The organism is Hydrogenophaga sp. OTU3427 (genome assembly GCF_038440225.1).
Taxonomy (GTDB): Bacteria; Pseudomonadota; Gammaproteobacteria; order Burkholderiales; family Burkholderiaceae_C; genus Hydrogenophaga.
In genome coordinates this window covers 56373-168090 of the sequence record NZ_JASATI010000002.1, presented here as the reverse complement: position 1 = coordinate 168090, position 111718 = coordinate 56373, and the positions used below count along the sequence as shown (strand labels likewise).

Genomic DNA, 111718 nt, shown 5'->3' with positions numbered 1-111718 from the left:
CATCGGCAACGGCTGGTTCGGTGGCCTGCTGCCGTCGATCAGTTTCGCCATGGTGGCCCAGAACGGCAATATGTACTATGGCCTGTGGTACCCCATCGTGATCGCCGCCGTCACCTTCGTGATCGGTCTGATCTTCGTGCGGGAAACCAAGGACGTGGACATCTACGCCGAGGACTGAGCACCCGTTCGCACCCTCACACCTGGCCCGCTCTGGCGGGCCTTTTTTCAACCTGCCCCAGGAGGCTATCAGTATGTGGAAAATTGTCATCGGCTTCGTTCTTTTTGCCGCCCTTTCGCTGTTCGTCATCATGAAAGGAGGCGACAAGCTCGACATGAGCGGTGAGAAACACGATGCTGGCAGCACCCATGCTCCCGAAGCGCCAGCCGCTGCCCCCGCGGCCGCACCCGCCGCAGCAACGGCACCGGCGTCGGCTCCGGCCAAGTAAGTTTCCCGCGCCTTCAGACGGCCATTGCCGCCAGCACGCCGGGCGCGAAATGCCGGTCTATCGATTCGGCCAGACCCTCGAACACGCTGTCCAGTGTTCGGGGGTTTGTTTTTGGTGCCCCTGGCCCGGTCTGGCCGCCGCTTCGGGCCGACACCCACGCGTCCACCAGGCCGGGCGACTCGAACAAGCCGTGCAGATAGGTGCCCAGCACCTGACCGTTGCGCCCCTGCCAACTGAGGCCGGGCATCACCTCGCTCGCCAGGTCACCGGCGGCGGCCATGGCCGCATGGGGCCGGGTCTGCCCGTGGTGGATCTCGTAGCCCTGCACGGCCAGCCCCGTCCAGCAGGACCAGGCCCCGCCCAGCACACCGAACCGCGCCTGTGTGTGCTGCAGCGTCTTGGCCGGCTCGAACAGCGTCACCAGCGGCAGCAGGCCCAGGCCGGGCGCGTTGCCGTCGATGCCGTGGGGATCGATCAGGGCCTCGCCCAGCATCTGCAGGCCGCCGCAGATGCCCAGCACCGCCCCACCCTGGCCCGCGTGGTGGGCGATGGCCGCGTCCAGCCCCTGGGCACGCAGCCAGGCGAGGTCGGCGCTGGTGTGTTTGGAGCCGGGCAGCACCACGCAATCGGCGCCCTTGAGCGACGGCGCCTCGCGGGCCCAGACCAGGCGCACCCGTGGGTGCTGGCGCAGGGGTTCGAACTCGTCCAGGTTGCTCACACGCGGGTAGGCCACCACCGCCACCGTCAGCACCGCATCGGCGGCACCGCCATCCAGCGTTTCGTCGATGCCGTCCTCGTCCGGCAGGCCGTGCTGCCAAATCATGGGCAAGGTGGCCACGGTGGGCACGCCGGTGAGTTGCTGCAGCATCTCGGGCGCGGGCGACAGCAGCGAGGCGTCGCCACGGAACTTGTTGAGCACGAAGCCGTGGATCAGCGCCCGCTCGGCCTCGCTCAGCAAGGCCCAGGTGCCGTACAGGTGGGCAAAGGCGCCGCCGCGGTCGATGTCGCTGACCAGCAGGCAACGGGCATGGGCGTGTTGGGCCACGCGCATGTTGACCACGTCGCTGTCGCGCAGGTTGATCTCGGCCGGCGACCCCGCGCCTTCGATCACCACCACGTCGTTCTCGGCGCGCAGCTCGTCCAGCGAGCGGGCAATGACCGGCCAGACACTGGCACTGCGGCCACGCCAGGGCGCGCGCGACAACGCCTCGTTGACCTGTCCCAGCAGGACCACCTGGCTGCGCGTGTCGGCCTCGGGCTTGAGCAGCAGAGGGTTCATGCGCACGTCGGGCACGGCGCGCGCGGCCAGGGCCTGGAAATACTGGGCCGAGCCGATTTCGCGGCCCGGGCCGACCACCCTGGCGTTGTTGCTCATGTTCTGGGCCTTGAACGGGGCCACTTTCAGCCCCCGGTTGGCGTACCAGCGGCACAGGGCGGTGGTCAGCCAGCTCTTGCCGGCACCACTGGTGGTGCCGAGCACCATCACACAGGTCGCGTTCATGGGGTGGGTCCTTGGCGGGCCAGGCGGGGCAACACCACCCACTGGTCTTCGATGGGTACAACACGGAGCCGGTGTTCGAACACCGACTCCAGCGCGCGGTGGGTGAGCGGATCGGCACAGGCGCCGTGGTGCAACACCCGGCCTCCTTGCAGGACCACCAGCTCGTCGGCCAGCAGGGCCAGCGACACTTCGTGCAACACGCTGACCACGGTCCGGCCCTGCCCCACCAGCCCACGCACCAGCCGCAGCCAGTCGGCCTGATGCGGTGGATCGAGGTTGGCCAGGGGTTCGTCCATCAGCAGCACCTGGGCCTGCACGGCCAGCGCCCGGGCCAGCAGGACCCGCTGGCGTTCGCCGCCCGAGAGCGAGCCCAGGGGGCGCTCGCGCCAGTCCCAGGCCTGGGTGGCCATCAGGGCCTCGCGCACGGCGGCCCGGTCGGCCTCGCTGGGGGATGCCAGCCAGCCCTGGTGCGGCAACCGGCCCAGCATGACCACGTCCCAGGCCCGCAGGTCGTCGGCCACGGCCTGGTTCTGGCCCAGCCACGACAGCTGCCGCGCCCGCTCGCGCCGTGGCCAGCGTGCCATGGGTTGTTGCAGCAGATGGACCTCGCCCGTGGCCGGCGGCAGCAGGCCACCGAGGCAGCGCAGCAAGGTCGACTTGCCGGCGCCGTTGGGGCCGACCACGCAGGTCCAGCGGCCCGCCGCCAGGCCCAGATCGATGCCGTGCAGCACGGGGGTGTCGCCCAGGCGGGCGCCCAGGCCCACACACGCCAGCGCCAGGGGCTTGTTCATATCAGCTCCCCCATCGGGCCACGCCGGTGCATGCGCAACAGCAGGTAGCCACCACCCAGCACGGCGGTGAGCACGCCCACCGGCAATTCCTGCGGTGCCACGGCGCCGCGCGCCACCAGGTCGGCCGCGCACAACAGCACCCCGCCCATCAGGCTGGCCAGCGGCATCAGCCCCCGGTGGGAACACAAGGTGGTGGCGCGCACCAGGTGGGGCGCGGCGAGGCCGACGAAGGCGATCAGGCCGGTCTGGGCGACCGCCGTGCCGGTGGCCAGCGCCATCGCGCCCACCAGGGCCATGCGCAACGGCCCCAGGGGCAGGCCCAGGCTCAGGGCGGTGGCCTCGCCCAGCGCCAGGCCATCGAGCGCCCGCGCCAGCACCCAGGACAGCAGCAGGCAGAACGCGCCCACGCCAAGCATCAGCACACAGGCGCTCCAGCCCACGTAAGCGGTGCTGCCCAGCATGAAGGACTGCATGGCCAGCAGCGCCTCGGGCGCGAACTGCAGCACCAGGGCGCCCAGGGCACCCAGCACCACGCCCACCACCACGCCGGCCAGCAGCAGGCGCAGGGTGTGCTGCACGCCACGCGCCAGCGCCAGGGTCAGCAACACGGCCAGCACCGCGCCCACGAAGGCGGCGCCGGTCAGGCCCAGGCGCACCAGCCAGTGGCTGGCGTACACCGAGACGCCGGCGCCCCCCCACAGGCCGGCGGCTGCGCCGGACAAGGCCAGCATCAGGGCCACGCCGAGCGCGGCGCCCGAGGCGCTGCCCAGCAGGTAGGGGTCGGCCAGTGGATTGCGGAACAGGCCTTGCGCCACCGCGCCCGCCAGGCCCAGCAGGGCACCGGCAGCCCAGGCCCCCAGGGTGCGCGGCAAGCGGATCTCCCACACGATCTGGGCCACCACCGGGTCGTGCCAGGCCTGGGCCAGCGCCTGCCAGGGGGCCAACCACCCCTGGCTACCGACACCGCTGCCCAGCGCCACCAGCGCCACGCTGGCGGCGACCAATGCGCCGGCCAACCAGGGCAGCCGCACCGGCTTCATGGACGCGTGGCGGGCCGGCGCGCGCCGACCCGATTGAAACATTCCGCCATCAGGCGCGCGGCCTCGTCCATGCGGGGGCCGGGGCGCACCAGCACATCGGCCTGTTCGGGCGTGAACTGACACAGCCGCCGGGCCTGCAGGGCCGGCAGCGCGCGCCAGCCCGGGCGGTCTTCCAGCGCCTGCGGCCCGCGCTCGCCGATCAGGATGAAGTCGGGCCGGGCCTGCACCACCAGCTCGGGGTTGATCTGGGGAAATGGCCCGAGGCCGGCGGGCACGATGTTGGCCATGCCCAGGCGCGTGAGGGTTTCGCCGATGAAGGACGCCGGGCCGGCCGCGTAGGGGCCCCGGTTGACCTCGAAATACACCTTCTGCCCCCGCAGCGCCGGCGCCACCGATTGGGCGGCGGCGGCCACGCCGGCCTCGATCTGCCGCCACAGGCGCGGCGCATCGGTCACGCCCAGCAACTGCCCGAGCTGGTCGAACACGCGGCGGGCGTCGGCGTGGTTCCGGGGTTCGAGCGCCAGCACCTTGAGGCCCAGGTTTTCCAGGCGCGCGACCGCACGCGAGGAATGGGCCGCCAGCACCACGTCCGGCCGCAGCGCCAGCACCAACTCGACCTGGGGGTCCAACCCGCCGCCAAGCTGGGGCAAGGCCTTCACGCGTTCTGGCCAGTTGGAGTAGCGGTCCACGCCCACCAGGCGCGCACATTCGCCCAGCGCGCACACACTTTCGGTCAGCGAAGGCAGCAGGCTCACGATGCGTTGCGGCGCGTGCTCGAAACGCACGGCCACGCCCCGGTCGTCGGTCAGCGTGACCTGGGCCTGCGCGGCCCCCGCCATGGCCAGGGCGCCCACGGCCCAGCGCAGCCAGCGCCAGGTGTCAGCCATGTTGTCCGCTCCAGCGCATGACGATCTGGTGCAGTTGCTCGACGCCGTCGGTCAGCGCGGCCGGACCGGGCTGCAGGATGTCGGCCGACTTGATCTCGAACAGCTGGCCGTCGCGCACGGCGGGCACGTCCTGCCAGCCGGCACGGGCCGCCACTTTTTCGGGCCGGAATTTCTTGCCGCACCAAGAGCCGATGACGATGTCGGGCGCGCGCGCCACGATGGTCTGGCCGTCGGCAATGATACGGTCCTTGCCCAGCGGCTGCCGCGCCAGCTCGGGAAAACAGTCGTCGCCCCCGGCCAGCGTGAGCAGCTCCGACACCCAGCGGATGGCGCTGATGTGGGGCTCGTCCCATTCCTCGAAGAAGATGCGCGGGCGCCGTGGCAAGGCGGCGGCCGCGGCGGCGATCTCATCCAGCCGGGTGCGCATAGCCGCCAGCCGCGCCAGGCCTTGTTCGGCCTGGCCCACCATCGCGGCCACCTGGTAGAGCACGGAGAAGATCTCGTCCACGCTGCGCTGGTTGAACACCGTGACCTGCACGCCCTGGCGGACCAGCGCCGAGGCGATGTCGGCCTGCAGGTCTGAGAAACCCAGCACGCAATCGGGCTCCAGCGCCAGGATCTTGTCGATCTTGGCGCTCAGGAAGGCGCTGACCTTGGGCTTCTCTTCGCGCGCGCGGCGTGGCCGCACGGTGTAGCCCGAAATCCCCACGATACGCGCCTCCTGGCTCAGCAGGTAGAGCCACTCGGTGGTCTCTTCCGTGAGGCAGACGATGCGTTGTGGCCCCGGCATGGCCGGGTCGAAACGCGCGCGCGGGGCAGGCGCATTCATCAGCGCGGCGCCCACTTCAGACCGGCGTATAGGGTCCGCCCTGGTGTGGCGTAGCCGCGCACGGTGGCGTAGTCCTTGTCGCCCAGGTTGTCGATGCGCAGCAGCAGCGACCAGTCGGGCGCCAGCGGTGTGCTGGCGTGCAGGTTCACCAGCCCATAGCCGCCCAGGCGCTGGGTGTTGGCGGTGTCGTTGAAACGGGCGCCCGACAGCTTGAGCTCGGCGCCCAGCAGCCACTCACCCACGCGGGTATCGGCGGCCAGGCTGGCGTGGCGCTTGGCGCGGCGCACCAGTTGCAAGCCGGTGTCGAGGTCGCGCGGGCTTTGCAGGTCGAGCGAGGCGCTGAGGTGTACACCGGCCACGCGGCGCGCCGCGCTCAGGGTCACGCCGCTGTAGCGGGCACGCGCAACGTTGGCGTAGCAGCCGGCGTATTCGCCCATGCCGTTGGCGCAGGGGCCGGAGCCGGGGACGTAGTTGATCAGGTCGGACACCAGGTTGCGGTAGGCCACCAGCCCGTAGGCCGTGCCCTGGTGCGCATAACGCAGGCCGACCTCGACGTTGCGGCCCGACTCCGGTTTGAGGCTGGGCACGCCATAGACACTGAAGCGCTGGTAGAGCGTGGGTGCGCGGAAGGCCGTGCCCGCCGACGCGGTGGCGCGCCAGCCGGGCGCGAAGCTGTAGGCGTAGGCGGCGCTGCCGGTGCCCTTGTCGCCAAACTCGCTGTCGCGGTCGTGGCGCAGGTTGAGCTGCAGCGCGTGGGCGCCGGCCACCCAGCCGTAGCCCAGCGCCAATGCGTCCTGGTGGCGGCCGGAAATCGCCGGCGTGGTGCTGACGTTGTCGAGTTCGTCTTCGCGGCGCTCCAGTGCGGCGGTGAACAGGTGGGCGCCCTGGCGCCACTCGTTGTGGAACAGGTAGCTGGTCACCGTGGTTTCGGTGAGGTAGCTGTACGGCGCGCTGTCGTAACGGTCGCGCCCACGCGAGGCGCTCACGCGGGTCTGGTAGCTGTCCGTCCAGCGCGCCTGCCAGGTCAGGCCCAGGGTGTTGAGGTGGTGAAAGCTGCGGTCGTCGTCGCCGGGCACGTAGCCGTCGTACTGGGCGTTGACGCGGCTGCTCAGCGCGGTGGCATCCAGCCGGTGGGCGGGGTTGATCTGCCAGCCCAGGCGGGCGGTGGCCGAGCGGTTGTGGTGACCGTCACGGTCGGGGTTGCTGCCGGGCTGCGAATCGAAGCCGGTGCTGCGCTCGTCGGCGGCGGACAAGGCATAGTCGATCGTGCCGCTGCTGCCGCTGAAGCCGGCCTGCACCTGGCGCAGCCCGTGGCTGCCCGCGCCCACGGACACGCTGGGCGCGAAGGCACCCTCGCCCTTGCGGGTGAAGATCTGCACCACGCCGCCCATGGCGTCTGAGCCATAGACAGCGGCGGCCGGGCCGCGGACCAGCTCGATGCGGTCGATCTGGGCCAGGGGCAGCGCGTTCCAGGTGGCGCCGCCGGTGGACTGCGAGTCCACCCGCACGCCGTCGATGAACACGGCCGTGAAGCGCGGTTCGGCGCCACGCACGAACACGCCGGTGACCGAGGCGGCCCCGCCGTTGCGCGCCAGCTCGACACCGGGCAGGCGCGCCAGCACGTCGGCCACGGCCACCGCGCCGCTGCGCTCGATGGCTTCGCGGTCGACCACGGTGACATCGGCCACCACGTCCATCAGCGGCTGGACGACGCGGGTGGCGGTGACCACGGTTTCACGCAACTGAGGGGGCGTGGTTTGCGCCTGTGCGCCCGCCACGGACAAGGCCAGGGGCAGTGCCGCCAGCGGCAGGCCAAAAGAAGATCGAGAAGTCATGGGGATTCATCACACGGAAGCTGCCCTCACCGCCTTCCCCGACGGTGCCTGGACGTCACGGTGGCGCGCCGCACAAGCGCGCCACCACCTCATTGGCCGGTATCCGGGCTGGCGGATCGACTCCCATCGCCTTCCCAGATGCGGCTCGCGCAGCCAGTGGCCTCGATGAAAGCGGAGCCCCATGTCAGGGGCCCGTCCGCTTACCGTTGCGGGGGCAGCGCTGGTTAGATGGCGGCCTCGAGCGGCGCCGTCCCCCAGCTTCCCGTTGAACTGCGGCGTGTGAACCACACCGCGAGCACCAACGCTGGGCATTGTAGCCACCGGCGGCGGACGCGCCGCCTACAATGGACGGCCATGGCTGCCAACCACCCCATCGATCAGATCGCCGAGCGAGTCGAGCGGCTGCTGCTGCGCCACGAGGAACAGCGCCGCACCAACGCGCTGCTGGCCGAGCAGGTGCGCACGCTCACGCAAGAACGCGACGCCCTCAAGGGCCGCCTGAACGCGGCGCGCCAGCGCATCGACGCGCTGATCCAGCGCTTGCCCCACCCATCGGTGAAGGACGAGGCATGAACAAGCCCGGCATGAAACAGATGGAAGTGCTCATCATGGGACACAGCTACCTGCTGGCCTGCCCCGATGGCGGCGAGTCCACGCTGCTTGACGCGGTGGAGAAAGTCGATTCGGCCATGTGCCGCATCCGTGACGCCGGCAAGGTCAAGGCACGTGATCGGATCGCGGTGCTGGCCTCGCTGAACATCGCCTTCGAGCTGTCGCAAAAGGAAGCCCTGGCCTTCAACGCCTCCTCCTTCGGCCAGACCGAGGACCCGTCGCACGCCGAGGCGAACGCGCCCGCCGTGGACCCGCAGACCGAGGCGCGGCTGACCGAACTCGTGCGCCGTCTGGACCAGGCGCTGGAAGACGACGGCCAGTTGCTCTGAGCCTCAGGCGCCCGATGTCGGCAATTCGTCGGCCCGGTCGGCTGGCCGCCCGGGTCTGCCCTACAATCGGCTTGTCTGCGGTGCGCGCCGGGCTTTATATTTCCTTGAACCAATGCTCTATGAGCCCGGGCTTGGTACATTGCGTGATGGGTGTGAGCGTCTCGCGTCAGATGAACCCGAAGTCCCGCTGCCCTTGCCCACCTGAACCCCGGTTCAGGATGCCGGTCCGGTGGCACTCGCAGACACCCCCTCTTCCCGGTTGAGCGTTTGGCGTCGCTTGTTGAGCGTGTTCACGCTCGACGATCAACGCCTGAACGCTCATGCTGCTCGATCCCCTTCTTGTTGTCGAACTCGCCGTGCTGGGCCTGTGCACTGGTTTCCTGGCCGGGCTGCTGGGCATAGGCGGCGGCATGCTCATGGTGCCCTTCATCACCATCATCATGTCGGGCCGCGGCGTCGCGCCGGAGTTGGCGGTCAAGATGGCCATCGCCACCTCCATGGCCACCATCATGTTCACCTCCATCTCAAGCGTGCGCGCGCACCACAAGCGCGGCGCCGTGCGTTGGGACATCGTCAAGCGCCTCGCGCCCGGCATTGTGCTGGGCTCGCTGGTGGCCAGTGCCGGCGTGTTCGCGGTGCTCAAGGGCTCGTGGCTGGCGCTGTTTTTTGCCGCCTTCGTCGGCTTCTCGGCGACGCAGATGTTTCTCGACAAGAAACCCGCGCCGACACGCACCCTGCCCGGCACCGGTGGCCTGCTGGGCGCCGGTGGCGTGATCGGTTTCCTGTCGGGCCTGGTGGGTGCCGGTGGCGGCTTTGTCAGCGTGCCCTTCATGACCTGGTGCAACGTCGCCATCCACAACGCCGTGGCCACCAGCGCCGCGCTGGGCTTCCCGATCGCGGTGGCCAACGTGGCCGGTTATGTGCTGGCGGGCACCCAGCTGCAAGGCCTGCCCAGCGGCTCGCTGGGCTACATCTTCCTGCCGGCCCTGGCGGTGATCGCCAGCGCCAGCGTGCTGACCGCGCCCCTGGGCGCCAAGGCCGCCCATGCGCTGCCGGTCAAACAGCTCAAACGCGCCTTTGCCTGCGTGTTGTACCTGCTGGCCGGCTACATGTTCTACAAAGGCTGGAGCATGTGAGTCTGTCTCCCCCCGCGCCGCCTTCGGCGTCACCCCCCAGGGGGCGATGCCAGCCGACTGGCGGAGCCAGATCGGCGGCATCCCCGGCGGCTGGGTCACCGCTGGAGTTGCACCTTGGCATCTGGCTCAGGCCAGGGGTGTGCTGCTGACGACGATGCCGTCGGCGTCGGCGCAGAGCCAGTCGCCGGGACGCACCCACACGCCCTGGATCAGCACCGCGACGTCGCGCTGGCCTTCGCCGCGCCGCTCGGTCGGCAAGGGCATGGGCGCCAGGGCGCGTATGCCCACCTGGCATTGGGCCAGTTCGGCCACATCGCGCACGCAGCCATCGATCACCACGCCGGCCCAGCCGTTGCGTGCGGCCGCCGCCCCCAGGTTGCCGCCCAGCAGTGCGCGACGCAGCGACGCGCCGCCGTCGACCACCAGCACGCGGCCCTCGCCGGGGCCTTCCACCGCCGCCTTGACCAGGCTGTTGTCCTCGAAACACTTGACGGTGGTGACCGGTCCGCTGAACTGGGTGATGGCGCCGAAGTCGCGGTAGAGCGGCGGCAGGACGCGGAAGCTGCCGCTGCTGTCGCCCTTGTGGGCGTCGCACAGGTCACAGGTCGCTATCGATGCTTGGGTCATGGGGAATACCGACGTGGGTGAAAAAAGATCAGTGGCCGTGGCGCATGCCGCAGAACTTGCCCAGCGCCAGGCCCTTGCAGGCGTTCTGCAGCGCCTTGGCGCAGTCGTCGGGCTTGGTGCCGGCTTTCAGGCACTGGGCGGCGGCGGTGTGGGCGGCGGCCATCTGCTGATGGCGTTCGATGTCCTCCTGCACTTCCTGGGGCTTGTGTTGTGCCCAGGCGGGCAGGCCCAGCGACAGGACGGCGGCAAAAACGAAAGCGCGTGAAATCATGGGTCAGTCGGCGCGCACCAGGCGCGCAAAAGTGCGTTGGAACTTGTCCACCTTGGGTGCCACGACGAATGCGCAGTAGCCCTGGTTGGGGTGGTTGAGGAAATAATCCTGGTGGTAGGCCTCGGCCGCGCTGTAGTCGGCCACCGGCAGCACCTCGGTGACGATGGGCGCGCGATGGTGCGCGCCCAGTTCGGCGATCAGCTCGCGCGCCACGCGCTCCTGCGCCGCGTCGTGCCAGTAGATGCCACTGCGGTACTGGGTGCCGGTGTCGTTGCCCTGGCGGTTCAGGGTCGTCGGGTCGTGCACCACGAAGAAGACCTCCAGCAGCTCGCGCAGGCTGACCTGGGCCGGGTCGAAGACCAGCTTCACCACCTCCGCATAGCCGGTCTGGCCGGTGCAGATCTGTTCGTAGCTGGGTTGGCGGATGGCGGGGTTGCCGTTGCAGTAGCCCGACTCCACGTCGAGCACGCCGGCCACGCGGACAAACACCGCCTCGGTGCACCAGAAGCAGCCGCCGCCCAGGGTGATGGTTTCGGTAGGAGTGGTCATGGGTGTGTGCTCGAGGACGCCAGGGCCCACATGGTAGCCGCGCCGCCGCCGGCCCGCCGGTTCACGGGGTTTTGGATGGCGCCGCCACGCGCGCCAGTTGCAGGAAGGCCTGCAAGGCCGGGCTGTTGTTGCCACTTTTCCAGATCAGGTAGGACTGCGACAGCACGTCCACCCCCGCCAGCGGCACGAAGACCGCGCCGCCCAGCTGGCTGCTGCGCAGCGCGGCCGGCACCAGGGCCACGCCCAGGCCCTGCGCCACCAGCGACACCACGCTGAGCCAGTGGCGCACCTCGTGCCGCACGTCGGGCTGGAATTCGGCATCGGCGCAGATGTTCAGGATGCGCTCGTGGTAGTCGGGCGAGGCGGCGCGCGCGAACAGCACGAAGGCCTCGTCGCGCAGGGCCGCCACCTCGATGCGGCGCCGCCGTGCCAGCGGGTGCCCGGCCGGGAGGCAGCAGACAAAGGCTTCGCTGGCGAACAGCAGGTGCTCGGTGCCGGTCGGGCGGCGGGCGGTGTGCACGAATCCCAGGTCCAGCTGGTCGTGGCTCAGGCCCAGCAGCTGGTCTTCGGAATTGAGTTCGCGCAGCACCACCCGCAGCAGCGGATGGGCCTGCTGAAAGTCGCGCAACATGGGTGGCAGACCGCGGTACAGCATGGCGCCGACAAAACCCACGTGCAGCCGCCCTTCCAGCCCCTGCCCCACCGCGCGGGCGTGGCGCGCCGCTTCGGTGGCCTGCTCCACCAGCGCGCGCGCGCGAGGCACGAAAGCCTTGCCCGCGGCGGTGAGCTGCACGCCCCGGCTGTTGCGGGTGAACAGCAGCGCCCCCACCGAGGCCTCCAGCTGCTGGATGTTGAGGCTCAGCGGCGGCTGCGAAATGGACAGCCGGTGTGCCGCCCGGCCGAAATGCAGTTCTTCGGCCAGGGCCAGGAAATAGCGCAGGTGTCGGAATTCCATGAATACAAACTTTAAATCATTCAAGCGTTATTTGATATTGGACAGATATCAATGGCTTGCGAACAATGCGCCGCAGGAGACCCCAACCATGACATCCAGCACCCCATCCGACACCACGGCGCACCCCGTGCCCGATCAGCACGGCGTCAACCTCTACACCACCGACACGCAGTTCCAGGCCTTGCTCGACGTCTATCTCGAACCCGCCCTGCGCCAGCACCTGGAGCCGCGCCTGGCGCAGCTGGGTGCGCTGGCCGGTGGCCTGCTGGACGACCTGGCCGGCACCGCCGACCGCCATCCACCCGAGCTGCAGCACCGCTCGCGCGCCGGCATCGACGAGCAGAAGGTGATCAAGCACCCGGCCTACGTGGCGATGGAAAAGCTGGCCTTCGGCGAGTTCGCGCTGGCCGCCATCTCGCACCGCCAGGACGTGCTGGGCTGGCCCGGCCAGCTGCCGGCCCTGACCAAGTACGCCTTGACCTACCTGTTCGTGCAAGCCGAGTTCGGCCTGTGCTGCCCGGTCTCCATGACCGACTCGCTGACCCGCACGCTGAAGAAGTTCGGTGATCCGGCGCTGGTGCGGCGCTACCTGCCGGCGCTGACCAGCCTGGACCTGGACACGCTGGCGCAAGGTGCGATGTTCATGACCGAACAGGGCGCGGGTTCCGACATCGCCACCACCGCCACCACCGCCCGGCCCGACCCGGACCAGCCCGGCGCGTGGCTGCTGAGCGGTGACAAATGGTTCTGCTCCAACCCCGACGCGGCGCTGGCCATGGTGTTGGCGCGGGTCGAAGGCGACGGCCCGGGCATGAAGGGGGTCTCGCTGTTCCTGCTACCGCGCGACCTGGACGACGGCCGCCACAACGCCTACCGCATCATCCGCCTGAAGGACAAGCTCGGCACGCGCTCCATGGCCAGTGGGGAGATCCGGCTGGAGGGCGCGCGCGCGTGGCTGGTGGGTGAACGCGGGCGCGGCTTCGTGCAGATGGCCGACATGGTCAACAACTCGCGGCTGTCCAACGGCGTGCGCGCCGCCGGCCTGATGCGCCGCGCCGTCAGCGAAGCCCTGCACATCGCCCGCCACCGCCAGGCCTTCGGCCGCCGGCTGATCGAACTGCCCCTGATGCGCCGCCAGCTCATGAAACTGGTCCTGCCCACCGAGCAGGCGCGCAGCATGGTGTTCCAGACTGCCGAGGCGCTGCGCCGCGCCGACGCCGGTGACGCGCAGGCCTACCGCCTGGCCCGCATCCTCACCCCGTTGATCAAGTTCCGCGCCTGCCGCGACGCGCGCAAGGTCACCGGAGACGCCATGGAGGTGCGTGGCGGCTGCGGCTACATCGAGGAATGGAGCGACCCGCGCCTGGTGCGCGATGCCCACCTGGGCTCGATCTGGGAAGGCACCAGCAACATCGTGGCGCTGGACGTGGTCCGTGCGATCCGCCGCGAGCAGTCGCTGGAGGCCCTGCTGGAACACCTGCGGCAGTTGCTGGGCGAGAGCCGCCTGGACGGTGGCCAGCTCGCCGCTTTCCAGGACGCGCTGCAACGCGGCGAGGCGCTGGCCCGCCGCGCCGCCCAGCCCGACGGCGATGCGCTGGCGCGGCGCGCGGCCTCGGCCCTCTACCACCTGGGCTCGGCCGTGGCCATGGCCTGGGAAGCGGCGCGTTTGCCCGACGGCAGCCTCGCGGCCCGCCAACGCCTGGCGCTGGCCCAGGCGGTCCTGGCCCAGCGCGTGGCGCCACAGGACCCGCTGGCGGCCCCACTCCCGGCCGATGCCGCGAGCGCCGACGACGAACTCTGCGCGCTCTGGCTGGACCACTGAACCAGACACACGCACCCATACACCCCGAGGAGACACCATGAAAAACACCCGACGCCACACCCTGACCCTGCTGGCCTGCCTGGCCACGGCCGCCCTGCCCGCCACGACACTGGCGCAGGCCAGCTTCCCGTCCAAAACCCTGAGCCTGGTCGTGCCCTACGCGCCCGGCGGCCCCACCGATGCCATGGCCCGCACCTTGGCCAGCGCCATCAAGCCGCTGCTGGGGCAGACCATGATCGTCGAGAACAAGGCCGGAGCAGGGGCCAACATCGGGGCCGAACAGGTGGCGCGCGCCGAGGCCGACGGCCACACCCTGCTGTTCGGCACCTCGGCGCCGCTGGCCATCAACCAGCACCTCTACGCCAGGATCAACTACGACCCGATCAAGAGCTACGCGCCGGTGATCCAGATCGGCCACCTGCCCAATGTGCTGGTGGTCCACCCCGGCGTGCCGGCCAAGACCATGAAGGAGCTGATCGCCCTGGCCAAGGCCCAGCCCGGCAAGCTGAGCTTCGCTTCGTCGGGCAGCGGCGCGTCCTCGCACCTCGCGGGCGTGCTGTTCAACATGCGCGCCGGCACCGAGATCACCCACATCCCCTACAAGGGCACCGGCCCGGCGCTCAACGACCTGCTGGGCGGCCAGGTGCAGATGGCCTTCACCGACGTGCTGACCGCCCTGCCCCACATCCAGGCCGGCAAGCTGCGCGTGCTGGGGGTCACCTCGGCGCAGCGCTCGCGCGCGCTGCCCGACGTGCCCACCCTGGTCGAGCAGGGCCTGAAGGACTTCGATGCCAGCGTGTTCTTCGGCATCGTGGTGCCGGCGGGCACGCCCCAGGCGGTGGTGAGCCAGCTCAACGCGGCGTTTGCCCAGGTGATCCAGCAGCCCGAGGTGCGCGACCGCCTGGCCAAGCAAGGCCTGGAGCCGCCGCCGCAGTACACGCCGGCGCAACTGGCCGTGACCATGCGCCAGGAGGGCAACAAGTGGCGCGATGTGATCAAGGCCTCGGGCGCCACCGCCGACTGACCGAAAGCCCACCATGAGCAAAACCTCCTTCCCCCGCTTTCCCGCCGGCCAGGGCAGCCTGCAAGGCCTGCGCGTGATCGACTTGTCGCGCATCCTAGGCGGCCCCTACTGCGGCCAGATCCTCGGCGACCACGGGGCCGACGTGCTGAAGATCGAACCGCCCCAAGGCGACGACACCCGCACGTGGGGGCCGCCGTTCCGGCACGGTGTGGCGTCCTACTACATGGGGCTGAACCGCAACAAGCTGGGCATGCAGCTGGACCTGGCCAGCGACGTCGGGCGCCTGGCCTTGATGGGCCTGCTGGAAGATGCGGACGTGCTGATCGAGAACTTCAAGACCGGCACGATGGAGAAGTGGGGCCTGGGCTTCGACGTGTTGCACGCGCGTTTCCCGCGCCTGGTGCACTGCCGCGTCAGCGGCTTCGGTGCCGATGGTCCGCTGGGCGGCCTGGCGGGCTACGACGCCGCGGTGCAGGCCATGGCCGGCATCATGAGCGTCAATGGCGAAGTCGATGGCGAGCCGCTGCGCGTGGGCCTGCCGGTGGTCGACCTGGTCACCGGCCTGAACGCCGCGCTGGGCGTGATGCTGGCCCTGCAGGAACGCGCGCGCAGCGGCCTGGGTCAGTTCGTTGAAGCCAGCCTCTACGACTGCGGCCTGTCGCTGCTGCACCCACACGCGTCCAACTGGTTCATGGACGGGCGCGAGCCGCGCCTGACCGGCAACGCCCACCCCAACATCTATCCCTACGACGCCTTTGCGACCCGCAGCGGCGCCCTCTTCCTGGCCGTGGGCAACGACCGCCAGTTCGCGTGGCTGTGCGATGAGCTGGGCTCGCCCGAGGTGGCGCGTGACCCGCGCTACGCCAGCGCCGGCGCGCGATCGGTGAACCGCGCCGAGCTGCGCGCCTGGCTGCTGGAACAGCTGGCCACCTGTGACGGGCAAGCCCTGGCCGACGCCCTGATGCTGCGCGGCGTGCCCTGTGCCCCGGTGCTCAAGGTCAGCGAAGCGCTGCAGCACCCCCACACCCGGCACCGCGAGATGGTGGTCTCCATCGGCGACGGCTACACCGGCGTGGCCTCGCCCATCAAGCTCAGCCGCTCGCCGGCCAGTTACCGCCTGGCCCCACCTTTGTAGAAAAAGGGCCGCCGTGATTTGACCATTCTTGCGTTTTGACCCGTGAACGTGCTTGTAGAGTTCGCGGCGTCAATTCACCAACAGGGAGTGTTCACATGGCTTTTCATCGCTATTGCGCCGAGTTCATCGGCACCTTCTGGCTCGTACTGGGCGGCTGCGGCAGTGCGGTGCTGGCCGCTGCCTTTCCCGAAGTGGGCATCGGCCTGCACGGGGTCTCGCTGGCCTTCGGCCTCACGGTGCTCACCATGGCCTACGCCATCGGCCACGTCTCGGGCTGCCACCTCAACCCGGCGGTGTCGGTTGGCCTGTGGGCCGGCGGGCGTTTTGAAGGCAGCCAACTGCTGCCTTACATCGTGTCGCAGGTGCTGGGCGCCCTGGCCGCCGGCGGCGTGCTCTACCTGATCGCCAGCGGCAAGTCGGGCTTCGCCATCGACCCCGGCGCGGCCGGCGCGTTCGCCAGCAACGGCTTCGGCGCACAGTCGCCCGGGGGGTATTCGATGCAGGCCGCCCTGATCACCGAAGTGGTGATGACGGCCCTCTTCCTGTTCGTGATCATGGGCGCGACCGACACGCGTGCGCCCGACGGTTTTGCGCCCATCGCCATCGGCCTGTGCCTCACCCTCATCCACCTGATCAGCATCCCGGTCACCAACACCTCGGTGAACCCGGCGCGCAGCACCGGCGTGGCGCTGTACGTGGGCGGTACCGCCGTGCAGCAGCTGTGGCTGTTCTGGGTCGCGCCCGTCGTCGGCGCCGTGTTGGGCGCGCTGGCCTACCGCGTGGTGGGCGACCGCTGATGGGCCCAAAGGCCGCACAAATCGGGGCCAAGCCCGGCGGCAGACGTGGGGGGTGTTGTTTTCTGCGAAAAAACACCCCCTTTCAGAGGGAAAAATTGCATCAAATGGGGTGTGACCAGCTTCAAAACGCGGGGCTTCTCCATTAGCATGCATCGACCACGCAGAAAGCGCGTTTTCCGCTGGTCTTGGAACCACTTCTAGAAGGACATTCAACCATGGCAACTGCAAAGAAAGCGCCCGCCACCAAGGCGGCTCCGGCGAAGAAGGCGGCTGCGGCCCCAGCCAAGAAGGCTGCCGCTCCGGCGAAAAAAGCGGCCGCTCCGGCCAAGAAGGCCGCTGCTCCAGCGAAAAATGCGGCTGCGCCTGCCAAGAAGGCTGCCGCTCCCGCCAAGAAGCGCACCCCCAACGCCGCCTTCATGAAGGCCATGACGCCCAGCGCTTCGCTGGCCGCCATCGTCGGCGCATCGCCGCTGCCCCGCACCGAAGTGACCAAAAAGGTCTGGGAATACATCAAGAAAAACAAGCTGCAGGACGCAGTGAACAAGCGCATGATCAACGCCGACGCCAAGCTGAAGGAAATCTTCAAGAAGGCCCAGGCGTCGATGTTCGAGATGACCAAGATGATCAACGAACACCTGAAGTGATCGTGGCATGCCTTCCCTGTTCAAGGGTTGGCACCAAACAAAAGGCCGGCATTGCCGGCCTTTTGTTTGGTGGCTGCAAGGCCCGGCCAATCAGCCCGCCTGGCGCTGCGCGGCCTGGGTGATGGCGCTCAGGGTGCCCCGCGTGGTGATGACCTCGGGGTCGAGCGGGATCTCGATCAACGTGCCGCGTTCGCTGGCCAGCGCGCGCAGCAGCGCGGCTTCGAAGTCCGCCGTCTGGGTCACACGTTCGGCCGCGTAGCCGTAGGCCTGGGCCAGGGCGCAGAAGTCGGGGTTGACCAGATCGGAGCCGCGCACCCGCGCCGGGTAGTGTTTCTCCTGGTGCATGCGGATGGTGCCGTACATGCCGTTGTTGAGCAGCAGCACGATGGTCTTGGCACCATGCTGCACCGCCGTGGCCAGCTCCTGCCCGTTCATCAGGAAGTCGCCGTCGCCCGCGATGGTGAACACCGTGCGACCGGGCTGGACGATGGCCGCGCCCACGCCGGCCGGCACGCCATAGCCCATGGCGCCCACGGTGGGCGCGAGCTGGGTCTTGTGCCCACGCGCCAAGCCGCTGTAGCGGTAGAAGCGGTGCAGCCAGCTGGCGAAGTTGCCGGCGCCGTTGGTCAGCACCGCATCGGCGGGCAGGTGCTGCTGCAGCGTGGCCATGATGGCCGGCATGTCGATGTCGCCCGGAAAACGCACGCCGCCATTGGCCGGGTCGATGTTCTCGCGGTAGTCGCGCTGGCAGGCCTGCGTCCAGGCTTCCCAGGCGACCTGGGGCGGCGCATCGAGCACCTCCAGGCTGCGGGCGGCGGCGTTCATGGTGGCGCAGATGGCCAGGTCGGCCTGGTAGACGCGGTTGAGCTCTTCGGCGCTGGCGTGCACGTGCACCAGCTTCTGCACCGGCCGCGGCGCCTCGATCAGGGTGTAGCCGCCGGTGGTGGCCTCGCCCAGGCGGGCGCCCAGCACCAGCAGCAGGTCGCTGGTGCGCACGCGCGCGGCCAGCGCCGGGTTGATGCCCAGGCCGATGTCGCCCGCGTACAGCGGGTGGTCGTTGTCGAAGGTGTCCTGGAAACGGAAGGCATTGGCCACCGGCAGCCGCCAGGCCTCGGCGAAGCGCTGCAGCGCCTGCGCGGCTTGCGGCGTCCAGCCGCCGCCGCCGGCGATCACCAGCGGGCGCTGCGCCTTGAGCAGCAGCTCGCGCAGGGTGCGCAGCGCGCCCGGGTCGCTCCAGCTCTGCACCGGCTCCACGCGCGCCAGCGGCTGGGCCTGCACCGGCTGGGTCAGCATGTCCTCGGGCAGCACCAGCACCACCGGGCCGGGGCGGCCGTTCATGGCGGTGGCAAAGGCCCGGGCGATGTATTCGGGAATGCGGCGGGCGTCGTCGATGCGCTCGACCCGCTTGGCCATGGGACCGAAGAAGCTGGAGAAGTCCATCTCCTGGAAGGCCTCGCGGTCGCGGCAGTCGCTGGCCACGTCACCCACCAGCAACACCATGGGCGTGGAGTCCTGGAAGGCGGTGTGCACGCCGATGGACGCGTTGGTGGCCCCCGGGCCGCGGGTGACAAAACAGACACCGGGGCGGCCGGTGAGCTTGCCGTGGGCCTCAGCCATGAAGGCGGCGCCGCCCTCCTGGCGGTTGATCACGAAACGGATCTTGTCGGCGTGGGCATGGAAGCCGTCGAGCACGGCCAGGAAGCTTTCGCCGGGCACGCCGAACGCATGGGTGACGCCTTGGGCCAGAAGGCATTCGACAAGCAGGTGGCCCGCAAGAGTGGTGGTCATGCCCCCATTGTGCCCCGGCCGATCACACCCCTTGAGGGCGTTCTCAGGCGCCCCGCGTGCGCTGGCCCACGCCGATGGCGGCGACCACCGACAACGTCAGCGTGCAGGCCGCGCCCACCAGGGTGGCGGCGTACCAGCCGTGGTCCATGACCACGCCGAAGACCACGGGCGCGATCGCAAAACCCACGTCCAGGCCCGAATAGACGGTGCCATAGACGCGACCGGTGGCGCCCTTGGGCGTCGCCTTGCGGATCATCAGGTCGCGGCTGGGCCCGCCCACGCCCACCGCAAAACCGGTCAGCGCCAGGGCGGCCATGGTGCCCCAACCGCCCAGCACGCCGGTGGCGCACAGCAGCATGATCAGTGCGCCCACGCCCATGGCCCAGGCCACCACGCGGTCGCTGTGCGCCGAACGCGCGGCCACGAAGCCACCCACCAGCATGCCCAGCGCGCTGCACAGCATGTAGCCGGTCACGGTCAGCGTGGCGGCCTCCAGGCTGACGCCGTGCATGGCCTTGAGGATGGAAGCCGAGTAGTTCTGCACCACGGCCAGGGTCATGGTCGAGAGCAGGAAAAAGGCGAAACACCACCAGACCACCGGCAGCTTGAGGAAGGCCAGGTCGCCGCCCTTGGGCGCGTCGGCGTGCTGCACCACCACCTCGGTGCGCAGCTTGTCGCGCTGCCACACCATCACCGCCAGCACCACCGCGTACAACGCGGCCGCGCACAGGTAGGCGAACTCCCGGTCCTTGACGGCCGACAGGCCCACCAGGAACACCGGCGCCAGCGCCCAGCCCAGGCTGCCGGTGAGGCCGTGCACGCTGAACGCGTGGCCCAGGCGCGGCGTCGACACGCGCTGGTTCAGGATGGTGAAGTCACAGGGATGGAAAGGCGCGTTGCCCAGGCCGGCCAGCACCACCACCACCAGCAGCCCGCCATACCCTGTGGCCTGCGACGCCGCCAGCGCCGCCAGCATGAACAGGCCGATGGCGCCCAGCAGCACCGGGCGGGCGCCGAAGCGGTCGACCACAAAGCCCGAGGTCGCCTGTCCCACACCCGAGATGACAAAAAACACCGTCATCAGCAGGCCGACATCGGAAAAGCTCAACCCGAAATCGCGCATGAACAGCGGAAACAGCGGCGGCAGCAGCAGGTGCGAGAAATGGGAGCTGGCGTGGGCCAGGCCCACCAGGCCCATGACCTGGGCGTCCTGCCGCAGCGGCACGGGATTGGCGGAAAGGGAGGTGGCGGAAAGCGTCGCGGTGTTCATGCGGCGATCCTACGTTTGGCGCAAAATGTCGGCTCGCGACAGATCGTCAACTTCTGGCGAATTTCAGCCAAACCGCATTTTTACCACCCCATGGCTGGCAAGTGGCTTGCCCAGCGCCCTCCGGTTTACTTGGCCCGCTTCGCCAGCGCCATGTTCCGCTGGACAAGGGCCAGCTGCGAGTTTTTGAATTCCAGGTTGGTCTGCCCGCTGGCCACAAACTGCCGGCTCTTTTCGACCAGACCCTCCAGCTCACCCGGATGGGCAACGGTGCTCATGCGCGAGAAGCTGTCGGGGTCCTGCAGGTAGGACATCACATCCGAAGGGTGGCTGGATGGCAGCAACAAGCGGTCCATGATGATCCGGTCGCGGTTGGCGTTGGTTCTGAGCCACTCGTAGGTGCCATAGGTATCGACCCACAGACGGTAGTCGTAGCCACCGCCAGCGCCATCCTTGGACACGCCCTCCTGATCGCGCTCGACCGGGGGAAAGCGCTGGAGGGTGTCCAGAATGGCGTCACGGGTTTCGGGCAACAGGTTGCGCGCGGCGATCGGCACGTAAGTGAATGTCGAGGCCGCTTTCTGCACCGCGCCGATGTCGCCAAAGTCCCGAACGATCTCCAGCAAGGCCTTCTGACGCTCGGGCGGCGCGGTCAGGAAGGCATCCGCCGCCTGAAAAGCCAACGCCGCCGGGCTGATGACCTTGTCGCCATAGGCCGCCAGCAAAAGGTCTACCGCGTCGGGCGGCGGCTTCAGGCCTTTCCCGTTCCCCGCATCCTCATACAACTGCCCATACACGCCAACAGCCACCGAGCGGACGCGTGGCGCTGCCGCGGTGGCCAGTTTCCTGACCTCTTGGCGGATCAAGCGCCGGTCATCTGCGCCCGCCCCCTGGTTGTGAAAGATGTACGCGATGTACAGCAAGCGGGTCTTTTCCCGTGTGAGCACATCGGGGCGGGTCAGCAGCTGCATGACGGCCTGCACATGGCCGTGCGTCCGGGGCAACTGGAGGCCGACGGCCTGGTACCGCAAGGCGATGAGTTGCCCGGGCACCACCGACAGCAGCCAACCGGGCGGCGCACCCAGGGACGGATGGAGGCACGCCGCGAGGACAAGCGCACCCCACAGGGCCGCAACCCAGGCCGCAAGCGTTGCGCCCGGCTTCCAAGGCCATCGGTACCGTTGCGCCATCAATACCTCCCAGGCATGGGCAGTCAGGATGCGGTTCAGGGTCGGCCGCCGGCCGGTTTCGGTCAAGTGAACAATTGAAAACGCCATCCGTCTCAAGGACTGCCGCATACCGGTTCAAACATGCCGCTTCCAGCGCGAGCGATTCGCTACCATGGCGGTCCCGGCCCGCCGCCCACCGCCGCAGCACCATGCGCCCCAAAAAACCCCTGCTCGCGTTGTCGCTGGACGACACCGACCCGTTCGCGCCCAGCGCGGAGCAGCCGCTGCGCACCCGCCTGCGCGCGCTGCCGCAGGACACCCACTTTGAGCCTCACACCCACGCCTGGGCGCAACTGGCCTGTTGTGGCAGCGGCCTGCTGCAGGTGTCGGTGCGCGCCACCGGCGCACAGGGCGGGGAACACGACACATCGGTCATCCTGCCGCCCCAGCGCGCGGTCTGGATCCCGCCGCGCGCCATGCACTCGGTGATGGTGGTGGAGGCCGCGCATTCGCGCACCGTCTATGTCGACGCCAGCGTAGCGCCGGCGGGCTGGCAGCAGGTGCGCGTGCTGGCGGTGAGCCCGCTGTTGCAGGCCATGATCGACGCCCTGGACCAGCCGCTGTACCGCGACCAGCCGCTGGCCCGCCAGGCCATGACGACGCTGATGCTGCACGAACTGGCCCACGCCACGCCCCTGCCTTTGGGCGTGCCCATGCCCTCGGTGCAGCACGGCGACCGCCGGCTGCGCGCCCTGTGCGAAGCGGTGCTGAACGAGCCTGCGGCCTGCGGCAGCCTGGCCGAATGGGCGGCGCAGATGGGCGCCAGCGAACGCACCATGGCGCGGCTGTTCCGCACCCAGCTGGGCACCAGTTTCCACCGCTGGCGCCAGCAGGCGGTGCTGGCCCGCGCCCTGCCCCGCCTGGCGCAGCGGGTGCCCGTGGGCGAGGTGGCGGCCGAGAGCGGCTACGCCAGCGAAAGTGCCTTCAGCGCCATGTTCAAGTCGGCCATGGGCGCCTCGCCCCGGCATTTCCGTCCCACGGCACCGGCGGTTACACCGTTGGCCCTGGGCGGCGAAAACCGGCAGGCACAATAGCGCCATGAACATCGTGATCCTGGACGACTACCAAGACGCCGTCCGCAAGCTCGCCTGCGCCGAGAAGCTCGAACCCTACCCCGCCAAGGTCTACACCAACACCGTCAAGGGGGTGGGTCAGCTGTCGGTGCGACTGAAGGACGCGGACGTGCTGGTGCTCATCCGCGAGCGCAGCACCATCTCGCGCCAACTGGTCGAAAAACTGCCGCGCCTGAAGCTGATCGCCCAGACCGGACGCGTGGGTCCGCACATCGACGTCGCCGCCTGCACCGAAAAGGGCGTGGCCGTAGCCGAAGGCGTGGGCTCGCCGGTGGCGCCGGCCGAGTTGACCTGGGCGCTGGTGATGGCGGCCATGCGGCGCCTGCCCCATTACATCTCCAGCCTCAAGCACGGCGGCTGGCAGCAGTCGGGGTTGAAGTCGGCGTCGATGCCGACCAATTTCGCGCTGGGCCAGGTGCTCAAGGGCAAGACCCTGGGGATCTGGAGCTACGGACGCATCGGCCAACTGGTGGCCGGCTACGGCCGGGCCTTCGGCATGCGGGTGCTGATCTGGGGCAGCGAGGCCGCGCGCCAGCGCGCGGTCCAGGACGGCTTCGAAATCGCCCCCGACAAGCAGGCCTTCTTCGAGCAGTGCGACGTGCTGACCCTGCACCTGCGCCTGGCCGAAGGCACCGCCGGCTGTGTGACGCTGGAAGACCTCTCGCGCATGAAGCCCACGGCGGTGCTGGTCAACACCTCCCGCGCCGAGATCATCGAACCCGACGCCTTGCTGGGCGCGCTCAACCGCGGACGCCCCGGCATGGCGGCGGTCGACGTGTTCGAGTCCGAGCCCATCCTGCAGGGCCATGCCCTGCTGCGGCTGGAAAACTGCATCTGCACGCCGCACATCGGCTATGTCGAGCAGGAAAGCTACGAACTGTATTTCTCCGCCGCCTTCGACAACGTGGTGAACTTCATCAAGGGCACGCCCACCAACATCGTCAACCCGGGCGCGCTGCAGGTGCGGCGCTGACTGAGCCGAGGCGCCCTGCGGCGCCCGCACTGGCTCAGGGTTTGTCGGTCTTCTTCCCGTCCTTGGGGTCGATGGCAAACAGGTCGAAGTCCAGCATCGGCAACTCGCGGCGGCCGCTCTCGTCCGCAGGAGCTGCAGGTGCTGTGGGTGCTGTGGGTGCTGCCGCACCCGGCAGCGGATCGGACCCGGTGAAGGACAGATCGATGTCGACACCATCTCCGGCCGGTGCGGACGGCGCGATGGGCGCGGCAGGCACAGGGGACGTTGCCCCCGCAACAGGCACCGACCAGGTCGCGGCCTCCACCACCGGCGCGGGCGCGGCGGCCCGCACGGGCGGGTGCAGGTCGGCGTCATGCAGCAGGGTGTGCGCCACGGTGTAGAGCAACAGCGTGTCCTGGTAGGCGGCCAGGCTGTGCTGCTCCAGCAGACCGGTGCCCGGAGGCGCCAGCAGGCTGTTCTTGAGCAGGCCCAACACCTCGTCCTTGCCCCAGAAGCGGCTCAGGACATCCATCAGCTTGGTCTGGGTGTCCAGGCCGCCCGCCTGGCCCACATAGTCGCCGGGCTGAGGTGCGGGCAGGCCAAACGCCTGCTGGTACTGGCGACCCAGCTCCGCCAGCCGCGTGGCGTCGCCCTGGCCATGGGCCTGCTTGAACAGGAGCAGGTAGGGCAGCGCACAGGCCCCGGGGTACTCGGCGATGAAATGGTTCAGCAGCGTGGTGGCATCGGCCTGCTGGCGCAGCGATTCAAAGAACTCGACCTGCTGCATCAGGTCCAGCAAGGCCTCGACCGTCACCGGGTGGTCGTCGTGCAACTGGGCGAAGGACGATTCGGTCGCCTCGGACACCTCCAGCGCACCGGACCCCATCGGGTCGTCCACCACGGGCGCCAGCGCGGCGGCCGCCACCGGCGGCGGCGTGTTGGGCGCGGCCGACACGGGCAACACGCTGGCGTCCTGACCGGACTGCCACCAGGGCTGCTCGCCGGCAGCGGGGCTGCGCCGCAGCTTGCGGCGCTCGCTGAGCAGCCACGCCAGGGCGGCGGCGGCCAGCGCCAGGGCCACGCCCAGCGCGTACATCAGCGACTTGGGCGCCCGCTCCTCGCGTTCGGCCTGCAGCTGGGCCGTGAGCGCAGCCACGCTGGCCTGCATGGCTGCCTGCTGTTCGCGCAGGGCCTTGAGGTCGTTTTCCATGGCCGCCAGGCGCCGGGCGTCTTCGGCCGCTTTATCGGGCGGCGTGTTCAGGGCCGCCCAAAGTTCGCTGGCGGCCTTGCGTTCGGCCTCGTTGCCTGGCGGGGTCGACAACTCGGTGTTGAGCTTCAACCCAGGATTGCGTCCGGGCGACAGGTCGATGGGATCGAGCTTCAGGCGCGGGCCGCCGGGCAACGCCGCCGCTGTGGGCGCTGGCGCGGGTGCCGGTGGCGTGTTGTCCTTGGCCGCCGGTGCGGGCTTGGCCTTGGCCCTGGGTTTGGGCGCTGGCTTGGGTGCGGGCGTGGCGCGCGCGGCCGGCGCGGGCGCGGCTGCTGCGGGGCGTGCCACCGGGGGACGCGGCGCGGCCTCCCGTGGCGCGGCCGGTGGCAGCACGGCGGCTGGCGGCAGGGCCAGCGCCGGTGTGCTGAACGACGGCGGCGCCGGCGGTGTGGCGGCAGGCGGTGCCGCCAACACCACGAGTGGCGGGGGCGCGGGCGCGGGCGTGGGCGCCAGGGACGGATCGAGGTCGGCCAGCAGGGTGTACTTGCGGCTGAAACGGTCGGCCGCGCAGCCGGTGTTGAGCACCACACTGACCACCGGTTCGTTGACCGGCACATTGCTGCGCACCCGGATCACGGCGCCACCTTCGGCGGCCTGGACGCTCAAGGACACGCTGCCGGCGGGCAGCACCGTGTCGCCATACTGGACCTGGGCCAGCAGGCAGCCGGCCGACTCGATGTCGGCCAGGGGCGCATTCGATCGCACCGACATGTCCAGCGGGCGACCGATGATGGCCTGGCCTGTGTACCCGCCCAAGGACAATGCGGCACTGTGCAGTGAGGTCGAGAGCACAATACCGCCCAGCGCATACTTGAGCATCAGGCGTTCCTTGGTTTCCATGGGGCGTTGATCGGGTGACGGAAACATTTTGTCATAACCTATTAACGATTGAGGCAGGCGTAGATCAATGAGTCTCCAATTTGAAACAGTTGGCGTGGTGGGCACCGGTGCCATGGGCCGTGGCATCGCACAGATTGCGGCACAAGCGGGCAGCCAGGTGTGGCTGTTCGACGCCAAGCCGGGAGCGGCCGAGCAGGCCGCAGCGGCACTGGGCGAGCAGTGGGACAAGCTGTCCGCCAAGGGCAAACTCACGGCCGAGGCCGTGGCCCAGCTCAAGGGCCGCCTGGCCATCGCCACCGAGATGCCGCAGCTCGCGCCCTGCCAGATGGTGGTGGAGGCCGTGGTCGAGCGGCTGGACGTCAAGCGCCAGCTGTTTGGCGATCTCGAAGCCATCGTCGCCGCCGACGCGGTGCTGGCCACCAACACCTCCTCGCTGTCGGTCACGGCCATCGCCGCCGGCCTCAAGCGGCCCGGCCAACTGGCGGGCTTCCACTTCTTCAACCCGGTGCCGCTGATGCGTGTGGTGGAGGTCATCGCCGGCCTCAAAACCGACAAGCAGGTCTGCGACCGCCTCAGTGCCTACGCCCGCGAGATGGGCCACACCCCGGTGCTGGCCCAGGACACGCCCGGCTTCATCGTCAACCACGCCGGCCGCGGCTACGGCACCGAAGCCCTGCGCGTGGTGGGCGAAAACGTGAGCGACTTCGCCACCGTGGACCGCATCCTGCGCGACCAGATGGGTTTCCGCCTCGGCCCCTTCGAGCTGATGGACCTGACCGCGCTGGACGTCTCGCACCCGGTGATGGAGTCCATCTACCACCAGTACTACGAGGAGCCGCGCTACCGCCCCAGTGTCATCACCGCACAGCGCCTGGCCGGCGGCGTGGTGGGCAAGAAGGTCGGTGAAGGCTTCTACACCTACAAGGACGGCGTGGCAGCCGTGCCGCCCGAACCTGCCGTGCCCCAGGTGGCCGAACTGCCGCCGGTGTGGGTGCCGGCCAAGGCGGCCCGGCGCGCCGAGCTGTACCAGTTGCTCAAGGACCTCGGCGCGGGCATCGAGACCGGCCAGGCGCCCAGCGAGCAGGCCCTGATCCTGGTGGCGCCGCTGGGCATGGACGTGACCACCATCGCCGCCGTGGAGCGCCTGGACGCGACCCGCACCGTGGGCATCGACATGATGCTGGACGACGCCGCCACCAAGCGCCGCGTGCTGGCCACCAACCCGGCCACCCGGCCCGACATGCGCGACGCCGCCCACGCCCTGTTCGCCAAGGATGGCAAGGCCGTGAGCGTGGTGCGCGACAGCGGTGGTTTTGTCACCCAGCGCGTGGTGGCCACCATCGTCAACATCGCCGCCGACATCTGCCAGCAGGCCATCTGCAGCCCCAAGGACCTGGAAACCGCGGTCACCCTGGGCCTGGGCTACCCCATGGGCCCGCTGGCCATGGGCGATCGCGTGGGCCCCACCAACGTGCTGGAAATCCTGTTCAACCTGCAGACCGTGTACGGCGACACCCGCTACCGCCCCAGCCCCTGGCTGCGCCGGCGCGGCGCGCTGGGCCTGAGCCTGATGCACGAAGAGGCCTGACATGGCCGCAGCGCTCAAAAGCCACAGCCACGGCGCCACGCTGGTGCTGACCATCAGCAACCCCGAGCACCGCAACGCGCTTGGCCCGGACATCTACAGCGCCGGCATCGAGGCCTTCAACGCAGCCGACAGCAACCCCGAGGTGCGCAGCATCGTCATCACCGGCGAAGGCGCGCACTTCTGTGCCGGCGGCCAGCTGCAGCGCCTGCTGGACAACCGCCAGAAGCCGCCCGAGTTCCAGGCGCGCACCATCGAAGAAGGCCTGCACAGCTGGATCGAGGCCATCCGCTCCTGCTCCAAGCCGGTGATCGCTGCGGTGGAGGGGGCCGCTGCCGGGGCCGGCTTCTCGCTCGCGCTGGCCAGCGACTTCGTGGTGGCGGCCGAGAACAGCGTGTTCGTGATGGCCTACAGCAGCGTGGGCCTGACGCCCGATGGCGGCGGCAGCTGGAGCCTGGCCCGCCAGCTGCCCCGCGCCACCGCCCTGAAGCTGCTCATGCTGGGCGAACGCATGGACGCACAGCGCCTGCTGGCCCTGGGCATGGTCAACGAAATCACCGCACCGGGCGGCAGCCTGGACGCGGCCCTGGCCCTGGCCGAGCGCCTGAACGCCCGCGCCCCCAACGTGCTGGCCAGCATCAAGGAACTGGTGAACGACGCCCGCACCCAGACCCTGCACGAGCAACTGGGTGCCGAACGCGACCATTTCGTGAACAACCTGCACCACGCCAACGGTGGCGAGGGCATCGCGGCCTTCCTTGAAAAACGCACGCCGCAGTACCGCTGAGCCACACGGACGAGGTGGTCGCCCGCGCGACAAATCCGGCCTACCCAGTCACTGAAAAGACAGCCCATGGACGAACCGATTCTGACAATGGAAGAACGAGAGGCGATCAACAGCGGTCGCTGGTTTTCGACCCTCTCGCCCTCCCTGAGACACGACATTCTTCGATGCGCCCACGTCAAACGCTACAAGGACGGCGACCTGATCGTTGCCCGCGGCGATCCACCGTCCGAATGGTCGGCGGTGGCCAAGGGCGCGGTGCGGGTCAGTTCGACCTCGCTGTCGGGCAAGCAGATCACCCTGACCTATGTGGAGCCGGGCGTGTGGTTTGGCGACGTGGCCATGTTCGACGGCGACCAGCGCACCCACGACGCCTATGCCCACGGCCCGACCACGCTGCTGTGTGTGTCGCGCACCGATTTCCAGAAGATCCTGGCCCAGCACGTGGAGCTGTACGAAGCGCTGATGCGCCTGCAGGCGCGCCGCATACGCACGCTGTTTGGCCTGGTCGAGGACCTCAACACGCTGCCCTTGCGCGCCCGGCTGGCCAAGCAGTTGCTGCACCTGGCACGCAGCTACGGCGTGCCCTGCCTGAGCGACGGCAGCGAGGTGCGCATCGGCCTGCAGCTGGCGCAGGAAGAGCTGGCGCAACTGCTGGGCGCCTCGCGCCAGCGCGTCAACCAGGAACTCAAGACCATGGAGCGCGAGAACGCCATCCGCATCGAGCCGGGTGGCCTGGTGCTGCGCGACCGCCCGATGCTGATGCGCATCGCCGAAGCCGAAACCTGACGATTTTTCCGGAGACCCCGCGTCATGAGTGCCCATGAAGATTTCACCGGCACCCGTGCCGTGGCCGACCAACACCTGTTCGACCTGTCCGCGCTGGAGCGCTGGCTGGTCGCGCACCTGCCGGGTTTCCAGGGCCCGCTGCAGGTCGAGATGTTCAAGGGCGGGCAGTCCAACCCGACCTACAAGCTGATCACGCCCCAGCGCGCCTACGTCATGCGCGCCAAGCCGGGGCCGGTGGCCAGGCTCCTGCCCTCGGCGCACGCCATCGAACGCGAGTTCAAGGTCATGCGCGGCCTGCGCGGCACCGGCGTGCCAGTGGCCGAGATGTTCGTGTTGTGCGAGGACGAAAGCATCATCGGCCGCGCCTTCTACGTGATGGAGTTCGTCTCCGGCCGCGTCTTGTGGGACCAGTCGCTGCCGGGCATGGACACCACCGAGCGCCGCGCGATCTACCTGGAAATGAACCGCGTGATGGCGGCATTGCACACGGTCGATGTCCAGGCGGCGGGCCTGGCCGACTACGGCAAGCCAGGCAACTACTTCGAGCGCCAGATCGGCCGCTGGAGCAAGCAGTACAAGGCCTCGGCCGATGGCGCAGGTCCGCTGACCCAACCCATCCCCGAGATGGAGCAACTGATCGACTGGCTGCCCGCCCACATCCCCGCCATGGCCCGGCGCGAGGACATGGTGTCGGTGGTGCACGGCGATTACCGGCTCGACAACCTGATGTTCCACCCCACAGAGCCGCGCGTGCTGGCGGTGCTGGACTGGGAGCTTTCCACCCTGGGCCACCCGCTGGCCGATTTCAGCTACCACTGCATGGCCTGGCACATCCCGCCGGGCATGTTCCGTGGCATCGGTGGGCTGGACATCGCAGCCCTCGGCATTCCCAGCGAGGCCGAATACATCGCGCTCTATTGCGAGCGCACCGGCCTGACCACGCCCGAGGCGCTCGAGGCCGACTGGAACTTCTACCTCGCCTACAACATGTTCCGCCTGGCCGCCATCCTGCAGGGCATCGCCAAACGCGCCGAGTCGGGCACCGCGTCCAGCGCCCAGGCCCGCAAATCCGCCGAAGGCGCACGCCCCATGGCCGAGATGGCCTGGCGGTTTGCCCAACGGCACGGTTGACCCCCTTCACCCAAGGACACCCATGGATTTCGACTACACCCCCAAGGTCAAGGACATGCAGGCACGCCTGCTGGCCTTCATGGACGAACACATCTACCCCAACGAGGCGCGTTTCTTCGCCGAGATCGCGGCCAACCGCGCCAACGGCAACGCCTGGGTGCCCACCACGCTGATCGAGGAGCTCAAGCCCAAGGCCCGTGCGGCCGGGCTGTGGAACCTGTTCCTGCCACGTTCGCCGCGTGCGCCGCAGGGACTGTCCAACCTCGAGTACGCGCCCCTGTGCGAGATCATGGGCCGCGTCCCCTTCGCGGCCGAGGCCTTCAACTGCTCTGCACCCGACACCGGCAACATGGAGACGCTGGAGCGCTACGCCAGCGAGGCCATCAAGGACGTCTGGCTGGAGCCGCTGCTGCGCGGCGACATCCGCTCCGCCTTCCTCATGACCGAGCCGGAGGTCGCGTCATCGGACGCCACCAACATCCAGTGCCGCATCACCCGCGATGGTGACCACTACGTGATCAACGGCCGCAAGTGGTGGTCGTCGGGCGCTGGCGATCCACGCTGCGCCATCTACATCGTGATGGGCAAGACAGACCCCGAGGCGCCGCGCCACGCGCAGCAATCCATGATCGTGGTGCCGGCCAACACGCCGGGCATCACCGTGGTGCGGCCGCTGTCGGTGTTTGGCTACGACGACGCGCCCCATGGCCACATGGAGGTACTGCTCAAGGACGTGCGGGTGCCCGTGGCCAACCTGCTGCTGGGCGAGTGCCGTGGGTTCGAGATCGCACAAGGCCGCCTGGGCCCGGGCCGCATCCACCATTGCATGCGCACCATTGGCGCGGCCGAACGCGCGCTGGAACTGATGTGCAAGCGCCTCAACAGCCGGGTGGCCTTCGGCAAGCCCATCTCGGCCCAGTCGGTGTGGCATGAACGCATCGCCGACGCGCGATGCATGATCGAACAGGCCCGCCTGCTCACGCTCAAGGCCGCCTACATGATGGACACCGTGGGCAACAAGGTCGCCAAGGCCGAGATCGCGATGATCAAGGTGGTGGCCCCCAGCATGGCCTGCCAGATCATCGACTGGGCGATCCAGGCGCACGGCGCCGGCGGTGTCAGCGACGACTTTCCGTTGGCCTACAGCTACGCGCACCAGCGCACGCTGCGTTTCGCCGACGGCCCCGACGAGGTGCACCGCGCCGCCATCGCCAAGCTGGAACTGGCCAAGCAACTGGCACTCAAGGACGAGGTGGAGATGCCGGTGACGCGCGGTTTCTGAAAACCACCAGACGCCAAAAAAAAAACGGCCCCACAGGGGCCGTCTTCTTTGGCACGCCAGCCTGTCAGGGCCGCCGTGCCGGGCCGCCCCAAGCAAGGCCACGCCCCCTCGGGGGGCAGCGACCCGCGCAGCGGCGGAGCGTGGGGGCTTTCGTTGAAGGCCGCCGCGCCGGGCCGCCCCAAGCAAGGCCACGCCCCCTCGGGGGGCAGCGACCCGCGCAGCGGCGGAGCGTGGGGGCGCCTTTCAGTTCCGGGTCTGATCGACCAGCTTGTTCTTGGCGATCCAGGGCATCATGGCGCGCAGCTGGGCGCCCACCACTTCGATGCTGTGATCGGCGGTGTTGCGGCGGCGGGCGGTCATCGACGGGTAGTTCAGGCGGCCTTCCTGGATGAACATCTTGGCGTAGTCGCCGTTCTGGATGCGCTTGAGCGCGTTGCGCATGGCAGCGCGCGACTGCTCGTTGATCACCTCGGGACCGGTCACGTACTCACCGAACTCCGCGTTGTTGGAGATCGAGTAGTTCATGTTGGCGATGCCGCCTTCGTAGATCAGGTCGACGATCAGCTTCAGCTCGTGCAGGCACTCAAAGTAGGCCATCTCGGGCGCGTAGCCGGCTTCGACCAGGGTTTCGTAACCCATCTTGATCAGTTCGACGGCACCACCGCACAGCACGGCCTGCTCGCCGAACAGGTCGGTCTCGGTCTCTTCCTTGAAGTTGGTCTCGATGATGCCGGCCTTGCCGCCACCGTTGGCCATGGCGTAGCTCAGGGCCAGGTCACGGGCCTTGCCGGACTTGTCCTGGTGCACGGCGACCAGGTGGGGCACGCCGCCGCCCTGGGTGTAGGTGTTGCGCACGGTGTGGCCAGGGGCCTTGGGGGCGACCATCCACACGTCCAGATCGGCGCGGGGCACCACTTGGTTGTAGTGCACGTTGAAGCCGTGGGCAAAGGCCAGCGAGGCGCCCTGCTTGATGTTGGGCGCGACGTTGTTGTTGTAGACCTCGGCGATCTGCTCATCGGGCAGCAGGATCATGACCACATCGGCGGCCTTGACGGCGTCGTTGACTTCCATCACGTTCAGGCCGGCCTTGCCGACCTTGTCCCACGAGGCGCCGCCCTTGCGCAGGCCGACCACGACCTTGACGCCGCTGTCGTTGAGGTTTTGTGCGTGTGCGTGGCCTTGCGAGCCGTAGCCGATGATGGCCACGGTCTTGCCCTTGATCAGGCTCAGGTCACAGTCTTTGTCGTAGAAAACTTTCATGGTCTTGCTCCAGTGGATGTTGAGTAGTGCCGTTCTTCGCGAGCCTGTCGAAGGGCTCCCGGCACCTTGCCGCAGGGCGGCAGGGTTTCGACAGGCTCAGCCCGAACGGGCAGAAGGCTGAACCTTGAAAAGGGTCAAACGCGCAGGATTCTCTCACCACGGCCGATGCCGCTGGCACCCGTGCGCACGGTTTCCAGGATGGCGCTGCGGTCGATGGCCTGGAGGAAGGCGTCGTTCTTGGCCTGGTCGCCGGTCAGTTCGATGGTGTAGCTCTTCTCGGTCACGTCGATGATGCGACCGCGGAAAATGTCGGCCATGCGCTTCATTTCCTCACGCTCCTTGCCCACGGCACGGACCTTCACCATCATGAGCTCGCGTTCGGTGTAGGAACCTTCGGTCAGATCGACCACCTTGACCACTTCGATGAGGCGGTTGAGGTGTTTGGTGATCTGCTCGATGACATCGTCCGACCCGGTGGTCTGGATGGTCATGCGCGACAGGCTGGGGTCTTCGGTGGGGGCCACCGTCAGGGACTCGATGTTGTAGCCTCGGGCCGAGAACAGGCCCACCACGCGGGAGAGAGCGCCGGCTTCGTTTTCGATGAGCACGGCAATGATGTGTTTCATGTGCGATTCCTCTTTTCGCCAACGCGGAAGCTTGCGCTTTCGCCGCCCTCATCAACGCACGGTAATGCGTTGAGTCGGCGGGCAATAGATTCGTCTTTAAAAGAACGAAGGTTGAAAAATTACAGGTCTTCGGAACCCAGCAGCATCTCGGTGATGCCCTTGCCGGCCTGGACCATGGGGAAGACGTTTTCGGTCGGATCGGTACGGAAGTCGATGAACACCGTGCGGTCCTTGAGCCTGCGCGCTTCGCGCAGGGCACCTTCCACGTCTTCGGGGCGTTCGATCAGCAGGCCGACATGGCCATAGGCCTCGGCGAGCTTCACGAAGTTGGGCAATGCATCCATGTAGCTGTGGCTGTAGCGGCCCGAGTACTCGATCTCCTGCCACTGGCGCACCATGCCGAGGTAGCGGTTGTTCAGCGACAGGATCTTGATCGGCGTGTTGTACTGCAGGCAGGTGGAGAGCTCCTGGATGCACATCTGCACAGAGCCTTCGCCGGTGACGCAGAACACCTCGCTCTCGGGCTTGGCCAGCTTGATGCCCATGGCGTAGGGAATGCCCACGCCCATGGTGCCCAGGCCACCCGAGTTGATCCAGCGGCGCGGCTCGTTGAACTTGTAGTACTGCGCGGCCCACATCTGGTGCTGGCCGACGTCGGACGTGATGTAGGCATCGGCGTCCTTGGTCATGTTCCACAGCGTCTCGATGACAAACTGCGGCTTGATCACGTCCTTGTTGCCGCGGTCGTACTTCATGCAATCGCGCGAGCGCCAGCCCTCGATGGTCTCCCACCAGTTGGACAAGGCCTTTTCGTCGGGCCTGACCGAGCTCTCGCGCACCATGCTGATCAGTTCGGTCAGCACGTCCTTGACGTCCCCGACGATGGGCACGTCGACCTTGACGCGCTTGGAGATGCTCGACGGGTCGATGTCGATGTGGATGATCTTGCGGTCGACCGAGGCGAAGTGCTTGGGGTTGCCGATCACGCGGTCGTCGAAGCGGGCGCCCACGGCCAGCAGCACGTCGCAGTTCTGCATCGCGTTGTTGGCTTCGATGGTGCCGTGCATGCCCAGCATGCCCAGGAATTTCTTTTCGGTGGCCGGGTAGGCGCCCAGGCCCATCAGGGTGTTGGTGACCGGGTAGCCCAGCATGTCCACCAGGGTGCGCAGCTCCTGCACCGCGTTGCCCAGCAGCACGCCGCCGCCGGTGTAGATGTAGGGGCGCTTGGCGCTCAGCAGCAGCTGCAGGGCCTTGCGGATCTGGCCGCCGTGGCCCTTGCGCACCGGGTTGTACGAGCGCATTTCCACCTTGTCGGGGTAGCCGGTGTAGGCCGCCTTGTTGAAGGACACGTCCTTGGGCACGTCCACCACCACGGGGCCGGGGCGGCCGCTGCGTGCGATGTGGAAGGCCTTCTTCATCACCGTGGCCATGTCGCGCGCGTCCTTGACCAGGAAGTTGTGCTTGACGATGGGGCGGGTGATGCCGACGGTGTCGCACTCCTGGAAGGCGTCCAGGCCGATGGCCGCAGTGGGCACCTGCCCGCTGATGATGACCATGGGAATGCTGTCCATGTAGGCCGTGGCGATGCCGGTGACCGCGTTGGTCAGGCCGGGGCCGGAGGTGACCAGGGCCACGCCCACGTCACCGGTGGCGCGGGCATAGCCGTCGGCCGCGTGCACGGCCGCCTGTTCGTGGCGCACCAGCACGTGTTGAATGGTGTCTTGCTTGTAGAACGCGTCGTAGATGTGCAGCACCGCACCACCGGGGTAGCCCCAGATGTACTTGACGTTCTCGGCCTGCAGGGCCTTGACGAGGATTTCCGCGCCGCGGAGATCTTGGGAATCGGCCGTGCCGGCAGCGGCAGCCGAGGCCAGTTCGGCCTTGTTGATTTCCATGATGAACCTTTCGAGAATTTCTCTGACGAAATACCTTGGGTGCCCCTTGGCCCACTCTTGTGAAGCGGCTTCGGGACTTGAGGCCAACGCCATGGGCGGAAGATGTAAACCGCGCGACGGAGACCCGTTTGCCTTTTGACTTGCAACGCGCATTATCGCACTGCAACAAGCGCCGGGAAAAGTCAATCCATAAAAATAGTTCATTTCGTGGTGCGACAATCCCGGTTTCGCCCCAGCGCCCAGCGCTTCGCGCCTCTTTGTCCTGCCATGCCTGCCGCACCGGTTTCCACCCTCTCCGCCCCCATGCCCACCGCCGATCTGCGCGCGCCCACGTTGATGCGCCGCATGGCCTGCTGGATGTACGAGGGCATGCTGATGTTCGGCGTCGTCTTCATCGCCGGCTACCTGTTCTCCACCCTCACCCAGACCCGCCACGCGCTGGACAACCGGCACGGGCTGCAGCTGTTCCTGTTCCTCGTGTTCGGCATCTACTTCGCCTGGTTCTGGTCCAAGGGCCAGACCCTGGCCATGAAGACCTGGGACATCCGCATCGTGGACGTCCAGGGCCGTTCGATCACACAGGCACGAGGCCTGTGGCGCTACGTGCTGTCGTGGCTGTGGTTCGTGCCCCCGCTGGCCGTCAGCTGGATTCAGGACATCGGTGGAGGCGAAGCGGTGGTGTTGGTCTGCGGCTGGGTCGCCATCTGGGCCATCCTGTCGCGCTTCCACCCGCTGGGCCAGTTCTGGCACGACGCGCTGGCCGGCACCCGCCTGGTCCATGTGGAACGCAAGAAATGAACACAACGCCCGCACAACGAGAAGCGCCCACGGCGCAGAAGCAGCGCCACGGCCTGTCCCGGCTGGTGCACGCCTTCGGCTACTCCATCGAAGGCCTGCGCGCCGGTTGGGGCGAGGCCGCGCTGCGCCAGGAAATGATCGCTGCCGTCGTGCTCCTGCCGCTGGCCTGCTGGCTGGGCCAGGGCTGGCTGGAGGTGGCGCTGCTGTGTGGTGCCGTGGTGCTGGTGCTGATCGTCGAACTGCTCAACACGGGCATCGAGACCGCCATCGACCGCATCGGCCCCGAGTGGCATGCCCTGTCCAAGCGCGCCAAGGACATGGGCAGCGCCGCCGTGCTGCTGAGCCTGCTGCTGTGTGGTGGCATCTGGGCGGCCGCCCTGTGGCACCGATTCAACTGAACATCCATGAACCCGAATTTCTCCATCTGTGTCTATTGCGGCTCCCGTCCCGGCGCCGAGCCCGCCTACGCAGAGGCCGCGCGCGAAGTCGGCCACTGGATCGGCCAGCATGGCGGCCAGTTGGTCTACGGCGGTGGCCGCAACGGCCTGATGGGCGTGGTCGCCCAAGCCACGCTGGCCGCGGGCGGCCGGGTGGTGGGCGTGATCCCGCAGGCCCTGGTGGACAAGGAGATGGCCAACCGCGACTGCAGCGAACTGCACGTGGTGCAGACGATGCACGAACGCAAGCGCCTGATGGCCGAACGGGCCGACGCCTTCGTGGCGCTGCCCGGTGGCATTGGCACCTTCGAGGAGTTGTTCGAGGTCTGGACCTGGCAGCAGCTGGGCTACCACGACAAGCCGCTGGGCCTGCTCAACGTGGCCGGCTACTACGACGGACTGATGGCTTTCCTGACCAGCGCGGTGAAGCAGGGCTTCATGAGCGACTGGCAGATGGGCATGCTCAAGGTGGCCAACCAGGCGACCACCCTGCTGCCCGATCTGGTGCAGGCCGCCGGATTCAGCCCCAAGGCCCGGCTCGACAGCATCTGAGACAACGGGCCCTGCGCCTCGCGCGATGCCTTCAGCGGGGGACACCCCCGGGCCGGCTTCACCGGACGGCTGGTGTCGCCCCCTGGAGGGGGGATGCGGCCACGCGCAGCGGGCAAGCGACGGGGGTGGCCTGATTCAGACCGCAGCGTCGTCCTGCTCGCCGGTGCGGATGCGGATCACGCGCTCGACTTCGGTGACGAAGATCTTGCCGTCGCCAATCTTGCCGGTGCGGGCGGCACGGATGATGGCGTCCACGCAACGGTCCACGTCGTCGGACTTGACCACCACCTCGACCTTGACCTTGGGCAGGAAGTCCACCACGTACTCGGCGCCGCGGTAGAGCTCGGTGTGGCCCTTCTGGCGCCCGAAGCCCTTGACCTCGGTCACCGTCAACCCGGTCACGCCCTGCTCGGCCAGCGCCTCGCGCACTTCTTCCAGCTTGAAGGGTTTGATGACGGCGGTGATTTGCTTCATGCGAGGGGCTCCAGCCTGTGAAGGGGTAAAGCCAAAACTTTATCACGCGCCCGCCTCTTTCAACGCGTCGCGTCCAAAGCTTGTGCTCCGTCAAGGCCGCCGCGCGTCACAGGGCGTAAATTCAAGCCATGTCCGCCGACAGCCCGATCCGACAGCCGGTGTTCCATGCCCGAGGCCTGACCAAGACCTACACCATGGGCGAGGTCACGGTGTCGGCCCTGCGCGGGGTCGACCTGGACCTCTACGCGGGCGAGTTCGTGGTCCTGCTGGGGGCCTCGGGCAGTGGCAAATCGACCCTGCTCAACATCCTGGGTGGGCTGGACGCACCGACCAGCGGCGAGGTGGCCTGTCAAGGCCATGTGCTCACGGGCGCCGGCGAAGACGCGCTGACCCGGTTCCGCCGCACCTCGGTGGGCTTTGTGTTCCAGTTCTACAACCTCATCCCCAGCCTCACGGCCCTGGAAAACGTGGCCCTGGTCACCGACATCGCCAGCGACCCCATGGCGCCCGAAGAGGCCCTGGCCCTGGTGGGGCTGTCGGCGCGCCAGCACCACTTTCCGGCCCAACTTTCGGGCGGCGAGCAGCAGCGGGTGGCGATTGCGCGGGCCATCGCCAAACGCCCCGCCGTGCTGTTGTGCGACGAGCCCACCGGCGCGCTCGACTCGCAGACAGGCGTTCTGGTGCTGCAGGCGCTCGAACACATCCACCACAGCACCGGGGCGCTGACCGTGGTCATCACCCACAACGCGGTGATCGCCGGCATGGCCGACCGCGTGATCCACCTGAGTGACGGTCGCATCGCCCGCGAGGTGCTCAACCCGCAGCCGCAGGCCGCGGCGGAGTTGCGCTGGTGAAGGCCCTTCAACGCAAGCTCTGGCGCGATTTCTGGCGTCTGCGCGGCCAGGCGCTGGCCATCGCCCTGGTGGTCATCGGCGGCATTTCGACCATGGTGATGGCCGTCACCAACCACGCCTCCCTCAGCGACACGCGCGACCGGTTCTACCAGGGGCACGGCTTTGCCGACGTGTTTGCCCAGCTCAAGCGCGCCCCCAATGCCTTGCTGGGCGACGTGGCCGCGCTGCCCGGCGTGGCCCGGGTGCAGGGCCGCGTGAGCACCATGCTGACACTGGATCTGGCCGCCTACACCGAGGCCGTGACCGCACAGGCCATCGCCCTGCCCGACAGCGCACAGGACAGCCTCAACCGCCTGTTCCTGCGAGAAGGCACGCTGCCTGGCCGGCCCGACGAGGTGGTCGTCGGCGAGGCCTTTGCGCTGGCCCACCAACTGCACCCGGGCGATGGCTTCAGTGCCGTCATCAACGGCCGCCGGCAGGCGCTGCGCATCAGCGGCATCGGGCTGTCGCCCGAGTTCATCTACCAGATCCGCCCCGGCGACATGTTCCCGGATTTCGAGCGTTTTGCGGTCATGTGGATGCCACGCCAGGCGCTGGCCGCGGCCATGCAGATGGAGGGCGCCTTCAACCAACTCTCGCTGCAGTTGGCCCCGGGCGCCCGAGCCGCCGACGTCATCACCGCGCTGGACCGCCTGCTCCTGCCCTATGGCGGCGTGGGCGCGCACGACCGCAGCCAGCAGCTCTCGCACCGCTTCCTCGACGAGGAGCTCAAACAGCTGAGCACCATGACACGGTTGTTCAGCGCCATCTTCCTGGGGGTCTCGGCCTTCTTGCTCAACGTGGTCATCGGCCGCGTCATCGCCACCCAGCGCGAACAGATCGCGGTGCTCAAGGCCTTTGGCTACAGCCGCTGGCAGGTCACGGTGCATTTTGGCCAGCTGGTGCTGCTGATGGTGGCAGTCGGCATCGTGCCCGGCATGGCCATCGGCGCGTGGATGGGCCGGGGCATGGCCGGCATCTACGCCGAGTTCTACCGTTTCCCCTTCCTGGCCTGGGGTGTGCAGCCCGAGGTGCTGGCACTGTCCGTGGCCTTCGGCCTGGCGGTGGCGGCGCTGGGCACGGCCAGCGGCCTGCGCCAGGCCTTTGCGCTGCTGCCGGCCGAGGCGATGCGGCCAGAATCGCCACCGGTGTTTCACCGCACGCTGACCGAACGGGTGGGCCTGGGCCCCCTGCTCGACGGCGCCGCCCGCATGGTGGTGCGCAACCTGGAGCGCCGGCCCCTGCGTTCGCTGCTGTCCATCCTGGGCATGGGCCTGGCCTGCGGCATGCTGGTCATGACCCACCTGCAGGGCGACGCCATCGACGAGATGATCGAGGTGCAGTTCGGGCTGGCGCAGCGCGATGACCTGGCGGTGGGCTTCAGTGAGCCCACCGGCGCCCGCGTGATCCAGGAGCTGCAGGCCCTTCCCGGCGTGCTGGCGGTGGAGGCCCAGCGCACGGTGGCCGTCAGGCTGCGCCACGGCCACCGCAGCCACACCACGGGCCTGCAGGGCATGGCGGCCCGGGGCGACCTCAAACGGGTGCTCGACGCCGACCTGGTGGCCGTGCCCCTGCCGGACCAGGGCCTGCTGCTGACGACCTACCTGGCCGAGATGCTGGACCTGCGGGTGGGCGATCTGGTCGATGTGGAGGTGCTGGAAGGCCGGCGCGAGACCCTGCGCCTGCCGCTGGCCGCCACCGTGACCGAGTACCTGGGCGTGGGCGCCTACGCGCGGCGCGAGTGGGTCAACCGGCTGCTGCAGGAAGGCGATGTGGTCACCGGCGCCTGGCTCAAGGTGGCTGCGGCCGACAAACCGGCCGTGCTGGCCACGCTGCGCCAGCGCCCCCGTGTGGCCGCCGTGACCGACCGCAACGCCAGCGTGGCCAGTTTCCGAGACACCATGGCCCAGAGCATGCTGACCTTCACCCTGGTGGCCACGCTGATGGCCGCCAGCATGGCCGGCGGTGTGGTCTACAACGCCGCCCGCATCACGCTGGCCGAACGCGCCCGCGACCTCGCCAGCCTGCGCATCCTGGGCTACACCCAGGCCGAGGTGCGCGCCCTGCTGCTGGGCGAACTCGCCACCCTCACCCTGCTGGCCCTGCTGCCCGGTTTTGCGCTCGGCTACGGCATGAGCGCGCTGCTGGTCTGGGGCATGCAGTCCGAGCTCTACCGCGTGCCGCTGGTGGTTCTGCCCTCGGGCCTGGCCCTGGCCGGCGCCGTGCTGCTGGGCGCGGCCGCCCTGTCGGCCTGGCTGGTGCTGGCGCGGCTGCGGCGACTCGACCTCGTGGCCGTGCTCAAAACCCGAGAATGAAAACCCCATGAACACCAGCGACACGCCCTCCCCCGCCAGCCCACGCCGGCACCTGACCGCCGCCCGCCTGCTGCGCTACGGCGCTGTGGCCGCGGTGCTGATCGCGCTGGCGACCATGGCCCTGTGGCCCAAGGCCCTGCGGGTGGACACCGCCGTGGTGGCGCGGGGCGACATCGCCCTGACGCTGGAGGCCGAGGGCCGCACCCGCCTGCGCGAGCGTTACACCCTCACCGCACCGGTGGCGGCCATCGCCCGCCGCCTGAACCTGCAGCCCGGCGACCCGGTGCGCGTGGGCCAGGTGCTGGTCACGCTGGACCCGGTGGCCGCGCCCACGCTGGACGCCCGGCACCGCGCCGAGCTGGTGGCCCAGGCCGCCGCCGCCCAGGCGCAGACGCTGGCCGCGCAGGCCGAGGCGCGCTCGGCGCAGGCAGCGGCCCAACTGGCCCTGGCCGAGTGGCAGCGACTGCGGCCGCTGGCCGAGCAGGGCATGGTGTCGCGCGAGGCACTGCAGCGCGCCGCCACCGCGCGCGACCGCGCCGAGCTGGACGCCAGCGGCGCCGGCTTCCGCGAGGCCACCGCACGCCACCAGCTTGACGCCGCCCGGGCCGCGCTGCGCCCTGGCGGCCCCGAAGGCACATCGACGCGACCGGGCCTGACGCTGCGCTCGCCGGTGGACGGTGTGCTGCTGCGCCGCCACTTCGAGAGCGCGCGGCCCGTGCAGGCCGGCGACCCGCTGCTGGACCTGGGCGATCCCAGCGCGCTGGAGATCGAGGTCGACGTGCTGTCGGCCGATGCGGTGCGCCTGAACCCGGGCATGCCGGTGGACCTGCTGCGCTGGGGCGGTGCACCGGCGCTGCGCGGCGAGGTGGCCCGCGTCGAGCCCGGCGCCTTCACCAAGACCTCGGCCCTGGGGGTGGAGGAGCAGCGGGTGTGGGTGATCGTGCGGCTGCTGAGCCCACGGGCGCAATGGGAGCGCCTGGGTGAGGCCTTCCGCGTCAACGCCCGCTTTGTGCTGCAGACCGCCACCGACGTCACCCATGTGCCCGCCAGCGCCGTTTTCCGGCACGGCGAGGGCTGGGCGGTGTTTCGTGTCAGCGGCGGGCGCGCCGAGCGGGTGGCGGTGGCGCTGGGGCTCAACGCCGGCGACCAGATCGAGGTGCGCAGCGGCTTGGCCGTGGGCGATGCGGTGGTGCTGCACCCGCCACGCGAACTCGGCGACAGCAGCCGGGTGGTGCAACCCTGAGCCACCAGCGGAACCGCCGGCCGGGCAGAATGCGCCCATGAACCTGAGCAACCAACCCGCGCCGGCCTCCGGCCTGCCCCAGCACGTGCCCATCGCTGCCACCTACCGCGGGGGTCACCCGGAAAACCTGCACTTCGGCAGTTTCGCCGTCGTCAGCGCCAGCGGCGAGGTGCTGGCCAGCGCCGGCGACATCGACTTCCCCACCTTCACCCGCTCGGCGCTCAAGCCCTTCCAGTCCACGCCGTTGATCGCGCGCGCCGCCGAACACTACGCACTGGACGACGCCGACATCGCCCTGCTCTGCGCCAGCCACAGTGGTGAGCCCATGCACACCGAGCGTGTGGCGTCGCTGCTGGCCCGCATCGGCGCCGGTGAAGCGGCCCTGGCCTGTGGCACGCACGAGCCGTATTTCTTCCGCTCGCTGGGCCTCACACCCGAGCCCGGCGCCCGTTTCAACCGACTGCAGCACAACTGCTCGGGCAAACACACCGGCATGCTGATGCTGGCGCACGCGCTGGGTCAGCCCCTGGCCGGCTACCTCGACCTCGGCCACCCGGTGCAGCAGGCCATCGTCGATTGCGTCGCCCACTTCAGTGGCCTGGCGCCGGAACGCCTGGTGCGTGGCATCGACGGCTGCAGCGCGCCCAACTACGCCCTGCCCCTGCGGGCGTTGGCGCAGGCCTTCGCCCGCCTCACGCTCGACGCACCCGACGCCGTCTACGGTGACACGCCCCGGCGTGTGGCACGCGCCATGAGCCGGCACCCGGAGCTGGTCAGCGGGCAAAAGCGCAACGACCTGGTGCTGATGACGGCTGGGCGCGGCGACTGGGTCAGCAAGGTGGGCGCCGACGGCGTGCAGGCCATGGCCAGCTTCAGCCGGGGTGTGGGCATCGCGGCCAAGGTGAGCGATGGCAACCTCACGCCGCTGATGGTGGCCCTGGTCGCCGCGCTGGAGCAACTCGGCTGGACCGACGGGGCCAGCCGCGCCGCCCTGGCCGGCCTGCTGCCGCCGCCCATGAAAAACGCCGCCGGCATCGAGGTCGGCGAGATGCGCGCGGTGCTGACACTGCAGCACCTCTGACCCCTCGGGCTCAGACGGCCAGGTGCATGGGGTGCACACAGACACCGTCCAGCGGCGCCCGGGCTTCGTTCCAGGGCTGGGCCAACAAGGCCTGACGGCCCAGCGCCAGCCCGGCGGCGGCACGCTGCTGCACGCCATGGGGCGAGAAGTCGATGTCCTTGGTCTGGTCTTCGCCGGGCAGGTGGGGCACCATGAGGTTGACGATCTGCATCACCGTGCCGCAGCCCCAGGCACCGAGGGCCTGGGCCTCGGGGTCGTCAGGCAGCTTGCGGGCCAGCTGGCGCACGATGTGGCGCAGCTGGTGCAGCTGCTGCTGGCGTTCGAGGTGGGACCGCGCGCGGCTGGCGAACTGGATGTCCTTGAGCCGCTCCTGCACCTCCCACAGGCTGCGGGGTTCGTCGCCGTGGGGTTCCCACAGCTGGCAGGCAAAAATCAGCGAATGGCGGCGTGGCTGGTCATCCAGCACGGCCTCGATCGGCGTGTTGGAGTACAGGCCGCCGTCCCAGTAGGGGTCGCCATCGATGCGCACCGCACCAAAGGCCGGCGCCAGCGCCCCCGAGGCCAGGATGTGCTCCACCCCGATGGGCTCGTCCCGGCTGTCGAAATAGCGCATCTGTCCGGTGCGCGCATTGACCGCCCCCACCGTGATGCGGATGGGCGAGTGCCGCAGGTAGGCAAAGTCGACCAATTCGTTGAGCGTGTGGCGCAGCGGCCCGGTGTCGTAGTAGGCCGCCGCTTCGATGCCCACCGGCTGCCGGGGGTTGATCCAGCTGCCCAGCCGTGGCACAAAGAAGCCCGGGATGCCGCCGGCCACCACACCGGCGCTGTGCTGCCACTGCGCCAGGGCCGCGGCGCCGGGCCACCAGTTGGCGGCCACGGGCACCGGGTTGTGGGTCAGCACCCGTTGCCAGAAGGCTTGCAGGCGCGCCAGCCGGTCTGGCGGGCGGTTGCCGGCGATCAGGGCCGCGTTGATGGCACCGATGGAGGTGCCGATCACCCAGTCGGGCTCACGCCCGCCTTCGTGCAGGGCTTGGTACACACCCTGGTGGAAAGCGCCCAGCGCGCCACCGCCCTGCATCACCAGCACGGTCTGGGCGGGGCGAAATGGCGCAGCCTGGCCCGGGGACACCGGCACGGAATGCTCGGGCTTCATGCCCGGTACTTGCTGGTGATCGGGTAACGCCAGTCCTTGCCAAAGCCGCGGTGCGTGACCCGCACGCCCACCGGCGACTGGCGCCGTTTGTACTCGTTGATGCGGATCAGGCGTACCACCTGGTCGACAGCGGCCTTGGGGTAGCCCGCGGCCACGATCTGCGCCGGCTCCATGTCGTTTTCCATGTAGCGCTCGATGATGGCGTCGAGCACGTCGTACTCGGGCAGGCTGTCCTGGTCCTTCTGGTCCGCGCGCAGCTCGGCGCTGGGCGGGCGGGTGATGATGCGATCGGGGATGGGGTTGGCGCCGGTGCCGTAGGGGTCGTTGGCGTTGCGCCAACGCGCCAACTTGAACACCAGGGTCTTGGCCACGTCCTTGATGACCGCGAAGCCGCCCGCCATGTCGCCGTACAGCGTGCAGTAGCCGGTGGCCATCTCGCTCTTGTTGCCAGTGGTCAGCACGATGCTGCCAAACTTGTTGGACAGCGCCATCAGCAGGGTGCCGCGGATGCGGGCCTGGATGTTCTCTTCGGTCGTGTCTTCCTTGCAGCCCGCGAAATCGGCCGCCAGGCTGGCCTTGAAGGCCTCGAACTCGGGGCGGATGGAAATTTCGTCGTAGCGCACGCCCAGGCGGGCGGCCATGTCTCGGGCGTCTATCCACGAGATGTCGGCCGTGTAGGGTGAAGGCATCATGACGGCGCGCACCTTGTCAGCACCCAGGGCGTCGACCGCGATGGCCAGCACCAGGGCCGAATCGATACCGCCTGAGAGGCCCAACAGCGCGCCCGGAAAGCCGTTCTTGCCGATGTAGTCGCGCACGCCCAACACCAGGGCGTGCCAGAGGTCGGATTCGAGCGAGCCCTCGGGGGTGAGCACCCCCGACAGGCCTTGTGGGCCCAGCGTCAGGTCGAACAGTGCCTCGGCGAAACTGGGCGCGCGTGCAGCCAGCGAGCCGTCGGCGTTGAGGGCAAAACTGCGGCCCTCGAACACGATCTCGTCCTGCCCGCCCACCAGGTGGGCATAGACCAGCGGCAGGCCGACGTCGGCCACACGTTCGCGCATGGTGGCCTCGCGTTCGCCGCCCTTGCCGGCATGAAACGGCGAGGCGTTGATGACCACCAGCAGCTCGGCGCCGGCGGCCTTGGCGTCGGCCGCCGGGGCGTGGAACCAGGCGTCCTCGCAGATCAGCAGGCCCACGCGGACCTTGTGCCCGTCGGCGCCAGCGACCTCGAACACGCAGGGCGTGTGGCCGGGCGCGAAATAGCGCCGCTCGTCGAACACCTGGTAGTTGGGCAGTTCGCGTTTGGCGTAGCGGTGTGTCACCACGCCGTCGCAGATCACGCTGGCGGCGTTGTACAGACCGGGTTGGGCCACGCTGCGGGTGCGCGAACCTGCGGCGCTGCTGCGCGCCGGGTGGCCCACCACGATGTGCAGGCCGCTCAACCCCGCTGTCTCGCGGGCCACTGTTTTCAGGGCATCATCACAGGCGTCGATGAAAGCCGGCCGCAGGAACAGGTCTTCGGCCGCGTAGCCACACAGCGCGAGTTCGGGCGTCAGCAGCAGTCGCGCGCCGCGCGCATGGGCTTCGCGGGCGGCATCGACGATGCGCCGGGCATTGCCTTGGAGGTCGCCCACGACAAAATTGAGCTGGGCGATGCAAAGTGGGACGGTCATGAACAACGGAAAGAATCAGGACACCGGATTGGCTGAAAACGATTATGTCACCCGGGTGTTTGACGACCCCGCCGCCCTGCCCCGCGCGGCCTGGAACGCCCTGCTCGACCACAGCGAAGACCCCAGCCCCTTCGTGCACCACGAGTACCTGTGCGCCCTGCACGCCAGCGAGAGCGCCGCGCCGCAGACCGGCTGGGCGCCGCGCTTCATCGGCCTGTGGCGGGGCGACGAGCTGCACGCCGCCTGCCCGCTCTACCTCAAGACCCACTCCTACGGCGAGTACGTGTTCGACTGGGCCTGGGCCGAGGCCTACCAGCGCCACGGCCAACGCTACTATCCCAAAGCGGTGATCGCCGTGCCCTTCACGCCCGTGCCCGGGGTGCGGCTGCTGGCGCGCGACAGCGGGGCCCGTGCAGCGGTGCTTCAAGCCGCTCAGGCCTACTGCGAGACCGAGGGTCTCTCGTCGCTGCACATGCTGTTTGCGCGGGATGCCGACATGGCTGCCGCGACCCAGCAGCAATTGATGCAACGCCACACGGTGCAGTTTCACTGGAAGAACACTGAGCCCGCCTATGCCGACTTCGACGCCTTCCTGCAGTCGCTCAACCAGGAAAAGCGCAAGAAGATCCGGCAGGAGCGCCGCAAGGTGAGCGATGCCGGCGTGCGTTTCCGCTGGGCCCGGGGCGCCGACATCACCCCCGCCGACTGGACCTTTTTCTACCGCTGCTACGAGCGCACCTACCTCGAACACGGCAACGCGCCCTACCTCACCCCGGCCTTCTTCGAGGCGATGGCGCGCGACATGGCCGGGCACTGGCTGCTGTTCATCGCTGAAAACGCACAAGGCGAGGCGATCGCCAGCAGCCTGATCGCGCTCAGCGACACCAGCGATGCGCCGGCCGTGGCCTACGGCCGCTACTGGGGCGCGCTGGAGCGGGTCGACTGCCTGCATTTCGAGGCCTGCTACCACCAGCCGCTGATGTGGTGCATCGCGCACGGCGTGTCCCGCTTCGAGGGCGGCGCCCAGGGCGAACACAAGATGGCGCGCGCCCTGCTGCCGGTCCAGACCCACAGCGCGCACTGGCTGGCCCACCCGGCCTTTGCCGACGCCGTGGAGCGTTTCCTGGCCCGCGAGGGCGAGGGCATCCACAACTACATGGCCCACCTGGAAGCAAGAAACCCGTTCAAGCAGGTCGCCTGAACGGGTTTCTGGGGCGCGGCGCTGAAGGAATCAGGCCTTCTGCGCTTTTTCGTAGTTGGCGATGCCGTCCAGGATTTCCTTGTGGGCGGCGGCCTTGCCTTCCCAGCCCTGCACCTTGACCCACTTGCCGGGCTCCAGGTCCTTGTAGTGCTCGAAGAAATGCTCGATGGTCTTCAGGCGCATCGGGTTCAGGTCGCCGGGCTCTTGCCACTGGGTGTAGAGCGACAGGATCTTGTCCACCGGCACCGCCAGCACCTTGCCGTCTTCGCCGGCCTCGTCGGTCATCTTCAGGATGCCGATGGCGCGGCAGGGCACGACCACGCCCGGGATCAGGGGCACGGGGGTGATCACCAGCACGTCCACCGGGTCGCCGTCACCGGAAATGGTCTTGGGCACGTAACCGTAGTTGGTCGGGTAGTGCATCGCGGTGCTCATGAAGCGGTCCACGAAGATGGCCCCGGTTTCCTTGTCGACCTCGTACTTGATCGGGTCGGCGTTCATCGGGATTTCGATGATGACGTTGAAGGCTTCGGGCACCTTGCTGCCCGGGGTGACGTTGTCGAGGGACATGAAAAAGTCTCTGGGAAGTGTTGTGAAACGGAAAGCGGCCCCGCGGGCAACCAGCAGGGCCTGCTGACAGGCCCTGGCCCGGGATTAACCCTGATTTTACCGACACGAAACTGACTTGCTGCGCCGCAACACTGTCAACAAGCGTGGTTTGCCGCTAAATTCGGGACGTTGGCCAATCGCCCTGCCCCATGCACCGCATGGATGGACGCGAGGAAGCAACGCAGCGGGGGCCATCCTCAAAGCGTTGCCCCCTCCAAGTCAAATCGAGCAGGAGATTCTTCTTATGGTTGGACAATCCGCGCTGATTTTTGCGCTCGTGTGTGCGCTTGTGGCTGTCGTTTACGGCCTCTGGTCGCGCAGCTGGATCCTTTCCCAGGACGCGGGCAACGCCCGCATGCAGGAGATTGCCGGCGCCATCCAGGCCGGTGCCGCCGCCTACCTGGCCCGGCAGTACAAGACCATCGGCATGGTGGGCGTGGTGCTGGCGGTGCTGATCGGCGTCTTCCTCGACGGCCAGACCGCCATCGGCTTCGTGCTGGGCGCGGTGCTCTCGGGCGCCTGTGGCTTCATCGGCATGAACATCTCGGTGCGGGCCAACGTGCGCACCGCGCAGGCCGCCACCCGCGGCATCGGCCCGGCACTCGACGTCGCCTTCCGCGGGGGAGCCATCACCGGCATGCTGGTGGTGGGCCTGGGGCTGTTCGGCGTGGCCGGATTCTTCTGGTTCCTGGTCGGCAACGGCAACCTCACGCCGGCGTCCAACCTGGCCAAGATGCTCAACCCGCTGATCGGCTTCGCCTTCGGCTCCTCGCTGATCTCCATCTTTGCCCGCCTGGGCGGAGGCATCTTCACCAAGGGCGCCGACGTCGGCGCCGACCTGGTGGGCAAGGTCGAGGCCGGCATCCCCGAGGACGACCCGCGCAACCCGGCCGTGATCGCCGACAACGTGGGCGACAACGTGGGCGACTGCGCCGGCATGGCCGCCGACCTCTTCGAGACCTACGCGGTCACGCTGATCGCCACCATGGTGCTGGGCGCCCTGATGCTGAGCGCCGCACCGATGCAGGCCGTGTTGTACCCGCTGGTGCTGGGCGGCGTGTCCATCATCGCCTCCATCATCGGCTGCTTCTTCGTCAAGGCCAGCCCGGGCATGAAGAACGTGATGCCGGCGCTCTACAAGGGCCTGGCGATCGCCGGCGTGCTGTCACTGATCGCCTTCTACTTCGTCACCACGATGCTGATGCCCGACAACGCGGTCACCGCCACCGGCAGCCAGCTCAAGCTGTTCGGCGCCTGCGCCGTCGGCCTGATCCTCACCGCCGCCCTGGTCTGGATCACCGAGTTCTACACCGGCACCCAGTACGCGCCGGTGCGGCACATCGCCCAGGCCTCCACCACCGGCCATGGCACCAACATCATCGCTGGCCTGGGCGTGTCCATGCGCTCCACCGCCTGGCCGGTGGTCTTCGTGTGCATCGCCATCCTGGTGAGCTACCAGCTGGCCGGCCTCTACGGCATCGCCATCGCCGCCACGTCCATGCTCAGCATGGCCGGCATCGTGGTGGCGCTGGACGCCTACGGCCCCATCACCGACAACGCCGGCGGCATCGCCGAGATGGCCGAGCTGCCCAGCAGCGTGCGCGACATCACCGACCCGCTGGACGCCGTGGGCAACACCACCAAGGCGGTCACCAAGGGCTATGCCATCGGCTCGGCCGGCCTGGCCTCGCTGGTGCTGTTCGCCGACTACACCCACAAGCTGGAAACCTACGGCCACAAGATCAGCTTCGATCTGAGCGACCCCATGGTCATCGTCGGCCTCTTCATCGGCGGCCTGATTCCCTACCTGTTCGGCGCCATGGCCATGGAAGCCGTGGGCCGCGCGGCCGGCGCGGTGGTGGTGGAGGTGCGGCGCCAGTTCCGCGACATCAAGGGCATCATGGAAGGCACGGCCAAGCCCGAGTACGGCAAGGCCGTGGACATGCTGACCACCGCCGCCATCAAGGAAATGGTGATCCCCAGCCTGCTGCCGGTGGTGGTGCCGATCGCGGTCGGCCTGCTGCTGGGCCCCAAGGCCCTGGGCGGCCTGCTGATGGGCACCATCGTCACCGGCCTGTTCGTGGCCATCTCCATGTGCACCGGCGGCGGCGCCTGGGACAACGCCAAGAAATACATCGAGGACGGCCACCATGGCGGCAAGGGCAGCGAGGCGCACAAGGCCGCCGTCACCGGTGACACCGTGGGCGACCCCTACAAGGACACCGCCGGCCCGGCCGTTAACCCGCTGATCAAAATCATCAATATCGTGGCACTGCTCATCGTGCCCTTGCTGACGGTCTGAGCGGCAGATCCGACGCTCGACTTTTTGCGTTCCGGCGGCCTGGCTTCGGTCAGGCCGCTTTTCTTGGCCCCCCTGCGCCAACAGGTCTTAATATCGGCACTCACGACGCCTGCGTTGGCGAATGCGGGCCCCCGACCTGCCTCTTCTGGACGACCTCTTCCCACTGTGCACATCCCCACGCTCCTGATCCTGGCCGCCATGCTCATGGGCATCATGTGTGGTGTGCTGTTTGCCGTCTGGCACTTCAACCGCCGCATCCCCGGCCTGCAGGCTTGGGCCATGTCCTACCTGTTCGGTTTTTGTGTCAGCGTGGCACTGCTGGGACGCGACCAGATGCCCGAACTGGTGTCCGTGGTGATCACGCAACTGTGCCTGTTTCTGGCCGCCTACTGCAGTGTCGTGGGCGTGCGGGCCTATGTGGGACTGCCCGCCCTGCCCATGCGTTGGCCGGTGATGTGTGGCGTGCTGCTCTGCGGCCTGGGGTTTTATTTCACCGCGCTGCATCCACACATGGGCGTGCGGGTGCTGATCGGCAGCAGCGTGGCGGGCGCGTTGTACCTGCTCAGCGCCCACAACCTGTCGCGGGGCAGCACGGCCCGCCAGTTCCCTGCACGCCACCTCGTGGCCACCGCCTACACGCTGCATGGCCTGTTTCTGGTGGCGCGTCCCTGGCTGTTCCAACTTGGCGGTGGAGGCGCCAACCCGCCATCCGCCACCTCGGCCATCTCGCAATTCATCGTCCTCGAAACCATCATCGCCCTGATCCTGCTGGCCTTCGGCTCGCTGATGCTGACCAACGAGTTCATCACCCGGGAACTGCGGCACGTGGCCGAAAAGGACTTTCTCACCGGCGCGTTCAACCGCCGCGCCTTTCTGGCCCTGCTGGAGAAGGCCTGCAGCCTGGCACACCGCAGCAACGCGACCCTGCCGGTCCTGCTGCTTGACCTGGACCATTTCAAGCACATCAACGACAGCTTCGGCCACAAGGTGGGCGACCAGATGTTGCGGCATTTTGTCGCGGTGACCGAACCCTGCCTGCGCAAGGAAGACGTGCTGGGCCGCATGGGCGGCGAGGAGTTCGCCATCTTCCTGCCCAACGCCAGCCCGGACGATGCCCACCGCGTCTCCGAGCGGCTGCGCGCCATGGTGGCCTCACAGCCGCTGCTGACCGAGCGCGGACCGGTTTCGCTGACCGTCAGCATCGGTGTCACCCAGTGCCTGCCGGGTGAGGCGCCCGAACTCGCCCTGCACCGCGCCGATCAGGCCATGTACCAGGCCAAGCAGCGTGGGCGCAACCGCACCGAGTCGCTGGCCACTGTCGGCGTCTGACCCTGATCGCTGACGGTTGACGGGCTCCCGCGGCCTCGGGTAAACCATGAGCGGTGATGTCGGTTGAAATTTGTATGATGACCATATGAACCGACAAAACACGTTCCATCCATGAACAGTGGAACGCCCAGTGCGACCGTCGAACCCCTGCAAGCGCCCGAACGTCTGACCGACAAGCTTGCCGCGCTGCTCATGCAACGCATCGAATCGGGCGAAATGGCGCCGGACGCCAAGCTGCCCACCGAACAACGCCTGGCCGAACAGTACGGTGTCTCGCGCACCGTGGTGCGGGAGGCGGTGAGCCGGCTCAAGTCGGTGGGCATGCTGACCTCGCGCCAGGGCGCGGGTGTGTTCGTGGCACCGCGCACACAGGCCCGGGCGCTGGCCTTCGACCCCACCGTGCTGCACTCCATGGAAGCCGTGCTGCAGGTGGTCGAGGTGCGCCGCGGGCTGGAGGCCGACGTGGCGGCCCTGGCCGCCGCCCGCATCACACCCGACAAGGCACGCGCCATCGCCGCCGCGCTGGCCGCGCTCGAGGCCTGCCCGCCCCACGGGGTGCAGGGCGTCGAGGCCGACCTCGAATTCCACCGCAGCATCGCCCGCGCCACCGAGAACCCGCAGTTCGAGCGCCTGCTGGGATTTCTGGAGCAGTACCAGCGCGACGCCATGCGCGTGACCCGCACCAACGAGGCCATGGACAGCGAGTACATGGTGCAAGTGCGCGAAGAACACCGCGCCATCGCCAACGCCGTGATGCGTGGCGACGTGCCGGCCGCCCGCGAGGCCGCCATGCGTCACATGAGCAATGCCGCGCACCGCATCGAACACGCCGCGCCGCCCATACGGCGCGCCCTGGACGCGCTGCTGGCCCACCACGACCACAAGGAATGACGATGAACAAGCTATCCGCGCCCACCCTGGGCGTGATCGGCCTCGGCTCCATGGGCATGGGCGCCGCCCTCTCGGCCCTGCGCAAGGGCCTGCCCACCTGGGGCTGCGACCCCCGCGCCGAGGCCCGCACGGCCTTCGAGCAGGCCGGCGGCCAGGCCGTGGCCAGTGCCGCCGAGCTGGCCCCACACTGTGATGTGGTCCTGGTGCTGGTGGTCAATGCTGCCCAAACCGAAGACGTGCTGTTCGGCGAACAAGGCATCGTCACGCGACTCAAGCCAGGGGCGGTGGTCGTGAGCTCCGCCACCGTGGACCCGGCCCTGCCGCCGGTCTGGGCCAACAAGCTGGCCGAGCGGGGCATTCACCTGATCGACGGCCCGGTGTCGGGCGGCGCCAAAAAGGCCGCGGCGGGCGAGATGACCGTGATGGCCTCCGGCACACCGGAGGCCTTTGCCGCCGCCGGTGAGGTGCTGAACAGTTTTGCCGGCAAGGTCTACCGCCTGGGCGACCAGGCCGGCATCGGCTCCACCGTCAAGATGGTCAACCAGCACCTGGCCGGCGTGCACATCGCCAGCGCCTGCGAGGCCCTGGCGCTGGGCATGCGCGCCGGCGCCGACCCGCGCCAGCTGTACGAGGTGATCTGCAACAGCGCCGGCATGAGCTGGATGTTCGAAAACCGCGTGCCCCACATCCTCGACGGCGACTACACGCCGCTGTCGGCCGTCAACATCTTCGTCAAGGACTTGGGGATCGTGCTCGACGCCGCGCGCCAGCTCAAGTTCCCGCTGCCGCTGGCCGCCGCCGCCCACCAGCTCTACCTGTCCACCGCGGCCATGGGCCTGGGGGCTGAGGACGATTCGGCCGTCGTCAAGTACTACGCCCAGCTGGCCGGGCTGGAGCTGCCCGCGCCTGCAACGTCGGCAGAGGAAGCGGCATGATCCTCGGTGTCATCGCGGACGACTTCACCGGCGCCACCGACGTGGCCAGCATGCTGGTGCGCGCCGGCATGCGCACGGTGCAGGTGCTGGGTGTGCCGGACCCGCAAAAGGGCGCCCTGCCCGAGGCCGACGCCGTGGTCATCGCGCTCAAGACCCGCACCATCGCCCCCGCCGACGCCGTGGCCCAGAGCCTGGCCGCGCTGCAGGCCCTGCGGGCCGCTGGCGCGCGCCAGATCTATTTCAAGTACTGCTCGACCTTCGATTCCACGCCCGAGGGCAACATCGGCCCGGTCACCGACGCGCTGATGGCGGCGCTGGGCACCGACTTCACCATCGCCTGCCCCGCCTTCCCCGAGAACGGCCGCACGGTGTTCAAGGGCCACCTGTTCGTGGGCGACCAACTGCTCAGCGATTCGGGCATGCGAAACCACCCGCTCACGCCCATGCGGGACGCCAACCTGGTGCGTGTGCTGCAACCCCAGACCCGCCAGCGCGTGGGCCTGCTGCGGCACGACAGCGTGGGGGCCGGCGCCGACGCGGCCCGCACCCGTATCGTCCAGCTGCGCGCCGACGGTGTGGCCATCGCCGTGGCCGACGCGGTGGACAACGGCGACCTGCTGACCCTGGGTGAAGCCTGCGCCGACCTGCCCCTGCTGACCGCCGGCTCCGGCGTGGCGCTGGGCCTGCCACCGGCCTACGCGCGTCGGGGCTGGTTCAGCCCCGACGACCACGCCGCCACTCTCGATGACCTGACCGGCCCCGCCGCCGTCGTGTCAGGCTCCTGCTCCGAGGCCACCAATGGCCAGGTCGCACGCTGGTTGGCCGCCGGCCACACCGCCCTGCAAGTCGACCCGCTGGCCCTGCACCAAGGCACACAAACCGCCGACGCGGTGCTGGCCCAGGCACGGGCCGCGTTGGCCAGTGTCCCGGTGCTGGTCTACGCCACCGCCGCGCCCGAGAGCGTGAAAGCGGTGCAGGCCGCGCTCGGTGTGCAAGCGGCGGGCGAACTGGTCGAACACGCCCTGGCCCACATCGCCCGTGGACTGGTGGCCGGTGGCGTGCGCCGCCTGGTGGTGGCTGGGGGTGAAACCTCGGGCGCCGTGGTCCTGGCCCTGGGGGTGGCCCAGCTGCGCATCGGCGCGGCCATCTGCCCCGGCGTGCCGTGGACACAGGCGGCGCTGCCCGGCAGTGGCGAGCCCCTGTTGCTGGCGCTCAAGTCGGGCAACTTCGGCGGCCCTGACTTCTTCGTGCAGGCGCTGCAACAGGCCGGGGTGGCGCTGTGAACCAGGCCGCCGTCCGTGCCGAGATCGTGCGCGTGGGCGCCTCGCTGTTCCAGCGCGGCTATGTGCACTCCACGGCCGGCAACATCAGCGCGCGCCTGGGCGCCGACGAGGGCGGCGGTTTCCTCATCACCCCCACCGACGCCTGCCTGGGGTTTCTCGACACCGACCAGCTGGCCTGGGTAGCCGAAAGTGGCGAACAGCTCGGTGGCGCCCGCGCCAGCAAGACCCTGCAGCTGCACCGCCGCATCTACGACAGCGCGCCCGATGCCCGCTGCGTGCTGCACACCCACTCCACCCACCTGGTCGCCCTCACGCTGCAAGGCGTGTGGCGCGACGAGGACATCCTGCCGCCCATCACCCCATACCAGGTGATGAAGGTCGGGCACGTGCCGCTGATTCCGTATGGCGTACCGGGTTCGCCCGCCGTGGCCGACGCCGTGGCGGCCACCATCGCCCGCGCCGAGCGCCCGCTGCGCGCCGTGATGCTGGAGCGCCTGGGCCCCACCGTGTGGCACGCCAGCCCGGCCAGCGCCATGGCCCTGCTGGAAGAACTGGAAGAGACCGCCCGCCTGTGGCTGCTGTCCGAACGCCGCCCCACGCCGCTGACCGAGCAACAGATCAACGACCTGCGCGCCCAGTTCAACGCACCCTGGTAAACACGAGAAAACCAATGCCCCGCTTCGCCGCCAACCTGTCCATGATGTACACCGAGGTGCCCTTCCTCGAGCGCTTCGCCGCCGCCGCACGCGACGGTTTCGAGGCCGTGGAGTACCTCTTTCCCTACGAACACACGCCCGCCGAGATCGCCGAGCGCCTGTCGGCCCACGGCCTGACGCAGGCCCTGTTCAACTTGCCGCCGGGCGACTGGGCGGCCGGTGAACGCGGTTTGGCCTGCCTGCCCGGGCGCGAGGCCGAGTTCGCCGCCTCGGTCGACACCGCCATCGCCTACGCCCAGGCCACGGGCTGCCAGAAGCTGCACGCCATGGCCGGCCTGGTGCCACCCGGTGCCGGCGCGGCCCTGCTGCGCCGCACCTACGTGGCCAACCTGCGCCTGGCCGCAGACAAGCTGGCACCGCTGGGCATCACCCTGCTGGTCGAGCCCATCAACAGCCGCGACATGCCCGGCTACTACCTGAACTGGCAGCAGCAGGCCCACGACCTGCTGGACGAGGTCGGCGCGCCCAACCTGAAAGTGCAGATGGACCTCTACCATTGCCAGATCATGGAAGGCGACCTCACACGCCGGCTTGAAAAACACTGGGCCGGCGTCGGCCACATCCAGATCGCCGGTGTGCCAGACCGCCACGAACCCGACGGGGGCGAAGTCCACTTCCCCCACCTGTTCGACCGACTCGACCAACTGGGCTACACCGGCTTCATCGGCTGCGAATACCGCCCCAAGGCGGGCACCAGCGCCGGCCTGGGCTGGCTGCGCCGCTACCAGGCCTCTTCGAAAGCACACGCATGAAAATTCTCATCACCGGCGGCGCCGGCTTTCTCGGCTCGCGCCTGGCCCACACCCTGCTGCAGCGCGGCACGCTGGGCGGTCAGACCATCCACCAGCTGATGCTGGCCGATCTGGTGGCGCCGCGCGACGTGGCGCTCACGGCCGACACACGGGTGCGCACCCACACCGGCGACCTGCTGTCGCAGATTCCCGCGCTGATGGCCGAGACGTGGGACGCTGTCTTTCACCTCGCCTCGGCCGTGTCGGGCGAGTGCGAGGCCAATTTCGACCTCGGCCTGCACGCCAACCTGGACACCACGCGCCGCCTGCTCGACGCCTGCCGGGCCCAGACCCTGGCCGGACACGGCGCGCCGCTCTTTTTCTTCGCCAGCTCGGTGGCGGTGTTCGGCAGCGACCCGGCCCTGCCCCTGCCGGCGGTGGTGCACGACCACACCCTGCCGACGCCGCAATCCAGCTACGGCATCCACAAATTCGTCTGCGAACAGCTGGTGGCCGACTACACACGCAAGGGCTTCATCGACGGCCGCGCCGCGCGCCTGATGACGGTGTCGGTGCGCCCGGGCCGCCCCAACGGTGCGGCCTCGGGCTTCCTGTCCGGGCTGTTCCGCGAGCCGCTGGCGGGCCAGGCGAGCAACAACCCGGTCGACCTCGACACCCGCGTCGCCCTGTCCTCACCGGCCAACACCGTCGCAGGCATCGTCGCCGTCATGGAAGCCAGCCGCGATGCCTTTGGCGGGCGCACCGCCATCAACCTGCCGGCCCTCACGGTCAGCGTGCGCGAGATGCTGTCGGCCCTGGACGAACTGGCCGGCCCGGCCGCTTTGGCCCTGATCACCCACCAGCCCGACGAGGCCGTGGCCCGCATCGTCGCCGGCTGGCCGGCACGCTTCGAGAGCACACGCACCGCGCGCCTGGGCCTGAAGGCCGACGCCGATTTCGCCAGCGTGCTGCGCCAGTACGTGGCGGACAACCGGGACGCTGTGACCCTGCCCAGCGCCCGCGCCAGGCTTGGCCTGGCCTGACTGCCGCTGCGACTGTCACCCCTCATTTTTTCCGTTCTCGTTCCCAACCACAAAGGAGACCTTCCATGAAAACCCTGTTCCAACACCTGGCCCTCGCTGCCCTGCTCGCCGCCACCGGCGCTCACGCACAGACCGTGCTGAAGATCGGCTACGCCACCTCGGCCACCTCGCACTACGGTGTGGGCTCCACCGTGTTCTGCGACGAGATGGAAAAAGGCACCCAGGGCCGCTACAAGTGCCAGCAGTTCCCCAACTCGGCCCTGGGCGGCGAGCGCGAGCAGATCGAGGCGGTGCAGTTGGGCACCCAGGACCTGGTCAACACCTCCACCGGCCCGCTGGGCAACTTCGTGCCCGAGGTCAAGATCGTCGACATCCCCTTCCTGTTCCGCGACTACGACCACGCCCGCAAGGTGATGGACGGCCCCATCGGCCAGGACCTGCAGAAGAAGATGGAAGCCAAGGGCCTGATCAACCTGGCCTGGACCGAAAACGGCTTCCGCCACATGACCAACAGCAAGCGCGCCATCAACCAGGCCACCGACGCATCGGGTCTGAAGATGCGCACCATGGAGAACAAGGTGCACATGGACGGCTACAAGACCTTCGGCATCCTGCCCACGCCCATGGCTTTCCCCGAGCTGTTCACGGCGCTGCAGCAGGGCACGGTCGACGGTCAGGAAAACCCCATCCCGGTGATCCTGGCGTCCAAGTTCTCGCAGGTGCAGAAGCACCTGTCGCTGACCGGCCATGTCTACTCGCCCGCCGCGCTGATCCTGTCGCCTGCTGTCTGGAACAAGCTGTCGGCCGCCGACAAGGCCGCCTTCACCGAGGCCGCCAAGAAGGGTGCGGCGGCTCAGCGCAAGAAGGTCAACGACGACGAGAACAACGGCATCGCCCAGCTGGAAAAAGAAGGCATGCAGGTGGTCAAGCAGGTCAACGGCGAGAGCTTCCGCAAGGCCGTCGCACCCGCCTACGCCGGCTACGCCAAGGAGTTTGGTGCCGACAAGATCGCGGCCATTCAGGCGGTGAAATAAGCCCACCCCTGCGCGGCGCCCGAGGGCGCGCCACCCCCTCTCAAGGGGGCGATGTCTGCGGGCCGGCGGAGCCGGACCCGCGACATCCTGGGTTGAACTTCCCTTCTTGCGTCGCCACTCTGGCGCTGGCTGGATTGCTGTCATGAAAAAAATCATTCTTCGCCTGGACCGTGTGCTCACCGGCCTGTGCCTGTACACCGCCTGCGTGCTGCTGGCCCTCATCTCCTGCCTGGGCATGTGGCAGGTCATCGGTCGCTTCGTGTTCTCGCAGCCGTCCACGTGGACCGAGGAGTCCATGCGCCGCCTGCTGATCTGGATGGTGATGCTGGGCATCGTCGCCGCCTTCCGCCAGGGCGCGCTGGTCTCGGTCGACCTGATGCTGCGCCTCTCGCGTGGCGCCTGGCGCGGCACCGTGCGCGGCATCATCACCGGCGTCAACCTGGCTTTCCTGGCGGTCGTCATCTGGTTTGGTGTCGACCTCGTCAACCGCATCCGCTTCCAGACCTTTGCCAGCATGGAGCTGTCCATGGGATGGGCCTATGCCGCGCTACCGGTCGGGGCCTTGCTGGCGGTGGTGGCCGTGCTGGCCCACCACATCGACCCGCACGACGACGAACTCTCGACCGCCCAATAACAACAACAAGCACACGGAGCACGCCCCATGTCCCTCACCCTGCTCGTCACCATGCTGCTGGGCTTTGCCTTCAGCATCTCCATCGCCGTCTCCATCGGCGGCTCGGCCATCCTGGGTCTGGCCATCTTCGACAACAGCAAGCTGGTGCTGGTGCCCAAGGAGATGTTCAGCGCCATCGACAAGTTTCCGCTGGCGGCCATCCCCTTTTTCATCCTGGCCGGCAACCTGATGGAGACCGGCGGCATCTCGCGCCGCCTGGTCAACTTCGCCAAGTCGCTGGTGGGCGGCGTGCAAGGTGGCCTGCCCATGACCTGCGTGCTGACCTGCATGATCTTCGCCGCCGTCTCGGGCTCGTCGGTGGCCACCACCTTTGCCATCGGCTCCATCCTCATTCCCGCCCTCATCAAACACGGCTACCCGGTGGGTTATGCCGCGGCCCTGCAGGCCACCTCGGCCGAGCTGGGCGTGATCATCCCGCCGTCCATCCCCATGATCCTGTTTGGCGTCGCGGCGGAGGTGTCGATCGGCGAGCTGTTCATCGCCGGCGTGGTGCCAGGCCTGCTGATCGGCGGCGTGCTGATGTTGTTCGTCCACCTGTGGTGCCGCTTCAAGGGCCTGGGCAAGACCGACGGCGATGGTCGCCTCTCGGTGCGCCAGGCCATGGTGGAAGCCGGCTGGGCCCTGCTCATGCCCGTCATCATCCTGGGCGGCATCTACGGCGGCATCTTCACCCCCACCGAGGCCTCGGTGGTGGCAGTGTTCTACGCCCTGATCGTGGGTCTGGTGATTCACCGCGAGCTGGAATTCAAGCACCTGGTGGCGGTGTTCAAGAAGTCCGTGCTGTCCAGCGCGGTGATCATGTTCATCATCGCCAACGCCGGCCTGTTTGCCTTCCTCATCACCCGCGCCGGCATTCCGGAGGCCATCGGGGTATGGCTCAAGGAGGTGCTGCAGTCGCCGGCCTGGTTCCTGCTGGGCGTCAACGCCGCCTTGTTTGTCATCGGCATGTTCATCGAAACCTCGGCGGCCATCATCGTGCTGGCCCCCATCCTGGTGCCGGTGGCGGTGTTCTTTGGCATCGACCCGATCCACTTCGGCATGATCATGGTGGTCAACCTGGCCCTGGGCATGATCACACCGCCCTTCGGCGTCAACCTCTTCGCGGCCTGCACGGTGGCCAAGATCTCGCTGGACCGCATCATCGGCCACCTGCTGCCCTTCGTGCTGGTGATCCTGGGCTGCCTGATGCTCATCACCTACATCCCGGCCATCTCGCTCACCTTGCGCGACATCGTCTTCAACAAGGCACCGGTGGTCGCGCCCATGCCAGCGCCGGCGCCCGCCATCGGCCCGCAATGAGAAAACCACCATGCCCCTGAACTTCATCGCCAACACCGCCGTGCGTTCGGCCTCTGGCCAGACGTTGCCCGTGATCGACCCGGCCGATGGCCAGGTCTACGACAGCATCGAACGCAGCAACGCCGCCGACGTGGACGCGGCCGTCAGCGCCGCCCGACAGTGCCTCGACGGCCCCTGGTCGCGACTGAGCGCGGCCGAGCGCGGGCGCCTGCTCATGAAGCTGTCGGCCAAGGTGGCCGAACACGCCGACGAACTGGCCGCCATCGAGCAGCGCGACTGCGGCAAGCCAACCAAGCAGGCCCGGGCCGACGCCCTGGCCCTGGTGCGCTACTTCGAGTTCTACGCCGGGGCCGGCGACAAGCTGCACGGCGACACCATCCCCTACTTGGATGGCTACAGCGTGCTGACCTGGCGCGAACCCCACGGCGTGACCGGCCATGTGATCCCGTGGAACTACCCCATGCAGATCTTTGGCCGCAGCGTGGGCGGCGCCCTGGCCGCCGGCAACGTCTGTGTGGTCAAGCCGTCCGAGGACGCCTGCCTGTCGCTGATCCGCGTGGCCGAGCTGGCCGCCGAGGTCGGTTTTCCGCCGGGCGCCATCAACATCGTCACCGGCTACGGCCACGAGGTGGGCGACGCGCTGGCCCGCCACCCGGGCATAGACCACATCAGCTTCACCGGCAGCCCCAGCGTGGGCACCCTCATCCAGCAGGTGGCGGCGGTGCGCCACTGCCCGGTGACGCTGGAGCTGGGCGGCAAAGGTCCGCAGATCGTGTTTGACGACGCCGATGTGGACGCCGCCCTGCCCTTCATCGTCAACGCCATCGTGCAGAACAGCGGCCAGACCTGCAGCGCCGGTTCGCGCCTGCTGGTCCAGCGCGGCCTGTACGAGCCGCTGCTTGAACGGGTGGGCCAGGCCTTTCGCGCCCTGCGCGCCGGCCCGCCCACCCTGGACCTGGACCTCGGGCCGCTGATCCGCAAAACCCAGCAGGAGCGCGTGCGGGGTTTCCTCGATCAGGCGCGCGCCGACGGCATTGCCACCGTGGCCCAGGGCCAGGTCGTCGACCAGGCGCCCGCGAGCGGCTTTTACGCCGCCCCCACCCTGCTGCGCGACGTGCCGGTGAACCACCGCCTGGCGCAGGAGGAGGTGTTTGGACCGGTGCTGGCCGCCATGTGCTTCGACGACGAGGACCACGCGGTGCAGTTGGCCAACGCCACCCACTTCGGCCTGGTGGCGGGTGTCTGGACACGCGACGGCGCACGCCAGTTCCGCATGGCCAAACGCGTCAAGGCCGGCCAGGTCTTCATCAACAACTACGGCGCCGGCGGTGGCGTGGAGCTGCCCTTTGGCGGCGTCAAATCCTCCGGCTACGGCCGCGAGAAGGGCTTCGAGGCCCTGCTCGGTTTCACCACTTTGAAAACCGTGGCGATACGCCACGGTTGAACCCTTTCAGGAGACAGCTCATGCGAGTCCAAGACAAATCCATCATCGTCACCGGCGCCGGCGGCGGCATCGGCGAAGGCATCGCCAAGCGCCTGGCCGAAGAAGGCGCGCAGGTCATCGTCAACGACGTCAACGCGGCCGGTGGCGAGCGCGTGGTCGCCGAGATCGTGGCGGCCGGCGGCCGCGCCAGTTTCGTCGCCGCCGACGTGACGAAATCCGCCGACATGAAGGCGCTGGTGGCGGCCGCCGTGGCGCGCCACGGCAAGCTCGACGCCATGGTCAACAACGCCGGCTGGACCCACAAGAACCAGCCCGCGCTGGAGGTCAGCGAAGACGAGTTCGACAAGTGCTACGCGGTCAACGTCAAGAGCATCTATCTCGCCACCCTGCACGCGGTGCCGGCGTTTCGCGCCAATGGCGGCGGCAGTTTCGTCAACATCGCGTCCACCGCCGGCGTGCGCCCCCGCCCGGGCCTGACCTGGTACAACGGCTCCAAGGGCGCCGTCATCACCACCAGCAAGTCGCTGGCGGCCGAGCTGGGCCCGGACAACATCCGCGTCAACTGCATCAACCCGGTGATGAACCCCTTCACCGGCCTGGGCACGGCCTTCGCTGGCGGCGAACTCACCGAGGAACGCCTGAACAAGTTCCGCTCCACCATCCCGCTGGGCCGCTTCTCGACCGCGCTGGACGTGGGCAACGCGGTGCTCTACCTCGTGAGCGACGAGGCCGCGTTCATCTCGGGGGTTTGCCTGGAGGTCGACGGCGCGCGCTGTGTCTGAGTGACAATGCGGGGATATGTCTGACCGTGTCATTCCCCTCGTCGACCAGCGCCTGCGCAGCCTGATCGCCCGCGTGCCCGAGCAGGCCATTCCCGCCACCGGCCTGCTGGGCGACACGCTGGGCCGGCCCCTGCGGGACCTGCGCATCAGCGTCACCGACCGCTGCAACTTCCGCTGCAGCTACTGCATGCCCAAGTCCATCTTCGACAAGGACTACCAGTACCTGCCGCACGGCGAGCTGCTGAGCTTCGAGGAGATCACCCGCATCGCGCGCCAGTTCGTGGCCCACGGCGTGCAAAAAATCCGCCTGACCGGGGGCGAGCCGCTGCTGCGCAAACACCTGGAAATCCTGGTCGAACAGCTCGCCAGCCTGCGCACCACCGAGGGCCGCCCGCTGGACATCACCCTGACCACCAACGGCAGCCTGCTGCGCAAGAAGGCCGCCGCACTCAAGGCGGCCGGCCTGCAGCGTGTCACGGTGAGCCTGGACGGGCTGGACGACACGGTGTTCCGCGCCATGAACGACGTCGACTTCCCCGTCGCCGACGTGCTGGACGGCATCCAGGCCGCGCAGGAAGCCGGCCTGCGCCAGATCAAGGTCAACATGGTGGTCAAGCGCGGCACCAACGAAGACCAGATACTGCCCATGGCGCGCCACTTCAAGGGCACCGGCGTGACCCTGCGCTTCATCGAGTACATGGACGTGGGCGCCACCAACGGCTGGCGCATGGACGAGGTGCTGCCCAGCGCCGAGATCGTGCGGCGCATCCATGCCGAACTGCCGCTGGTGCAACTCGAACCCAGCGCCCCGGGCGAAACCGCCGAGCGCTGGGGCTATGCCGACGGCAGCGGCGAAATCGGCGTCATCAGCAGCGTGACCCAGGCCTTCTGCCAGGACTGCAACCGCGCCCGCCTGTCCACCGAAGGCAAGCTCTACCTGTGCCTGTTCGCCACCCAGGGCCACGACCTGCGTGCCCTGGTGCGCGGCCAGGCCAGCGACGAGCAACTGGCCTCGGCCATCGCCCACATCTGGCAGGGCCGCGAGGACCGCTATTCCGAACTGCGCGCCAGCCTGCCGCCCGATGTGTCGACCGGTGGCCGGCGCGTCGAGATGAGCTACATCGGCGGGTGAGAGGGTTCCCCCCGCGCCGCTTCGCGTCACCCCCAGGGGGCGGCACTGGCCGTCCGGCGGAGCCGGCCCGGCGGTGCCCCCGGACAAGTCACTTCGGTTGCCTACATTTTTTATGACATCCATTTCACCCGGACACATCACCGCCATCGTCCTCGCGGGGGGGCGCGGCTCGCGCATGGGCGGGGTCGACAAGGGCCTGCAGAACTTCAACGGCACGCCGCTGGCCTTGCACACGCTGCTGCGTCTGCAGATGCAGGGCGGTGGCCTGGTGGGTGAGGTGATGGTCAACGCCAACCGCAACCTGGCGGCCTACGAGGCCTTTGGCGTGCCGGTCTGGCCCGACACGATCAGCGACTTTGCCGGGCCGCTGGCCGGCTTCCTGACCGGCCTGGAGCGCTGCGAGACGCCCTACCTGCTGACGACGCCCTGCGACACGCCACTTTTCCCGCTGGACCTGGCCGAACGCCTGGCCGAGGCGCTGGCGCGCGAGGGCGCCGACATCGCCATGGCGGCCGCACGGGAGGAGGACGGCCAACTGCGCACACAGCCGGTGTTCTGCCTGCTGCGCGCCGACCTGCTGGGCAGCCTGGCGGTGTTCACCCAGGCCGGCGGCCGCAAGGTCGACGCCTGGACCGCGCAGCACAAGACCGTGGTCGTGCCGTTCGACCGCCCCGGTGACGACCCGCGCGCCTTTTTCAACGCCAACACCCTGGCCGAACTCAAGGCCCTGGAAAACCGCTGAAAGCTCCGACACCATGAAAACCCTGGACCAGATCGCCGCCGAACTGCAAGGCTACGACCCACAGGCCCTGAGCGCCAGCGCGGTCAACGCCTTCCTGTCCGAACTGGTGGCCCCCGTCACCGAGCGCGAGAACGTCAGCGTGTTCGACGCCCTGGGCCGGGTGCTGGCCGAGGACATCGTCTCGCCCATCAGCGTGCCGCCGCACGACAACTCGGCCATGGACGGCTACGCCTTCGACGGCGCGCAGCTGCGGGCCGGCCAGCCGCTCACGCTGCGGATGCTGGAGGGCACGGCCTTCGCCGGCAAGGCCTGGACGGGCACGGTGGCGCCCGGCGCGTGCGTGAAGATCATGACCGGCGCCATCATGCCGGCCGGGCTGGACACCGTGGTGCCCCAGGAACTGACCCTGGCGGCCGATGGCGGCATCACCGTGCCCGCAGGCGCGCTGCAGCGCGGCGACAACCGCCGTCTGCTGGGCGAAGACCTGATGGCCGGGCGCCCCGCCCTGCGCGCCGGCACCCGCATCGGCCCCGCCGCGCTGGGCCTGATCGCCAGCCTGGGCCTGGCCACGGTGCCGGTGTTGCGCCGCGTGAGGGTGGCCTATTTCTCCACCGGCGACGAAATCCTGAGCCTGGGCGAGGCGCCGCGCGAAGGCGCCGTCTACGACAGCAACCGCTACACCGTCTATGGCCTGCTCACGCGCCTGGGGCTGGAGGTGATCGACCTCGGCGTGGTGCGCGACGACCCGGCCACGCTGGAAGCCGCCTTCCGCCAAGCCGCACGGCAAGCCGACGCCATCATCACCAGCGGCGGGGTGAGTGTGGGCGAGGCCGACCACACCAAGGCCATGATGAAAAAACTCGGCGACGTGGCTTTCTGGCGCATCGCCATGCGGCCCGGACGGCCCATGGCGGTCGGCAGGATTCAGGCGTCCACTGGAGACGGACGATTCGCCGCCGGGCCGCCCCAAGGCGAATCGGTCCCCATGGGGGGCAGCGAACCACGCGCAGCGGGAAGCGTGGGGGCACTCATGTTCGGTTTGCCGGGCAACCCGGTCGCGGTGATGGTGACCTTCCTGGCTTTTGTGCGCCCCGCCCTGCTCAAGCTCATGGGCGTGGCCGACGTGGCGGCGCACACGCCCCCCCTGCTCAAGGCCCGCTGCCTGGAGCCCCTGCGCAAGAAGCCGGGCCGCACCGAGTACCAGCGCGGCACCGTCAGCACCGCGGCCGACGGCACGCTGCAGGTCCGCACCACCGGCAACCAGGGCTCGGGCGTGCTCAGTTCCATGGTCGAAGGCAACGGCCTCATCGTGCTGCACCACGCGCAGGGCAACGTGGCCGTGGGCGATGCCGTCGACGTGATGGTGTTCGACGGCGTGATCTGACCCCGGCTCACCGCATTTGCGCCTTCAGGCCCTCAAACAGGAAGTCGCACAGCAGCCGGCTCTTTTTGGGCACGTGGCTGCGCTGGGGCATGAACACGTGCACGTCGATGGGCGGGCCGACGTAGCCGATGGGCACCTCCACCAGCGTGCCCGACTCCAGGTGCGGACGCGCGAAGTAGCCCGCCACCTGGGCGATGCCCGCGCCCTGCAGCACCAGCTGGCGCTGCACCGCCGGGTCGTGGGTCACCATGGCCAGGGTCGGCTCCAGCGTCAGCAGGTGGCCACCGGACTGGAAGGTCCAGGGCCAGATGCGGTTGGTGCGTGGGTGGCGCAGGCCGATGCAGCGGTGCTCGTGCAAGGCCTGCGGGCTGTCGGGCAAACCCTGGCGGCGCAGGTAGTCGGGCGAGGCACACAGCACATGGCGGAACACCCCGGCCTTGCGGGCGATCAGCGAGCTGTTGGGCAGCGCCCCGCCCACCACGCCCACATCGGCGCCCAGGTCCACCACATCGGGCCAGGGGTTCTGGGTCAGCATCTCGACCTGGATGCGAGGATGCTGTTCGCAGAAGCGTGCCACCAGGCTGGCCACCAGGGTCTGGCCCAGGCTCATGGAGGTCACCAGCCGCACCGAACCCACGGCCTCATCGAGGCGGTCGCGCAGCTCGATCTCGCCCTGTTCGATCAGCTGCAAGCCCCCCTTGCAACGAGCGAAGAACATGCGCCCTTCTTCGGTCAGCCCGACGCGCCGCGTGGTGCGGTTGAACAGCCGCACCCCCAGCCAGGCTTCGAGCTGCGAGATCTGGGCGCTGACCGCCTGCGGCGACACACGCAACCGCAAGGCGGCCTGGCTGAAGTTGGCCGATTCGGCCACGCTGAGGAAGGTGGTGATGAGGCGCAGGCGGTCCATTGATTAGCAAGCTGTGCTTGTAGATGTTTCAAGCAGTGCGTCACTATGTCGCATCCGGGTCGCTCGGTAAAGTCCCCTGAAACATCCCACGGAGCCCGCCATGATTCGACACCTCGCCCAGCCCTGGCTGCTGGCCGGCCTCAGCCTGTGCGGCGTTGCCGCCCCTGCCCAGACCATGCCCGCCCACCCCGGCAAGCCGGTCACGCTGGTGGTGTCCTTCCCGGCCGGCGGCGCGCCCGACCAGATCGCCAGGCTGCTGGGCCAACAGCTGCAGCAGCGCTGGAAAACCCCGGTGATCGTGAGCAACCGGCCCGGCGCGGCCGGCCACCTGGGCAACGACGCGGTGGCCCGCGCCGAGCCCGATGGCCACACGCTGCTGGTCACGCCCAACACCTTCACCATGGCGCCCCATGTGCTGCCACCGGGCGCGCAGAAACCCGCCGACGTGATGCAGGACTTCACGCCGATCGCGCTGCTGTCCTCGTCGTCCATGCTGTTGCTGGCCCACCCCAGCCTGGGCGTGAAAGACGCGCGCGAGCTGGCCCGCCTGGCCAAGGCACAGCCTGGCCTGGGCTACGCCAGCTCGGGCAACGGCACGCCCATGCACATCGCCGGCGAACTGTTCAACCACGTTGCCGGACTGGACATCGACCACGTGGCCTACCGCGGCACCAGCCCGGCCATCAGCGACGTGCTGGGCGGGCACGTGAAACTGACCTACCTCGGCCTGCCGGTGGCCAAGCCCCTGATCGACAGCGGCAAGCTGGTGGCGCTGGCCACGGTGGACAAGCAGCGCAGCCCGTTGCTGCCCGATGTGACCACAATGGCCGAGCAGGGTTTTCCTGGCGTGGACACCGACATCTGGTTTGGCGTCTACGGTCCCAAGGGCATGGCGCGCACGCTGGCCGACGACCTGCACGCCAGTTTCAACGAGGTGCTCAGGCAGCCGCAGGTGGCCGCACAGTTCAAGGCCATGAGCCAGGTCGTGCATCAAGAATCCCGCGAATTCTTCGCCAACAAGACCCGCGCCGACCACCTGCGCTATGGCGTCATCGTGAAACAGTTCAAGATCACGGCCGACTGAGATGAGCCCCACCCGTCCCAACATCCTGCTGATCGTCACCGACCAGCAACGCGCCGACCACCTGGGCTGCGCCGGCCACCCGCTGCTGCGCACGCCCCACATCGACAGCCTGGCCCGCGCCGGTGTCCTGGCCAGCCGCTTCCACGCCGCCAGCACCACCTGCATGTCCAACCGCGCCACCCTGATGACGGGCCGCCTGCCGTCCCTGCACGGCGTGGTGCACAACGGCGTCAACCTGTCGCGCGAGCACACCACCTTTGTCGAGCTGCTGCGCGCGGCCGGCTACGCCACCGCGCTGATCGGCAAGTCCCACCTGCAGGCCTTCGGCTACGACGGTCCGCTGCGCCGCCGCTGGCAGAACGAGAACGGCGGCGCCGAGCCGCCCGAGGCCCTGCGCGACGCCCGCCAGCGGCCACGCGCCGGCAGCGGCTACGGCAACGAATGGACGCCCGACTGGCGCAGCGGCACGCGCCATGCGGTCGAGACCCCCTACTACGGCTTTGACCACGTGGAGCTGGCCACGCTGCACGGCGACCAGGTCCATGGCGACTACGCGCGCTGGCTGGCCGAACGCCACCCCGAGCCCGACAGCCTGCGCGGGCGCGAACACGCGATCCCGGACAGCCGCTACAGCGCGCCCCAGGCCTGGCGCACCCGCCTGCCCGAGGCGCTCTACCCCTCCACCTACGTGGGCGAACGCGGCGTCGCATGGCTGGCCGACCACGCGCAGAACGCACCGGAGCAGCCTTTTTTCCTCAAGGTGTCGTTCCCCGACCCGCACCACCCCTTCACACCGCCCGGCCGCTTCTGGGACATGTACGACCCGGACGACGTGCGCCTGCCGGCCTCGTATGGGCACAGCGGCGATTCGGCGCTGCTGGCCGACGTGCACCGCTTCACCCGCGAGGGCGGATCGCGCGAGGGCTACGGCGCCTTCGGCGTCAGCGAACGCGAGCTGCGCGAAATCCACGCCCTGACCTACGGCATGGTGTCGCTGATCGACGAACAGGTGGGCCGCCTGCTGGCCACGCTGCGCGAGACCGGCCAGGACCAGAACACGGTGGTCATCTTCACCAGCGACCACGGCGACATGATGGGCGACCACGGCGTGGTGCTGAAAGGCGCCATGCACTTCGACGGCATCACCCGCGTGCCCTTCATCTGGCGCGACCCGGCGGCCACAGCGGCACAACAAGGCCAGCGCCTGGACATGCCCGCCAGCACCCTGGACATCGCCCAGACGGTGCTGGCGCGCTGCGGTCTGGCGCCCTACAACGGCATACAGGGCCTGAACCTGCTGCCCTGGCTGAGCGACACCTCGCTGAGCGACGCCCCGCGCCCCGGCGTGCTGGTGGAAAGTGAACCGGTGGTGCTGCCGCCGGGTCGCTCGCGGCGCTACCGGCTGCGCAGCCTGATCACGCGGGGCTGGCGCTTGACCGTGTCCAACCAGCCCGAGTTGTGCGAACTCTACGACCTGGCCAGCGACCCGCTGGAACAGCACAACCGCTGGGCCGACGCGGTGGCGGTGCGCGGCGAACTGTCGGCACAACTGCTGATGGAACTCAGCGAGCTGGGCGACACATCCCCGTTGCCCGCCGCCGTGGCCTGAACAGACCACCCCGTCGCTTGCCCGCTGCGCGTGGCCGCATCCCCCTCAAGGGGCGGCACCAGCCGTCCAGCCAAGCCGGCCCGGCGGTGCCCCACGGTTCGACCGCTTCATGCGTCGCGGGTCCCGCGACGGCGGAATGGACAACGGATAGCGGTTGTCTTTGGCCTCACTTGGCCGGGATGACCTCGTGGTGCGAGTGGTCGGTCAGCGGCCCCTCGCCCACCTGGGCCTTGTTGCCGCCCGGCACCTTGGTCCGCGCGAACAAGGTGTACATGGTGGGCACCACAAAAATGGTCAGCAGCGTGCCCAGGCTCATGCCGCCCACGATGACCCAGCCGATCTGCTGCCGGCTTTCGGCCCCGGCACCGGTGGCCAGGGCCAGCGGCACGGCCCCCAGCACCATGGCGCCGGTGGTCATGAGGATGGGGCGCAGGCGCAGCGCGGCCGACTCCTGCACCGCATCGCGCATGGCCATGCCCTGCTCACGCAGCTGGTTGGCGAATTCCACGATCAGGATGCCGTGTTTGGTGATCAGCCCCACCAGGGTGATCAAGCCGATCTGGCTGAACACGTTGAGCGTGCCGCCGGTGAACTTGAGCGCCAGCAAGGCGCCCAGCATGGACAGGGGCACGCTGAGCATGATGACCAGCGGGTCGACAAAACTCTCGAACTGTGCCGCCAGCACCAGGTAGATGAAGACCAGGGCCAGCACGAAAACCAGGGCCAGCGAGCCCGAGGAGCTGCGGAACTCGCGGCTCTGGCCGTTGAGGTCGGTGGTGTAGCCGGGCGGCAGGATCTCGCGCGCCGTGGCGTCCATGAACTTCAGCGCATCGCCCAGGGCCAGCTCGGGCGCGAGGTTGGCGGTGATGCTGGCGCTGCGGCGCTGGCCGAAGTGGTTGAGCTCGCGCGGCACCACCACCTCGCGCGTCTTGACCAGCGAGGCCAGCGGAATCATGGCGTCGTTGCGGCCACGCACGAACAGGCGGTCGATGTCGTCGGGCGTGCTGCGCTGCGCGCTTTCGGTCTGCACCACCACGTCGTACTGCTCGCCCTCGCGCTTGTAGCGCGTGACGATGCGCCCCCCCAGCATGGTTTCCACCGTGCGGGCGATGGCGTCCACGCTCACGCCCATGTCGGCGGCGCGCTCGCGGTCCACATCCATGCGGATCTCGGGCTTGTTCAGGCGCAGGTCGGTGTCCACCTGCACGAAGCCGGGGTTCTTGGCCAGCGCGTCCTGGAACTGGCGCACCACCCTGGAGAGGTTTTCGTAGCTGTCGGAGGTGACGATGACGTAGTTGATCGGCCGCTCCCGGAAACCCTGGCCCAGCGATGGCGGCGTGATGGCGAAGGCGCTGACGCCGGGCAGGCCGGCCAGGCGCGGCGTGATCTCGCGCGCGATCTCCTGCGTGCTGCGGCTGCGCTCTTCCCAGGGCGTGGCGCGCAGGAATACGTTGCCCTGCGCCACCGTGGGGCTGCCGATGTTGGCGAAGATGCGGTCGAACTCGGGGTAGTTCTGGCCGATGCGCTCGATGGCTTCGGCGTAGCGCCGGGTGTAATCCAGCGTGGCGCCGTCGGGGCCGTTGATCACGGTCAGGATGACGCCACGGTCCTCGATGGGGGCCAGCTCCTGCTTGGTGCCCTGCAGCAGCACCCAGCTGCCGGCCGCGCTGGCCAGCATCACGCCCACCACCAGCCAGCGCACCCGCAGCGAGGCCGCCAGCGCCCGGCCGTAACCGGCGGTGATGGCCACCAGCACACGCTCCATGCCACGGTCGAAGCGGTTGGGCGCGGGGTTGTGCTTGAGCAGCTTGGAGCACAACATGGGCGACAGCGTCAGCGCCACGAAGCCCGACACCACCACCGCGCCGGCCAGGGCCAGCGCGAACTCCGCGAACAGGCGGCCGGTGCGCCCCGGCGTGAAGGCCAGCGGCGCGTACACCGCCGTCAGCGTCAACGTCATGGCCACCACCGCGAAGCCGATTTCCTTGGCGCCCTTGACCGCCGCCTCGAAGGGTTGCATGCCCTCCTCGATGTGGCGGAAGATGTTCTCCAGCACCACGATGGCATCGTCCACCACCAGGCCGATGGCCAGCACCAGGGCCAGCAGTGTGAGGGTGTTGATGGAGAAGCCGAACAGCGCCATCAGCGCGAAGGTGCCGATCAGGCTGACAGGGATGGTGACCAGCGGGATGATGGAGGCGCGCAGCGTGCGCAGGAACACGAAGATCACCAGCGCCACCAGCACCACGGCCTCGAAGATGGTGCTGTAGACGGCCTTGATGGAACGGTCGATGAAGACCGAGTTGTCGTTGGCCACGTCCACGTTGATGCCAGGCGGCAGGTCGGTCTTGACCTTGTCCATCAGCTGGCGCACGCCGGCCGACAGCTCCAGCGGGTTGGCCGTGGCCTGGCGGATCACGCCCACGGAAATCGAGTCGCGGCCGTTCAGGCGCACCGAGGTGCGCTCGTCCTGCGGGCCCTGCACCACCCGCGCCACGTCGCCGATGCGCACCGGCAAGCCGTTGACGTTGCGTATGGTGACCGAGGCGAATTCCTCGGGGCGCTGCAGGTCGGTGGCGGCGGTGACGTTGAACTCGCGCTGCGCGCTCTCGATGCGACCGGCCGGCACTTCCAGGTTGGAGCGGCGGATCGCGTCCTCCACGTCCTGCACCGTCAGTCGGTAGGCGGCCAGGCGGTCCGGGTCCAGCCAGACGCGCATGGAATAGCGGCGCTCGCCGTAGACCCGCACGTCGGCGGCGCCGGGCGCGGTCTGCAGCACCGGCTTGACGATGCGGTTGGCCATCTCGCTGAGCTGCAACGGGCTGAAGGTGTCGGAACTCAGGGCCAGCCAAATGACGGGAAAGGCATCGGCCTCGACCTTGGCGATCACCGGCTCGTCGATGCCCTGGGGCAGGCGCTGGCGCACGCGGCTGGTCTTGTCGCGCACGTCGGCGGCGGCGGAGTCGGGGTCGCGCTCCAGCTTGAAGCGCACGGTGATCTGGCTCTGCTCCTGGCGGCTGATGGAGGTGATGACGTCCACGCCCTCGATGCCGGCCAGCGAATCCTCCAGCACCTTGGTCACCTGGGACTCGACCACCTCGCTGGAGGCGCCCACGAAGCGCGTGCTGACCGTGACCGTCGGCTCGTCGATCTTGGGGTACTCGCGCACGTTGAGGTTGGTGAACGAAACCCAGCCCACCAGCAGGATGAGCAGGGACAGCACCGAGGCGAACACCGGGCGGCGTATCGATATTTCAGGCAGTTGCATGGCGAAACCCCAGGATGGTGCGGTTCAAGGGCCGCTCAGCGCGCGGCCGGCGCCGCGTCGGCGGCGGGTTTGCCGGCGCCCGGCTTGCCCCCGGCGGCGGGCGGCTTGTTCATGTCGATCACGCGCACGGCCATGCCGTCGCGCTGCAGGCGCTGCTGGCCGGCCACCACCACGGTGTCGCCCTCGGACAGGCCGCGGGTGATCTGCACCTGCGAGCCCCGGCGCACGCCAAGCTGCACCTCGGTGCGGCGCACCACCGTCCTGGCGGCCTCGCCCTCGCCTTCAGAGGCGATCTTGAACACCAGCTGTTTGCCGCCCTGGGGCACCAACGCCTCCTCGGGCACCACCAGCGCGGCGTCGTTGACCGAAAACACCGTGGTCACGCGGGCGAACATCCCCGGGCGCAGCGTGACGCCACCGCCCGGCGACATCACCGCGCGCACCAGCACCGAACGGCCATTGGCATCCACCAGCGGGTCCAGCGCCTGCACCTTGGCACTGAAGTCGCGGCCCGGCAGGGCATCGATCTGCACCTTCACGCCCTGACCCACGGCCAACTGGCCCTGGTAGCGCTCGGGCATGCGGAAGTCCACGTACAACATGGAGGTGTCTTCCAGGTTGACCAGGTCGGCACCGTCCTTGACAAAGTCACCCAGGTTGACCGTGCGTATGCCCACCGTGCCGTCGAAGGGCGCGAGCAGGCGCATGCGCCCCAGCCGGGCCTGGGCCAGCGCGACCTGGGCCTCGGCCACCTGCAGGCTGGCGCGGCTTTCGTCCAGCACCCGTTGGGCGACGAAGTTCTCGGCCACCAGTTCCTGGTTGCGCTTGAGGTTGGCACGGGCGATGGACAGCTGCGCCTCGGCTTGGCTGAGTTCGGCCTTTTGCAAGGTGTCATCCAGGCGCAGCAGCAACTGGCCCTTCCTGACCCGGGCGCCGTCGGCAAAGGCGATTTCGGCCACGCGGCCGGCCACCTCGGGGCGCAGGGTCACGCTCTGGCGCGACTTGAGGCTGCCCACGGCCTGGGCGTCGTCCTGCAGCGGCAGCGTCTTGACCCTGGCCACTTCCACGCCAGGCACACCCCCCGCCACGCCCGCGCCGGGACGGGCACCCCCCGCGGCGGTCGGACCTTTGCCAGCGCCGGCCGCCGGTGTGGCCGCGTCCGTGGTGGCCGTGGACGGGGCCCCTTTTTGCAGCCACCACGCGCCGCCGCTGGCCAGTGCCAGACCGGCCCCGGCCAACAACCACACCACCACCTTGTTCGCCATGTTCTTGCCCATCCAAATTGCGAGAATTTGTCAATGTAACAGCGGGCGTCCCCGAGCCGTTGGCATGCCTACCAATGGCCCGGTGTTCGACACGACGATTCGCAGCGTCGCTGCGCGCTCAGCCCCGGGGCACGCCCCGGTTGGCCAGTCCGTCGGCGCGTTCGTTGCCTGGGTCGCCGGCATGGCCCTTGACCCAATGCCAGTGGATCTGGTGGGTGCCCTGGTGCACCAGGGCGTCGAGCTTCTGCCACAGGTCGGCATTCTTCACCGGCTGCTTGGCGGCGGTTTTCCAGCCCTTGGCCTTCCAGCCGTGTATCCATTCGGTGATGCCCTTGCGCACGTACTCGCTGTCCAGGTAGAGATGAACCACACACGGCCGCTTCAGGGCCGCCAGCCCCTCGATGACCGCCGTCAGCTCCATGCGGTTGTTGGTGGTCTCGCGCTCGCCCCCAAACAGCTCTTTTTCGGTGGTGCCGGCGCTCAGCAGCGCCCCCCAGCCGCCCGGGCCAGGGTTGCCCTTGCAGGCGCCATCGGTGTAGATCGTGACGGTGTTCAATCCAAAGTCCTGTGATGCAGAGGTTGTTGCCGTGCCGCCGTCACGGGAGCGGCGGCGGTGGCGCGGCGGGGTTTCCAGGCCGGCCCGAGCACGTGCATGCCACGCACGCGCTTGACGGCGGTGATGAAATAGACAGCGCCGAGTATCGGCCACCAGCGCGCGCCCACGGCCTCCATCCAGGCCCATCGTTGCAGCCATTTTTCGGTCCGCACCGCCGGGCGGTAGGCGCCAAAGTGGCAGCTCTCGACCTCGAAACTCAGCAGGCGCAGCCAGTCGCGCAGGCGCCAGTGACCAATGAACTCGCCCGCCGCCGGCAGGTACAGCTCGCTGGCCCCCAGCGCGGACAGCCCGAGCCGGGCCAGCAGATGGGCGCGCGCCTGGCGCAGGCCCCAGAGGCTGGCGGGGTTGAGCCCGGAAATCACCAGTCGACCCTCGGGCACCAGCACCCGCTCCACCTCGCGCAGCACCGTGTGGGGGTCGGCGCTGAGCTCCAGCGTGTGGGGCAGGACCACCAGGTCCAGGCTGGCGGCCGGGAACGGCAGCGCAGCGGCATGGGTCACGAAGGCCCAGCGCGGCAAGGCGGGCATGGGTCGAGGTTCGCTGGCGTCGTCGTCGACATCGACAGGCCAGGGGCAGACCAGTGGCCATTCGGCGTCGGGCAGGCCCAGCCAGCGGTGCGGGATGCGGTTGCCGGCCAGGGTGTCCATCTCGGGCAGACCCAGCTGCACCGCGTGAAAACCGAACACGTCGGCCAGGGCGGCATCGAACTCGGCCTGTTCCCACGCCAGCATGTACTGCCCCGGTGGCGTCTGCAGCCAGTCGGCAATGCCGGCGGCACCTGACGGCTCGGGCGGTTCGGTGGGAAAAGGCGGTTTGCTGCGCAACGGAGGACGGGATGGACGGACGGTCGGGGGACCGATGGTAAACGCTGCCCCCCGAACCAGCGCAATGGCCGTCGGGCGGCATGGGCAAGTCCACCGTGCCGATGTACAGTGCCGGATTGCCTCTAGCCATTCATCCGCACCGCGCGCCGCCATGACAACGTCCACCCTGCACCCCATCCCGGCCTTCAACGACAACTACATCTGGGCCTTGCAGGTGGGCACCCAGGCGCTGGTGGTGGACCCGGGCGAAGCCAGCGGCGTGCTGGACTATCTGCGGACACGCGGCCTGACGTTGGCCGCCATCCTGATCACCCACCACCACGCCGACCACACCGGCGGCGTGGCCGAGCTGCGCGCGGCGACCGGCGCCGCCGTCTATGGCCCAGTGGCCGAGCCCATGCCCGAGCCGCTGACCCGGCTGGACGAAGGTGACCAGGTGGAGGTGCTGGGCCTGCGCTTCGAGGTCATGCACGTGCCGGGCCACACCGCAGGCCACATCGCCTACCACTGCGCCGACATCGATGGCGCGCCCTTGCTGTTCTGTGGCGACACCCTGTTTTCGGGCGGCTGCGGACGCCTGTTCGAAGGCACGCCGGCGCAGATGCTGGACTCGCTGGACCGGCTGGCCGCCCTGCCCGCCCAGACCCGGGTCTGCTGCACCCACGAGTACACGCTGTCCAACCTGCGCTTCGCGCTGGCCGTGGAGCCCGATAATGCCGACTTGGCCAGTTACGCCGCGCACTGCACGGCCTTGCGGCAACGGAACCTTCCCACCCTGCCCAGCTCCATGGGGCAGGAACGCTTGATCAACCCTTTTTTGCGCAGCCGCCAACCCGGCATCACCGCCGCCATGCGCCAGCGTGCCGCCAACGCGGCGCTGGACGAGACCGGCGTGTTTGCCACGCTGCGCGAATGGAAAAACACCTTCTGATGTTCAAACCCTTTTCCTGGCTGGCCGTGACGCTGGCCCTTGCGCTGGCCGGCTGCGCCAGCGCCCCGCCCATGTCCAACCTGCCGGCCCAGCCGGCCGACGCGCCCATCGCCAGCGGCCCCCGCGCCGCGCCGCGCGCGCCCGTGCTGCCCTCGGGCCCCTTGACGGAGATCGCGGTCAAGCCCGGCACCCCGGCCCAGGAAGTGGCCACCCTGGCCGCCACCACCGACCTGTGGGAACGCATCCGGCGCGGCTTCGCCATGCCCGACCTGGACACCGACCTCGTGCGCGACCGCGAGCAGTGGTACGTGAGCCGGCCCGACTACATCCAGCGCATGACCGAGCGCTCCAGCAAGTACCTCTTCCACATCGTGGAAGAGCTGGAACGCCGCAACATGCCGTCCGAGCTGGCCCTGCTGCCCTTCATCGAAAGCGCCTTCAACCCCAACGCGGTGTCCAGCGCCCGCGCCGCGGGCATGTGGCAGTTCATGCCCGCCACCGGCGAATCCTTCGACCTCAAGCAGAACATGTTCCGCGATGACCGGCGCGACGTGCTGGCCTCGACCCGCGCCGCGCTGGACTACCTGCAGCAGCTCTACACCCGCTTTGGCGACTGGCACCTGGCGCTGGCGGCCTACAACTGGGGACAAGGCAACGTGAACCGCGCCATCACCCGCAACCAGCGCGAGGGCAAGCCCACCACCTACCTCGACCTGAACATGCCGACCGAGACACGCTATTACGTGCCCAAGCTGCAGGCGGTCAAGAACATCGTGGCCAACCCGGCGCGATTCAGTGCCGTGGTGCCGCCCATCGGCAACCACCCTTTCTTCGACTCGGTGCCCATCGAGCGCGACATCGACGTGGCCATGGTCGCCCGCCTGGCCCAGATCGACGAGGCCGACTTCCGGGCCCTGAACCCGTCGATGAACAAGCCGGTCATCATGTCCGCCGGCACACCCCACGTGCTGCTGCCCTGGGACAACGCCACCGTGTTCCAGACCAACCTGAGGGCCCACAAAGGCCCGCTGGCGAGCTGGACCGCCTGGACGGCACCCACCACCATGAGTCCGGCGTTGGCCGCTGAACGGCTGGGCATGGGCGAGGCCGAGCTTCGCCGCATCAACAACATCCCGCCGCGCATGCTGGTGCGCCAGGGCGCCACGCTGCTGGTGCACCGCAACGGCCGGCTGGACGCCGACGTGCCCGAACACGTGGCCGACAACGCCCAGCTCCTGCTGCAACCCGAGGTGGTGCTCAAGCGCACCATGGTGCAGGCTCGCAAGGGCGACAACGTCACGGCCCTGGCCAAGCGCTACGGGGTGAACGCCGGCAGCGTGGCCGAATGGAACCACATCAGCATCAACACGCCGCTGAAAAAAGGCCAGTCGCTGGCCCTGATGCTGCCGCAGCGCCAGGCCACGGCGGTCAGCGCCAAGGCCAAGGCCCCGGCCAAGACAGCCGCCGCGAAAACGGGCACCGCCAAGACGGCCGTGGCCAGCCGCAAGAAGGCCCCGGTGAAGGTCGCGGGCAACAAGGCCGCGACCACGCGCTGAGTACCGCCTCCTAGGCTTTGAACTTCTGCTTGGCCCGACGCGCGAATTCGTTGGTGTAGGTCTTGGACAGGTCGATGCGGTCCGGCCGGATGCGCTCATCGAAGCTGGCCAGTGAGCGCAGGGCCGTGGCGGGACCTGCCTCGGGCATCAGGCCGTCGAGCGCCAGCGCGTCGCGCACCCGGGTGAACGAGGCCAGGTAGAGGCCTCGGTCGCCCAGCATGTGGCTCTCGGGCACCGCCTTGATGATGTCCGACGGCCCGGCGGTCTGCAGCCACTTGAGGGCATGGACCACCGCGTTGGCCAGGGCCTGGCAGGTGATCGGGTGGCGCTCGACGAACTCGGTGGGCGCGTACAGGCAAGCCGCCGGCATGGGGCCACCGAACAGGTCCACCGCACCCTTGAGCGAGCGGGTGTCCGACACGATGCGGATTTCTCCGCGCTTCTCCAGCATGGTCATCACGGGGTCGATGTTGCTCATGGCGTCGATCTCGCCCGAGCGGAAGGCGGTGAGCGCGCCCTGGGCCGTGCCCACGCCCACAAAATGCACCTCGGACGGCTTGACCCCCGCACGCGCCAGCACCAGGTTGGCGATCATGTTGGTGGACGAACCGGGCGCCGATACACCGATGCGCCGGCCACGCAGGTCGGCCACGCTCTTGTAGTTCGGTATCGCCTTGGGCGACACGCCCATGGCGATCTGCGGGGCGCGGCCCTGCAGCACGAAGGCCTGGTAGGACAGGCCGTGGGCCTGCAGGTCGATGGTGTGTTCGTAGGCGCCCGAAACCACGTCCACCGTTCGGTCCAGCGAGGCCTTGAGCGCGCGCGAGCCACCGGGAAAGTCCTGGATGTCGACCTCCAGGCCCTCGTCGCGGAAATAGCCCAGCTGCTCGGCAATGGTCAGCGGCAGGTAGTAAAAACCGGCCTTGCCCCCCACGGCCAGGCTGACCCTGCCCTTTTCAGGCCGCCCCTCGGCCCGCACGGGCAGGCCAGCGCAGGCCGCCGCCGCCAGCGTGGCGTGCAGCATCCATTGGCGGCGGCTCGGGAAGGTCATGGGTTGGCAACATGGCTGTCAAACTGAGTCAAATGCTAAGGAAGATTGCCTGAAATGGCATCGGGGCGATTCCCGAGCGGGTAAATACCATGCGTGGATACCCTCCCGCGCGGGGTCCGGCGCCAGTGACTCAGCGGCGGTCGACCAGGGCGTGGGCGATGGTGCCCAGATCGACGTATTCGAGCTCACTGCCCACCGGCACGCCGCGCGCCAGCCGGGTGACCTGCACGCCCCGGCCCTTGAGCGCCTGGGCGATGACGTGGGCGGTGGCCTCGCCCTCGGCCGTGAAATTGGTGGCCAGGATCAGTTCGCGCACCGCGTCGGGTTCGGGCGCGGCCACACGGTCAAACAGCTTTTGCAGGCCGATGTCCTTGGGGCCGATGCCATCCAGCGGGCTGAGCTTGCCCATGAGCACGAAGTACAGGCCCTTGTAGGCCCCGGTGCGCTCCAGCGCGGCCTGGTCGGCCGGCGTTTCGACCACACACAGCTGGGCGCGGTCGCGCCGCGGGTCGGCGCAGGTGGCGCAGAGCACGTCTTCGGTGAAGGTGTGGCACAGCGAACAGTGCCGCACCTGCTGCGCTGCCTCCAACAAGGCCTGCGCCAGCTGCAGCGCGCCGTCGCGGTCGTGTTGCATCAGGTGGTAGGCCATGCGCTGAGCCGACTTCAGGCCCACGCCCGGCAGGCAGCGCAAGGCAGCGGTGAGCGCGTCGAGGGTGCTCACGCGGACAGTCGAACGGGCATCAGAACGGGAGCTTCATGCCGGGAGGAAGACCGGCGGTGAGCTTGCCCATCTTCTCTTGCGAGGTCTCCTCGGCCTTGCGCACGGCGGCGTTGAAGGCGGCGGCCACCAGGTCCTCGAGCATGTCCTTGTCGTCGGCCAGCAGGCTGGGGTCGATGGTGACGCGCTTGACGTCGTGTTTGCAGGTCATCAGCACCTTGACCAGCCCGGCGCCGGACTCGCCCGTGACCTCGATCAGCGCCAGTTCGTCCTGGGCCTTCTTGAGGTTGTCCTGCATGGCCTGGGCCTGCTTCATCAGGCCGGCGAGTTGTCCTTTGTTGAACATGGGAAATCCTTGGTTGAAATAAGAAAACTGTGGCGCGCGCCAGGTGGGCCGTGGCTCAGAGCGGGCGCACGCTGCCGGGCACGATTTTGCCGCCAAACTCGCGCATCATCTGCTGCACGAAGGGATCGTCGGCGATGGCGGCTTCGGCCTCCAGCTGCCGGGCTGCGGCCTGCGCCGCCAGCCGGCGTGCGGCCGAATCGCTCACGGGGCCGGTGCTCACCTGCAGCGTGACCGCGTGCCCGGCGGCGGCCAGCGCGGTCTGCAGGCGGTCGCGGGCCCCGGCCTGGTTCAGCGTTTCGCGGTCGACCCGCAACTGCCAGGTCCCGCCTTCGCGCCGCAGCAGCTGCGACTGCAGGGCCAATTCGCGCACCAGCGCGGCCACGAGTTCGCGCTTCACCAGGTCCATCACCGTGCCAAACCAGAAGTCGCCTTCGCTGGCGTCGGCCAGGGCGGTGTCTGGCCCCAGGGCGGGCAGTGCTGCGGGCATGGGTTCGGGCTCGCTCACCATGGGTGGCGCGGGCACGGGCACGGGTGCCGTCTCCGGCACCACCACGGGCGGTGGTGGCGGCGGCACGGTCACCGTGGGCGCAGCGGCCACCACCGGAACCGGCGGGGCGACCGGTGGCCGGTACACGGGCGCGGCCTGCTCCGGCTCAGGGGGTCGGATCAGGCTTTTTTTTTCCACGGCGGCCGGAGATGGCGCAGCCGCCACCTGGCGCACCGGCTGCTTGAAGGCCAGCAGGCGCAGCAACACCATGGTCAGCGCCGCGTATTCGTCGGGCGCCAGGCCCAGTTCGCCGCGGCCGTGCAGGCACAGGCTGTAGAGCAGTTGGGTCTCGTCGGCCGGCAGGGCCTGCGCCAGCCGCGCCACGGCTTGCGCCTCCGGATCGCTGCTGTCGGCCGTGCCCAGGCTGGGCACCGTCTGCGCCACCGCCATGCGCTGCAGCACGCCGGTCATTTCCTCCAGCGTGGACGCGGCACTGAGCCCGTTGAAACGCAGCGCGTCCACGGTCTGCACCACGGTCGCGCCATCGGCCCGCGCCAGCGCGTCGATCAGGGCAAACACATGGCTGCGGTCCACCGCGCCCAGCATCTGGCGCACCGTGGCCTCGGCCAGCTGACCACCGCCAAAGGCGATGGCCTGGTCGGTGAGCGACAGGGCATCGCGCATGGAGCCGCGTGCCGCCCGCGCGATCAGGCGCAGCGCCTGCGCCTCCGCGCTCACCTGTTCGGCCTGCAGCACCTGGGTCAGGTGCTCCAGCACGGTTTCGGGCGCCATGGGGCGCAGGTTGAACTGCAGGCAGCGGCTCAGCACCGTCACCGGCACCTTCTGCGGGTCGGTCGTGGCGAGCACGAACTTGAGGTACTCCGGCGGCTCCTCCAGCGTCTTCAGCATCGCGTTGAAGGCGGTGTTGGTGAGCATGTGCACTTCATCGATCATGAAGACCTTGAAGCGCCCCTGCACCGGCTTGTAGACCGCCTGCTCCAGCAGGGCCTGGACCTCGTCCACGCCCCGGTTCGAGGCCGCGTCCAGTTCGGTGTAATCGACGAAGCGGCCGCTGTCGATGTCGGTGCAGGCCTGGCACACGCCACAGGGCGTGGCGGTGATGCCGCCGCTGCCGTCGGGCCCGACACAGTTGAGCGACTTGGCGAGGATGCGCGAGACGGTGGTCTTGCCCACGCCCCGCGTGCCAGTGAACAGGTAGGCATGGTGCAGCCGCTGCGTGGTCAGGGCATTGCCCAGCGCCTGCACCACGTGCCCCTGCCCCACCATTTCGGCGAAGTTCTTGGGGCGGTACTTGCGGGCCAGGACGATGTAGGACATAGGCGGACGATTCTAGTGTGCCGCCCGAGGGGAAAGGGCCTTGATCGTCGCCTACAATACGCAGTGACGGGCCTTCCCGCATGGTGAAGCGGCCAACCGGGTCAGGTGGGGAACCAAGCAGCCCTAACTGTGGAGCCAGTGCCGGGGTCAAGGCTCGTCACCTTATTCATCACACCTCCGCCATCAACGGCGGAAACACCACCCGCTGCCGGGCTGGCAACTTCGCCATGCAGGCCGCGAACAAGGGGTGGCTCAGCCAGGCGGCCAGCCATGGCTTCAAGGCCGGCAGGTCCACCCGCTCCCACCAGGTGGGGTCCACCATCGCGAACTGGCGCACAAACGGAAACACCGCCAGGTCGGTGGCACAAGGTGCATCGCCCCCCAGAAAATCCGCCTCGCGCAGGCGCGCGTCCAGCGGGATCAGCAAGGTGGCGACGGCCTGCGCGCGGTGCCCCTCGCGGTCGGTGCCGCCGAAGCGCTCCGGGTACTTGTAGCGGTCCAGGTGGTGCTTGAAGTCGGCGTCGTTGGTGGCCAGCAGCTGCAGGTTCTGTGGGGTCTGGGCCCCCGCCCACCAGCCCAGCGCATCGTGCGCCGACCAGGCCCAGGCCATGATGTCCCAGCTCTGCTCAAGCACCTCGCCGGTGGGCAACACGAGCACCGGCACCGTGCCTTTGGGTGACAAGGCCAGCATCTCGGCCGGCTTGTCTCGGAGCACGATCTCACGGGCGTCGAAGGCCACGCCCGCCGCCAGCAGGGCCATGCGGGCCCGCATCGCGTAGGGGCAGCGGCGGTAGGTGTAGAGCAGGGGCCGCACGAAGCCGGCTCGCGCGTTCAGCCCTGGCTCACGTCGATGTAGTACAGGCCCCAGGGACACAGACCAAAACGCTCCTTCACCGGCTTGTCCTTGAAGGCCGGCAGCCGGTCGGCGTCGTACACCGCCCACTGCGGCCCCAGTCCGCCCAGGGCCATGGCTTGGCCGTCGATGTGGGTCGCCACCATCATCTGGTAGGCCTCGGCATCGGCCAGGCTGATGACCACGTTGTAACCGTCGACCGCACGCAGGCCCAGGCGCAGGCCGGGCGCCAGACGAACGCCCGCCGCACGCAGCACCGTGGTGAGCAGCGGGCCGCTGAGGGCATGGACCTTGTTGTCGTACTCCAGCGTGGGACGGATGGTCACGCGGGCCAGCCGCATCAGGGCCGGAGCATCGAAGGCAAACGCGGTGCTGAACTTGACACCGTGCTTGAACAGCATCTGATCGAGCTCCACGTCCAGGGGACCGCGGTTGCCCTTGCCCACCGGCCCGCCCACCGTCAGCAGCGCGGGGGACTGGGTGGCCGGGCGTTCGGCGGCCCAGGCCTGGCCCACGGGCAGGGCCGCCGCCGTGGATGCCAGGGCAAGAAAGTCGCGTTTCTTCATCAAACAGGCTCCAACGGCCAGGAACAGGTGACATGCACCGGGCCGCGTTCGGTGCATAAATATCAGTGTGCCTGTTTTCCGCCGCCTCCAGCGCTCAGAACGGATCGATTTTCAATCCTTGACGCTTGACCACGCTGGCCCAGGCCTCGACATCGGTCTTGAGAAACTGCCCCAGCTGCGCCGGGCTGCCGGGCGCGGGCTCCACCGCGTCGCGGCCCAGGCGCTCGCGCACCTCGGGCATGTCCAGCACGCGGGCCAGCGCCGCGTTGAGGTGGTCCACCACCGTCACCGGCGTGCCACGCGGCGCCACCAGGCCGAAGTAGTTGAGCACGTTGAAGCCCTTGAGGCCGGCCTCGGCCATGGTCGGCACCTGGGGCAAGGCGGGCGAGCGCCGCATGCCGGTCACGGCCAGGGCCTTGAGGCGGCCTTCGCGCAGGTACGGCGCCAGCGCCGGGATGGTGCCGGTCAGCATGTGGATTTCGCCAGCGATGGCGTCCACCGTGGCCGGCGCGATGCCCCGGTAGGGGATGTGGGTGATGAAGGTGCCGGTGCGCAGCTTGAACAGCTCCAGCACCAGGTGGTTGATGCCTCCCACGCCGGCAGAGCCGTAGTTGAGCGCGCCCGGCCGTGCCTTGGCATGGCGCACCAATTCCTGCACGGTGGACACCGGCAGCTTGTCGCTGACGGCCCACACCAGCGGCCCCTGCGCGATCATGCCCACGGGGACGAACTGGGTCAGGGCGTCGTAGCCGGCATTGGGCACGGCGGCCGCCACCGTGGTGAAGGGCGCGGCCGCCAGCAGCAAGGTGTGGCCGTCGGGCGCACTCTGGGCCACGGCCTGGGCACCGATGGCACCGGACGCGCCGGTGCGGTTTTCCACCAGCACCTGCTGGCCCAGCACCTCGGCCAGCTTGGCTGCCACCAGCCGCCCCACGGCGTCGGTGCCCGCGCCAGGCGCGAAGGGCACGACGAGGCGGATCGGGCGGTCGGGGAACGTGGCGGCCTGGCCTTGGGACCAGGCGCCGAGCGTGCCCACGGTGGCCAGGGTCTGCAGGGCCATGCGGCGGCGGGTCAAGGGGCGATGCGTCATGACGGTGTGTGCAAGTTTCGATGAAGGCGTGGCGCCGAGTTTATGAATCCGACGTGACAACCCCGTGACGGCGCCACCAGTCGGTCGCGCCCCGCCCGGCCACCCGGCCGCTGGCCAGGCAGGCGCTGAGCAGGTAGCCACCGGTGGGCGCCTCCCAGTCCAGCATTTCGCCGGCGCAGAACAGACCCGGCAGCTGCCGCGACATGAGGGCCTCGTCCAGCGCCTCCAGCCGCACGCCCCCGGCGCTGCTGATGGCCTCGTCCAGCGGCCGGGTCGCCGTCAGGGCGATGGGCAGGTGCTGGATGGCGGCGGCCAGACGCACCGGGTCGTGCAACACCTCGGGCGGCAGCAACTCGTGCAGCAGTGTGGTGTGCAGGCCGCCCAGTTTGAGCCGGCTTTTCAGGTGGCTGGACAACGAGCGTGATCCGCGCGGGTGCGCCACTTCGGCCAGCACGCGGGCGGCGTCCATGTCGGGCCGCAGGTTCAGGTACACCGTGGCCTGGCCGTCGCGGGCGATGGTGTCCCGGGCCAGTGCCGACAGGGCGTAGACCAGGCTGCCTTCGATGCCGGTGCGGGTCAGCACGAACTCGCCCTTGCGCGAGAAACGCTGCGCGCCATCATCCAGGCTCAGGGCCACCGACTTCAGCGGCTCGCCCGCATGACGCTCGGCCAGCAGGGCGCTCCAGCCGACACGGCCGTTGACGCTGACATCGAAGCCGCAGTTGGACGGCCGCAGCGGCGCCACATCCACCGCCTGCGCGCCCAGCCAGTCGACCCAGCGCCCGTCCGATCCCAGCTTGGCCCAGCTGCCACCGCCCAGGGCCAGCACCACGGCCGACGCCTCCACCTGCCGCGGGCCGTTGGGGGTGTCGAAACCCAGGCGCCAGCCGCCTTCGGGCGTGCGCGCGATCTCGCCGAGCCAGCGGTGGCGCATGTGGAACCGCACCGGCTCGCCGACCTCGGGGTGGCGCAGGCGGTGCAGCCAGGCGCGCAGCAGGGGCGCGGCCTTCATGTCGGTGGGAAACACCCGCTGCGAGCTGCCCACGAAGGTGTTTATGCCAAGGCCATGGGCCCAGGCGCGTATGCCGTCGGGCCCCAGTGCCGACAGCCAGGCGCGGCACTGGGGCGCGCGCTCGGCGTAACGCGACACAAAGGCGTCGAACGCTTCGGCGTGGGTGAGGTTGAGCCCGCCGATACCGGCGAGCAGGAACTTGCGGCCCACGGTGGGCATGGCGTCAAACAGCTGCACGGGCACGCCGGCGGCGCTCAGCACCTCGGCGGCCATCAGGCCGGCCGGGCCGCCGCCCACGATAGCGACAGCGGGCCTGAGGCCCAGGTTGGTGGTCATGAAAACAAATCCTTGCTTGAAGCTTGTGCCGGCCGGGCGCTCGCATCGGGCACGGGCAGCTCGATGCAGCGGCCGTCGGCCGTGAGAAAGGCGGTGCGGACCACGGCGCCGGGCCAGGCCAGCCGCACCGCTTCGGCATAACGCGCGAGCTGTTCGCGCAACCCGGCCTGTTGCTGCGGCTGGCTGGCCGATTTGTGGTCCAGCACCCACCACTGGCCGCTGGCGCGCTCGCGCACCAGGCGGTCCAGGCGCTGCAGTTGGCCTTGGGCGTCCAGCAGTTCGACCTCGTTGTCCCACCAGTCGATGTGCGCCGCGTCCCAGGCCCAGGCGCCCTCGCCCCGGGTGATGGCCTCGGCCATGGCCAGCGCTTGCCGCGCCTGCATTGGGTCGAGCTCGAATTCGCGCCCGACCGCCGACACATGGGCGGCGGTCCAGGCAAACGAGGCCACCGGCGTGGGCCGCCATTGCAGCAGGCGGTGCATGGCCTGGCCGATGCGGGCGCTCAGTGGGTTGCCGTCCGGCGGCGCATCGCCACGCGCCGGCGCGGTCCAGGTCAGCGCCGGCAGTTCGGGCAGGCTGAAATGCGCCTGCGCACCTGCCGGGTCGGAGGCCCCGTGGGGCGCGGCGACTGGCACCGCCTGCGCGACGGGCAACAGGCGCTTGAGCCAGCTCTGCCCGCTGTCGCCAAAGGCTTGGGTGGCCGACACCAGCAGGCGGCGTTCGGCGCGGGTCATGGCCACGTAAAGGGCGTTGAGCTCCTCCAGCGAACGGGCCGCCAGCTCGTTCTCCAGCAGGTCGGCGGCACAGGCCGGTGGCTGTTTCTCGCTCACCAGGAAGACAAAACGCCGGGGCGCGGCGGCCTCGCCCGGCCAGTCGACCAGCACGCCCATGGCCTGGGGTCGTGGCGGGCGGGCGTCGGTGTCGAGCAGCACCACGGTGTGGGCCTCCAGTCCCTTGGCGCCGTGCACGGTGAGCAGGCGCACGGCGTCGGGCGTGGCCACCACCGGCGCCTTCAGGCCCCCGGCCTTGAGCGCGCGCACCAGGCGGTAAGGCGTGAGGCAACGCCCGCCATCCACCGCCAGGGCCTGTGTCAGCAAGGCCTGGAGCTGGGCCAGCACCTGCGGGCGCAGCGCGGCGGGGGTGCTGCGCGCGTAGGCGGCCAGCACGTCGGCGTCGCGGTAGATGGCGGCCAGGGCGTCGTGGGGCGGCAGCTGCAGCACCGCGTCGCGGTAACGGCGCAGGCGCTCGGCGGTCAGCAAGATGCGCTCGGGCGGACGGCCCAGGTCGGCCACGGCCCACTGCTGCAGCGTGTCCCACCAATTGCGCCGCGGGCCGGCGGCGGCCTTCACCTGCTGGGCCAGCAGGGCGAGGTCGCTGTCGTCCCAGGCGAACAGGGGCGACTTGAGCGCACGCGCCAGGCTCAGGTCCTGGGTGGACGACACCAGCACGTCCAGCAGGGCCACCACGTCCTGCACGGGCGGCGCGTCGGCGAGGTCGCGTTTTTCGGGTTCTTCGCTGGGGATGCCGCGCTCGCGCAAGGCCTCGTGCAGCCAGCCCAGGCGCTCGCGCTTGCGCGCCAGCACCATCAGCTTGCCCGGCGACAGGCCGTCTTCGCGCAACACCTGCGCGATCCAGTCGGCCGCCTGCCGCGCCTCCTGCGCGCTCAGGCTGTCTTCGGGCAGGCGCTTGGGGCTGCTGAGGCTGTCGCGCCAGACCTCGCCATCGTCCTCGGACGGCGCAGCGCGCTCAGGGCGCGGCACCACGGGCAGCGCCAGCACGGAACCCACAGCCTGGCTGTCGGTGCTGTGCTCGCGGAAACCCGCGAACTCACCCGCCGCGCCGGCCGCACCCATCACGGTGTTGAGCGCGCCCACCACCGCCGGGGCGCAGCGCCGGGTGTGGTCGCAGCTGAGCAAGGCGCCGCCCAGACCCTGCACCACAAACTGCTGCGCGGCGCGGAACACCTGGGGCTCGGCGCGACGGAAGCGGTAGATGGATTGCTTGGGGTCGCCCACCAGGAACACGCTGGGCGCGTCGCCCGCCCCGGCGCCCGCGTAGGCCGACAGCCAGGCGTACAAGGCCTGCCACTGCAGCGGGTTGGTGTCCTGGAATTCGTCGATCAGCAGTTGGCGCACGCGTGCGTCCAGCCGCTGCTGCATCCAGGGCGCCAGGCTGTTGTCGGCCAGCAGGCGCAGCGCGGCGCGCTCGATGTCGTTCATGTCGACCCAGCCGCGTTCGCGCTTGAGCGCGGCATAGCTGGACAACAGGGCGCGCGACAAGGCCGCCATGCGGTGCTGGTGCCGCCAGGCGTCCTGCTGGGCCACGGCGGCGCGCAGGTGTTGCACCAGCGCCTGAGCGTCGCGCACGGTCTCGATGCCCGCGAGCTTGTCGCCAAACTTGCGCGGCTCGGCCTTCTGCGTCAGCAAGGCATCGCACACACCCGCGAAGTGACCCTGGGTCAGGGCCAGCTCCAATTCGCCGCCCTTGGCGGAAAAGGTCTTGGCGCTGGCTCGGCCCAGCGCCTGGGCCGCAGCCCACAACAGCGCGCGCTGCGGCCCCTCATGGGCGATGAGCTGGGTGGGGTCGTCCACACCGGCGAGCTCGGGAAACTGCTGCGCGGCGCTGCGCACCGAGGCCTCGACCACCCCCGCCGCATCCGCCAGTTCGAACTCCACCCGCTTGCTCAGCGCGGTCGCCAGGGCCTTGAGGGTCTGGCTGCGTCCGTGGGTGGCCACAGCAGCGTGGAAATGCGCCGACAGTTCGTCGTCACCACGCACGGCGCCAAAAAAACGCGGCCAGACCTGACGCACGGCCACGCTGTCGTCTTCCAGCAGTTCGTACTGCACCGGCAGGCGCAACTCGGCCAGCACCGCCAGCGGCGCGGCCCGCAACAAGGCGGCGAACCAGCTGTGGAAGGTGCGCACCTGCACCGAGCGCCCGCCGTCCAACAGCCCTTGCTGCAGCTGGCGCAGACGGGGCGCGGCCTCCAGGGCCTGTTCGGCCGCCATGCCGCGCATCACCAGCTGCGGCACCAGTGCGTCGTCGGTCAGCCCGGCGAACTGCTGCAACCATTCCTGCAGGCGCTGGCGCATTTCGCCAGCGGCCTTCTTGGTGAAGGTGATGGCCAGGATGTCCTGCGGCTCACAGCCTGCGAGCAGCGCCCTCAGGATGCGCGAGACCAGCATCCAGGTCTTGCCGGCGCCGGCGCAGGCTTCCACCGCCACGCTGCGCGCCGGGTCGCAGGCCACGCGGTAGAAGGCCGTGGCATCGCTGAGCGCGCCGTTGATGCGGTAGGCGGCCTGGACCGCGCCGGGTTCAGGTGTCGTGCTCATGTTTCGTCCAGAAATCCTTGCGGCACAGGCCGCGCGCGGCGCAGTACTCGCAAGCCTGGCCTTCGCCCAGGGCGGGCAAGGGGGCACCATCGGCCAGGCGGTCCATGTCGTGGGGCAGGCCTTCGAGCAGCGCATCGCGGGCGGCCAGGATGTCCTGCTGCTCCAGCCAGGCCACGCCGCCCTGGCCTTCGCCCAGGCTCAGGTAGGCGGCGCGCAGGGTGTCGTCGGGCAGCAGCGCGGCGTAGAAGGCCAGCTGGGTGTCCTCCAACGGCTGGCGCAGGCGCGCGTCGGTGGTGCTGCGCGATTCGGTCTTGTAGTCGATCACCACCGCGAGATCGCCTTCGGGGCTGCGCTGGCGGTCGATGCGGTCGAGCTGGCCCTTGATGCGCCATGAGCGCAGATCGGCCTCGCGGCTCACTTCGGCCTCGGCGAAACGCGGGCCGGCCTGGCCAGGGCGTTCCTCGAAGCCGTGCAGCCAGTCGAGGTAGCCGTCGCGCAAGGCCGGCCAGGCGGCGCGAAACGGCAGGAAGGCGGCGTTGTCCAGGCCCATGGCCTGGGCCACCTCACCGGCCAGGGGCTCCAGCGCGGCCAGGTCCTCGGCCAAGGCGCGTGGTTCGGGCCGGGCCTCGTGGAAGGCCTTGAGCACCCGGTGCAGCCAGTTGCCCAGGTCGCGTTTGCCGGGCTCGGTGTCGAGTTCGGACAGCTCGCCCAAGCCGAGCTGGCGCAGCGCGAAAAAACGGTAGGGGCAGTCGCGCAAGTCGCTGTAGGCGCTGGCGGACAGGCTGCGCGGCAGCAAGGCCGGCGCACTGGGCTGGGGGGGCCGCACCGGCTGCCAGTCCAGGCCACGCGCCACGCGCGGGTCCTGGGTCTCGGCGTCGGCATCACCCCCCTGCCCCAGCAAAACCTGCACCCAGGGGTTGGGCAGCACCGGCTCCTCGCCCTCATGCTGGCGCCACAACAGGTGCACCCGTGGCTGGGTGAGCATCTGCGACCAGGCGGCGCGCGCGGCCAGGCCCAGGGCCTCGCGCCCGGGCAGGCCCAGGCGCTCGCGCTGGGCGGGTGTCCACAGGCCGGGCGGCTCGGGCGCGGCGCTCAGGTGCACGTCGTCGCAACCGGCCGCCACCACCGCGGCCAGGGGACGGGCCAGCAGCTGCGCCATGGGCAGCACGATCACGGGCGCGTGGTCCGGAGAAGGCGGCACAAAGTTGGCGGCCTCCAGCACCTCGCGCAGCCAGGCGCTGAAGGCCGACAGCGACAGTTTGCGCTCGGCCAGCGCCAGCCACGCAGGCGGCTCGGCGCCGGGCTCCCGGACCAGCCACAGTGCACGCAGCAGCGCCCGGCCGGCCAGGTCGCCCTCCAGCACGGGCCAGACGGCCCAGTCGCGCAGGACCTGGGCCAGATCGGTCAGCCATTGCGCCAGCGGACGCGGTGCGCGCAAGGCCTCGAAGCCACTTTCCAGACCCGCCGGCAAGGTCTCGCGCAGCAGCGCGCTGCCACACACGGCGGTCCAGGTCGACACCTCGGCCTGGCGCCACTGGCGTTCCAGCGCATCGGCCACCGGTGCCGGCCAGCAGGGCATGTGCTTGAGCGCATCGACCACCTCGTCGGTGCTGGCCCGAGGCGAGCAGGCCCGCAGCACCGCCATCAGGCGGGCGGCGGCGTGGCTGGTGGACAGGCGCCAGCCGGTCTCGTCGCGCACCGGCACGCCCGCGCCCTGCAGCAGGGCATGAATGCGCCGGGTCAGCACACGGTCCTGAGCCACCAGGGCCACCGGTGTGTGGCCGGCGTTGAGTTCTGCCAGCACGCAGGCGGCGGCGCGCTGGGCTTCGTCCTGGGCGTCGCTGCACGGGTGCAGCACCGGGGGGGTATGCCTTTCGGCGTCCACCTGCAGCGGCAGCCGCAGCGCGGCGCCCCCCCAACGCGCCGCCAGCGCCTCGGCCAGCGGGTCGGTCTGTATGCCCTCCAGCACCACCATGGCATCCAGCGCCTGGCCCGGCAGGGCGTGTTGCCACAAGACGTCGGTGGCGAAGGCGCTGTGGCGCACCCACTCAATGGCCACCGCCTGCACCATGGCCTCCCAGGAGGCCGCGGCACCGGGAGCCAGCTGCGCCATGTCGTCGCGCAGTTGCTGGCCCCAGTCGCTGCGCTCGTGGGGCGGCACGGAGGCGGCCAGCGGCGCGAGCTGGGCCGCGGCCTCGAGCAGTTGCTCGATCAGCGCGGGGGCCAGGTCCACCGGCAGGCGCGCCACGCCGGACGGCTCCAGCAGCCGCGCGGCCAGCACGCGGTTGCGCGCCGGGTCCTGGCCAAAGTCGAGTTCACCCGGCTCGAAGGGCGCGAGTTGCTGGGCCCAGTTGCGGGTGGTCTCGAAGCGCGGCACCAGGCCGCCCACGCCCAACTGGCGCCAGGCCAGGCGGGCCTGCGCCATGACCTGGGCGTAGGGCACCAGGACCAGGGTGCGCGCCGGACTCGCGCCTTGGTTGAGCAGGTGCTGGTGCAGACGTTGGAGGCGTGTGGACCAGTGCAGGGCGATGGCGGAAGGGGGGGATTCGCCAACGGTCTGGCCAGGCGCAGGGGCACTCGGAGCCGTGGCCGTCATGAATGAATGCTTTCTGTCACAATGACGCCACTTTAACTGCTAGACACCTGCTCCCCAGAGGCAAAACCCATGGCCAGCGACCTGATCAAACACGTGACCGACGACAGCTTCCAGAACGATGTGCTCCAGGCCAGCGGCCCGGTGCTGGTGGACTTCTGGGCCGAATGGTGCGGCCCCTGCAAGATGATTGCACCCATCCTGGACGAAGTGGCCGGCAGCTACGACGGCAAGCTCAAGATCGCCAAGGTCAACGTGGACGACAACCGCGCCGTGCCGGCCCAGTTCGGCATCCGCGGCATCCCCACACTGATCCTGTTCAAGGACGGCCAACCGGCCGCCACCAAGGTCGGCGCGCTGAGCAAGGCCCAGTTGACCGCCTTCATCGACCAGCAGCTCGCCTGAGCCCTGCCTGAGTTCCCCGCCCGGCCACGGCTGCCGGGCGTGTTTTTCCTGTCATAATTTGGTCATCGCTGGACAGAGCGCCATCACACAGACGCCTCCAGTCGCCGCGCCGTGAGTCGGGTTCCCCCGGTCCCTCACACCACTCCCCCAGAATTTCCTGAACTCCACCTCGGAGTCGACCCCATGCATCTGAACGAACTCAAGGCACTGCACGTGTCTGAAGTGCTCAAGCAGGCCGAAGCGCTCGAAATCGAGAACACCGGCCGCATGCGCAAGCAAGAGCTGATGTTTGCCATCATCAAGAAGCGCGCCAAGACCGGCGAGCAGGTGTTTGCCGACGGCGTGCTGGAAGTGCTGCCTGACGGTTTCGGTTTCCTGCGGGCGATGGACACCAGCTTCACCGCCAGCACCGACGACATCTACATCTCGCCCAGCCAGATCCGCCGCTTCAACCTGCACACCGGCGACATGATCGAGGGCGAGGTCCGCATCCCCAAGGATGGCGAACGCTACTTCGCGCTGAACAAGCTGGACGCCATCAACGGCCTGTCGCCCGAACACAACAAGCACAAGGTGATGTTCGAGAACCTCACGCCGCTGTTCCCCAAGGAGCAGATGAAGCTGGAGCGCGACATCAAGACCGAGGAGAACATCACGGGGCGCGTGATCGACATCATCGCCCCCATCGGCAAAGGCCAGCGCGCCCTGCTGGTGGCGCCACCCAAGAGCGGCAAGACGGTGATGATGCAGCACATGGCGCACGCCATCGCCGCCAACCACCCCGAGGTCACGCTGATGGTGCTGCTGGTCGACGAGCGCCCCGAGGAAGTGACCGAGATGCAGCGCACCGTCAAGGGCGACGTGATCGCGTCCACCTTCGACGAACCCGCCGCCCGCCACGTGCATGTGGCCGAGATGGTGATCGAGCGCGCCAAGCGCCTGGTCGAACTCAAGAAGGACGTCGTCATCCTGCTCGACTCCATCACCCGCCTGGCCCGCGCCTACAACAACGTGCTGCCCTCCTCCGGCAAGGTGCTGACCGGTGGTGTCGACGCCAACGCGCTGCAGCGCCCCAAGCGCTTCTTTGGCGCCGCGCGCAACGTGGAAGAAGGCGGCTCGCTGACCATCATCGCCACCGCGCTGGTCGACACCGGCAGCCGCATGGACGAAGTGATCTTCGAAGAATTCAAGGGCACCGGCAACTCGGAAGTCCACCTGGACCGCCGCCTGTACGAAAAGCGCGTCTTCCCCTCCATCCAGCTCAACCGCAGCGGCACACGCCGCGAGGAGCTGCTGCTGCAGCCGGAAATCCTGCAGAAGACCCGCATCCTGCGCCAGTTCATGTACAACATGGACGAGATCGAGGCCATGGAAATGGTCTTGAAGAGCATGAAGCAGACCAAGAACAACTCCGAATTCTTCGAAATGATGCGCCGGGGCGGCTGAACCGCCCGCCCCACGCTCCACCGCTGTGCGGGCCGCGGCCCCCAAGGGGCGCGGCCTTGCTTGGGGCGGCCCGGCTGGCGCACAAAAACAGCATATAATCCAAGGCTTTGCTTAGCGGCAAGTACGGCGAAAACGGGTTTTGCCGCGGCTGTCGCACCTGAACTGAAAGATACGCATGAAAGACGGCATCCACCCCAACTACCGCGAAGTCTGCTTCGTTGACCTGTCCAACGGCTTCAAATTCGTGACGCGCTCGTGCGCCAACACGAAAGAGATGATCAAGATGGAAGACGGCCGCGAGCTGCCGCTGTACAAGCTGGACACCTCCAGCGAGTCGCACCCCTTCTACACCGGCACGCAAAAGAGCGTGGACACCATGGGTGGCCGCGTCGAGAAGTTCCGCAACCGCTTCGCCCGCACCGGCGCAGCCAAGTAATTCCAGACCCGCAAGGGCCTGTCCAGAAGAAGCCGGATTCGTCCGGCTTTTTTTGTGCCTGCCCGCACCGAGCCCGCCCATGCACAACGGTATATTGCGTCCGTGAACCGCCCAACGCCCGCCATCGTCGCCCAGTCGGCCGTGCGCCGCCTGCCCCGCCTGGCCCTGCTGCTGTTCTGCCTGGCCTACGTGCTGCCGGGCTTCTTCGGGCGTGAGCCCTGGAAGAACGAAGACGTCGCCACCTTCGGTGTGATGCTGGGCATGGCGCAGGGGCAGATGTCGTGGTGGACACCCGAGGTGTTGGGTCTGCCACTCGAAACCCCCGCCCTGCTGCCCTACTGGCTGGGCGCTTGGGCCATCCAGGTCCTGCCTTTCCTTTCGGTGGAAACGGCGGTGCGCGTGCCCTACGTGCTGCTGCTGGTGCTGACCCTCACCGCCAACTGGTACGCCGCCTACCAACTCGCGCGCCTGCCGCAGGCGCAGCCGGTGTCCTTCGCCTTTGGTGGCGAGGCGCGCCCGCTCGACTACGCCCGCACCCTGGCCGATGCCGCGCTGCTGGCGCTGATCGCCAGCCTCGGCCTGGCCCAGCTGTCGCACGAAACCACGCCGGCCCTGGTGGCCCTGGCCTGCGCGGCCCTGCTGGCCCATGCGGTGGCCCGCCTGGCCGCCGGCCAGCCGAGGGAACACCTGAGCGCCGCCGTGCAATGGGTGCTGGCGGTCTGGGGAATGGCCTTCAGCGGGGCGCCGCTGCTCACCGCGGCGCTGGGCCTGGGCGCGGCCGCGCTGCTGCTGTGGCTGCCCCGTGAGGATTCGGCAGGCACCGGCGACGAGCTGGCCGCCACGCCGCGCTTGCTGCTGGCGGCGCTCGCGCTGTGCACCGCCGTGGCCGCCGCCGTGGGCCTGGTGGTCACCCAGGTCGATCCCTTCGGCCGCTATTGGAACCCGCCCGACCAGTGGAGCGACTGGACCAGCCTGGCGCAGATGCTGCTCTGGTACACGTGGCCGGCCTGGCCACTGGCCCTGTGGACGCTGTGGCGCTGGCGCCGCCAATTGCGCAGCCCCCACGTGGCGCTGCCGCTGTGGTCGGTGCTCGCGGCCGTGGTCGCCAGCGGGCTGCAGGGCGGCAACGAGCGCGCCCTGCTGATCGCCCTGCCGGGCCTGGCCAGCCTGGCCGCCTTTGCCCTGCCCACCTTGCGCCGCAGCGTGTCGGCCTTGATCGACTGGTTCGCCCTGCTCTTTTTCAGCGGCTGTGGCCTGGCGATCTGGGTGATCTGGTTCGCCATGACCACCGGCACGCCGGCCAAGCCCGCCGCCAACGTGGCCCGCCTGGCGCCCGGCTTCGAACCCACTTTGTCATGGCTGTTGCTGCTGCCGGCGCTGGCCGCCACGGCGGCCTGGATCTGGCTGGTGGCCTGGCGGGCCGGCAAGCACCGCTCGGCCCTGTGGAAAAGCCTGGTACTGCCGGCGGCCGGCAGCACGCTGTGCTGGCTGCTGTTGACCAGCCTGTGGCTGCCCCTGCTTGACCATGGCCGCAGCTACGGCCCCATGGCCCGGCGCATGGCGCAGCTGTTGAAGGACGACACCGCCTGCGTGCTGGTGCACGGCCTCAGCCAGGCACAGATTGTGGCCCTGCAGCACCAGGGCGGGCTGAGCCTGCGGCGCCTGGACACGGCCGGCGAAGCCTGCGCCGTGCTGGTGGTCTCGCCCAACGCCCTGCGGGGCCTGAGCCAGCACCTGGACCTGGCCCATTGGGGCTTCGAGGCCACCGTGCCGCGCCTGAACGACCGCCGGGAAACGCTGCTGATCTACCGCCGGCGCTGAGCGGCTTCCAGCGGCGCGGCCAGCACCTTCGCCTCGGCCTCGCTGTAGCCCAGTTCCGACAGCAGTTCCTGGTTGTGCTCGCCCAGGCGGGGCGGGTCCAGCCGGATGCCGGGACGCCGACCGTCCAGCGTCAGCGGCAACAACACGGCCCTGGTGGAGCGACCGTCGGGCAAGGTGATGGGGGCCAGGCCACCGGTGGCATTGAGGTGTGGATCATCGAACAAAGCCTGCGGTTGCGTGATGGGCGCGAACGGCAAGGCATGGGCCTCGAACACCGCTGCCAGCTCGGCCGCGCTGCGGTCGGCCAGGCGTTGGCGCAGCTCGGGCAACATCCAGTCGCGCGCCCGCACGCGGTCGTTGTTGCTGCGCAGGCGCTCGTCGGCCAGCAGATCGGCAAAGCCGAACGCGTCGCAAAAGGTCTTCCAGGCGCTGTCGCTGACCACGGCCAGAAAGATCTGCTCGCCATCGCGCACCTGGAAGACGTCGTACACCGCCCAGGCCGAGATGCGCGCCGGCATGGGCGCGGCGGCCTGCCCGGTCACCGCGAACTGCATCATGTGCTGGGCCACCAGGAAGACGTTGTTCTCAAACAAAGCGCTTTGCACCTCCTGGCCCAGGCCGGTCTTTTCCCGCTGGGCCAGCGCCGCCATGGCGCCCATGGCCCCGAACATGCCACCCATGATGTCGTTCACGCTGGCGCCGGCGCGCAGCGGGTCGCCGGGGCGCCCGGTCATGTAGGCCAGGCCACCCATCATCTGCACCACCTCGTCGAGGGCGGTGCGGTGCTCGTAGGGGCCGGGCAGGAAGCCCTTGTGGCTGACGTAGATCAGCCGCGGATTGAGCCGCTTGAGCGTGTCGTAGTCCAGCCCCAGCTTCTTCATGGTGCCGGGCTTGAAGTTCTCGCTCACGATGTCGGCGGTGGCGATCAGGCGCAGCACCGCTTCCCTGCCCTCGGGCGTCAACAGGTCCAGCGCCAGGCTCTTCTTGTTGCGGTTGAACATGGGGAAGAAGCCAGCACCCGAGCCGATCAGCTGGCGCGTGGCATCGCCCTCGCGGCCATGGCCCACGGGCTCGACCTTGATGACTTCGGCGCCCAGATCGGCCAGGGTCATGCCGCAGGTGGGACCCATGACCATATGGGTGAATTCGATGACGCGAATGCCCGCATAGGGCAACGCTTGGGGAGCATCAGACACGAGGGTTTCCTTGTACAAATCCTTTGGGCAGGCCGGCCTCGGCGGTCATCCCGTAGATGGGCTCACCGGGCAAGCCGGCCGCCAGGGGCTGGCGCGCGGCCAGCAGGCGCGTGATGTCAATGCCGGTGGACACGCCCATGGCCTCGAACATGAAGACAAGGTCCTCGGTGACCACGTTGCCCGAGGCACCGGGGGCATAGGGGCAGCCGCCCAGCCCGCCCAGCGAGGCATCGAAGGTGCGCACCCCCACGTCAAACGCCGCCAGACAGTTGGCCAGGCCCAAGCCGCGCGTGTTGTGCATGTGGGCGGCGCCGGCGTGGCCGCCAATGGCGGCCCGCAGGCGGATGAACAGACGCCGCACCTGGGCCGGGTTGGCCATGCCGGTGGTGTCGGACAGACCCACCTCGTCCACGCCGGCGCGCACGCAGGCCTCGGCCAGGCGGATGACATCGTCCTCGGCCACCGCGCCCTGCAGGGTGCAGCCAAAGGCGGTGGACAGGCCCACCTCCAGCCGCACCCGTGGCGCGGCCTCCGCGCGCAGGCGCGCGATGGCGGCCACCTCGTCGACCATGGCCTCGCGGGTCTTGCGCACATTGGCCAGCGAATGGGCCTCGCTGGCCGACAGGGGCACGGTGAGCTTGTGCACGCCGGCCCGCAGCGCGGCCTGGGCGCCGCGCTGGTTGGGCACGAGAGCCATCACGGTCAGGCCACCGTGCCCACGGGCGTGGCGAACCACCTCGGCGGTGTCGGCCAGTTGGGGCAGCAGGTGGGCCGGCACGAAGGAGCCGACCTCGATCTCCCGCAGGCCGGCCGCCGCCAGGGCGTCTATCCAGCGCAGCTTGTCGGCCGTGGGCATGGTGGCGGCCACCGACTGCAGGCCGTCGCGCGGACCGACTTCGCTGATCAGCACATCGGCCAGCGCAGGCACCGCCGGGTGTTCCTCGGGTTTACCAGCATTCATGGTTTCAGGGTTTATGCACTATATTTCACAAAACAAATAGAACTTGAAGGTTAGTGCATGAATTTCTACCAACCAGACCGAGGTCATTGCGCATAAAAGCCCAGTCTGTTTTTATTCATACATCAACCATTCATTTTTAAAGTACGGGTAAATCAGGATCATCGCCCGCCTTGTTGCAGCCTAGCATCGCAGCCATTCCCATCAGGAGACATCCATGACCACTCGCCGAATCGTACTGACCCGCAGCGCCGCCCTGGTGGGCGCTGCTTCCAGCGGCCTGCTGCTGCCCCAGATCGTGCGCGCCCAGGCCGCCAAGGTGCGCGTGGGCTTCATGCTGCCCTACACCGGCACCTTTGCGCAACTGGGTGTCGCCATTGAAAACGGCTTCCGCCTGGCGCTCAACGAACAGGGCGGCAAGCTCGGCGGCCGCGAGGTCGAATTCTTCAAGGTCGACGACGAGTCCAACCCGGCCAAGGGTATCGAAAACGCCAGCCGCCTGGTCGAGCGCGACAAGGTCGATGTGCTGATCGGCACCGTGCACTCGGGCGTGCAGATGGGCATCCACAAGGTGGCCCGCGACACCGGGGTGCTCAACCTCATCCCCAACGCCGGCGTGCACGTGGCCACCCGTGCACAGTGCGCACCCAACGTGTTCCGCACTTCCTTCAGCAACTCGCAGCCCACGCTGGCCCTGGGCAAGGCCATGGTTGACCGCGGCCACAAGAAGGCGGTCTGGATCACCTGGAACTACGCGGCCGGCGACGAGGCCTTCGAAGGCTTCGAGAAAAGCTACACCGCCGCTGGTGGCACCATCGTCAAGAAGCTGGGGCTGCCCTTCCCGAACGTCGAATTCCAGGCCCTGCTGACCGAGATCGCCTCGCTCAAACCCGACGCCGTGGCCTGCTTCTTCGCCGGTGGTGGCGCGGCCAAGTTCCTGCGCGACTTCCATGCCGCCGGCCTGAGCAAGAACATCCAGCTCTACGGTTCGGGTTTCCTGACCGAGGGCGTGCTGGACGCCGCCGGCGAGGCCGCCAACGGCGTGCTCACCACCATGCACTACAGCGATTCGCTGGACACGCCGCGCAACAAGGCTTTCCGCCTCGAGTACGCCAAGACCTTCAAGCTGCAGCCCGACGTGTACGCGGTGCAGGGCTACGACACCGGCCTGCTGCTGCTGCAGGGAGCCAAGGCCGTCGGCGGCGACCTCAGCAACAAGAAGGCGCTGTACGCCGCCATGGAAGGCGCCACCATCGACAGCCCGCGCGGCAAATGGACCATGAGCAAGGCCCACAACCCGGTGCAGGACATGTACCTGCGCAAGGTCGAGAAGGGAGAGAACAAGGTCATCGGCATCGCGCAGAAGGCCGTGGCCGACCCGGCGACCGGTTGCCGCATGGGCTGATCCCTCCCCCGCCTCCGTGCCAGCGACGGCGGTTGACCCCGCCGTCTTTTTTTGAGCGCCATGGACCTCGCCAACTTCCTCATCCAACTGCTCAACAGCCTGCAATACGGCCTGTTGCTCTTCATGCTGGCCGCCGGCCTGACGCTGATCTTCGGCATCATGGGCGTGGTCAACCTGGCCCATGGCAGCTTCTACATGATCGGCGCCTACATGGCCTGGTCCATGTCGGCCCTGTTCGGCAACCTGCTGGTGGCCATCGTGGTCGGGGCCCTGCTCTCGGTGGTCCTGGGCTGGGTGCTGGAATGGGTGCTGTTCCGGCACTTCTACCACCGCGACCACCTCGACCAGGTGTTGCTGACCTTCGGCCTGATCTACATCTTCGAGGAAGCGCGCTCGCTCTTGTGGGGCGACGACGTGCACGCGGTGAAGATGCCGGTGTCGCTCGACTGGGCCATCCCGTTGACCGACAACCTCTCCTACCCGGTCTACCGGCTGGTGATGTCGGGCATCTGCGTGCTGCTGGCCATCGGCCTGTACCTGTTGATCTCCAAGACCCGCCTCGGCATGAAGATCCGCGCCGGCGCGTTCAACCACGACATGACCGAGGCCCTGGGCATCAACATCCGGCTCATCCACGGCATCGTGTTCGCGCTGGGCGTGGGCCTGGCCTCGGTGGCCGGCATGATCGCCGCGCCCATCTCCAGCGTCTACCCCAACATGGGCTCCACCGTGCTCATCATGTGTTTTGTGGTGGTGGTCATCGGCGGCATCGGTTCGGTGCGCGGCGCGCTGGTGGCCTCGCTGCTCGTGGGCCTGGTCGACACCTTCGGCAAGGTGCTGCTGCCCCAGGTGGCCGGCATGCTGGTCTACATGCTGATGGCCGCGGTGCTGCTCTACAAGCCCGAAGGCTTGTTCAAACATTGAGTTCGGGAACCCCATGAGTGCATCTTCCAAAGCCCCGCTGGAGCGCCTGCCGGGCGCCGTGCGCGCGGGCCTGCTGCTGGGCGCGCTGGCGCTGGCCGCCTTCCCCTTCGTTCCCATGGAGGGGCGCGATTTCTACCTGCAGATGCTCACGCAGATGATGATCCTGGCCATGTTCGCCATGAGCCTGGACCTGCTGCAAGGCGTCACCGGCCTGGTCTCGCTGGGCCACGCGGCCTACTTCGGTCTGGCCGGCTACGCGCTGGCCTTCATCACCCCGGCCGACACGCCGGTCAGCCTGTGGTGGTCGCTGCCGGTGGCCGCGCTGGGCGCCGCGCTCGCGGCGCTGGTGATCGGCTTCTTCGTGGTGCGCACCCACGGCATCTACTTCATCATGGTCACCATGGCCTTCGCGCAGATGGTGTTCTTCCTCTTCTTCGACAACAAGTCGCTGGGCGGCTCGGACGGTATCTATGTCAACTTCAAGCCCGACGCCTCGATCGGCGGCTGGGCCGGCATCGACCTGGAAAACAAGGCCACCTTCTTCTACCTCACCCTGTCCATCCTGATCGGCATGTTCCTGTTCCTGCGCCGGCTGCTGTTCTCGCCTTTTGGCCGCGCGCTGGCCGGCATACGCGCCAACGAGCACCGCATGCGCGCCGTGGGCTACGGCACCTACGGCTACAAGCTCACCGTCTTCACCCTGGCCGGTGGCCTGGCCGGCGTGGCGGGCTACCTGTGGGCGGCGCAGACCGGCTACGTCAACCCCGAGCTGATGGGTTTCCACATGAGCGCCCACGCGATCATGATGGTCATCCTCGGCGGCATGGGCAACTTCGCTGGCGCCATCGTCGGCGCCTTCGCCTTCGAGTACATGCTGCACCTGTTCAAGGACATCACCAAACACTGGCAGTTGCTCATGGGCAGCTTCATCGTGCTGGTGGTGGTGTTTGCGCCGCGCGGCCTGCTGGGCCTGCTGGTGCGCGACAAGGAGGCCGCGAAATGAGCGCCAACACCCCCCAACCCGAAGTGCTGCTGAGCGCGCGCGAGCTGACCAAGCGTTTTGGCGGCCTGGCCGCCGTCAACGGCGTCAACCTCGACCTCTGGCGCGACCGCATCCACGCCGTCATCGGCCCCAACGGCGCCGGCAAATCCACCCTAACCAACCTGCTCTCGGGCGACATCCTGCCCACCGCGGGCACCGTCACGCTGGGCGGTATGGACACCACCCGCTACAGCCCCGAGGCCAAGTCGCAACGTGGCCTGGGCCGCAGCTACCAGAAGACCAACATCTTCAGCAGCTTCACCGTGTGGGACAACGTGCGCCTGGCCGCGCAGTCGCGCCGCCGCCTGGCGCCCTGGAACCCGGCACAGTGGTTCAGCCGCGCCGACGGCCAGGCGGCGACCAACGCCAGCTGCGAACGGGCCATCGAACTGGCCGGCCTCACATCGCGCACCCAGACCATCGCGGCCACCATCAGCCACGGCGAACAGCGCCAGCTGGAGATCGCCATGACCCTGGCCACCGAACCGCAGGTGCTGCTGCTCGACGAGCCGCTGGCCGGCATGGGCCAGGCCGAGGCCGAGCGCATGGTGGAACTGCTGCTCAAGCTCAAGAAAGGCCACGCCATGTGCCTGGTCGAACACGACATGGACGCCGTCTTTGCGCTTGCCGACCGCCTGACCGTGATGGTCAACGGCCAGGTGATCGCCAGCGGCACACCGGCCGAGGTGCGCGCCGACACGGCAGTGCAAGCGGCCTACCTGGGGGAGGAGCACTGATGAGCCGCGTCACCACCACCCTGGTCCACGCCACCGGCCTGCACACCCACTACGGACAGAGCCACATCCTGCGTGGCATCGATTTCGAGGTTCTGCCGGGCCAGACCATCGGTCTGATGGGCCGCAACGGCATGGGCAAGAGCACCCTGCTCAAAAGCCTGATGGGCCTGGTCAAGCCCAGCGGCGGCCAGGTCCACATCAAGGGTCAGGACATGACCGGCGCCGCCCCCTTCGAGGTGGCGCGCAAAGGCATCGCCTACGTGCCCGAGGGGCGCGGCATCTTCGGCAACCTCAGCGTCAAGGAAAACCTGCAGATGGCGGCACGCGCCGGCACCCAGGGCCAGCGCGAATGGACCTACGACCGCGTGCTGGAGACCTTCCCCCGCCTCAAGGAGCGCCTGGGCCACGGTGGCCAGCAGCTCTCGGGCGGCGAACAGCAGATGCTGACCATCGGCCGGGCGCTCATGACCAACCCCGATCTGCTGATCCTGGACGAGGCCACCGAAGGCCTGGCGCCCCTGATCGCGCGCGAGATCTGGCGCATCTGCGCCCTGATCCGCGAAAGCGGCATCAGCAGCATCATCGTCGACAAGAACTGGAAACACGTGACCCAGATCACCGACAAGAACGTGATCCTGGTCAAGGGCGAGGTGGTGTTCGAGGGCAGTTCGCCCGAACTGGTGTCGCAGCCGCAGCTGCTGGAGCAGTACCTGGGCGTTTGAGCCGCCCCACTGGTTACAGCAGGGCCCGCACCTCCAGCGCGGCGTCGTGCATCAGCGGCAGCCAGTGGTCGCGCACCGCCGCCGGCGACAGGCGCGCGGCGCTGGTCACCACGTTGAGCGCGGCCACCGTCTGACCCTGGGCATTGCGCAGCGGCACGGCCAGGGCGTGCACGCCCAGCTCGTGTTCCTCGTGCGCCAGGCAGTGGTCCTGCGCCCGCACCTGGGTCAACACGGCGCGCAAGGCCTTGGGATCGGTCAGCGTGTAGGGCGTGAGGCGGTACAGCACCCTGCCCTTCATCCAGGCGCTCAGCGCCGCGCGGTCCATGGCGGCCAGCAGCACCCGGCCGGTGGACGTGGCATGCGCCGGCAGGCGCGCCCCCAGGTGCAGGCCATAGGCCAGCACGCGTGCCATGGCGGCGGGCCGCTGGGGCGCCCCCAGGGAAGTGCCCAGCACATCCGTCTCCTGCAAGGCCACGCTGCGGGCCACGATCACCACCTCGCTGTCGTCCAGCACCACGACCGAGAACGAACCCTGGGCCTGGGCGGCCAGGCGGTTCAGCGTCGGCTGCAGCACCCGGGGCAAACGGGCCGAGGCCAGGTAGCTGCCGGAAAACCGCAGCACCTTGGGCGACAGCCAGAAATGGCTGCCATCGGTCTCCAGGTAACCCAGGTGGGCCAGGGTCAGCAGGTGGCGGCGCGCCGCCGCCCGCGTGATGCCGGCCCGCTGCGCGGCCAGCGTGGCATTGAGCCGTTGCCGCTCGGTGTCGAAACTTTCCAGCACCGCCATGCCCTTGGCCATGCCCTCGATGAAATCCGCCTTGGTGATCGCCATCTCCGCTCCAGCGTTGTTTGCGCGATGATCGCACATCGTTGCCGATCACCGCGCAAATGTGATGTGCGGGCCACGACAGGCCGGCGCTTTCTGCCTACAGTTGATCCCAACGTTCAACCCCCAAAGGAGACAGACATGCGCACCCAAGTCGCCATCATCGGCGCCGGCCCTTCCGGCCTGCTGCTCGGCCAACTGCTGCACAAGGCCGGCATTGACGCGATCATCATCGAGCGCCAGACCGGCGACTACGTGCTCTCACGCATCCGTGCCGGCATCCTGGAACAGGTCTGCATCGACCTGATGGACGAGGCCGGTGTGGGTCAGCGCATGCACAAGGAAGGCCTGGTACACGGCGGCTTCGACCTGCTGGTGGACGGCCAGCGCCACCGCATCGACATGAACAAGCTGACCGGCGGCAAGAACGTCATGGTCTACGGGCAGACCGAGCTGACCCGGGACCTGATGGAAGCGCGTGCCAGCGCTGGCCTGCCCACGGTGTATGAGGCCAGCAACGTGCAGGTGCACGACTTCGACACCCAACACCCGCGCGTGACCTACGAGAAGAATGGCCAGTCGCACACCATCGAGTGCGACTTCATCGCCGGCTGCGACGGCTTTCACGGCGTGTGCCGCGCCAGCGCCCCGCGCAGCGCCATCAAGGAATACGAAAAGGTCTACCCCTTTGGCTGGCTGGGCCTGCTGTCCGACACGCCGCCGGTGCACCACGAGCTGATCTACGTGAACAGCCCGCGCGGCTTCGCCCTGTGCTCGCAGCGCAGCCACACCCGCAGCCGCTACTACCTGCAGGTGCCGCTGACCGACAAGATCGAGGAGTGGACCGACGACGCCTTCTGGCAGGAGTTGCGCCTGCGCCTGGACCCCGAGGCGCGCGAGAACCTGGTCACCGGCCCCAGCATCGAGAAAAGCATTGCCCCGCTGCGCAGCTTCGTGACCGAGCCACTGCGCTTCGGCCGCATGTTCCTCGCGGGCGACGCCGGCCACATCGTGCCCCCCACCGGCGCCAAAGGCCTGAACCTGGCCGCCACCGACGTGAAATACCTGTTCAACGGCATCCGCGAGTACTACGCCGACCAGAGCGAGGCCGGCATCGACCGTTACTCCGAACTGGCCCTCAAGCGCATCTGGCGCGCCGAGCGTTTCAGCTGGTGGTTCACCCAGCTGATGCACCGTTTCCCCGGCGACTCGGAGATCACCGCCAAGTTCCAGCGCGCCGAGCTGGACTACCTGATGCACAGCGAGTCGGGTGAGCGCACCATCGCCGAGAACTACGTGGGACTGCCGCTGGATTTCGGCCAGTAAGACACGGCGCGGTTGTCGCGTGGGCGAACCCACCCTCTCGCGGCCATGCGGTAGATTCCTGGGCACCTCAGGAGACATCTGCCCATGACCGCCGCCCCATCCGCCCGTCCAGCCCGGCCCCCCCAACCCCTGCGCGGCCAGCGCGTGCTGAGCCTGGCGCTCAACCTGCCCGGCCCGGCCGCACTGATGCGGCTGCGCGCGATGGGCGCGCGTTGCACCAAGGTGGAAGGCCCGGCGGGCGACCCGATGGCGCACTACAAGCCGCAGGCCTACGACGAGATGCACGCCGGCGTGAAGCAGGTGAAGGCCGACCTCAAGACCGAGGCCGGCCAAAAAAAGCTGCACGCCCTGCTGGCCACAACGGACGTGCTGCTGACCTCCTTCCGCCCGTCGGCGCTGAACAAACTGGGCCTGGGCTGGAGGGCGCTGCACAAGGCCTATCCGCAACTCAGCCTGGTCGCCATCGTCGGCGCGCCCGGTGCGCGTGCCGAGGAACCGGGCCACGACCTCACCTACATGGCCGACAACGGCCTGATCACCGGCCTGGACCTGCCGCCCAGCCTGTTCGCCGACATGGGCGGCGCGCTCATGGCCAGCGAGGCCACGCTGCAGGCGGTGCTGCTGCGTCAGGCCAAGGGCCGGGGCGTGCAACTCGAGGTGGCACTGAGCGAGGCGGCACGTTGGCTGGCCCTGCCCCGTTATTGGGGCCTGACCCTGCCCCAGGGTTCGGTGGGCGGCGCCCATGCCGGTTACAAGGTCTACCCCTGCAAGGACGGTCGCGTGGCCGTGGCGGCGCTGGAACCTCACTTCGCCGCCGCCCTGTGCGAGGCCGCCCAGGTGCCGGTCAAGGACATGCGCACCCTCCTCCTGCCCGCCACCCACACGGCCATCGCCGCCTTCCTGGCCGGGCAGACGCGCCAGCAGCTCGACCGGCTGGCCGTGGCGCGGGACATACCGCTGCACACCCTGCCGCGCTGAGCGCTCGCTCAGTCGCGCAGGTTCAGCGCGCGGGTTCGGGCGTCAACACCCGCTGTGCCCAGGCCGGCATCACTTCGCATGCCAGCGCAACTCGCCGTCCCGCAAGCGCGCCACCAGCCGGCGCGGCTGGAAAAGCGCGTCGGCGGGCAAGGAAGTGTCGTCAGCAGGGTCAGATCAGCCCGCCGCACGGCCACACCCTGGTGCCGCAAGGTGCGGGGGTAGCGTGCCACCGGGTGCCCACCTCCAGACGGCGCCGCGGCAGAGCGTGGATTTGCCCGCGCCATTGGGCCCGGCGAGCAAGTAGAAAACGGGCGCGGCCAAACGACAGCCGCGTCAAGCCGCCTTGCGCGACGACGCGAGCGCCCGCTGGCGGTTGGCCAGCACGGTGTCACGCTCCGCCTGCGCCAGACGCCCGCTGGTTTCGGTGGTCACGAAGCGCGCCTCGATCGCGTCCAGCGACTCATCCACCGGCGCGGGATGCAGGCGCGCGTCGTACAAGGCGATGACCTCGCGCGCTTCCTGCACGGTGAGGCCGGTTTCGTCCGCGATGCGGCCCAATGTGGCCCAGTACTCGATCTGCCCGGCCACCGAGCGGCGCTGGGGCTGGGCCGCCTCGCGTGCCTGCTGGACCAGCGACGCGGGCAACTTCACGGATGCAAATGGGCTGGCAGTGGCAGGCATGGGCAGACTCCTTTATGGCGCAAAACACACACCCACAAGCGCCTCAACCGGTCACCAGGCTGTCCCGGCTCAACTGCCTGAAATCGCTGGGCGACAGTCCGGTGTGCTCACGGAACACGCGGCTGAAGTGGGCGCTGTGGTTGAAGCCCCAGGACAAGGCGATGTCGGTGATGGTGCGCTGGGCGTGGGCCGGGTCGCGCAGGTCGCGCATGCAGCCTTGCAGGCGTCGGCGCAGGATGTAGTGGGCAAGGGTGTCGTCCTCGTCGCAGAAAGCCTTGTGCAACAGCCGCTTGCTGCAGCTGAGGCCCTGGGCGATGCGGTCCAGGCTGAGGTCGGGGTCGCGCAGGCGCTGGCCCACGAAGTCGCGGATGCGGTCGCGCAAGGCCTCCATCTGGGTGGCGCCGCTGCCCCGCCCGGCCAGCTCCTGCAGCGACAGGCGCACCAGCTCCACGATCAGTTCGCCCGCGCCGCGCGCGGCCGCCTCGCTCATGCTGGGCAGCTCCTGGTAGGTGTTGCGCATGGTCTCCAGGGCCACGCGGGCAATGCCCTGGCTGCCGCCCACGTGCCGGGCCATCAGCGGGTCCAGGCGCAGGCCGCGCTCCAGCAGCTGCTCCTTGGGCAGCATCACGATCAGGTGGTCCACCCGCTCGGGGTTGGCGATCTCGTAGCTGCCGGTGGTGTCGTAGATGGCCCAGCCGCCGGGACGCACAAAGGCCTGGCGGCCGTGCTGCTCCACCGCCGCGCTGCCTTGCCAGGGCGCCACGATCTTGAGGTAACTGGTGTCGCTGGCGCGGGCCAGTTGCTGGCTGCGCAGCACGCGGTGGCGGTTGGCCTCCAGCTTGGTCATGACCACGTCGCCCGCGCGGGCGGCGGCCATGTGGCCGTCGAATTCGGTGTCGCCGTAGAGGTCGGACTCCAGCCCACCGAAATGCGACCAGATCCAGTCGCACCACAGCCCCGCCCGCTCGCGCGGGGCGGCCACGTCGGTGCTCATGGTCTGCAGGTCGCTCATGGCAGGTCTTGTCTCCGGATCGCCCGGCCCGCGCCGGGGGGCTGCCGCATTATCCAGCGGCGGGCTCATGGGACGCCCAACGCCCCGCTGAGCCTAGGGAAAACCCCTGCCGACGTGCGCGTTTGGTCAAGCCGCCGTGCACCGTCGATCAAGCACGGGCGCCCCGCCCCGCATAGCATGAGCGGGCATTCCACCCCCCAGAGGAGACACCCCATGAGCGCACCCAACCGCCGACTGATCATCAAGAGCGCCGCCGCCGTCGGCGCGCTGTCCGTGGCACCCCGGCTGCTGGCGCAGAACGCCCCGGTCCGCATCGGCTACGCGATGGCCCGCACCGGTCCCTGGACCGGCGGCGCCCAGACCAGCCAGGAGCCCAACTACCTGATGTGGGCCGAGCAGCAGAACGCGGCCGGCGGCCTGGACGTGAAAGGCGTGCGCCGCAAGATCGAGCTGATCAGCAGCGACGACCGCAGCGATGTGGAAACCTGCGTGCGCACCTACGAAAAGCTCATGGGCAGCGACAAGGTGGACCTGGTGCTGCCGCCCTGGGGCAGCAACGCCAACTTCGCCGTCGCGCCGCTGGCCAACCGCTTCCAGTACCCCTTCCTCGCGCCCACCGCACTGTCGCGCAAGCTGGCCGAGATGAAGCTGCCCTACTTCTTCCTGCTGCTGCAGCAACCCAAGCCCATGTGCGAGGCGCTGGTGGACATGCTCAAGGCCAATGGCGCCAAGACCCTGGCCTGCATCTACGTGGACGACCTGTTCGGCCTGGAGAACTACGCCGCGCTCAAGGTGGCGCTGCAAGGCAGCGGCATCAGCATGGTGGAGGACAAGAGCTACCCCGGCGGCGTGAAAGACCTGTCGCCGGTGTTGCGCTCCATGAAGGACAAGAACCCCGACGCCTTCGTGGGCTTCACCTACCCGCCCGACACCATCCTGGCCAGCCGCCAGGCCAAAGAAGTCGGCTTCAACCCCAAGTTCTTCTACGCCTCGGTGGGCACGGCCTTCCCCCTTTACAAGAACGTGATGACCCCGGCCGGCGCCGAGGGCGTGCTGGGCATGGGGTCGTGGAACGGCAAGACCAGCCCGGCTGCCCGGGCCTACTTCGACGCCCACGTGGCCAGCCAGAAGAAGGAACCCGACCGCTGGGCCAGCGGCGCCGCCTGGGCGGGGCTGGAGATCCTGACCAACGCCGTCAAGCAGGTCGGCCTGGACCGCAAGGCCATCCGCGACTACGTGGCCGGCAACACCCACAAGACCATCATCGGCGACATCAGGTTTGCCGGCAGCGAGAACGTGGGCACGCCCGGCACCGTGGGCCAGTGGCAGAACGGCGAGTTCGAGGTGGTGTGGCCCAAGGCGCGCGCCACGGCGGCCTTGAACGCCAACAAGCCGGCGTGGAAGTGAACCTTGTCCTTCTCCGCCTGGCTTGAACTCATCGCCTCGGGTCTCATCACCGGGGGCATCTACGCGCTGGTCGCACTGGGGCTCAACCTCCAGTACGGCCTGATGCGCATCCTCAACATCGCGCACGGCGAATTCCTCATGGTGGGGGCTTTCCTCACCTGGATGGTGCAGACCTCGTTCGGCCTCTCGCCGCTGCTCATGATCCCGGTGGCCTTCGCGCTGCTGATGGGCCTGGGCGTCGCCATCCACTGGCTGTGTTTCCGCCGCCTCACCGCCACGTCGCCCAACCTCGACATCTTCGAAGCCCGTGGCCTCATGGTGTCCTTCGGGCTGATGTTCCTGGTGCAGAACGTCATCTCCTTTGTGTGGGGCGGCGACCTGCGCGGCTACGACTTCCTGACCCAGCCGGTGCAGATCCCGCTGCCCGGTGGCGAGGCGCAGTTCGCCGTCAACAAGCTGCTGGTGTTCGGCCTGGCGCTGCTGTTTGCCGGCGCGCTCATCGTGCTGCTGCGCCAGACGCTGCTGGGCAAGGGCGTGCGCGCGCTGATGCAGTCGCCCATCGGCGCGCAGCTCGTCGGCATCGACACCAAGCGCCTGCACCCGCTCATGTTCGGCATCGGCCTGGGCCTGTCGGGCGTGGCCGGCTGCCTGCTGTCCATGGCCTACACCATCAGTCCGTCCATGGGCGAGCCCTACACCGTCACCGCGCTCATCGTCATCACGCTCGGCGGCTTCGGCAGCATGGGCGGCGCGCTCGCGGGCGGCCTGCTGCTGGGCGTCATCGAAGCCGTGGGCATGCACTTCACCAACCCGTCGCTCAAGGCCTTGCTGAGCTACGTCGTGTTCATTGGCGTGCTGCTGCTGCGTCCCGAAGGGCTCTTCACGCGGAAATCCAGAAAAGCATGACCTCCAGACAGTTTCTGATCCGCGACCTGCTGGTCCTGTTCGGCCTCACCGGCTGGGCCGTGGCCCTGCCCGGTTTTGCCAGCGAGTTCGCCGTCTCCATGGCGCTCACCTGCCTGATGTACGTGGCGCTGTCGTCCAGCTGGGCGCTGTTCTGCGGCACCACGCGCTACCTGTCGCTGGCCACCTCGGCCTTCTTCGGCATTGGCGCCTACACCAGCGCCATCCTGATGGAGTCCATGCCGTGGGAGCAGGTCATCGTGCTGGGCGCGCTGATCGCCGCCGCCGTGGCCGTGTTCATGGGCGCGGCGGTGCTGCACCTGCGCGGCACCTACTTCGCGGTGCTCACCTTCGGCATGACGGAGCTGATCCGCCACGCCATCAGCTACTTCGAGAAAAGCGTGACGGGCACCGTGGGCCGTGTGCTCATGGTGGTGCCCGAGCGCGAGACCATCTACTTCACCGTGCTGCTGCTGGCTGTCCTGGCCGTGGCGCTGTCCATCTGGATCCGCCGCACCCGCTTCGGCCTGGCGCTGCAGGGCATTGGCGCCGATGAGCAGCGGGCCCAGACCCTGGGCGTGAACACCCGCATCGTCAAGGTGGCCGGCTTCGCGCTCACGGCGGCCATCGCCGGTGCGGTGGGCGCGGCCATGAGCGTGCGCTGGACCTACATCGACCCGCACACCGTGTTCAACCCCTTCATCGGTTTCCAGACGGTGCTGATCGCGCTGATTGGCGGCGCCATGACGCTGTGGGGCCCGCTGATCGCCGCCATCGTCTTCAGCGTGCTGGCCGAGACGCTGCGCCTGCAGGTGCCGCAGCTCTACATGATGTCGCTGGGCCTGCTGCTCATCCTCTCGGTGTTGTACCTGCCGGGTGGCCTGGCCTCGCTGCGCACCGAGACCTTCAAGGGCTGGAAAAACGACCTCAAGGCCTGGTGGACCGACGTCAAGGACGAGGTCAGCGGCGAGAAACAGCGCCGCAAGGACCGTGAAAAGAAACGCCGGGAGCAGCGCCATGTTTACTGACGCGAAACAACCCCTGCTGGACGCGCAAGAGGTGACGGTGCGCTTCGGTGGCCTGGTCGCGGTGGACGCCGTCAGCGCCACCTTTCTGCCCGGCGAGCTGGTCGGCATCATCGGCCCCAACGGCGCCGGCAAGACCACCTTCTTCAACGCCATTTCGGGTGTGACCCGCCCCACCAGCGGCCGCCTGGCCGTGCGCGGCAAACAGCTCGCCGGCAAAGGCCCGCACCGCTTCGCGCACCACGGCCTGGCGCGCACCTTTCAGACACCGCGCACCTTTGGCGACATGACGGTGCGCGACAACATCGCCTTCGGCCTCAAATTCGCCGGCAAACGCCCGCGCAAGTACCTTCTGTGGGGCGAAGAAAGCGGCGTGCCCTGGGTGCTGCGCACACCCGACAGCATCCTCGGCCTGATTGGCCTGAGCGCGCAGGCCGATCTGCCCGCTGCCGCCATCACGCCCTCGCAGCAGCGCCTGCTGGAAATCGGCATGGCGCTGGCCACGCGCCCGCGCATGCTGCTGCTGGACGAGGTGGCCGCCGGCCTGACCGAAAACGAGGTGGAGGACATGGCCCGCCTGATCCGCCGCCTGCGCGACGAGCTGGACCTGACCGTGGTCTGGATCGAGCACGCCGTGACCACGCTGCTGCGCCACGTGGAGCGTGTCATCGTGCTGCACCAGGGCAGGAAGATCGCCGACGGCACGCCGCGCGAGGTGGTGCGCAACCCCGAGGTGATCGAGGCCTACCTGGGCGACGAGATGACCGAGGAGGCCGCAACATGATGTGGCACCGCCCCCAAGCCTTCACCCTGGGCGGCAGCACCAGCGCCCACCTGCAGGTGGAGAACCTTTCCGCCGGCTACGGCGCCTTTCTGGTGCTGCGCGACATCACGCTCGACATCCGCCCCGGCCTCACCGTGGTGCTGGGCCCCAACGGCGCCGGCAAGACCACCCTGCTCAAGGCCCTCAACGGCCTCATCCCGCGCGGCGGCAACGTGCTGCTCAATGGCGATGAACTGCCCGAGAAGACCCACGAGATCGTGCAGGCCGGCGTGGCCCTGGTGCCCGAAGGGCGGCAGCTGTTCCCGCAGCTGACCGTGGCCGAGAACCTGGAGCTGGGCGCCTGGCTGGTGCCCAAGGCACAGCGCCCGCAGCGCATGGAACAGGCCTTCAAGGACTTTCCGAAACTGCGCGAACGCGCCACCCAGCTGGCCGGCACCATGAGCGGTGGCGAACAGCAGATGGTGGCCGTGGCCCGCGCCATGATGTGCGCGCCGCGCCTGCTGATGCTGGACGAGCCCTCGCTGGGCCTCGCGCCCAAGATGGTGGACGAGCTGCTGGCCATCGCACGCCGCATCGCCGATGCCGGCACCACCGTGCTGATGGTGGAGCAGAACGTGAAGAAAGCCCTGGCCGTGGCCGACCGCGGCTACGTGCTGGAACGCGGCAGCCTGGTGGCCAGCGGCCCGGCCAAGCTGCTGGCGCGCTCCACCGTCATCCGCGAAGCCTACCTGGGC

Annotated in this window: 101 protein-coding genes, 2 other RNA genes, 1 pseudogene and 1 riboswitch (2 of these 105 only partly in view); of the genes and pseudogenes, 63 read left to right on the top strand and 41 right to left on the bottom strand. The window is 68.8% G+C overall.

What is annotated here, in order from left to right; genetic code table 11:
* Together AAHB17_RS01945 and AAHB17_RS01940 are read left to right on the top strand one after the other, a co-directional pair.
* A protein-coding gene (locus tag AAHB17_RS01945) for an MFS transporter (RefSeq protein WP_342128738.1) crosses the window boundary here: on the top strand, nt 1-178 show its final stretch. Its footprint begins 1493 nt before the window's first position; only the last 178 of its 1671 coding nucleotides appear in the window; its start codon lies off the left edge, out of view; the stop codon is at nt 176-178.
* A gap of 73 nt (nt 179-251) precedes the next feature.
* A complete protein-coding gene (locus AAHB17_RS01940; RefSeq protein WP_342128737.1) occupies nt 252-446 on the top strand; it encodes a hypothetical protein in 195 nt (64 codons plus the stop codon).
* A 13-nt stretch (nt 447-459) separates the two neighbouring features.
* Here AAHB17_RS01940 and AAHB17_RS01935 read toward each other — a convergent pair whose 3' ends face one another.
* From AAHB17_RS01935 to AAHB17_RS01910, 6 genes are read right to left on the bottom strand one after another with little or no spacing between them, the layout of a single operon-like run.
* Entirely contained in the window at nt 460-1947 is a 1488-nt protein-coding gene (locus AAHB17_RS01935) for a cobyric acid synthase (RefSeq protein ID WP_342128736.1), read from the bottom strand.
* The gene (locus AAHB17_RS01930; protein ID WP_342128735.1) at nt 1944-2738 is read right to left on the bottom strand and encodes an ABC transporter ATP-binding protein; all 795 of its coding nucleotides are present in this window, start codon (nt 2736-2738) and stop codon (nt 1944-1946) included. The genes AAHB17_RS01935 and AAHB17_RS01930 overlap by 4 nt, the downstream gene beginning before the upstream one ends.
* Nucleotides 2735-3778 (bottom strand): FecCD family ABC transporter permease, encoded by a 1044-nt coding sequence (locus tag AAHB17_RS01925; protein ID WP_342128818.1) that lies wholly within the window; start codon nt 3776-3778, stop codon nt 2735-2737. The genes AAHB17_RS01930 and AAHB17_RS01925 overlap by 4 nt, the downstream gene beginning before the upstream one ends.
* Nucleotides 3775-4665, bottom strand: a complete 891-nt coding sequence (locus tag AAHB17_RS01920) for an ABC transporter substrate-binding protein (protein ID WP_342128734.1) — start codon at nt 4663-4665, stop codon at nt 3775-3777. The genes AAHB17_RS01925 and AAHB17_RS01920 overlap by 4 nt, the downstream gene beginning before the upstream one ends.
* Complete coding sequence (locus AAHB17_RS01915) at nt 4658-5494, bottom strand: ABC transporter substrate-binding protein (protein WP_342128733.1); 837 nt, start codon at nt 5492-5494, stop codon at nt 4658-4660. Before AAHB17_RS01915 ends, AAHB17_RS01920 begins: the two co-directional genes overlap by 8 nt.
* On the bottom strand, nt 5494-7329 hold the full coding sequence (locus tag AAHB17_RS01910) for a TonB-dependent receptor domain-containing protein (protein WP_342128732.1): 1836 nt from the start codon (nt 7327-7329) through the stop codon (nt 5494-5496). Before AAHB17_RS01910 ends, AAHB17_RS01915 begins: the two co-directional genes overlap by 1 nt.
* Nucleotides 7330-7406: 77 nt before the next feature.
* A riboswitch (cobalamin riboswitch) is annotated at nt 7407-7647 on the bottom strand.
* A 36-nt stretch (nt 7648-7683) separates the two neighbouring features.
* Here AAHB17_RS01910 and AAHB17_RS01905 point away from each other — a divergent pair.
* From AAHB17_RS01905 to AAHB17_RS01890, 4 genes are all read left to right on the top strand, one after another.
* Nucleotides 7684-7902, top strand: coding sequence for a DUF904 domain-containing protein (locus tag AAHB17_RS01905; protein WP_342128731.1), 219 nt, complete (start codon nt 7684-7686; stop codon nt 7900-7902).
* Nucleotides 7903-7913: 11 nt separating this feature from the next.
* Nucleotides 7914-8270 (top strand): cell division protein ZapA, encoded by a 357-nt coding sequence (locus AAHB17_RS01900; RefSeq protein WP_342128817.1) that lies wholly within the window; start codon nt 7914-7916, stop codon nt 8268-8270.
* A gap of 69 nt (nt 8271-8339) precedes the next feature.
* Nucleotides 8340-8519, top strand: a non-coding RNA gene (gene ssrS, locus AAHB17_RS01895) — 6S RNA.
* 71 nt (nt 8520-8590) lie between these two features.
* Nucleotides 8591-9406: a sulfite exporter TauE/SafE family protein gene (locus AAHB17_RS01890; protein WP_342128730.1), complete on the top strand. Its 816-nt coding sequence runs from the start codon at nt 8591-8593 to the stop codon at nt 9404-9406.
* Between the two features lie 126 nt (nt 9407-9532).
* Here AAHB17_RS01890 and rraA read toward each other — a convergent pair whose 3' ends face one another.
* From rraA to AAHB17_RS01870, 4 genes are all read right to left on the bottom strand, one after another.
* The gene (gene rraA, locus AAHB17_RS01885) at nt 9533-10033 is read right to left on the bottom strand and encodes a ribonuclease E activity regulator RraA (protein ID WP_342128729.1); all 501 of its coding nucleotides are present in this window, start codon (nt 10031-10033) and stop codon (nt 9533-9535) included.
* 28 nt (nt 10034-10061) lie between these two features.
* Entirely contained in the window at nt 10062-10304 is a 243-nt protein-coding gene (locus tag AAHB17_RS01880) for a hypothetical protein (protein WP_342128728.1), read from the bottom strand.
* Between the two features lie 3 nt (nt 10305-10307).
* Nucleotides 10308-10853 (bottom strand): peptide-methionine (S)-S-oxide reductase MsrA, encoded by a 546-nt coding sequence (gene msrA, locus AAHB17_RS01875; RefSeq protein ID WP_342128727.1) that lies wholly within the window; start codon nt 10851-10853, stop codon nt 10308-10310.
* Between the two features lie 61 nt (nt 10854-10914).
* A complete protein-coding gene (locus AAHB17_RS01870) occupies nt 10915-11808 on the bottom strand; it encodes a LysR family transcriptional regulator (protein WP_342128726.1) in 894 nt (297 codons plus the stop codon).
* An 88-nt stretch (nt 11809-11896) separates the two neighbouring features.
* On the opposite strand from AAHB17_RS01870, the gene AAHB17_RS01865 reads away from it, so the two are divergent.
* The 5 genes from AAHB17_RS01865 (at nt 11897) to AAHB17_RS01845 (ending at nt 17230) form a co-directional block, all read left to right on the top strand.
* Entirely contained in the window at nt 11897-13630 is a 1734-nt protein-coding gene (locus tag AAHB17_RS01865; protein ID WP_342128725.1) for an acyl-CoA dehydrogenase family protein, read from the top strand.
* 37 nt (nt 13631-13667) lie between these two features.
* Entirely contained in the window at nt 13668-14654 is a 987-nt protein-coding gene (locus AAHB17_RS01860; RefSeq protein ID WP_342128724.1) for a Bug family tripartite tricarboxylate transporter substrate binding protein, read from the top strand.
* A gap of 13 nt (nt 14655-14667) precedes the next feature.
* Nucleotides 14668-15789, top strand: coding sequence for a CaiB/BaiF CoA transferase family protein (locus AAHB17_RS01855; protein WP_342128723.1), 1122 nt, complete (start codon nt 14668-14670; stop codon nt 15787-15789).
* Nucleotides 15790-15884: 95 nt separating this feature from the next.
* Nucleotides 15885-16586, top strand: coding sequence for an aquaporin Z (gene aqpZ / locus AAHB17_RS01850; RefSeq protein ID WP_342128722.1), 702 nt, complete (start codon nt 15885-15887; stop codon nt 16584-16586).
* Between the two features lie 215 nt (nt 16587-16801).
* Nucleotides 16802-17230: an SWIB/MDM2 domain-containing protein gene (locus tag AAHB17_RS01845; RefSeq protein ID WP_342128721.1), complete on the top strand. Its 429-nt coding sequence runs from the start codon at nt 16802-16804 to the stop codon at nt 17228-17230.
* 90 nt (nt 17231-17320) lie between these two features.
* Here AAHB17_RS01845 and AAHB17_RS01840 read toward each other — a convergent pair whose 3' ends face one another.
* The 3 genes from AAHB17_RS01840 to AAHB17_RS01830 all read right to left on the bottom strand — a co-directional run bounded on the left by AAHB17_RS01840 (nt 17321) and on the right by AAHB17_RS01830 (nt 21541).
* Nucleotides 17321-19018: a thiamine pyrophosphate-binding protein gene (locus tag AAHB17_RS01840; protein ID WP_342128720.1), complete on the bottom strand. Its 1698-nt coding sequence runs from the start codon at nt 19016-19018 to the stop codon at nt 17321-17323.
* Nucleotides 19019-19061: 43 nt separating this feature from the next.
* Entirely contained in the window at nt 19062-20288 is a 1227-nt protein-coding gene (locus AAHB17_RS01835; protein ID WP_342128719.1) for an MFS transporter, read from the bottom strand.
* Between the two features lie 125 nt (nt 20289-20413).
* Nucleotides 20414-21541 (bottom strand): hypothetical protein, encoded by a 1128-nt coding sequence (locus AAHB17_RS01830; RefSeq protein ID WP_342128718.1) that lies wholly within the window; start codon nt 21539-21541, stop codon nt 20414-20416.
* A gap of 122 nt (nt 21542-21663) precedes the next feature.
* Between AAHB17_RS01830 and AAHB17_RS01825 the strand changes: the two genes are divergently transcribed.
* Both AAHB17_RS01825 and AAHB17_RS01820 read left to right on the top strand, forming a co-directional pair.
* Nucleotides 21664-22548 carry an AraC family transcriptional regulator gene (locus tag AAHB17_RS01825; protein ID WP_342128717.1) on the top strand — a complete coding sequence of 295 codons (885 nt, stop codon included), beginning with the start codon at nt 21664-21666 and terminating at the stop codon, nt 22546-22548.
* Between the two features lie 4 nt (nt 22549-22552).
* Nucleotides 22553-23560: a D-2-hydroxyacid dehydrogenase family protein gene (locus tag AAHB17_RS01820; protein ID WP_342128716.1), complete on the top strand. Its 1008-nt coding sequence runs from the start codon at nt 22553-22555 to the stop codon at nt 23558-23560.
* A 34-nt stretch (nt 23561-23594) separates the two neighbouring features.
* Here the strand turns inward: AAHB17_RS01820 and AAHB17_RS01815 are convergent, their stop codons facing one another.
* Nucleotides 23595-25646 carry a type IV pilus assembly protein FimV gene (locus tag AAHB17_RS01815; protein WP_342128715.1) on the bottom strand — a complete coding sequence of 684 codons (2052 nt, stop codon included), beginning with the start codon at nt 25644-25646 and terminating at the stop codon, nt 23595-23597.
* Between the two features lie 67 nt (nt 25647-25713).
* Here AAHB17_RS01815 and AAHB17_RS01810 point away from each other — a divergent pair, with 67 nt between their 5' ends.
* The 5 genes from AAHB17_RS01810 (at nt 25714) to AAHB17_RS01790 (ending at nt 31217) form a co-directional block, all read left to right on the top strand.
* Entirely contained in the window at nt 25714-27234 is a 1521-nt protein-coding gene (locus AAHB17_RS01810; protein ID WP_342128714.1) for a 3-hydroxyacyl-CoA dehydrogenase, read from the top strand.
* A 1-nt stretch (nt 27235) separates the two neighbouring features.
* Complete coding sequence (locus AAHB17_RS01805) at nt 27236-28018, top strand: oxepin-CoA hydrolase, alternative type (protein WP_342128713.1); 783 nt, start codon at nt 27236-27238, stop codon at nt 28016-28018.
* A 66-nt stretch (nt 28019-28084) separates the two neighbouring features.
* Entirely contained in the window at nt 28085-28804 is a 720-nt protein-coding gene (locus AAHB17_RS01800) for a Crp/Fnr family transcriptional regulator (protein ID WP_342128712.1), read from the top strand.
* A gap of 24 nt (nt 28805-28828) precedes the next feature.
* Entirely contained in the window at nt 28829-29935 is a 1107-nt protein-coding gene (locus AAHB17_RS01795) for a phosphotransferase (protein ID WP_342128711.1), read from the top strand.
* 22 nt (nt 29936-29957) lie between these two features.
* The gene (locus AAHB17_RS01790) at nt 29958-31217 is read left to right on the top strand and encodes an acyl-CoA dehydrogenase family protein (RefSeq protein ID WP_342128710.1); all 1260 of its coding nucleotides are present in this window, start codon (nt 29958-29960) and stop codon (nt 31215-31217) included.
* A 243-nt stretch (nt 31218-31460) separates the two neighbouring features.
* On the opposite strand, the gene ilvC is transcribed toward AAHB17_RS01790, so the two are convergent.
* The 3 genes from ilvC to AAHB17_RS01775 form a co-directional block, all read right to left on the bottom strand.
* On the bottom strand, nt 31461-32477 hold the full coding sequence (gene ilvC / locus AAHB17_RS01785; protein WP_342128709.1) for a ketol-acid reductoisomerase: 1017 nt from the start codon (nt 32475-32477) through the stop codon (nt 31461-31463).
* A 134-nt stretch (nt 32478-32611) separates the two neighbouring features.
* Nucleotides 32612-33103 carry an acetolactate synthase small subunit gene (gene ilvN, locus AAHB17_RS01780; protein WP_329672846.1) on the bottom strand — a complete coding sequence of 164 codons (492 nt, stop codon included), beginning with the start codon at nt 33101-33103 and terminating at the stop codon, nt 32612-32614.
* Nucleotides 33104-33222: 119 nt separating this feature from the next.
* The gene (locus AAHB17_RS01775; protein ID WP_342128708.1) at nt 33223-34998 is read right to left on the bottom strand and encodes an acetolactate synthase 3 catalytic subunit; all 1776 of its coding nucleotides are present in this window, start codon (nt 34996-34998) and stop codon (nt 33223-33225) included.
* Between the two features lie 303 nt (nt 34999-35301).
* Between AAHB17_RS01775 and AAHB17_RS01770 the strand changes: the two genes are divergently transcribed.
* The 3 genes from AAHB17_RS01770 to AAHB17_RS01760 are packed head-to-tail and all read left to right on the top strand — an operon-like array spanning nt 35302 to nt 36785.
* On the top strand, nt 35302-35796 hold the full coding sequence (locus AAHB17_RS01770) for an RDD family protein (RefSeq protein WP_342128707.1): 495 nt from the start codon (nt 35302-35304) through the stop codon (nt 35794-35796).
* Nucleotides 35793-36194: a diacylglycerol kinase gene (locus tag AAHB17_RS01765; protein WP_342128706.1), complete on the top strand. Its 402-nt coding sequence runs from the start codon at nt 35793-35795 to the stop codon at nt 36192-36194. Before AAHB17_RS01770 ends, AAHB17_RS01765 begins: the two co-directional genes overlap by 4 nt.
* A gap of 6 nt (nt 36195-36200) precedes the next feature.
* Nucleotides 36201-36785, top strand: coding sequence for an LOG family protein (locus AAHB17_RS01760; RefSeq protein ID WP_342128705.1), 585 nt, complete (start codon nt 36201-36203; stop codon nt 36783-36785).
* A 135-nt stretch (nt 36786-36920) separates the two neighbouring features.
* Here the strand turns inward: AAHB17_RS01760 and AAHB17_RS01755 are convergent, their stop codons facing one another.
* Nucleotides 36921-37259 carry a P-II family nitrogen regulator gene (locus tag AAHB17_RS01755; RefSeq protein ID WP_342128704.1) on the bottom strand — a complete coding sequence of 113 codons (339 nt, stop codon included), beginning with the start codon at nt 37257-37259 and terminating at the stop codon, nt 36921-36923.
* Between the two features lie 128 nt (nt 37260-37387).
* On the opposite strand from AAHB17_RS01755, the gene AAHB17_RS01750 reads away from it, so the two are divergent.
* From AAHB17_RS01750 to AAHB17_RS01735, 4 genes are read left to right on the top strand one after another with little or no spacing between them, the layout of a single operon-like run.
* A complete protein-coding gene (locus AAHB17_RS01750; RefSeq protein ID WP_342128703.1) occupies nt 37388-38113 on the top strand; it encodes an ABC transporter ATP-binding protein in 726 nt (241 codons plus the stop codon).
* A complete protein-coding gene (locus AAHB17_RS01745) occupies nt 38110-40467 on the top strand; it encodes an ABC transporter permease (protein WP_342128702.1) in 2358 nt (785 codons plus the stop codon). The genes AAHB17_RS01750 and AAHB17_RS01745 overlap by 4 nt, the downstream gene beginning before the upstream one ends.
* Nucleotides 40468-40474: 7 nt before the next feature.
* The gene (locus tag AAHB17_RS01740) at nt 40475-41710 is read left to right on the top strand and encodes an efflux RND transporter periplasmic adaptor subunit (protein WP_342128701.1); all 1236 of its coding nucleotides are present in this window, start codon (nt 40475-40477) and stop codon (nt 41708-41710) included.
* 37 nt (nt 41711-41747) lie between these two features.
* Nucleotides 41748-42791: an asparaginase gene (locus tag AAHB17_RS01735; protein ID WP_342128700.1), complete on the top strand. Its 1044-nt coding sequence runs from the start codon at nt 41748-41750 to the stop codon at nt 42789-42791.
* A gap of 10 nt (nt 42792-42801) precedes the next feature.
* Here the strand turns inward: AAHB17_RS01735 and AAHB17_RS01730 are convergent, their stop codons facing one another.
* Both AAHB17_RS01730 and AAHB17_RS01725 read right to left on the bottom strand, forming a co-directional pair.
* Entirely contained in the window at nt 42802-43944 is a 1143-nt protein-coding gene (locus AAHB17_RS01730) for a patatin-like phospholipase family protein (protein ID WP_342128699.1), read from the bottom strand.
* Nucleotides 43941-45617 carry an NAD+ synthase gene (locus AAHB17_RS01725; protein ID WP_342128698.1) on the bottom strand — a complete coding sequence of 559 codons (1677 nt, stop codon included), beginning with the start codon at nt 45615-45617 and terminating at the stop codon, nt 43941-43943. The genes AAHB17_RS01730 and AAHB17_RS01725 overlap by 4 nt, the downstream gene beginning before the upstream one ends.
* 28 nt (nt 45618-45645) lie before the next feature.
* Between AAHB17_RS01725 and AAHB17_RS01720 the strand changes: the two genes are divergently transcribed.
* Nucleotides 45646-46818, top strand: coding sequence for a GNAT family N-acetyltransferase (locus AAHB17_RS01720; protein ID WP_342128697.1), 1173 nt, complete (start codon nt 45646-45648; stop codon nt 46816-46818).
* A 30-nt stretch (nt 46819-46848) separates the two neighbouring features.
* Here the strand turns inward: AAHB17_RS01720 and ppa are convergent, their stop codons facing one another.
* Complete coding sequence (gene ppa, locus AAHB17_RS01715; RefSeq protein WP_342128696.1) at nt 46849-47388, bottom strand: inorganic diphosphatase; 540 nt, start codon at nt 47386-47388, stop codon at nt 46849-46851.
* 283 nt (nt 47389-47671) lie between these two features.
* On the opposite strand from ppa, the gene AAHB17_RS01710 reads away from it, so the two are divergent.
* From AAHB17_RS01710 to moeA, 16 genes are all read left to right on the top strand, one after another.
* On the top strand, nt 47672-49729 hold the full coding sequence (locus tag AAHB17_RS01710) for a sodium-translocating pyrophosphatase (RefSeq protein ID WP_342128695.1): 2058 nt from the start codon (nt 47672-47674) through the stop codon (nt 49727-49729).
* Nucleotides 49730-49894: 165 nt separating this feature from the next.
* Nucleotides 49895-51058: a GGDEF domain-containing protein gene (locus AAHB17_RS01705; protein ID WP_342128694.1), complete on the top strand. Its 1164-nt coding sequence runs from the start codon at nt 49895-49897 to the stop codon at nt 51056-51058.
* Between the two features lie 111 nt (nt 51059-51169).
* Complete coding sequence (locus AAHB17_RS01700; protein WP_342128693.1) at nt 51170-51949, top strand: FadR/GntR family transcriptional regulator; 780 nt, start codon at nt 51170-51172, stop codon at nt 51947-51949.
* A gap of 2 nt (nt 51950-51951) precedes the next feature.
* The gene (ltnD, locus tag AAHB17_RS01695) at nt 51952-52884 is read left to right on the top strand and encodes an L-threonate dehydrogenase (protein WP_342128692.1); all 933 of its coding nucleotides are present in this window, start codon (nt 51952-51954) and stop codon (nt 52882-52884) included.
* The gene (otnK, locus tag AAHB17_RS01690; protein WP_342128691.1) at nt 52881-54167 is read left to right on the top strand and encodes a 3-oxo-tetronate kinase; all 1287 of its coding nucleotides are present in this window, start codon (nt 52881-52883) and stop codon (nt 54165-54167) included. Before ltnD ends, otnK begins: the two co-directional genes overlap by 4 nt.
* Entirely contained in the window at nt 54164-54823 is a 660-nt protein-coding gene (locus AAHB17_RS01685; RefSeq protein ID WP_342128690.1) for a class II aldolase/adducin family protein, read from the top strand. Before otnK ends, AAHB17_RS01685 begins: the two co-directional genes overlap by 4 nt.
* 14 nt (nt 54824-54837) lie before the next feature.
* Nucleotides 54838-55635, top strand: a complete 798-nt coding sequence (gene otnI, locus AAHB17_RS01680) for a 2-oxo-tetronate isomerase (protein WP_342128689.1) — start codon at nt 54838-54840, stop codon at nt 55633-55635.
* On the top strand, nt 55632-56657 hold the full coding sequence (gene denD / locus AAHB17_RS01675) for a D-erythronate dehydrogenase (RefSeq protein WP_342128688.1): 1026 nt from the start codon (nt 55632-55634) through the stop codon (nt 56655-56657). The genes otnI and denD overlap by 4 nt, the downstream gene beginning before the upstream one ends.
* Nucleotides 56658-56722: 65 nt before the next feature.
* Nucleotides 56723-57691: a TRAP transporter substrate-binding protein gene (locus tag AAHB17_RS01670; protein WP_342128687.1), complete on the top strand. Its 969-nt coding sequence runs from the start codon at nt 56723-56725 to the stop codon at nt 57689-57691.
* Between the two features lie 142 nt (nt 57692-57833).
* The gene (locus tag AAHB17_RS01665) at nt 57834-58325 is read left to right on the top strand and encodes a TRAP transporter small permease (protein ID WP_342128686.1); all 492 of its coding nucleotides are present in this window, start codon (nt 57834-57836) and stop codon (nt 58323-58325) included.
* Between the two features lie 27 nt (nt 58326-58352).
* Entirely contained in the window at nt 58353-59684 is a 1332-nt protein-coding gene (locus tag AAHB17_RS01660; protein ID WP_342128685.1) for a TRAP transporter large permease, read from the top strand.
* Between the two features lie 10 nt (nt 59685-59694).
* The gene (locus AAHB17_RS01655; RefSeq protein WP_342128684.1) at nt 59695-61128 is read left to right on the top strand and encodes an aldehyde dehydrogenase family protein; all 1434 of its coding nucleotides are present in this window, start codon (nt 59695-59697) and stop codon (nt 61126-61128) included.
* Nucleotides 61129-61148: 20 nt separating this feature from the next.
* The gene (locus tag AAHB17_RS01650) at nt 61149-61910 is read left to right on the top strand and encodes an SDR family oxidoreductase (RefSeq protein WP_342128683.1); all 762 of its coding nucleotides are present in this window, start codon (nt 61149-61151) and stop codon (nt 61908-61910) included.
* A gap of 16 nt (nt 61911-61926) precedes the next feature.
* Nucleotides 61927-63042: a GTP 3',8-cyclase MoaA gene (moaA, locus tag AAHB17_RS01645; RefSeq protein WP_342128682.1), complete on the top strand. Its 1116-nt coding sequence runs from the start codon at nt 61927-61929 to the stop codon at nt 63040-63042.
* A gap of 112 nt (nt 63043-63154) precedes the next feature.
* Entirely contained in the window at nt 63155-63784 is a 630-nt protein-coding gene (mobA, locus tag AAHB17_RS01640; RefSeq protein WP_342128681.1) for a molybdenum cofactor guanylyltransferase MobA, read from the top strand.
* Nucleotides 63785-63797: 13 nt separating this feature from the next.
* Complete coding sequence (moeA, locus tag AAHB17_RS01635) at nt 63798-65168, top strand: molybdopterin molybdotransferase MoeA (RefSeq protein WP_342128680.1); 1371 nt, start codon at nt 63798-63800, stop codon at nt 65166-65168.
* Nucleotides 65169-65175: 7 nt separating this feature from the next.
* On the opposite strand, the gene AAHB17_RS01630 is transcribed toward moeA, so the two are convergent.
* On the bottom strand, nt 65176-66075 hold the full coding sequence (locus AAHB17_RS01630) for a LysR family transcriptional regulator (protein WP_342128679.1): 900 nt from the start codon (nt 66073-66075) through the stop codon (nt 65176-65178).
* Between the two features lie 100 nt (nt 66076-66175).
* On the opposite strand from AAHB17_RS01630, the gene AAHB17_RS01625 reads away from it, so the two are divergent.
* Nucleotides 66176-67159, top strand: a complete 984-nt coding sequence (locus AAHB17_RS01625) for a Bug family tripartite tricarboxylate transporter substrate binding protein (RefSeq protein ID WP_342128678.1) — start codon at nt 66176-66178, stop codon at nt 67157-67159.
* 1 nt (nt 67160) lies between these two features.
* Nucleotides 67161-68768 carry a sulfatase family protein gene (locus AAHB17_RS01620; RefSeq protein WP_342128677.1) on the top strand — a complete coding sequence of 536 codons (1608 nt, stop codon included), beginning with the start codon at nt 67161-67163 and terminating at the stop codon, nt 68766-68768.
* 166 nt (nt 68769-68934) lie between these two features.
* Here AAHB17_RS01620 and AAHB17_RS01615 read toward each other — a convergent pair whose 3' ends face one another.
* From AAHB17_RS01615 to AAHB17_RS01600, 4 genes are all read right to left on the bottom strand, one after another.
* Nucleotides 68935-72036 carry an efflux RND transporter permease subunit gene (locus tag AAHB17_RS01615; protein WP_342128676.1) on the bottom strand — a complete coding sequence of 1034 codons (3102 nt, stop codon included), beginning with the start codon at nt 72034-72036 and terminating at the stop codon, nt 68935-68937.
* A 35-nt stretch (nt 72037-72071) separates the two neighbouring features.
* Complete coding sequence (locus AAHB17_RS01610) at nt 72072-73301, bottom strand: efflux RND transporter periplasmic adaptor subunit (protein WP_342128675.1); 1230 nt, start codon at nt 73299-73301, stop codon at nt 72072-72074.
* A 118-nt stretch (nt 73302-73419) separates the two neighbouring features.
* Nucleotides 73420-73857, bottom strand: a complete 438-nt coding sequence (gene rnhA, locus AAHB17_RS01605) for a ribonuclease HI (protein ID WP_342128674.1) — start codon at nt 73855-73857, stop codon at nt 73420-73422.
* On the bottom strand, nt 73854-74648 hold the full coding sequence (locus tag AAHB17_RS01600; protein ID WP_342128816.1) for a class I SAM-dependent methyltransferase: 795 nt from the start codon (nt 74646-74648) through the stop codon (nt 73854-73856). The genes rnhA and AAHB17_RS01600 overlap by 4 nt, the downstream gene beginning before the upstream one ends.
* A 244-nt stretch (nt 74649-74892) precedes the next feature.
* Between AAHB17_RS01600 and gloB the strand changes: the two genes are divergently transcribed.
* The gene (gloB, locus tag AAHB17_RS01595; RefSeq protein ID WP_342128673.1) at nt 74893-75672 is read left to right on the top strand and encodes a hydroxyacylglutathione hydrolase; all 780 of its coding nucleotides are present in this window, start codon (nt 74893-74895) and stop codon (nt 75670-75672) included.
* Nucleotides 75672-77228: a transglycosylase SLT domain-containing protein gene (locus AAHB17_RS01590; RefSeq protein WP_342128672.1), complete on the top strand. Its 1557-nt coding sequence runs from the start codon at nt 75672-75674 to the stop codon at nt 77226-77228. The genes gloB and AAHB17_RS01590 overlap by 1 nt, the downstream gene beginning before the upstream one ends.
* A gap of 10 nt (nt 77229-77238) precedes the next feature.
* Here AAHB17_RS01590 and AAHB17_RS01585 read toward each other — a convergent pair whose 3' ends face one another.
* From AAHB17_RS01585 to dnaX, 4 genes are all read right to left on the bottom strand, one after another.
* Complete coding sequence (locus AAHB17_RS01585; RefSeq protein ID WP_342128671.1) at nt 77239-78279, bottom strand: ABC transporter substrate-binding protein; 1041 nt, start codon at nt 78277-78279, stop codon at nt 77239-77241.
* Between the two features lie 130 nt (nt 78280-78409).
* Complete coding sequence (gene recR / locus AAHB17_RS01580; RefSeq protein ID WP_342128670.1) at nt 78410-79000, bottom strand: recombination mediator RecR; 591 nt, start codon at nt 78998-79000, stop codon at nt 78410-78412.
* A 19-nt stretch (nt 79001-79019) separates the two neighbouring features.
* Nucleotides 79020-79343: a YbaB/EbfC family nucleoid-associated protein gene (locus AAHB17_RS01575; RefSeq protein ID WP_342128669.1), complete on the bottom strand. Its 324-nt coding sequence runs from the start codon at nt 79341-79343 to the stop codon at nt 79020-79022.
* A gap of 55 nt (nt 79344-79398) precedes the next feature.
* The gene (dnaX, locus tag AAHB17_RS01570) at nt 79399-81168 is read right to left on the bottom strand and encodes a DNA polymerase III subunit gamma/tau (RefSeq protein ID WP_342128668.1); all 1770 of its coding nucleotides are present in this window, start codon (nt 81166-81168) and stop codon (nt 79399-79401) included.
* 65 nt (nt 81169-81233) lie between these two features.
* Here dnaX and ffs point away from each other — a divergent pair.
* Nucleotides 81234-81330, top strand: an RNA gene (gene ffs / locus AAHB17_RS01565) — signal recognition particle sRNA small type.
* A 7-nt stretch (nt 81331-81337) separates the two neighbouring features.
* Here ffs and AAHB17_RS01560 read toward each other — a convergent pair.
* The 6 genes from AAHB17_RS01560 to AAHB17_RS01535 all read right to left on the bottom strand — a co-directional run bounded on the left by AAHB17_RS01560 (nt 81338) and on the right by AAHB17_RS01535 (nt 90953).
* A complete protein-coding gene (locus AAHB17_RS01560) occupies nt 81338-81982 on the bottom strand; it encodes a glutathione S-transferase (RefSeq protein ID WP_342128667.1) in 645 nt (214 codons plus the stop codon).
* 17 nt (nt 81983-81999) lie between these two features.
* The gene (locus AAHB17_RS01555) at nt 82000-82587 is read right to left on the bottom strand and encodes a molybdopterin-dependent oxidoreductase (protein ID WP_342128666.1); all 588 of its coding nucleotides are present in this window, start codon (nt 82585-82587) and stop codon (nt 82000-82002) included.
* A gap of 94 nt (nt 82588-82681) precedes the next feature.
* Entirely contained in the window at nt 82682-83662 is a 981-nt protein-coding gene (locus tag AAHB17_RS01550) for a tripartite tricarboxylate transporter substrate binding protein (RefSeq protein ID WP_342128665.1), read from the bottom strand.
* Nucleotides 83663-83717: 55 nt separating this feature from the next.
* Nucleotides 83718-85025: an NAD(P)/FAD-dependent oxidoreductase gene (locus tag AAHB17_RS01545; RefSeq protein ID WP_342128664.1), complete on the bottom strand. Its 1308-nt coding sequence runs from the start codon at nt 85023-85025 to the stop codon at nt 83718-83720.
* Nucleotides 85022-88357, bottom strand: coding sequence for a UvrD-helicase domain-containing protein (locus AAHB17_RS01540; RefSeq protein WP_342128663.1), 3336 nt, complete (start codon nt 88355-88357; stop codon nt 85022-85024). The genes AAHB17_RS01545 and AAHB17_RS01540 overlap by 4 nt, the downstream gene beginning before the upstream one ends.
* Nucleotides 88341-90953, bottom strand: a complete 2613-nt coding sequence (locus AAHB17_RS01535; RefSeq protein WP_342128662.1) for a PD-(D/E)XK nuclease family protein — start codon at nt 90951-90953, stop codon at nt 88341-88343. The genes AAHB17_RS01540 and AAHB17_RS01535 overlap by 17 nt, the downstream gene beginning before the upstream one ends.
* A 69-nt stretch (nt 90954-91022) precedes the next feature.
* On the opposite strand from AAHB17_RS01535, the gene trxA reads away from it, so the two are divergent.
* The 4 genes from trxA (at nt 91023) to AAHB17_RS01515 (ending at nt 95058) form a co-directional block, all read left to right on the top strand.
* A complete protein-coding gene (gene trxA, locus AAHB17_RS01530) occupies nt 91023-91355 on the top strand; it encodes a thioredoxin TrxA (protein WP_342128661.1) in 333 nt (110 codons plus the stop codon).
* 183 nt (nt 91356-91538) lie between these two features.
* Entirely contained in the window at nt 91539-92801 is a 1263-nt protein-coding gene (gene rho / locus AAHB17_RS01525) for a transcription termination factor Rho (protein WP_342128659.1), read from the top strand.
* Between the two features lie 175 nt (nt 92802-92976).
* A complete protein-coding gene (locus AAHB17_RS01520; RefSeq protein WP_342128658.1) occupies nt 92977-93237 on the top strand; it encodes a type B 50S ribosomal protein L31 in 261 nt (86 codons plus the stop codon).
* 102 nt (nt 93238-93339) lie between these two features.
* Nucleotides 93340-95058 carry a hypothetical protein gene (locus AAHB17_RS01515; RefSeq protein WP_342128657.1) on the top strand — a complete coding sequence of 573 codons (1719 nt, stop codon included), beginning with the start codon at nt 93340-93342 and terminating at the stop codon, nt 95056-95058.
* Here the strand turns inward: AAHB17_RS01515 and AAHB17_RS01510 are convergent.
* Both AAHB17_RS01510 and AAHB17_RS01505 read right to left on the bottom strand, forming a co-directional pair.
* A complete protein-coding gene (locus AAHB17_RS01510) occupies nt 95043-96254 on the bottom strand; it encodes a CaiB/BaiF CoA transferase family protein (RefSeq protein ID WP_446719544.1) in 1212 nt (403 codons plus the stop codon). The two genes, AAHB17_RS01515 and AAHB17_RS01510, sit on opposite strands and share 16 nt — an antisense overlap.
* Nucleotides 96247-97215: a hydroxymethylglutaryl-CoA lyase gene (locus tag AAHB17_RS01505; protein WP_342128656.1), complete on the bottom strand. Its 969-nt coding sequence runs from the start codon at nt 97213-97215 to the stop codon at nt 96247-96249. The genes AAHB17_RS01510 and AAHB17_RS01505 overlap by 8 nt, the downstream gene beginning before the upstream one ends.
* Nucleotides 97216-97429: 214 nt before the next feature.
* Between AAHB17_RS01505 and AAHB17_RS01500 the strand changes: the two genes are divergently transcribed.
* The 5 genes from AAHB17_RS01500 to AAHB17_RS01480 are packed head-to-tail and all read left to right on the top strand — an operon-like array spanning nt 97430 to nt 102042.
* Complete coding sequence (locus AAHB17_RS01500) at nt 97430-98617, top strand: ABC transporter substrate-binding protein (RefSeq protein ID WP_342128655.1); 1188 nt, start codon at nt 97430-97432, stop codon at nt 98615-98617.
* Between the two features lie 60 nt (nt 98618-98677).
* On the top strand, nt 98678-99541 hold the full coding sequence (locus AAHB17_RS01495; RefSeq protein ID WP_342128654.1) for a branched-chain amino acid ABC transporter permease: 864 nt from the start codon (nt 98678-98680) through the stop codon (nt 99539-99541).
* 13 nt (nt 99542-99554) lie between these two features.
* On the top strand, nt 99555-100544 hold the full coding sequence (locus AAHB17_RS01490; RefSeq protein ID WP_342128653.1) for a branched-chain amino acid ABC transporter permease: 990 nt from the start codon (nt 99555-99557) through the stop codon (nt 100542-100544).
* Nucleotides 100541-101320, top strand: a complete 780-nt coding sequence (locus tag AAHB17_RS01485; protein ID WP_342128652.1) for an ABC transporter ATP-binding protein — start codon at nt 100541-100543, stop codon at nt 101318-101320. The genes AAHB17_RS01490 and AAHB17_RS01485 overlap by 4 nt, the downstream gene beginning before the upstream one ends.
* Nucleotides 101320-102042 carry an ABC transporter ATP-binding protein gene (locus AAHB17_RS01480; protein WP_342128651.1) on the top strand — a complete coding sequence of 241 codons (723 nt, stop codon included), beginning with the start codon at nt 101320-101322 and terminating at the stop codon, nt 102040-102042. The genes AAHB17_RS01485 and AAHB17_RS01480 overlap by 1 nt, the downstream gene beginning before the upstream one ends.
* A 13-nt stretch (nt 102043-102055) precedes the next feature.
* Here the strand turns inward: AAHB17_RS01480 and AAHB17_RS01475 are convergent, their stop codons facing one another.
* Nucleotides 102056-102874, bottom strand: a complete 819-nt coding sequence (locus tag AAHB17_RS01475; RefSeq protein ID WP_342128649.1) for an IclR family transcriptional regulator domain-containing protein — start codon at nt 102872-102874, stop codon at nt 102056-102058.
* 135 nt (nt 102875-103009) lie between these two features.
* On the opposite strand from AAHB17_RS01475, the gene pobA reads away from it, so the two are divergent.
* A complete protein-coding gene (gene pobA / locus AAHB17_RS01470) occupies nt 103010-104194 on the top strand; it encodes a 4-hydroxybenzoate 3-monooxygenase (RefSeq protein ID WP_342128648.1) in 1185 nt (394 codons plus the stop codon).
* A gap of 84 nt (nt 104195-104278) precedes the next feature.
* Nucleotides 104279-105172 (top strand): CoA transferase, encoded by an 894-nt coding sequence (locus AAHB17_RS01465; protein ID WP_342128646.1) that lies wholly within the window; start codon nt 104279-104281, stop codon nt 105170-105172.
* A 333-nt stretch (nt 105173-105505) separates the two neighbouring features.
* Here the strand turns inward: AAHB17_RS01465 and AAHB17_RS01460 are convergent, their stop codons facing one another.
* Both AAHB17_RS01460 and AAHB17_RS01455 read right to left on the bottom strand, forming a co-directional pair.
* Nucleotides 105506-105853, bottom strand: coding sequence for a TA system antitoxin ParD family protein (locus AAHB17_RS01460; RefSeq protein WP_342128645.1), 348 nt, complete (start codon nt 105851-105853; stop codon nt 105506-105508).
* A gap of 43 nt (nt 105854-105896) precedes the next feature.
* Nucleotides 105897-106865 carry an AraC-like ligand-binding domain-containing protein gene (locus AAHB17_RS01455; RefSeq protein ID WP_342128643.1) on the bottom strand — a complete coding sequence of 323 codons (969 nt, stop codon included), beginning with the start codon at nt 106863-106865 and terminating at the stop codon, nt 105897-105899.
* Nucleotides 106866-107078: 213 nt separating this feature from the next.
* Between AAHB17_RS01455 and AAHB17_RS01450 the strand changes: the two genes are divergently transcribed.
* The 5 genes and pseudogenes from AAHB17_RS01450 to AAHB17_RS01430 form a co-directional block, all read left to right on the top strand.
* The gene (locus AAHB17_RS01450; protein WP_342128642.1) at nt 107079-108272 is read left to right on the top strand and encodes an amino acid ABC transporter substrate-binding protein; all 1194 of its coding nucleotides are present in this window, start codon (nt 107079-107081) and stop codon (nt 108270-108272) included.
* A gap of 3 nt (nt 108273-108275) precedes the next feature.
* Entirely contained in the window at nt 108276-109178 is a 903-nt protein-coding gene (locus tag AAHB17_RS01445) for a branched-chain amino acid ABC transporter permease (protein WP_342128641.1), read from the top strand.
* On the top strand, nt 109175-110203 hold the full coding sequence (locus AAHB17_RS01440; protein ID WP_342128640.1) for a branched-chain amino acid ABC transporter permease: 1029 nt from the start codon (nt 109175-109177) through the stop codon (nt 110201-110203). Before AAHB17_RS01445 ends, AAHB17_RS01440 begins: the two co-directional genes overlap by 4 nt.
* Nucleotides 110193-110984: an ABC transporter ATP-binding protein gene (locus tag AAHB17_RS01435; protein WP_342128639.1), complete on the top strand. Its 792-nt coding sequence runs from the start codon at nt 110193-110195 to the stop codon at nt 110982-110984. The genes AAHB17_RS01440 and AAHB17_RS01435 overlap by 11 nt, the downstream gene beginning before the upstream one ends.
* A 107-nt stretch (nt 110985-111091) precedes the next feature.
* A pseudogene (locus AAHB17_RS01430) lies at nt 111092-111718 on the top strand (ABC transporter ATP-binding protein) (its annotated part continues 81 nt past the right edge of the window); the annotation flags it as partial.

What these genes read in the sequence shown, in the direction of transcription:
- AAHB17_RS01940 (WP_342128737.1), top strand. Translation starts at nt 252, where the DNA reads ATGTGGAAAATTGTCATCGGCTTCGTTCTTTTTGCCGCCCTTTCGCTG.
- AAHB17_RS01935 (WP_342128736.1), bottom strand. Translation starts at nt 1,947, where the DNA reads ATGAACGCGACCTGTGTGATGGTGCTCGGCACCACCAGTGGTGCCGGC.
- AAHB17_RS01930 (WP_342128735.1), bottom strand. Translation starts at nt 2,738, where the DNA reads ATGAACAAGCCCCTGGCGCTGGCGTGTGTGGGCCTGGGCGCCCGCCTG.
- AAHB17_RS01925 (WP_342128818.1), bottom strand. Translation starts at nt 3,778, where the DNA reads ATGAAGCCGGTGCGGCTGCCCTGGTTGGCCGGCGCATTGGTCGCCGCC.
- AAHB17_RS01920 (WP_342128734.1), bottom strand. Translation starts at nt 4,665, where the DNA reads ATGGCTGACACCTGGCGCTGGCTGCGCTGGGCCGTGGGCGCCCTGGCC.
- AAHB17_RS01915 (WP_342128733.1), bottom strand. Translation starts at nt 5,494, where the DNA reads ATGAATGCGCCTGCCCCGCGCGCGCGTTTCGACCCGGCCATGCCGGGG.
- AAHB17_RS01910 (WP_342128732.1), bottom strand. Translation starts at nt 7,329, where the DNA reads ATGACTTCTCGATCTTCTTTTGGCCTGCCGCTGGCGGCACTGCCCCTG.
- AAHB17_RS01905 (WP_342128731.1), top strand. Translation starts at nt 7,684, where the DNA reads ATGGCTGCCAACCACCCCATCGATCAGATCGCCGAGCGAGTCGAGCGG.
- AAHB17_RS01900 (WP_342128817.1), top strand. Translation starts at nt 7,914, where the DNA reads ATGAAACAGATGGAAGTGCTCATCATGGGACACAGCTACCTGCTGGCC.
- AAHB17_RS01890 (WP_342128730.1), top strand. Translation starts at nt 8,591, where the DNA reads ATGCTGCTCGATCCCCTTCTTGTTGTCGAACTCGCCGTGCTGGGCCTG.
- rraA (WP_342128729.1), bottom strand. Translation starts at nt 10,033, where the DNA reads ATGACCCAAGCATCGATAGCGACCTGTGACCTGTGCGACGCCCACAAG.
- AAHB17_RS01880 (WP_342128728.1), bottom strand. Translation starts at nt 10,304, where the DNA reads ATGATTTCACGCGCTTTCGTTTTTGCCGCCGTCCTGTCGCTGGGCCTG.
- msrA (WP_342128727.1), bottom strand. Translation starts at nt 10,853, where the DNA reads ATGACCACTCCTACCGAAACCATCACCCTGGGCGGCGGCTGCTTCTGG.
- AAHB17_RS01870 (WP_342128726.1), bottom strand. Translation starts at nt 11,808, where the DNA reads ATGGAATTCCGACACCTGCGCTATTTCCTGGCCCTGGCCGAAGAACTG.
- AAHB17_RS01865 (WP_342128725.1), top strand. Translation starts at nt 11,897, where the DNA reads ATGACATCCAGCACCCCATCCGACACCACGGCGCACCCCGTGCCCGAT.
- AAHB17_RS01860 (WP_342128724.1), top strand. Translation starts at nt 13,668, where the DNA reads ATGAAAAACACCCGACGCCACACCCTGACCCTGCTGGCCTGCCTGGCC.
- AAHB17_RS01855 (WP_342128723.1), top strand. Translation starts at nt 14,668, where the DNA reads ATGAGCAAAACCTCCTTCCCCCGCTTTCCCGCCGGCCAGGGCAGCCTG.
- aqpZ (WP_342128722.1), top strand. Translation starts at nt 15,885, where the DNA reads ATGGCTTTTCATCGCTATTGCGCCGAGTTCATCGGCACCTTCTGGCTC.
- AAHB17_RS01845 (WP_342128721.1), top strand. Translation starts at nt 16,802, where the DNA reads ATGGCAACTGCAAAGAAAGCGCCCGCCACCAAGGCGGCTCCGGCGAAG.
- AAHB17_RS01840 (WP_342128720.1), bottom strand. Translation starts at nt 19,018, where the DNA reads ATGACCACCACTCTTGCGGGCCACCTGCTTGTCGAATGCCTTCTGGCC.
- AAHB17_RS01835 (WP_342128719.1), bottom strand. Translation starts at nt 20,288, where the DNA reads ATGAACACCGCGACGCTTTCCGCCACCTCCCTTTCCGCCAATCCCGTG.
- AAHB17_RS01825 (WP_342128717.1), top strand. Translation starts at nt 21,664, where the DNA reads ATGCGCCCCAAAAAACCCCTGCTCGCGTTGTCGCTGGACGACACCGAC.
- AAHB17_RS01820 (WP_342128716.1), top strand. Translation starts at nt 22,553, where the DNA reads ATGAACATCGTGATCCTGGACGACTACCAAGACGCCGTCCGCAAGCTC.
- AAHB17_RS01815 (WP_342128715.1), bottom strand. Translation starts at nt 25,646, where the DNA reads ATGGAAACCAAGGAACGCCTGATGCTCAAGTATGCGCTGGGCGGTATT.
- AAHB17_RS01810 (WP_342128714.1), top strand. Translation starts at nt 25,714, where the DNA reads ATGAGTCTCCAATTTGAAACAGTTGGCGTGGTGGGCACCGGTGCCATG.
- AAHB17_RS01805 (WP_342128713.1), top strand. Translation starts at nt 27,236, where the DNA reads ATGGCCGCAGCGCTCAAAAGCCACAGCCACGGCGCCACGCTGGTGCTG.
- AAHB17_RS01800 (WP_342128712.1), top strand. Translation starts at nt 28,085, where the DNA reads ATGGACGAACCGATTCTGACAATGGAAGAACGAGAGGCGATCAACAGC.
- AAHB17_RS01795 (WP_342128711.1), top strand. Translation starts at nt 28,829, where the DNA reads ATGAGTGCCCATGAAGATTTCACCGGCACCCGTGCCGTGGCCGACCAA.
- AAHB17_RS01790 (WP_342128710.1), top strand. Translation starts at nt 29,958, where the DNA reads ATGGATTTCGACTACACCCCCAAGGTCAAGGACATGCAGGCACGCCTG.
- ilvC (WP_342128709.1), bottom strand. Translation starts at nt 32,477, where the DNA reads ATGAAAGTTTTCTACGACAAAGACTGTGACCTGAGCCTGATCAAGGGC.
- ilvN (WP_329672846.1), bottom strand. Translation starts at nt 33,103, where the DNA reads ATGAAACACATCATTGCCGTGCTCATCGAAAACGAAGCCGGCGCTCTC.
- AAHB17_RS01775 (WP_342128708.1), bottom strand. Translation starts at nt 34,998, where the DNA reads ATGGAAATCAACAAGGCCGAACTGGCCTCGGCTGCCGCTGCCGGCACG.
- AAHB17_RS01770 (WP_342128707.1), top strand. Translation starts at nt 35,302, where the DNA reads ATGCCCACCGCCGATCTGCGCGCGCCCACGTTGATGCGCCGCATGGCC.
- AAHB17_RS01765 (WP_342128706.1), top strand. Translation starts at nt 35,793, where the DNA reads ATGAACACAACGCCCGCACAACGAGAAGCGCCCACGGCGCAGAAGCAG.
- AAHB17_RS01760 (WP_342128705.1), top strand. Translation starts at nt 36,201, where the DNA reads ATGAACCCGAATTTCTCCATCTGTGTCTATTGCGGCTCCCGTCCCGGC.
- AAHB17_RS01755 (WP_342128704.1), bottom strand. Translation starts at nt 37,259, where the DNA reads ATGAAGCAAATCACCGCCGTCATCAAACCCTTCAAGCTGGAAGAAGTG.
- AAHB17_RS01750 (WP_342128703.1), top strand. Translation starts at nt 37,388, where the DNA reads ATGTCCGCCGACAGCCCGATCCGACAGCCGGTGTTCCATGCCCGAGGC.
- AAHB17_RS01740 (WP_342128701.1), top strand. Translation starts at nt 40,475, where the DNA reads ATGAACACCAGCGACACGCCCTCCCCCGCCAGCCCACGCCGGCACCTG.
- AAHB17_RS01735 (WP_342128700.1), top strand. Translation starts at nt 41,748, where the DNA reads ATGAACCTGAGCAACCAACCCGCGCCGGCCTCCGGCCTGCCCCAGCAC.
- AAHB17_RS01730 (WP_342128699.1), bottom strand. Translation starts at nt 43,944, where the DNA reads ATGAAGCCCGAGCATTCCGTGCCGGTGTCCCCGGGCCAGGCTGCGCCA.
- AAHB17_RS01725 (WP_342128698.1), bottom strand. Translation starts at nt 45,617, where the DNA reads ATGACCGTCCCACTTTGCATCGCCCAGCTCAATTTTGTCGTGGGCGAC.
- ppa (WP_342128696.1), bottom strand. Translation starts at nt 47,388, where the DNA reads ATGTCCCTCGACAACGTCACCCCGGGCAGCAAGGTGCCCGAAGCCTTC.
- AAHB17_RS01710 (WP_342128695.1), top strand. Translation starts at nt 47,672, where the DNA reads ATGGTTGGACAATCCGCGCTGATTTTTGCGCTCGTGTGTGCGCTTGTG.
- AAHB17_RS01700 (WP_342128693.1), top strand. Translation starts at nt 51,170, where the DNA reads ATGAACAGTGGAACGCCCAGTGCGACCGTCGAACCCCTGCAAGCGCCC.
- ltnD (WP_342128692.1), top strand. Translation starts at nt 51,952, where the DNA reads ATGAACAAGCTATCCGCGCCCACCCTGGGCGTGATCGGCCTCGGCTCC.
- otnK (WP_342128691.1), top strand. Translation starts at nt 52,881, where the DNA reads ATGATCCTCGGTGTCATCGCGGACGACTTCACCGGCGCCACCGACGTG.
- otnI (WP_342128689.1), top strand. Translation starts at nt 54,838, where the DNA reads ATGCCCCGCTTCGCCGCCAACCTGTCCATGATGTACACCGAGGTGCCC.
- denD (WP_342128688.1), top strand. Translation starts at nt 55,632, where the DNA reads ATGAAAATTCTCATCACCGGCGGCGCCGGCTTTCTCGGCTCGCGCCTG.
- AAHB17_RS01670 (WP_342128687.1), top strand. Translation starts at nt 56,723, where the DNA reads ATGAAAACCCTGTTCCAACACCTGGCCCTCGCTGCCCTGCTCGCCGCC.
- AAHB17_RS01665 (WP_342128686.1), top strand. Translation starts at nt 57,834, where the DNA reads ATGAAAAAAATCATTCTTCGCCTGGACCGTGTGCTCACCGGCCTGTGC.
- AAHB17_RS01660 (WP_342128685.1), top strand. Translation starts at nt 58,353, where the DNA reads ATGTCCCTCACCCTGCTCGTCACCATGCTGCTGGGCTTTGCCTTCAGC.
- AAHB17_RS01655 (WP_342128684.1), top strand. Translation starts at nt 59,695, where the DNA reads ATGCCCCTGAACTTCATCGCCAACACCGCCGTGCGTTCGGCCTCTGGC.
- AAHB17_RS01650 (WP_342128683.1), top strand. Translation starts at nt 61,149, where the DNA reads ATGCGAGTCCAAGACAAATCCATCATCGTCACCGGCGCCGGCGGCGGC.
- moaA (WP_342128682.1), top strand. Translation starts at nt 61,927, where the DNA reads ATGTCTGACCGTGTCATTCCCCTCGTCGACCAGCGCCTGCGCAGCCTG.
- mobA (WP_342128681.1), top strand. Translation starts at nt 63,155, where the DNA reads ATGACATCCATTTCACCCGGACACATCACCGCCATCGTCCTCGCGGGG.
- moeA (WP_342128680.1), top strand. Translation starts at nt 63,798, where the DNA reads ATGAAAACCCTGGACCAGATCGCCGCCGAACTGCAAGGCTACGACCCA.
- AAHB17_RS01630 (WP_342128679.1), bottom strand. Translation starts at nt 66,075, where the DNA reads ATGGACCGCCTGCGCCTCATCACCACCTTCCTCAGCGTGGCCGAATCG.
- AAHB17_RS01625 (WP_342128678.1), top strand. Translation starts at nt 66,176, where the DNA reads ATGATTCGACACCTCGCCCAGCCCTGGCTGCTGGCCGGCCTCAGCCTG.
- AAHB17_RS01620 (WP_342128677.1), top strand. Translation starts at nt 67,161, where the DNA reads ATGAGCCCCACCCGTCCCAACATCCTGCTGATCGTCACCGACCAGCAA.
- AAHB17_RS01615 (WP_342128676.1), bottom strand. Translation starts at nt 72,036, where the DNA reads ATGCAACTGCCTGAAATATCGATACGCCGCCCGGTGTTCGCCTCGGTG.
- AAHB17_RS01610 (WP_342128675.1), bottom strand. Translation starts at nt 73,301, where the DNA reads ATGGCGAACAAGGTGGTGGTGTGGTTGTTGGCCGGGGCCGGTCTGGCA.
- AAHB17_RS01600 (WP_342128816.1), bottom strand. Translation starts at nt 74,648, where the DNA reads ATGCTGGCGTGGGAACAGGCCGAGTTCGATGCCGCCCTGGCCGACGTG.
- gloB (WP_342128673.1), top strand. Translation starts at nt 74,893, where the DNA reads ATGACAACGTCCACCCTGCACCCCATCCCGGCCTTCAACGACAACTAC.
- AAHB17_RS01590 (WP_342128672.1), top strand. Translation starts at nt 75,672, where the DNA reads ATGTTCAAACCCTTTTCCTGGCTGGCCGTGACGCTGGCCCTTGCGCTG.
- AAHB17_RS01585 (WP_342128671.1), bottom strand. Translation starts at nt 78,279, where the DNA reads ATGACCTTCCCGAGCCGCCGCCAATGGATGCTGCACGCCACGCTGGCG.
- AAHB17_RS01575 (WP_342128669.1), bottom strand. Translation starts at nt 79,343, where the DNA reads ATGTTCAACAAAGGACAACTCGCCGGCCTGATGAAGCAGGCCCAGGCC.
- dnaX (WP_342128668.1), bottom strand. Translation starts at nt 81,168, where the DNA reads ATGTCCTACATCGTCCTGGCCCGCAAGTACCGCCCCAAGAACTTCGCC.
- AAHB17_RS01555 (WP_342128666.1), bottom strand. Translation starts at nt 82,587, where the DNA reads ATGAAGAAACGCGACTTTCTTGCCCTGGCATCCACGGCGGCGGCCCTG.
- AAHB17_RS01545 (WP_342128664.1), bottom strand. Translation starts at nt 85,025, where the DNA reads ATGACCACCAACCTGGGCCTCAGGCCCGCTGTCGCTATCGTGGGCGGC.
- AAHB17_RS01540 (WP_342128663.1), bottom strand. Translation starts at nt 88,357, where the DNA reads ATGAGCACGACACCTGAACCCGGCGCGGTCCAGGCCGCCTACCGCATC.
- AAHB17_RS01535 (WP_342128662.1), bottom strand. Translation starts at nt 90,953, where the DNA reads ATGACGGCCACGGCTCCGAGTGCCCCTGCGCCTGGCCAGACCGTTGGC.
- trxA (WP_342128661.1), top strand. Translation starts at nt 91,023, where the DNA reads ATGGCCAGCGACCTGATCAAACACGTGACCGACGACAGCTTCCAGAAC.
- rho (WP_342128659.1), top strand. Translation starts at nt 91,539, where the DNA reads ATGCATCTGAACGAACTCAAGGCACTGCACGTGTCTGAAGTGCTCAAG.
- AAHB17_RS01520 (WP_342128658.1), top strand. Translation starts at nt 92,977, where the DNA reads ATGAAAGACGGCATCCACCCCAACTACCGCGAAGTCTGCTTCGTTGAC.
- AAHB17_RS01505 (WP_342128656.1), bottom strand. Translation starts at nt 97,215, where the DNA reads ATGAATGCTGGTAAACCCGAGGAACACCCGGCGGTGCCTGCGCTGGCC.
- AAHB17_RS01500 (WP_342128655.1), top strand. Translation starts at nt 97,430, where the DNA reads ATGACCACTCGCCGAATCGTACTGACCCGCAGCGCCGCCCTGGTGGGC.
- AAHB17_RS01495 (WP_342128654.1), top strand. Translation starts at nt 98,678, where the DNA reads ATGGACCTCGCCAACTTCCTCATCCAACTGCTCAACAGCCTGCAATAC.
- AAHB17_RS01490 (WP_342128653.1), top strand. Translation starts at nt 99,555, where the DNA reads ATGAGTGCATCTTCCAAAGCCCCGCTGGAGCGCCTGCCGGGCGCCGTG.
- AAHB17_RS01485 (WP_342128652.1), top strand. Translation starts at nt 100,541, where the DNA reads ATGAGCGCCAACACCCCCCAACCCGAAGTGCTGCTGAGCGCGCGCGAG.
- AAHB17_RS01480 (WP_342128651.1), top strand. Translation starts at nt 101,320, where the DNA reads ATGAGCCGCGTCACCACCACCCTGGTCCACGCCACCGGCCTGCACACC.
- AAHB17_RS01475 (WP_342128649.1), bottom strand. Translation starts at nt 102,874, where the DNA reads ATGGCGATCACCAAGGCGGATTTCATCGAGGGCATGGCCAAGGGCATG.
- pobA (WP_342128648.1), top strand. Translation starts at nt 103,010, where the DNA reads ATGCGCACCCAAGTCGCCATCATCGGCGCCGGCCCTTCCGGCCTGCTG.
- AAHB17_RS01465 (WP_342128646.1), top strand. Translation starts at nt 104,279, where the DNA reads ATGACCGCCGCCCCATCCGCCCGTCCAGCCCGGCCCCCCCAACCCCTG.
- AAHB17_RS01460 (WP_342128645.1), bottom strand. Translation starts at nt 105,853, where the DNA reads ATGCCTGCCACTGCCAGCCCATTTGCATCCGTGAAGTTGCCCGCGTCG.
- AAHB17_RS01455 (WP_342128643.1), bottom strand. Translation starts at nt 106,865, where the DNA reads ATGAGCGACCTGCAGACCATGAGCACCGACGTGGCCGCCCCGCGCGAG.
- AAHB17_RS01450 (WP_342128642.1), top strand. Translation starts at nt 107,079, where the DNA reads ATGAGCGCACCCAACCGCCGACTGATCATCAAGAGCGCCGCCGCCGTC.
- AAHB17_RS01440 (WP_342128640.1), top strand. Translation starts at nt 109,175, where the DNA reads ATGACCTCCAGACAGTTTCTGATCCGCGACCTGCTGGTCCTGTTCGGC.
- AAHB17_RS01435 (WP_342128639.1), top strand. Translation starts at nt 110,193, where the DNA reads ATGTTTACTGACGCGAAACAACCCCTGCTGGACGCGCAAGAGGTGACG.